This window comes from Serratia sp. DD3 (assembly GCF_000496755.2).
The window spans coordinates 1-108,440 of sequence record NZ_AYKS02000049.1; the positions used below are offsets into that span (position 1 = coordinate 1).

Sequence of the window (108,440 nt, forward strand, 5' to 3'; positions counted from 1 at the left end):
CCGCCGCTCGTCACCCAGGGAGCAAGCTCCCCTGTGCTACCGCTCGACTTGCATGTGTTAAGCCTGCCGCCAGCGTTCAATCTGAGCCATGATCAAACTCTTCAATTAAAAGCTTGATTTGCTAAGTTAATAGCGATGCTCAAAGATTACTGCATGAATTTTACTTACATGAGTCACTCTTTAAGACTTGATATTTTTTTGTTGCCGAAGCAACTGGATATCGTCTTTGTGAGTGCCCACACAGATTGTCTGATAAATTGTTAAAGAGCGTGGTTACCAAAACTTCCTGGTAACGCGGGAGGCAAATAATACGCTTTCCCGCTGAAGAGTCAACCTTTTTCTCCACAAGAGACGGTGTTTTCACCGGGTTGCTTCTTCCTGCCTAGGCGACTTGTCAGCCGTTGTTCCCGAGCAGTGGAGGCGCATTATAGGGAGTTCTCAGTTCACCGCAACCCCTAAATTCAAAAAACATTTCAACCGCGTCTTTTTTCGGCAAAGCGCGCTTTTATTCAGCTTTCTATCACTTTTCATGCTGAATATGGCTGAATTCCTGGGTAAAACGATCAACTTGCTGCCAGTCGGTATATTCTACTTCTTTACTGGTATCCGTTTCCCCACCCGTGATTTTCATAATAAGACGAATCATCACTCGATCTAACCAGCGGTAACGCGGATAACGCAAAGCACCGGCAAACACCGCGCACTGCTTAGGTTGCCACGGTGAGGAAAGCAAAAACTTGCGGGTATAGGCATTCGTTTGTGGTGACCGTTTCTCTGGCTTACGTGCTGTCAGATTAGTAGCAAAGAATGCACTGGGTATGTGATTCAACTGCGTTGCATTGCGCTTAACAAACTTTTTCAGTGCCGGATGGAAACGCCCATAACGCACCGAAGCACCGATCAATATCTGTTGGTACTGCGTCAAATCAATATCGTCGGCCTGTTGCAGCGAGATAACGTCACAATTCAGCGTGTCCTGCAGTTTGTTAGCAATATAGAAAGCAATCGCTTGTGTTTGTCCATCACGGCTCGAATAAAGAATCAGTGCCTTCATGGCGATCCCCTTTGAATAATGTTAGTCACGCCAAAATGTCGGTGTGAAAAGAACCAGCAACGTAAAAACCTCTAAGCGGCCAAACAACATATTCAAAATCAAAATCCACTTTGAGGCTGGCGGCATAGTGGTAAAATTGTCAGCAACGACACCCAGTCCAGGCCCTAGGTTGTTAAGGGTAGCAGTAACAGCAGCAAAAGCTGAGAACTCATCCACCCCCGTTGCAATAATAGCCAACATGCTAACGATAAACACCAGCGCATAGGCCGAAAAGAACCCCCATATTGCTTCGAGGATACGTTCCGGCAACGCACGGTTACCTAACTTGATGGTATACACGGCATTCGGATGCACTAGCCGCTTCAGTTCGCGCGAGCCTTGTAGATATAACAATAAGATGCGGATCACTTTCAGTCCGCCCCCCGTTGACCCCGCACAACCCCCAATAAATGAGGCACACAATAGCAATATTGGCAAAAACAGCGGCCATTGTGAAAAGCTATCGGTGGTGAAGCCTGCTGTACCTGCCATGGAAACCACTTGAAAGAATGCCTGATTAATAGTTTCCATGCCGGTTTTATAGACGCCATGCCACCACAATATAACAATGCACAGAAAAATCAGCGTGAACTGCACCGCAATATACATGCGGAACTCCAAATCTCGCCAATAGATTTTCAAGCTACGTCCAGTTAACAGCGCAAAATGCAGGCCGAAGTTGCAGCCAGATATTAATAGGAAGATACCTATAATGGTATTAATGGTTGGGCTGGCGAAGTAGCCAATACTGGCATCGTGGGTAGAGAAACCACCAATTGCAATCGTCGAAAAGCTATGGCCGATGGCATCAAACGCTGACATGCCCGCCGCCCACAAGGCAAGGGCACAAACAACGGTCAGTAATAGATAGATAAGCCATAAGGTTTTAGCGGTTTCAGCAATCCGTGGCCGCATCTTGTTGTCTTTCAGTGGGCCCGGCATTTCAGCACGATACAGTTGCATACCGCCAACCCCCAGAATAGGCAGTATGGCTACAGCCAGTACAATAATCCCCATCCCCCCCAGCCACTGCAGCATTTGGCGATAAAACAGAATCGCCTTAGGCAAGGAATCCAACCCGACCAACGTTGTCGCTCCCGTTGTGGTTAAACCAGAGAAGGATTCAAAAAACGCATCAGTCAACGTTAAATTGGGGTATTCAGAAAATAGAAATGGCAATGCTCCAACGCTACCTAGCACGGTCCAGAACAACACCACTATCAGAAAACCTTCACGCTGCTTGAGTTCGTGTTTCTGTTTACGATTTGGCCACCAGAGAACCAAGCCAATCGTCACTGCAACCACAAAGGTCTGGCTGAAAGCACGTCCTGCACCATCTCGGTATATCAATGACACCAAGCCCGGAATGAACATCGTTCCGGAAAACAGAATAACCAAGAGTCCCACGATACGGGTTATAGAGCGAAAATGCATTCCAGCACGATCCTTAACCATTTAGTTGACGGTAACTATTGCGAGATAGGGATTAAGTGCAAACTTCCACGGCTAAGATCACGCAATTTATTCCCGAATGTCTCAGTGACTGTGGCTGGTAATGCTATATGTAGCACAACAGCAACACCATATTCCCCATGAATAATGTGTCCTTCACTGTGCTGAATAAGATTTTCAACCAATGCCAACTGGGCATAATCGCACTGCAAAGTATAGGCAATCTGTGGGATCTTGTAGCTGACAACCAGTTGTTTTAGTGCCTGTTGTACTCCACTGCCATAAGCTCTCACCAAGCCACCCGTACCTAATTTAACCCCACCGTAGTAGCGCACGACGACGGCGGTAATTTCACCAATACCGCTCCCCATCAATTGAGCCAAGATAGGTTTACCCGCCGTACCAGAAGGTTCACCATCATCCGAAAAACCCAATTGCTGCGAATCATTGGGGGCACCAGCAACAAAAGCCCAGCAGTGATGCCGGGCGGTGGGGTGTTCTGCACGAACCTGCTGGATGAAAGCTTTCGCTGCGTCTACCCCACAAGTTGGTGCCAGCAAGGTGATAAAGCGGCTCTTTTTTATCTCTTCACTGACGCTGATAGCCGCATCGGGGATCAAGTAAGGTTCCATCAAGACAGATGAAGGTCTCGTGTCATATTCTCGATACGCTTGTCATGAATCACAATATTGTCCTCAATACGAATGCCACCAAAAGGTTTCAGGGCATCAATACGATCCCAAGCAAAATGTTTGCTAAATGCACCGTTACGCCATGGTGCCAACAGTGATTCAATAAAGTACAACCCGGGTTCGATAGTCAACACCATACCTGGCTGTAATACGCGCGTACAACGCAAGAAAGGATGTTTAGCCGGTGCAGCGAGTTGAGTGCCCTCCTCATCTTGCATAAATCCCGCCACATCATGTACCTGCAACCCAAGTGGATGGCCTAAGCCATGTGGCAGGAACGGGCTGGTAATCTCTTGCTCTACCATGGCCTCTTCACTAAGACCATTCACCAGCTTATGGTTTTTCAGTAGTTTGGCAATTCGCTGATGCATCTGCAGATGATAGTCGGTATAGCGTACCCCGGCTTTCATAGTATCAATTAAAGCCAATTGTTCACTATTAAGGTCTTTCACCAATCTGGCGAAAGCATTATCACTCTGCCCAGCATAAGTACGAGTCAGATCGGCAGCATAGCCGTTATATTCAGCACCCGCATCAATCAGAAAGCTGCGTAACTCGGCAGGTGGCTGTTGCTCCAGTTTGGTGTAATGCAACACGGCGGCATGCTCATTGAGAGCCACTATATTATCGTAGGGTACGTCGGTATCACGGTGCCCTGTTGCCGTTAGATAAGCCTGATTTATATCAAACTCACTCAGACCAGATTGAAATGCCTCATAAGCCGCACGATGGCCTATGACCGCCATCTTCTGCGCTTCACGCATACAGGCCAACTCATAAGCCGTTTTGCACGAACGATGAAAATCAAGGTAATTCAGCACTGCTTGTGGATTGATATTTTCCTCGGCAATACCCAGGGAAAGTGCGCGCTGTGGTGCATAACCGATATAGCCTACACGCCCGAGCTGTGGTGGCAGTTGGCTGTCGATGTCATCCGCCTTAACCAGCGGCAGTAATTCAACGGATTGGGTCCAGAAACTGTTCGGTAATGGCTCAACGCTATGCCAATAATCCACTGGGGAATAAAACCAAAGCTTGGGTTTGTTAACACCATCAACCCATAACCAACAATTCGGTACGGAAGTCACTGGCACCCAGGCTTTGAAGTGGGCGTTCACTTTAAACGGATAATATTGGTCATCCAGAAATACCCGTTGTAGTTCCCCGGAATGAATCAGCAATGCATCCAGCTTGTTACGTGCTAATACCTCACAAGCCCGTTTTTGCAGTGCTACCAGGTGGTCGTTATACAAAGCAGCCAGTGTTTCCATTGCAATACCTTTATCCCCTCAGAACGGAAGAGAGCATCTTAACATACTGATCCTGTGCGCCAACCCCATCACCTTGTGCCTATGGTATGTTCACCAAACCACCATCACCCTGTGACATAAGGCAATGAAAACCGCTCCGAAACCAACACAATTTCCAATGGCATTGCTTGCATAACCATAAAAAACACCATATATCAGTGAATTATACATTTTTCCTGTGATCGGGTTTGCAAATATCCACTCTGTAATTTGCATATTTTTAACATAAAAACCACACTTCTTATCATCTGGTCGTACCAGATAACACCTGCAGACTCAGGAGACAGACATGCTCTACCAAGGCGAAACATTGCAAGTACAGTGGCTCGACAACGGCATTGCCGAGTTAGTATTCAACGCGCCAGGCTTGGTCAACAAGCTCGATACCGGCACGGTGGCCAGTCTCGGGGCTGCACTTGATGTGCTGGAACAACAGACCGAGCTGAAAGGGTTACTACTGCGCTCCTCCAAAGCCGCCTTTATTGTTGGGGCTGATATCAACGAATTTCTCTCACTGTTTGCGGCTCCAGCTGAACAACTTCATCAGTGGCTGCGGTTTGCCAATGCCATCTTTAATCGCCTGGAAGACTTACCGGTACCGACTATCGCCGCCATTAACGGCTACGCCTTGGGGGGCGGCTGTGAATGTGTTCTGGCGACGGATTTTCGTATCGCTTCGCCAGATGTGCGTATCGGTCTTCCGGAAACCAAGCTGGGTATTATGCCGGGATTTGGCGGTTCCGTGCGTTTACCTCGTCTGTTAGGCAATGACAGCGCACTGGAAATCATTACCGCCGGCAAAGATATTGATGCTCAAGAAGCCCTTAAAGTCGGTCTGATCGATGCGGTGGTCGCTAACGAGAAATTGCCTGAAGCAGCGCTAAAAATGCTACAACTGGCGATTAATGGTCAGCTTGACTGGCGTGCTCGCCGCCAACCGAAACTGGAACCGCTAAAACTTAATGCGACCGAAGCAGCAATGAGCTTCACCACAGCCAAAGGGCTGGTATTGCAGCACGCGGGGACGCATTACCCAGCCCCCATGGTGGCCGTAAAAACAATTGAAGCCGCCGCCAAGCTGGGCCGTAATGAAGCACTAGAATTGGAAACCGCCAGCTTTGTGCCTTTAGCCGGCTCTAGCGAAGCCCGTGCTTTAGTGGGCATTTTCCTCAATGAGCAGTTCGTCAAAGGCAAAGCCAAGAAACTGGCGAAAAACATTGAAGCACCACAGCAAGCGGCGGTATTAGGGGCCGGAATTATGGGGGGCGGAATCGCCTATCAATCGGCACTGAAAGGTGTGCCGGTCATAATGAAAGACATCAATGACAAATCCTTGGCGCTTGGCATGAGTGAAGCCGCCAAGCTCCTGAACAAGCAACTGGCTCGTGGCAAATTGGATGGTCTGAAGATGGCGCAAGTGTTATCAACCATTCAGCCCCGTCTTGATTACGCCGGTATTGAACGTGCACAACTGATTGTTGAAGCTGTAGTCGAAAACCCGAAAGTGAAAGCCGCCGTGCTGTCAGAAGTAGAAGCGTTGGTTGGCGAAGAGACTATTCTGGCTTCTAACACCTCAACCATCCCGATTAGTCAGTTGGCAAAATCATTGCAGCGGCCACAGAATTTCTGCGGTATGCACTTTTTTAATCCCGTGCCTCGCATGCCTTTAGTAGAAATTATTCGTGGTGAACAGAGCAGTGACCACACGATTGCCGCCGTTGTCGCTTATGCCATCCGCATGGGCAAAACACCGATAGTGGTCAACGATTGCCCAGGGTTCTTCGTTAACCGCGTGTTGTTCCCCTATTTTTCCGGTTTTAGCCTGCTACTGCGCGATGGGGGGAATTTCCGCCAGATCGACAACGTGATGGAAAAACAGTTTGGCTGGCCAATGGGCCCCGCTTACCTGTTAGACGTTGTCGGCATTGATACCGCCCACCATGCGCAGGCGGTCATGGCCAGCGGTTTCCCTGAGCGTATGAGCAAGAATTACCGTGATGCCATCGACGTTATGTTTGATCACCAACGTTACGGTCAAAAAAACCAGTTGGGCTTCTACCATTACAGCCAGGACAGCAAAGGAGCACCACGTAAAGAGTACGACCAGCAAACCGATACGCTGTTGGCTGCAACCAGCCAATCCGCTCAGGACTTCAGCAGTGACGAGATCATCGCTCGGATGATGATCCCCATGATTAACGAAGTGGTTCGTTGCCTGGAGGAAGGTATCGTCGCCAGCCCGGCTGAGGCAGATATGGCACTGGTTTATGGCATTGGGTTCCCTCCGTTTCATGGTGGTGCATTCCGCTATCTGGATACGATCGGTACCGCTAATTATGTCAAAATGGCACAGCATTACGCTTATCTGGGGCCTCAGTACCAGGTTCCAGCCGGTCTGCTCACCAAAGCAGAACGTAACGAAAGCTACTACCCGGTGGTGACAGCGGCGCTGTCTGACTTTTCCACTGGCCAACCGGCATAAGGTCATAACGATGGAAAATGTAGTCATTATTGATGCAGTGCGGACCCCAATGGGCCGCTCAAAAGGGGGCGCTTTCCGTCAGGTCCGTGCTGAAGCGCTTTCTGCTCACCTGATGCGTGCCCTGTTGAGCCGTAATCCTGCGGTTAACGCCGCTGAAATTGATGATATTTACTGGGGCTGTGTACAACAAACGTTGGAACAGGGCTTTAATATCGCCCGTAACGCCTCGCTGTTAGCGGAGATCCCGCATAGTGTCCCGGCTGTGACGGTGAACCGTTTATGCGGTTCCTCCATGCAAGCTTTACATGATGCGGCTCGCATGATCATGGTCGGTGACGCGCATATCAGTCTGATTGGCGGTGTAGAGCATATGGGCCATGTCCCCATGAACCATGGTGTGGATTTCAACCCAAATTTAAGCCGCAACGTAGCAAAAGCCGCCGGAATGATGGGCCTAACCGCAGAACTATTAGCCAAAATGCACCACATCAGCCGAGAGATGCAGGATCAATTTGCCGCTCGCTCCCACCAACGGGCTTATGCCGCAACGCAATCAGGCTATTTTAAACATGAAATTGTGCCCACCCTCGGCCACGATGCTAGCGGTGTCATGATAGCTTACGACTATGATGAAGTTATCCGCCCGGAAACCACGGTTGCCAATCTAGCCGCGCTCCCCACTGTGTTCGATCCAGTAAACGGTACGGTAACGGCGGGGAGCTCTTCAGCTCTGTCTGATGGGGCGTCAGCCATGCTTATCATGAGTGAGTCGCGCGCTAAAATGCTCGGTTTGAAAGCCCGTGCGCGCATCCGCTCAATGGCGGTCGTTGGCTGCGATCCGTCAATGATGGGTTATGGCCCGGTCCCCGCCAGTAAGCTGGCATTAAAACGCGCAGGGCTGAATGTTCAGGATATTGATCTGTTTGAATTGAATGAAGCTTTTGCTGCCCAGTCACTTCCCTGTATTAAAGATCTTGGGCTGCTGGAATGCCTAGACGACAAGGTCAACCTGAACGGTGGTGCCATTGCACTTGGCCACCCATTAGGCTGCTCTGGGGCCCGCATCTCGACCACCTTGCTGAACAATATGGAACGATGTGATGCACAGTTCGGGCTGGCCACGATGTGTATTGGTCTGGGTCAGGGCATTACCACGATATTTGAACGCGTCTGAGAGGAGCCCCAAGCGGGCATCTTGACGGTTTGCTTACCTTCCCCGCTGGTCAGCGGGGATTTTTCAGCCTGCCGTTTGAATGGTGCCGGGTATATACCCAAGTTTATTCAAGTTGCAGGTAGGCGGCAACTGAGTGAGTCCCCAGGAGCTTACTCAAGTAAGTGACTGGGGTGAGTGAAAGCAGCCAACAACCCTGCAGTTTGAATGGTGCCGGGTATATTAGATAAACGAAAAAGCATCACCATACATATGCGCTTCCAATGCACCACGTTCAGCGCAAAAAAGCTCACGGGCGATTTTCGCCATCTCAAAACGACCTGCGATATAGATGTCATGCTCCGCTAATGAACCAAAATCCTGCATGACAGCACTTAATACGGTACCACTGCGACCATGCCAGCCAGCATCTGACTGCTCGACCACCGGAATCACCTTCAGGTTCGGGTACTGTTGCGCGAGCGCTTCCAACTCACTCAGATCATAAAGATGCTTCAGCTCACGCCCTCCCCAATAAATGGAGATATCACGGTCAGGTTGCTGTTCAAGGGCGGTCAGTAGAATGGAGCGCACATAAGAGAATCCGGTGCCACCAGCAATCAGCACCAACGGGCGTTGACTCTCTTCACGCAACCAGGCATCACCATGGGGCATATCAACCGTAATCGCTTGCTCTTTCAGCACCCGGTCCATGACCGCCATCGCATACAAATTAAGCTCTGAAGCACCAATGTGCAGCTCAATATACTCTTGTTGCTGCGGAGTAGAGGCTACAGAGAACGGACGTTTGTCACGCTCGTCCATCACAACCATCAAGTATTGCCCGGCTTTGAACGAAAACGGGGTTTCTGGTACTAAACGTACCCGGTACACGGTATCAGTAATGGCCTCGACGGAGGTCACTTTGCAGTTCAATATTGTCATGAGTTCCCTCTGTGGGTCATCAATACCAGACAGCGAACAGAGCCTAATGCTAAAGCGTCGGTTCGTTGTCACTGAATATGGCAAGCTCATCCCAGATTTCATCAATGCGCGCACGCACTTTATCATCCATCTGAATCGGACGGCCCCACTCACGCTGAGTTTCTCCCGGCCATTTATTGGTGGCATCCAGGCCCATTTTCGACCCCAGGCCGGAAACCGGCGAGGCAAAATCCAGATAATCGATCGGTGTATTCTCTAGCAATACCGTATCTCTTGCAGGATCCATCCTCGTGGTGATCGCCCAAATCACATCATTCCAATCACGAGCATTCACGTCATCGTCACATACAATAACAAACTTGGTGTACATAAACTGACGCAGGAACGACCATACTCCCATCATGACGCGTTTAGCATGCCCGGCGTACTGTTTTTTGATGGTGACCACCGCCAAGCGATAGGAACAACCCTCCGGCGGCAGGTAAAAATCAACAATCTCCGGAAACTGTTTTTGCAGTATCGGCACAAACACTTCATTCAAGGCGACACCCATCACTGCGGGCTCATCCGGTGGGCGGCCGGTATAAGTTGAATGATAAATAGCATTACGCCGCTGGGTTATATGAGTCACGGTCAATACCGGGAAGTGATCGACTTCGTTATAGTAACCAGTATGGTCACCATAAGGGCCTTCTGCCGCCATTTCCCCCGGCTCGATATAACCTTCCAGCACAATTTCCGCACTGGCCGGGACTTCGAGATCATTGGAAAGGCATTTGACCACTTCAGTCCGGTTACCGCGCAGTAAACCAGCGAACGCATATTCAGACAGATTATCTGGCACCGGTGTCACCGCCCCAAGAATCGTGGCGGGGTCAGCCCCCAGAGCAACCGCAACGGGGAAACGCTCCCCCGGGTGCGCTTGGCACCACTCCTGATAATCCAGTGCACCACCACGGTGGGAGAGCCAGCGCATAATCAGCTTATTCTTGCCTAGTACCTGCTGACGATAGATGCCCAGATTCTGGCGCTCTTTGTGCGGCCCACGCGTTACCGTCAGCCCCCAGGTGACCAAAGGTGCGACGTCTTCCGGCCAACAATGCATCACGGGAATACGGGCAAGATCAACTTCTTCACCCTGCCAAACCTGCTCCTGGCACGGGGCAGAACCCAGTACCTTGGTGGGCATATTCAACACTTGCTTGTATTTCGGCACTTTCTCGTAGAAGTCACGGAAACCTTTCGGTGGTTCTGGCTCTTTGAGAAACGCCAATAACTGGCCCACTTCACGCAGTGCGCTGACGTCTTCCTGTCCCATCCCCATCGCAACCCGCTTTGGCGTACCAAATAGGTTGCACAATACTGGCATGTCGTAACCCTTCGGATTTTCAAACAACAATGCCGGGCCGCCCGCACGCAACGTGCGGTCAGCAATTTCTGTCATTTCCAGATAGGGATCAATCGGCTGGCTAATGCGTTTTAGCTCCCCTCTCTTTTCCAGCAATGAGAGGAAGTCGCGTAAATCTCGGTATTTCATGCTGAACTTTATCATGACCTGTGAGATAGGCATTATAAGGCCTCTTCTCAGTTACTGCTGCAATTTTGTTAAACAAAAGTCAACATGTTAGTAGCAGGTGAATGGCACCAAGGATCGCAAGGCCGAGGTATCGACATATTCCTGCGTTTCTACCCCGTGACGGAAGACTTTGAAACCCTGCTCTCTGGCACTGAAATAATGCAAATCGTTACCACAAACCTGTAATAGGCTCCCTTCGCGCAGCGCTATCACCGACTCACTGGGGTTAATCGCACAAAACTCTGCCAGACGCTCATCTCGCGTCTCACCCAAATGGCCGCTGATATGGGCATCAATATAGTGTGGGTTAATCTGTACCGGGAACAACCCCAACGCCGGTAAAACCACACTGTTGCGCACCGGCATATCGTTGGTGGTACGGATGCTCGGCGTCGCCACGTTACAACCCGCACTCCAACCCACATAAGGGACATGGCGTTCACGCACCGCTCGTTGGATTGGCACAATCAAACCATTTTCATGCAGCATCTGGTTGAGTATCCAGGTATTTCCCCCACTAACCAGAATACATTCAGCCTGGGCTATCGCCTCTGCTGGTGACTCAGCGTGATTAATGTTATCCACTTTGATACCCAGCGTATTGGCCAACTCTTGAGCACGCTGATGTTGGTCACCACGGACCATGGCATAAGGAATAAATACCGCAGAAGTGATATGACGGCGAGCAATCATTGCCAACAGTTGGTTTTTGGCATAACCGAGCAACTCCGCTTCAGCGGAAAGTTTGCCATTACTCAGCAAAAAAAGTTCCATATTCCCTCTCGATTCAAGAACGCTAATAACGTCACATTGGGCATCGGGTACGCTTGCCATACGGTGACAACCACAAATTTAAAGCCTAGAGTTATACCTGAACTGAGCAAACAAATATGTGACTTTCCGCTGACTCCCCCATAAACTTGTTATCCCCACCGTCGTTCAAGCGACGACTATACTGTAGATATTGCCCTTACATCATGAAAGAAAAAAACGAAAAAATTCATCGATATCAAAGAGAAAAACCACACGATTGGGATCACTGTTTAAATCCGCTTATTTTTTCACCTACAAATCAGGTGAAATAAGGAGTTATCTGAATTTTCATCCGACCCTCAGGTTATTTAGGTATCCCGAGTGGATTTTGGTATGCTTAGCCGTTGGCAGAAAGGCGTGTGAAACTATGAAATCTTGGTATTTACTTTATTGTAAACGCGGCCAATTGTTACGGGCGCAGGAACATCTGGTACGACAACTCGTTGGCTGCTTTAGCCCGATTATCAAGTTGGAGAAAATTATTCGCGGCAAACGTACTGTTGTCAGCGAACCGTTATTTCCCAATTATCTGTTTGTGGAGTTCGATCCGGAAATCATTCACACCACCACCATCAGCGCCACCCGTGGCGTCAGCCATTTTGTGCGTTTTGGTGCCTTACCCGTTCAGATACCCGTGCAAGTGGTCGAGGAACTACAAGCATATAGTGGCGAACACTTTATTGACCCGCAGACACCACAGCCAGGCGACGCAGTGGTGATTACCAATGGTATGTTTGAGGGCCTATACGCCATTTATAGTGAACCCGATGGTGAGGCGCGCTCCATGCTGCTACTGAATCTGGTCAATAAGCAAATTAACCAGAGTATTGATAACCGGCAATTTCAAAAATTATAACGTTTCAAAAGCTATAACGTTTCAAAAACACTAACGCCTTCAAGCAAGAAAACCTCACCGGCGCCATCCACCCGGTTGCGGATGAATGACGGCCGAGATATTCCCTGCTTAACGTTAACGATTAACGACGCATCGCATCGTCATGCAACCATTGTGCGACACGTTTAGCAAAATAAGTGAGTACGCCATCGGCACCTGCCCGCTTGAAGCACAACAGCGACTCCATGATCGCCGGTTGCTCCTGTAGCCAACCATTCTGGATCGCGGCCATATGCATCGCGTATTCGCCTGAAACCTGATAGGCAAAGGTCGGTACTCCGAAGGTCTCCTTTACCCGATGAACCACATCCAGATAAGGCATTCCAGGTTTTACCATCACCATGTCTGCGCCTTCTTGCAGATCCTGAGCAATTTCCTGTAGCGCTTCGTCACTGTTAGCCGGGTCCATCTGATAAGTCTTTTTATTACCGCCCTTGAGGTTACCACTCGAGCCCAGCGCATCACGGAAGGGGCCGTAATAGCATGAAGCATATTTGGCTGAATAGGCCATAATCTGGGTATTCACCAAACCTTGTAATTCCAGTCGCTCACGAATAGCCCCAATGCGGCCATCCATCATATCGCTCGGGGCAACAATCTCTGCGCCTGCCTCCGCGTGCGAGAGTGCCTGGCGTACCAGAATATCTTTACTGATATCGTTGATCACATAGCCATGTTCGTCGATCACCCCATCCTGCCCATGAGTGGTATAGGGATCGAGGGCAACATCGGTCAGTATGCCCAACTCAGGAACAGCCTCTTTCAGTGCTCGCACTGTGCGCTGTACCAAGCCTTGCGGGTTATAGGCTTCCTCTGCCTGCAGTGACTTCAGGCTCGGTTCAATCACTGGGAACAAGGAGAGTACCGGCACACCCAGCTTAACCAAGGCTTCCGCTTCTTTGAGCAAGAGATCGATAGTCATGCGTGAAACACCTGGCATTGAAGCAACCGCCTCTTGGCGATTGGTCCCTTCCATCACGAATACCGGGTAAATCAGATCATTAACCGTTAACTGATTTTCTGCCATCAGACGGCGGCTGAAATCATAACGGCGCATACGGCGCATACGGCGACCAGGAAAGGCACCCGGGAATGCATAACTCATACTTTTCTCCTCACTTAGCCCAGCCGGAATACTCGGCGGGCGTTCTCATCCGTTTTCTTGCCTAGCCACGCTGGATCCTCACCACGCCAAGCAGCAACCTGCTGAACAATATGGGGTAAAAAACCCGGTTCGTTGCGGCGGGATGCGGGTTTAGGCTTTAGATCCCGCGGCAGTAAATAAGGTGCATCTGTTTCCAGTAATAAACATTCAGCGGGAATAAGCGGCAACAAGGCACGCAATTCAAGCCCTCGACGCTCATCACAGACCCACCCCGTAATGCCTATCGACAGGCCCAACGCCAAACAGCTGCGCAATTCTTCGGCGCTACCGGTAAAACAGTGCACCACTGCGGCAGGCAGTTTATCTAACCAAGGCTCCAGCAGTGCAACAAAACGTGCATGTGCCTCACGGCAATGCAGGAATACCGGTAAGTTGAGCTCGGCCGCCAATGCTAACTGGGCACTGAATGCCGCTTCCTGTTGCGCCGGGGTAGAAAAGTTGCGATTAAAATCCAGCCCACACTCGCCTATTGCCACGACTTCAGGCCGCTCGGCCAGTTGGCGAATTTGCCGTGCCACCTCAGGGTTCCATGTACTGGCATCATGGGGATGCACACCAGCAGTAGACCAACAATAGCCAGGGTATAGCTGCGCCATCAGGCTGGCTTTAGCACTTTGCGGTGCATTGGTCCCGGTAATCAGCATACCGGTAACCCCCGCACTGCGGGCATCTTCAACCACCTGTGGAGCATCTTTGGCAAATTGTGAACTGGTAAGATTAACACCAATATCAAACATGATTTTTCCAAAGCAAAACCGCCCATCAGGGCGGCTCAGAAATCAGGCTGCTGGCGGTTCTTCGCCTTCATCTTCTTCTGCGGGTTTACGCCCTTTCCCGACATAAAAGCGGGCACAGAACACACCAACCTCAAATAGCAGATACATTGGGATAGCCAGCAAGGTTTGCGAAAACACATCCGGTGGCGTCAATAGCATACCAACGACGAAAGCACCGACCAGCACATACGGCCGTTTTTTTCTCAGGTCTTCAGGTGTGGTCACGCCACTCCAACACAGCAGAATAATCGCCACCGGCACTTCAAAGGCGATGCCAAAGGCCATAAACAGCGCCATGACAAAACTAAGGTAATTACTGATATCCGTGGCAATCAAAACGCCAGCGGGAGCGGTCTTGGCAAAGAAGCCAAACGCCAGCGGGAAGACGATAAAATAGGCGAATGCCATTCCCAAATAAAATAACAAGCTGCTGGATACCAATAACGGCATCATCATACGACGTTCATGCTGATACAAGGCAGGGGCAATAAACGCCCAGACCTGATACAGAATGATTGGCGCGGCGATAATAACCGAAACCATCATCGTCAACTTGATTGGGGTAAAAAACGGTGATGCCACATCAGTGGCGATCATACTCGCCCCAGCAGGCAGTTGCTTAATCAGGGGGGCAGACACCAACTGATAAATGTCGTTGGCAAAAAACACCAACACCAGAAAGACCACCAAAACGCTGATGATCGTATTCAACAATCGCTTACGCAGTTCGATCAAATGACTGATCAACGGTTGAGTATCTTCAACGGCCATGTTTTAACGTTCACCACGCGGTTGTTGAGAGGCAGGGGGAGTATCAGCCACCGGCTGCTGAATAGCCTGCATTGCAAGGCCTTCCGACGGAACGGCCGAGGGGGCAGTCTCTGTTGAGGTCACTCCCTCCACCGGTGTTGCGGTCGAAGAGGCCTTGACCCCTTCGGCTAAATTCACACCATCATGGATGGCCTCAGGATCAACTGCCTGCGGGTTATGAATGGTATGCGGTGTTTCATTGTTATCAGTGTGGTAAGAGCGTTGAAGCGATTCTGCCGCCTCTTTCAATTCTTCCATCGACGCTTTAAGTTCCGGCGTCAAATTCTGCAAGCCTGCCTTCTCTACTTTCTTGAGACTGTCCTGCAACTCCTGCAGTTTCAATTCTTGCGAAAGCTCATTCTGTACTGAGGCGGCCAGAGAGCGTAACGCACGGATCCAACCCGCAACGGTTTTAACCGCCACAGGCAGACGTTCAGGCCCCAGTACCACCAGACCAATTATCAGTACCAGCAGCAGTTCACTAAACCCAATGTCAAACACGGTTTATACCTGCTCTTTATTCTTCGACTCTTCAGCTTTCACTTCCGGCTGCTTATCAGTGATCGGCTTGGCCGCAAAGTCAGCATCAAGGCTGTCTTTTTCAGTTGTATTGGCAGGCGGTGTTTTATCGTCACCTATCGCTTTTTTGAAACCTTTGATTGATGCACCGAGATCGGAACCGAGAGTCCGGAGTTTATTGGTACCAAACAACAGCACCACGATCACCGCGATGATCAACAATTGCCAAATACTAATACCACCCATCGTCATTACCTCAATATAAAAAGAATTATACCCGTCGCCATTCAAACCGCAGCGGTGTTGGCTGTTCTCGTTCACCCTAATCACTTACCCATGTAAGCTCATCGGGACTCTCTCGTTTGCCGCCTACCTGCAACTTGAATGAACTTAGGGTATATACCCGTCGCCATTCAAACTGCAGCGGTGTTGGCTGCAACACTCATTACTGAGAGCGTAAAGCTATTTTCGTTAGGTTATCGGGTTCGTTTCCAACCGATAACCCAGGCGACAACACCCGAAGCCATCAGCCAGGGCGGAAAGACCTCAACGCCCCCCAACAATAAAATCGTACCACTGATTAGCAGTGTAGCGCCAACACCAAATAAATACCTTGATTGACCTTGGCGAACCCGATGAGCCTGCAACTGGCCTGCAAGCTGCTCAACACTTTGTTGTAACCGTTTATGTTGCTGTAGCCCATCATAGAACAATTCAGGTAGCTCCGGCAGTTTCTCAGCCCAGAATGGCGCCTTTTCTTTCAACGCCCGCAGTATGGCTGGAATACCGACCTGGTCCCGCATCCAACTTTCCAGAAATGGCTTGGCGGTGGTCCACAGGTCCAACTGAGGATAAAGCTGGCGACCCAGGCCCTCAACATACAACAGGGTCTTTTGTAACAACACCAGTTGCGGTTGCACTTCCATATTGAAGCGGCGCGCGGTATTGAATAAATTCAGCAGCACATTACCGAATGAGATCTCCGACAAAGGCTTTTCAAAAATCGGCTCGCAGACCGTACGGATAGCAAACTCAAAATCTTCCACATTGGTCTCATGGGGCACCCAACCGGAATCAACATGCAACTCGGCAACCTTGCGATAATCACGGTTAAAGAAGGCGATAAAGTTCTCTGCCAAATAACGTTTATCCTCCTTGTTCAAGGAACCGACAATGCCAAAGTCGATACCAATGTAGAGAGGATCTTCCGGATGTTCATGGCTGACAAAAATATTGCCCGGATGCATATCGGCATGGAAGAAACTGTCGCGAAATACTTGAGTAAAGAATACCTGCACCCCACGTTCTGCCAGCAGTTTCATATTGGTGTTCTGCTGTTCAAGGGCCGCAATATCTGACACTGGGATACCGTAAATCCGCTCCATCACCAAGACGCTTTCACGGCAGTAATCCGCGTAGACTTCGGGGATATACAGCATCGGGCTACCATCAAAATTACGGCGTAGTTGAATGGCGTTTGCCGCTTCGCGCATCAGGTTCAATTCGTCCAGCAAGGTCTTTTCATATTCGCGTACCACCTCACGTGGGCGCAGGCGGCGACCATCGGACAGCAGTATCGGCACCCAATCCGCCAGTCGATACATCAGGCGCACATCGGCGTTGATAATCGGCCTGATATCAGGACGGATCACTTTCAACACCACCTCTTTCCCGGTACTTTTCAAGCGCGCGGTGTGCACTTGCGCAATGGAAGCAGAGGCCAACGCTTGTTGGTCAAAATCATCAAACCAGGTTTCCAGGGGGCCGCCCATCGCCTGTTCGATATATTGTCGCGCCAAATTGCCATCAAAAGGCGCGACGCGATCCTGCAATAGGGTCAGTTGATCAGCAATATGGGGTGGGAACAGATCACGACGCGTCGACATCATCTGACCAAACTTGATCCACACCGGGCCCAGCTCTTGTAAAGCCAAACGCAAGCGTTCACCCAGCGTTTTATCTTTATGGCGGTTTGGCATCCAGAACAGCAGGCGGCGCCCTATACGCAACGGCAGTGTTAAACGTATTTTGGGGATCAACTCATCCAGACCGTAGCTAAGAAAAACGCTGACGATCAGGTAAAGGCGGCAGATTTCGCCAGGCGTCATCGCTTACCCTCCAACTTATCTATACGAGCAATCAGTGCATCCACATGGCGGGCCACCGTATCAACCTCTTCATTAAACCACACCACTTCAAGTGCTCCTGGGGCGATGCGCCACTCTTCCGTCAGGGTTTGTGCCACATAGGCTTGCTGGCTATGCCAGCCTGATTTGAGTAAACCGGCCACTTTACTGACCGCCTGGCCAAGGCTCTCTGCCGCAATGTCCCCCACATAGGGTGCCAACCACTCCGCTGGGTCCCATTCAGCCAGGTCGAGCAACCCCACGAGTTGCTGCACCACCTGAATATCACCGTCGACAATCAGTTCACCACTGCGTATCAGCGGGGAAAGTTGTTGGCGATCACGCAGTTTCATCAACACCGGTATGCTGGTTTTCAGCGTACAGTCAGCAACCTCTTCCGATTCGCCCAATACATCCACACACTGCTCGCTAAATACCAGCACCAAGGGTGAAGAGAGTTGATGTAACTCAATACGTAATACTTTACCCACCAGCCGCTGGCGAGCCGCTTTCATGCTGCGGTCGCGAAACAACAAACTATTGAGCGACGTTTCCAATAGCCCGGTCAGTAGCGAGGTGAGCAACATCGGCATTTCCATATCAGAACTTGTATCCCCGATGTAACGCAACAATCCCACCGGTCAAGTTGAAATAGGTCACGTTGTCGAAACCGGCGTCGCTCATCATTCCCTTTAACGTTTCCTGATCCGGATGCATACGAATCGACTCCGCCAAATAACGATAACTCTCTGGATCTTTCACCACCAGCTCACCAATTTTCGGCAGGATATGGAATGAATAGGCATCGTAGACTTTACTCAAGGGTTCCAACAGCGGCTTGGAGAACTCCAATACCAACAAGCGGCCACCCGGCTTGAGTACACGAAACATGGAACGCAACGCCTTGTCTTTATCAGTGACATTACGCAAGCCAAAAGAGATGGTAATACAGTCGAAATAATTATCGGGGAAAGGCAGGGCTTCCGCATTGGCCTGTACATAGCTGATATTACCGACGATACCCTGGTCACGCAGTTTTTCGCGCCCCATCTTAAGCATCGAGTCGTTGATATCAGCCAGAATCACCTGCCCCTGTTCCCCCACCATGCGGGAAAACTTAGCGGCCAGATCACCGGTGCCCCCGGCCAGATCCAACACCCGCTGACCACGGCGTACGCCGCTACAATCAATGGTAAAACGCTTCCAGACACGGTGGATACCGAACGACATTAAGTCGTTCATCACATCATACTTTGCTGCTACCGAATGAAAAACCTTGGCCACCATGGCCTGTTTTTCAGCTCTGGCGACAGTATGAAAGCCAAAGTCGGTGGTTTCCTGCGTTTGATCTACCATTGTCTTGCCTGCTATTACGTCAATTTAGTGTCGAGAGTGTACCAGAAAGCCACGCAATACCCCACTTTCTCACCGCATCACCCTGCCGATGAGCCAGGTTGTTCTGCCCGGTGTTCACCCTCTTTAGCCACCGATAATTCAGCCATATTCTCTTCTGACTCGGCGGGAGGATCCTCATGCTGGGCATGGGCCCGTTGTGCCAATTGCGGGTTAATGGGCCGTTTGACCTCCACCCCCAGAGCTCGGAAGCTCTCTATCTGGCCGATAAGATTACCACGCCCCGAACTCAGTTTATTCATCGCCTGATGATAACTACTTTGCGCTTTATCCAGGCTTTGCCCCAGCGCCGACATATCATCAACAAACAGACGCATCTTGTCATACAACCGAGCTGCGCGATCGGCGATACGCTGGGCATTCTGGCTTTGGTGTTCATAACGCCACAGGTTGGTAATGGTTCGCAATGCCACCAGCAACGTGGTTGGGCTAACCAACATAATATTGTGCTTCAAGGCTTCGCTAATCAATTCCGGTTCACGATCAATAGCCAACAGGAATGCGGGTTCCAATGGGATAAACATCAGCACATAATCCAGTGAGCGCAAGCCAGGTAGTTGCTGGTAGTCCTTGTGCCCCAACTGACGAATATGCCCGCGCAGAGAAGCAATATGTTCGCTCAATGCAACTTCCCGTTCGCTATCATCATCGCTATTGAAGTACCGCTCATAAGCCACCAGTGACATCTTGGCATCAATCACCACATCTTTACCTTGCGGCAAACGCACAATGACGTCGGGCTGCAGACGGCTTTGGTGATCCAAGCGCACATTGACCTGGGTTTGATACTCATGCCCTTCACGCAATCCGGAGGCTTCCAGCACCCGGCCCAAAACCACCTCCCCCCAGTTGCCCTGAATTTTGTTATCCCCCTTCAGGGCCTTGGTCAGGTTGATCGCTTCACGTGCCATCTGCGCATTCAATTGCTGTAGATTACGTATTTCATGGGTCAATGTATGACGCTCGCGAGCTTCCTGGCCGAAACTATCTTGTACCTGGCGGCGAAAACCATCCAACTGTTCGCGTAACGGTAACAGCAGACGATCCAGACTTTGCCGGTTTTGTTCATCGACCTTACGACCACTGCTTTCAAAGATACGATTGGCCAGGTTTTCAAATTGCGTCGTCAACCGCTGTTCACTGCTGATTAATAACCGCTGTTTCTCTTCTGCAGCAATACGCGTCTCTTCCCAACGAACCGTCGCTTCACGCAGTTTCGCCTCTTGTGTACTATTGATTTCACGTTGGGCGCGCAACGCCTGATCTAATTGTTCACATTGATTACGCCAGTGATTGAGGTGCTGTAACCTTTCCTGCCCGGCGGCCAATTGGCTATGTAGTGCACGCAGTTCCAGATCATTTTGCCGTAATTGCTGTTCATAGCGCCGCACTGTCTCTTGGCTAGAGGTCGTTTCAAGCTGCGCTTGCTGCAAGGATTGCTCCAACAATCGCCTATCAGTTTCATGCAGCGCTCGCTGCTGTTGCCCACGCCAACTCGCGATCACACCCCCGATCAGTAGGCCAAAAACAACGCCACCCATAGCGTAAACCAACGTGATTTCCAACTTGCCCCCTTTTATATCGCGGGTGATACCCAAATTCATTCAAGCGGCGAAAGCACCTGACTATAACTTAAATAAACCAGGGTATAGCGCCTTCGCACTGATTACCCGCCACGTTAAAGGGAGACTGTATGGATGTCCAGTCAGTTTTCATTAATCCTCGTCCCCCGCAAGTGAGGGTATTATTGACGGTTATTGAATGAATTGCGGACACCTGCTTAGAGGAGCGCGCGGTAACCTGCTCAGTCACCGCGCTAATTAAGGTAGGTTAGAACAGCTTGAAACGATACTCGGCGATAAATTGCGCCCCTAGTGAGTGAGATGTCTGATACTGACCATCGGATATCACCGGTGTTTTACTGCGATTTTTATAGGACCACCCCGGCCCCACCATCGCGAACACCGTCAGGTTTTTCAGCGTGGGATGAGAAGGATCCCAGCGACCAAAGACGTTGATTTCCCCGGTGCGCACCGCAACGCCTTGGTAGCTGAACTGAGCGGCGTTACCCGTCAAACCCGCCGTCAACTCCGGGGTGATTCGGTACTCAGCCCAGGCTGCCAGCATAGTTTCACCATCTCGCATATAGTCTTCACCAGAATAAGCCATGGAGGTAAAGTTTCCTCGTGAGTCCCTGGTCATATGTCGCGGATAAGACCCAAGCTCCCCCCCACCTTTAGGTGCACGGGTGTGAGAAACACCCAGCTTAAGACTCCAAAGTGGCTCCTGCCATTTAGCATCAAAGGCATAGTGGTTGGCATTATTGTCGAAATTACGCCGGTTCAGTGCCATGGATTTATAATCATCCAGCGCCTGGGTGGTATAAATCTGACTACCCAGGCTAAGTTTCTCAACCGGGTTAAAGGCGACTTTCAGGATCTGGCGGCGCAAATAATTCTGCGACTCACCATAAGCCAGTTGACCGTTAAACGGTTGACTCTTATAGCCCAATTCACCAGTGGCGAGATGATTGATATAGCGGCCCTCGTTGGTTTGTAACCGCAGACTATCAGGGGAATTACGCGCCATGGTGCGTTCCACATAAGCCCCGCGCAAGGAGAACCCGCCGCCTTCCATCCCACCCGACCACCCCAGATAGCTGGTAGGAGATAAGCGGGTCGAGTTAGTGATAACGCCATAGTTACGTAGCGTTTGCCAGCCCCCTTGAGCATTCAGCGCCACACCGGCGACGTCTCCTTTCAGCTTGATATAACGCTGACCAAATTTGCTAAAGCCCGTGGCATTATCTTTGTTATTACCTGAGCCATTGTTGTATAACACCCCGCGGGAATCAAAATAATCGCTGGCCCCCAGTTTCACCGCGCCGTAATAATCAACATTGATACCGATAATATCGGCCCAATAGCCGGATTGATAACCCAGTGCCACCCCTTGCCCCCAAGCACTATGGACTTTTTCCTTATCAGTGGCATCTTCCTTGAGATATCTAAACTCATTTCTCAATGATAATTGCGCCTGACTATCAGTAAAAAATGGCGAAGTAAAAAGTGGTGATGTGAGGGCATTTTCATTTTTTGCCTGCACATGATTTGATAATAGTGATATAGCAATAGAACAACATAAAGTATATTTCTTCATTTTTTCATCCACTGAAATAGTATCGTTCCCCCTTCAGAGGGGGACTCTCATTTTCATTCAAACTGCGGTGGTGTTGGCGTTTTTTGGTTCTACTCGTCATTATTCAAGTGGCTTGAATTATTTAGAGCATGAATAGTTCACCCTGAACTCCGCCCCTATCGGAGTCATTGTCTGTAGCATTCAAATTATTCCCCTGTAACCTGCAGATAAAGCCATTGAAAGTATAATTATTTTTTATTTAAGATCTCTTTCCCTTTAGCGACATAACTCATATCACCAATATCAACCACAGTATATTTACCATCCTTATAGGTTATTTTTACCACTGCAGCATTTTTCAACGGTTTATTTTTGTTTGGACTGTCGGTCATATCAGAAAGCATCATCAGCATGGATAGCCCTGATGAGACCGAGAGAATATTTTTATCCCCATTCTTTAAAGCATTCTGTACCATGGTATCCATTGCACCTTTCATGCGTGTTTTCACCTGCAATGCACTCTCTGCTTCTTTTTTTTCATCACTCTGACTGATGACATTAACCATCGTGACAAGATCGACTTTCCCCTCAGCAATTTGTTTAAACAAAACCTCAGAGGAGGCCATACCGGCACGTTTAGCCGCAAAATCCCACATATATTTATTCGGCGTGCCCTCAAAACCACCAAAGAACATCTCACGCAAGCCGGGGAGTTCCGTTACCTTAACCGCTGACTTACCCGTCTCTTGCAGGATCACCTGCATCGTTTCCCGCTGGCGCCCTGCATCACTGGTGTAATAGCTGTCAAAAGGGATCCCTTTCAACCCTGCGCCCAAATAACGGGCAGTTTCAACACCGTCTGATGTCAACGGTGAGTCTGACCACCCTTGTACTTTATCGTAGGTATTCAAAATGGTTTTACCATGACGCGCAAAATAGATATTGACACTGTCATTTTCTGTTGCCAAAACAGGGAATGCCGAGAACGAAGAGAGAGAAAGCATTGAAGCCAACAACCAGGTTTTAAATTTCATTTCATATTCCTTTTTGAAAGTTATCACGCAAAACAATAAGTTTCATATATACGAAGCCAAGAATTATATTTATGTCGATAATCTATTAATAACATCAAAACAATTCACCAGCGGTGGATTACCCCCTTGTTATGGGCAATAAAAAACCCAAACCCATAACAGTTAACTGCCATCGGGTTTGGGTTTTGCCTGTTTATACTCTGCATATTTCAAGTTAACTGGCTATGGGTCACGTTTATTCGCACCCGTCACCTGCCGACACTTGAATAATGAGATGTAAAATAACAGTGACAATCCACTTATAAGAAAGCTAACATCACCAAAGAAATAAATAAATAGAAATCAGCAAGGAAATACCAAAACGTGATCAAATCCGCACTCTATCGTCAATGATTACCGAATAGCTTAAAGTGCCCCTGTAATATAAAAGCTGACTTCTACTCAAAATAACTTAAATTGATTAAAAAGCACTCATTGAGAAAGAGAGCGGGCCTGTTAGACCCGCTCTCTTTTTCTCGTTATTTCTGCTTGTTATTTTTGCTTGTCATTTCTGCTTGCTTAAATCTCTCGCTAGTTATTGTCAGGCGCGGTCTCGGTAGGTGTCGGAAGCTGCTGGCGGCGTACCCCCCAGATGATGAGTGCCAACACCAACAGCGGCAAGACGGGGTCAAGCCAGGTACCGCCTGAGCCGAACAGCAGATTAAGCAGCGCCACGCTAGTGCCACCAATAGCCCAAGCGATAGTCGTGGGGATGGACCAAACCACCATCTGCTGCTTGACGTCAGAGATCCCCATCATGCGATTAACTACCCAGAACAGGCTGTCATTAAAGTAGCCGAAGAAGAGCGAGCCCATGGTGGCAGCCTGGGCAGCCAGCAGCATATTGACCCCTGGGATCTGAGCCAAGATAGGTGCCGAGATAGAGGCAGCGGTCACCATGGCCACAGTGCCCGACCCCTGGATAAGGCGTACCAGGGTCGAGACGATGAAGGGAATAAGGATCGGGGAGATGGGCAGTAGGGCGATCTGCTCGGCCAACTGCTTGCCCGCACCACTGTCACGCAGTACGGCACCCAAGGCACCACCAGCACCGGTAACCAGGAGTATGATGCCGGCCGATTGCAGCCCCTCTTCCAGACGCGCGGCGGTGGTGTGGCGATCCATATGCGGAACCAGCGTATAAACTGCCAGCAGCACACTGATGGCAAGCGCAATAATAGGGTTGCCGATAAAGGTGATAACCTGAACCACTGGGCTTGACGCTAAATCACCCATCCACCCCAACTTGACCAACGTGATACAGATGGCATTAAGAAATATGAGCCCGATAGGCAGCAAGATCGGCAGCAGTGACAAGCTCAGGCTAGGTAAGGGCTTGTTCTCTTTCTCCTTGAGATATTGATCAAAGGTAGCTTGCAGCTCATCTGGCTCTTTTTGCATCTGCTGACCAAATTCCGGATACTTCTTGTCGAGCCACTGAGCATATAAAACAATACCGAGCACACAGGGCACCGCCAAGGCCATACCCATCAACAACATAGAACCGATATTCACGTCAAACAGACCCGCGACGCCAAGAGGCCCGGGGGTAGGTGGTACTGTATGGTGAGTCACCACCAGCCCCCCCGCCAACGCCACCCCGAGGGTGAGCAGGGAGCGTTTACCGCTTTTTGCCAACGCTTTGGCCACCGGATAAAGGATGACGAAAGCGGAATCCACGAAGATGGGGATGCTGACAATGTAGCCAGTAATGGCCAGAGCCCACTCCTCGCGTCGTTTACCAAGCCACTTGATGAAGCTGTAGGCGATCTGCTCGGCAGCACCCGATACCTCCAGCAGACGCCCCATCATCACCCCGAGGCCAATAACCAGACCAATACTGCCTAGGGTAGAACCAAAGCCCGCAGTGATGACAGAGAGCGTTTTGTCGACACTCATGCCCCCGGTAAGGCCGGCGATGCAAGCCGCGATCAACATAGCGATCAGCGCATGGACTCGGGTGCGAACTACCAAGAATACCAAGACAAAGACCGCAATGATCAGTCCGATGATAGGCGTTGGAATAGAGCTCATGATGCCTCCTGCATATCGTGGGTCATGAAACTGTCGATGATCCCAGCAAACGTCTTGTCTGCGATGAAACCGGCCTCGAGTGCTCGGTGGTTATCTATGCGCCCAGGCCAACTGGCAACGATGCGTTCAATGGCTGGGTCTGGAGAAAAGCTGACCCGATCACCGGCTGCCTGCCCTCCGGCCTGAGTCAACGCAGTCAGCATGTCACCGACAGTGACGCTGATACCCGGCAGGTTGATGCTACGACCATCTCCTTTGGGCAGTGTGGCCGCCAACAGGAAGTTGTGCACCACGGTGGCTGGGCTTGAGAGCCAGAGACGCAGCTCCTGGCTCACTGGGCAGATCGCTTGCTCCCCCTGTAAGGGCTCGCGGATGATGCTACTGACAAACGACGAGGCAGCCCGGTTTGGTTTGCCCGGCCGCACGCAGATGGTGGGTAAACGCAGCACCAGCCCATCGACAAATCCCTTGCGGCTGTAATCGTTGACCAAAAGCTCTCCCATCGCCTTTTGCGTGCCATAGGAGGAAGTGGGCGTGAGCGCCGTGCTGTCGTTAACCACTTCAGGCAACGGTCCACCGTAAACAGCAAGGGAACTGGTAAAGACAAAGCGAATACCCGTTCGTGCATGACGACATGCTTCAAGCAGGCTGCGGGTAGTGTCCAGATTGACCCGCCAGCCAAGGTCAAAATCCTGTTCAGCGTGGCTGCTAACGATAGCCGCCAGGTGATAAACAATGCTGGTGCGTTCGCTGATCAGCGAATCCGCTACCCCCGGCGCGGTGAGGTCCGCCTGTAAGCAACGCACACGAGGATCGGCTAGAGCCTGCGGTGCCTGGATGTCTACCAACAGCAATTCGCTGAAAGGGAGAGAACTGTGCAATAGGGCATGGGCGAGTTTCTGTCCCAGAAAACCGCCTCCGCCAGTAATAATGATCTGCATCTTGCTATCCTCGGAATCGTGCGTGTGTAGGGTAGTTATTGCTGTCTCAGCCAGGACAGGCCTTGTTGGGTATTGCCTCTGGGGTTATATTCGCAGCCGATCCAGTCGTGGTAGCCCACCTGCGCCAGTACCTTAAACAAATGCGGATAGGCTATCTCCCCTTCGTCCGGTTCATGACGATCAGGCACTGAGGCTATCTGAACATGGCCAATGGCCGGACCCAACTTGCCAATGAGGCGAGTCAAGTCACCGTCCATAATCTGCGCGTGATAGAGATCAAGCTGCACGGCTACGTTGGGCCGGTCTATCTCCTGCACCAGCGCTAAGGCATCAAGTTGGTGGGACAGAAAATAGCCAGGTACGTCCCTATCGTTGAGCGGCTCAAGCAACACTTTGATGCCGTCTTCCGCCAGAAAATCGGCCGCAAAACGGATGTTGTCGATCAAGGTCTGCCGGTGAGCTGCCAGGTTGTAGGCTGTATCGACGATGCCACTCATGGCATGCACCTTGGTACAACCTAAGGCACGGGCGTAGTCGCGCACGGTCGGCAAGTGGGCACGAAATTCCGCTTCCCGCCCTGGGATGGCGGCCATGCCGCGTTCCCCCGCCGCCCAGTCACCCGGAGGCATATTGAACAGCGCTTGGCTAAGGCCGTGCTGCTGCAACTGCTGGGCTAGTTCGGCGGCTGGCCACTGATAGGGAAACAGAAACTCAACTGCGTCGAAGCCAGCTTGGCGGGCGGCTGCAAAACGCTCCAGAAAAGGCAGTTCAGTAAATAACATGGTCAGATTGGCGGCAAACTTGCTCATGGTTTCAGCTTCCTCAATTCATTGATCTCAGGCTCACTCAAATAACGGATCTGCTGACCTTGCAGCAATAGAGAGAGGCGGGCCGTCTCCTCCAACTCCTCCATGTTGTTAACTGCATCAATCAAATTTTTGCCGGTTACCACCGGGCCGTGGTTCGCCAGCAAGAAGGCGTTGCCATCAGCGGCACGGCGCCCTAGCTCCTCGGCGATACGGGCATCCCCCGGTTTGTAGTAGGGGATGAGTGGCAACTGACCGACCCGCATCACGTAATAAGGCGTGAAAGGGCGGATCACGTTAGCTGGGTCCAATCCCTCCAGGCAGGAGATGGCGGTCAGATAGGTGCTATGGAGATGAACCACTGCTTGGCAAGCGGGGTTGTTATGATAGATGGCCAGGTGGAAGGACACCTCTTTGGAGGGACGATCCCCGCCCAAGTGCTCACCACTCATGCTCACTGTCGAGAGGCGTGCCGGGTCGAGTCGACCGAGGCAAGATCCAGTCGGCGTGGCGAGCAAGGTGCCATCGGGTAATTTGGCCGAGAGGTTACCCGCACCGCCAGTCGCATAACCACGCTCAAAGAGGGATGCGCCTAGCATCACCATCGTGTCGCGCAAGGCCTGTTCAGTCATGAAAAAACTCCTGTGCTCGGCTGAAGAACGTCTCATCACCAAAATTGCCTGATTTAAGGGCCAGTGACAGAGGGGCATCAGTCGCCCTCACCCATGGAACACCAGGGGCTATCTGGGGGCCAATATGGAAAGCGGCGATGCCAAGCGCCTGAGTGATCCGGCTCGATGTTTCGCCGCCAGCGATGATAAAGCTATCCACACCGGCATCTCGCAGCAGCACGGCCACTTGGGCAAAACAGTGTTCTACCGCCTCACTCGCCGCCTCTCGTCCATAACGAGCCTGAATGGCAGCAAGTTCGGACGGGCTAGTGGTGGCGTGGATCATCGGTGCCGGAGTCGCTGACTGGCTCAATACCCAACCAGCCAACTCGGCGGGGTAATCGGAGCGATTCAGGCAGGCCGATACATCAAGGGCCAATGACGGTGCCGTTGCCCGATAACAAGCGACCTGGCGGTTAGTCATTTCGGAGCAAGAACCGGACAGTACTACAGCCCGTTTACCAAGCGGACGACCCGCCTGACGCGCTGCGGCCTGGTTGCCGCTACTCAACAACCGCGCCAAACCAATAGCCAGCCCAGAACCGCCGGTCACCAATGGCATGTCGATGGCAGCGGCGGCAATATCCAGCAGGTGCTGTTCGGTGAGAGTATCAACCACCGCATAGCGCACCCCTTCAGCAGCCAACTGCTCAAAAGCCTGTTCAATGGCCTGAGGCCCCTGAGCGATGGTAGTAAAGGGGACCAGACCAGCTCGCCCTTGAGTTTGAGCCTCCATCAATCTCAGCAGGTTGCTGTCAGTCATGGGGGTGATGGGGTGATGGCGCATGCCGGACTCGGACAATGGCTGGCTGCCGACAAACAGGTTGCCCTGATAAACAGTACGGCCGTTAACCGGCAGTGCTGGGCAGATCAGAGTAAACTGACTGTCCAGTGCATCCAATAAGGCATCAGTGACTGGGCCGATATTGCCAGCCGCCGTGCTGTCGAAGGTGGAACAATATTTCTGATAGATGCGTGGGCAACCCCGCGCCTTGAGCCACTCGAGGGCGGCAAGGGAGTCGCGTACCGCCTCGTGGGCTGGACAGGAACGACTCTTGAGGCTGATCACCACCGCATCAACGCCTGTCAGATCGGCTTCTGCTGGGATGCCAGAAAACTGAATCGTCGCCAAGCCGTTTTCTACCAGAAAACCGGCGATGTCAGTGGCTCCGGTGAAATCATCTGCAATTACGCCCAGTTTCATGCGGTGCCCTCGCTGTTTGGCAAGGTAATACCATCAAAAATCTTGATGACCGCGCTATCGTCTTCTTTGCCGTAACCGGCGTTGCTGGCGGCGAGGAACATGTTAAGTGCCGTACTCGCCAGCGGCAGCGGAAAATGCAGATCCCGTGCGGTATCGGCCACCAAATTGAGATCCTTGACGAAAATGTCAACCGCAGAGCGGGCCTGATAGTCACCTGTCAGTACTCGTGCCATACGGTTTTCGAACATCCAAGAGTTGCCAGCAGCGTGAGTCACCACGTCATACATCAAATCGAGAGAGATATCCGCTCGGCTTGCCAGCGCCATGGCTTCAGCGGCCACCGCAATGTGCACCCCAGCCAGCAATTGATGGATGATCTTCACCGTGCTCCCTTGTCCCGGTTCACTGCCGACTCGATAGACCTTACCAGCCACGGCATCAAGCACCGGCTGCAAGCGTTCGAAGGCTTCATCGCAGCCAGCCGCCATAACCGTCATTTCACCGGACTCGGCCTTAACAGCACCACCAGAAACGGGAGCATCCAGCATCAGCAAACCCAAGGCGGTTAGTTCACGGGCCAAAGCGGCTGCGTCGTCGGCGGCAATGGTGGAAGAGACCATGACGCCGGTTCCTGGTTTGAGGTGAGCAGCCAGGCCACTGTCACCAAATAGGATCTGGCGTACCTGAGCAGCGTTGACCACCAGCAGCAGGACTGCATCCAGCGTCTCCGCCAAGGGGCGGGCATCATCCACGACCGCTGTCGCACCGGCACTTTGCAACTGTTCACGGGCTTTCGCCGAAAGATCAACGCCATAAGTGGCAAGTCCGGCCCGCAGGCAGGAGCGAGCGGCTCCCATACCCATGGCCCCTAAGCCGATGACGGCTACGTGGTAAGGTCTACTCATCTGTCTATTCCTCAATTACAACGAATGTGTCGATAGTAAGGTTTTACTGTAGCGAAATATCAAGCGGCGATCACATTTTTTAACTGCTTACATGTTAAATTTTGTGATAATTGCAGTTTTGATAGAGGAATGATGGCTTTGATAGCCTTTGAATGTGAATTTACGTGAATCACAAACAGAAATACGGTTTTTTATCAAAATTTCCCGCCCTGATGGGATAATATGAGATATCGTTTTATCGTTACGGATTGCCCATGATCCCCGTAGAAAGACAACAACAGATCCTGCACCTGCTGGCCGAACGTGGTGCTATCAGCATCACGGAGTTGACTGAGCGGCTGGAGGTCTCCCACATGACCATCAGACGCGATATCCAGAAACTGGAAGAAAAAGGGCGAGTTCTCTCCGTCTCGGGAGGCGTTAGTCTCTCCCAGCGCATCAAGAGCGAACCCACCCATGCGGATAAACGCGGCTTGATGCAAGAGGCCAAGCTAGCCATTGCACGTAGCGCCGCCGCTCAAGTTGCCGAAGGCCGTACCATCTATCTTGACGCCGGCACCACCTCTCTCGAACTGGCCCGTGAACTGGCACCGCGGGAAGATCTGATGATAGTGACCAATGACTTCATGGTCTGTGCTTATCTCATCGATCACTTTCGCGGGCGTCTTTACCATACAGGTGGCCAAGTCATTCGGGAGAACCAGTCCTGCGTCGGCGAGGCGACAGCCCATTTCTTGAGCAACCTGCATCTCGATATCGCATTTCTGTCCTCTTCCTCTTGGGATGTGATGGGAATCTCCACCCCCAGTGAGCAGAAGGTGCCGGTCAAACGTGCCGTGGTGGAGGCGGCCGCCACACGCATTCTTATCTGCGACTCCTCGAAATATGGCAAAGTGGGGACCTTCAAGGTTGTTGGCTGGGAGGTGATCGATCAGGTAATCACCGATGGGCAGCTACCTGAAAGTGCCCGTGACATGTTAGCCCAGCACGGCGTTAAGCTCACGCTGGTACCCTGAACGCTTAACTAGAGGATCATGGGGAGTTCTTAGGCTTTCTCTACTTGTCATCAATCAGGCCGCAGGCGGTTAGCGACGCTCATGAGCCTGCGTGACAAGGTTATCGTTACCCAAGTTCAATGAAATTGCAGGGCAAAACAACAGTGGGGTAGTTCAGTGACACAGCATCAGTAGCATGGTCAGGGTAACCTATCTTACCCCATCCACTGGCTGAGCCACTTTATACCAAATGCGCCCGGAGCCAGGATACCAAATGCCCAAATTAACGCCGAAGTGATATTGGCAATCTGAAACAAGGTTTGTGGCATGGCACAGATCCCACCCACCAGTGGCACCACCGAGCGCAACGGACCGAAGAAGCGGCCAAAAAAGATGCCCAATACGCCCCAACGTTCAAAAAACGCATGCCCTCGCACCAATAATTGCGGATTACGCGACAATGGCCACATCTGAGCCACCCGATCCTGATAGTGATAGCCCACCCAGTAGGAAAGCCAATCACCAAAAAAAGCCCCGGCAACTGCAGCAGTCCAGATTGGCCAGAAGGCGATACCACTTTCGCCAATCAGCGCCCCTAAAGCCAATAAAATGACAGTGGCAGGTAACAATAAAGAGAGGAAAGCCAGCGACTCACCAAATGCCAAAACAAAGACAATCGGCACCGCCCAGCCTTGGTGCTGGCGCACCACTTCACTCACCCAGTCAATAATGTCATAGAGGTTCAAGAGTATCCTCCTTTAGAAAGTAACTGTTTCATTTCCCATCGTTAAACCTAAACCGCACGTTATTCCAGATAGAACGCCTGCACACTTTCCCGCTGGCTTGGCCCCAAGCCATATTCTGCCTGCAACCAGTGGTCCGTTGAGCCATATTGCTCACGAATACACCCCAGAGCTGCCGCCAGAAACTCTTCTTTCGCACTGAGTACATAAGCAAACTGCGCCAGGGCAGGGGCATTCAAACGAGTCGCGAGTTGAGCCAGCATCTGTTCACGCACCACCGCCAAGGTGGTTTCCGTCAACAGATAATCTTCCATCACGGTGGCTTCATCCGCCCCTAACGCCAGTAATACCAGCGCGGCCCCCACCCCGGTACGGTCCTTACCCACTGCACAATGCTGCACAATAGCCCCCCTTTCAGGTTGTACCAGCCATTGTGCCAGTTGATGATAGGCCGCATTGTTGAACGGTAAACGGCGATAAAGTTCTAGCATAAACGCCCGGGCATCAAACTCGGCAAGCAGCTCGCTGGTCAGTTTATCCAGATTGGCATTCACTTCATGGCTGAGGGGATTGGCTGGAATATTTTGGTAATCAACACATTGCCATAGTCTATCGGGTTTGGCCTGCACTTCATCCGCGTCACGGTAATCCAGCACCGCACATACCGGCACTTGGGTCAGGAAAGCACAGTCACTTTCACTCAAGCGATCCAAGGAACCCGAACGGAACAGCAGCCCACTTTTGATACGGCGGCCATCGGCCATACTGTTACCACCTAAATCGCGAAAATTGATACCACCATCAAGCGGTACCAGCGAAGGATGCAATAAAGTCTTAGTGGGCATAAACGGCCTCTCACTTATTGTTTGGGGATAACGGCCATCACAGCCAACAAGGCGTCAATCATCGGAAAAACGGACCGACAGTATGATCACAATGAGGGTTACCGTAACAGATTAGCGTTGAATGGTGAACGGACTGGCGTGTTAGTGGCCCAAAGAAAACCAGCCCCACCAAGGTGAACCTCAATGACACTCCATCGCCATTCAAGCTACAGAACAAAAACACTTCGCCTTTTTATCCTGCAACTTGAATCAACTTGGGTGTCGTATTACAGCAAACGACGAGCGGCTTCCACTACGATTTTCACCGCCTGACTTTCAGTTTTTTGCATGGTTTGCGCATCCGGGATCTCCTGCTGGGTACGGTTGACAATCACACCGGCCACCATCCCTGCGCGCAATCCCTGGCTGGCACACATGGTCAGTAGGGTGGCGGATTCCATTTCGTAGTTCATCACCCCCATCGATTGCCACTCTGCCATAGAACCTTTGAAATGACTCACCACACGCCCCGAGTAGGTATCGTAACGCTCCTGACCTGGGTAGAAGGTATCCGAAGAGGCCGTAATGCCGATATGGGTGGTTGCACCGCAGGCCTTGGCGGCGTCAACTAGCGCAGTGGTACAGTCAAAATCCGCCACTGCCGGGAACTCCATCGGGGCAAAGTGCAGGCTGGCACCATCAAGGCGAACCGCTGCCGTGGTGACCAGCACATCGCCAACATTGATATTGGTTTGAATCGCTCCCGTAGTCCCGATACGCAAGAAAGTGCGAATACCCAATTGCGCCAACTCTTCAACCGCAATAGAGGTAGAGGGACCACCAATACCGGTGGAACACACAATCACCGCCTTACCCTCCAGCTCGGCACGCCAGGAGGTAAATTCACGATGGGAAGCCAGATGTACTGCCTTGTCCATCAGCTTGGCAATTTTCTCCACACGCTGCGGGTCACCAGGCACAATGGCCAGCGTCGCTCCTTGTAAATCATTTTTTGTCAGGCCAAGATGGAAAACATCAGATTGTGACATGGGTAGCTCCTTATAAAGTGGGCATAGGAGGAGGAAAAGCTCACTTTACTGAAAATCCTTTGAAAATTGAGTGATCATAATCACCATTAAAAAAGAAACAAAAACCAATCTACATTATTACTGTGAAATTAATCACACCAAATGCCAAGTCTACCCATTGTGATGATTCAGTTGGTTTATTTTTTGGCTCATCTTGTTAACCCATCAACAACACAAAATACCCCCCCATACCCATATAAGTGGTAACTTGGCCTATAGTTATAGCCAAAGTTAACACCAAAGTTATAGCCAAGTTGATTAATCCCCGTTGCGTTTTCCTCTCGATACCGCATGGAGCCTGCAATGAAAGCTGAACCTGAAATAACACTACAACCAGCCAAAGGGGGATTCACCCCTGCGGTAGCGCCTTTAGCAACCTCAACCATCCAGAGCGATGATCACCAGATTCATGTTGGAGAGACCACCATTCCCTCACAAGATGACCTCCTCCCTGCCTATATCGCTAAACCGGCCAATCACTCGGGTCCATTACCGGTCATTTTAGTGGTACAGGAGATCTTTGGAGTACATGAACATATTCAGGACCTGTGTCGCCGCCTGGCAAAACAGGGTTATCTGGCGATTGCACCAGAACTCTATTTCCGCCAAGGGGATGCCCGACAGTACAGTGAAATCAGTGAGCTAATAGAGCAACTGGTGAGTCAAGTTCCGGACAGCCAAGTTCTGGCGGACCTGGATAACACCTTCAACTGGGCAATCCGTCATGGTGGCGATGCCAGTAAACAGGCAATCACCGGTTTCTGCTGGGGAGGGCGGATTACCTGGTTGTATGCGGCTCACAATCCTCAGTTAAAAGCTGCCGTGGCCTGGTATGGCAAGTTGGTGGGGGGAAAAACCGCACTTTCGCCGAAACACCCGGTTGATATCGCTACCCACCTTTCTGCACCGGTGCTTGGTCTGTACGGTGGTCAAGACAGCAGTATTCCACAAGATACCGTGGAAACTATGCGGCAGGCGATCCGCGCCGCCAATGCCGATGCTGAAATCGTGGTGTACCCGGAGGCCGGTCATGCCTTCCTGGCAGATTACCGCCTGAGCTATGACGCCGCCGCGGCAACCGACGGCTGGCAACGTATGCTGAAATGGTTTACCCAGCATGGGGTCGTCGGCGTCAAATAACCCACAGGGGCACATTTGCCCCTGTATTTTTATGGTTAGACCAAGGTCAATGAACCGAACGCCCCTTGCCAGTCGCACTCAAATTTTCCCACTGCAGACAGTATGGCCGAGGCACTGACCATACTGTCTACAAGCCACTCGAATTATGTTATCCATAAATGCGTCATACCATTCGAATGGTTCTATATAATTTGCTCTCACTTATTGATTTTATTGACGAATTGATCTATCACAGCCATCATCATGTTTTTTTCTTTTTTATTTAAAAAATAAAAATAAAGAATAAGTCCGAAAAAAATCAAAGCATAAATTATGATTACCGGAAGATACGTCATAAAATTAGAAAATGTCAAACTTGGTTCTATTGCTGATAGCAGGTCGACACCAAAAAAATTGGTGTATTTAGTCAAATAAAGTAAAATACTGGAAATAAGAATCGGTAAGGCAAGCACGCCAGTCCATATGTTTACCTTGTTCTTTTTTGCATTAATGGCTGAATATTCACTCCCATGTAAATATTTTTCCAACTCTATCACTTGGCTATCTAATTCATCTTTTGATGCTATTGGCAGCCTATTGTCTTCAAGAATATAATGTATTTCTTTCAATAACTGACCATTAGATGTTGACTCCATTAATATATTTATATTACCCATAAACCACTCCGTGTATATTATTTTATTTACTCTATACAGATTATATCCCCGTCGTCAATCAAGTTCATATAGCGCTGATTCCGAAAATACAAGGTTCAGATGAGCCGACTCACACAAAAGCCCCAGTCACAGAGTCGGCTCTATGACTGGGGTAAATAAAGACAGACACTAAGGTCTACCCAAAAACAGCGATTATCTTGCTACTTGCCCGATTAAATCTGCTGCTCACGCAAACGTCGAGCGGCCTGGACCATATTAGCCAATGACTGACGCGTTTCTGGCCAAGCACGGGTTTTTAAGCCGCAATCGGGGTTAACCCACAAACGTTCTGCCGGAATATTCTGCGCCGCTTTACGCAACAGGGTTTCAATCCACTCTACGCTCGGTACATTCGGTGAATGAATATCATATACTCCTGGCCCGATCTCGTTCGGATAATCAAACTCTTTAAATACCTCTAGCAAATCCATATCAGAACGGGAGGTTTCGATGGTAATCACGTCCGCATCCAGTGCGGCAATCGCTTCCATAATGTCGTTAAACTCGCAATAACACATATGGGTGTGGATCTGGGTGTCATCTCGCGCCACCGCAGCATTCAGTTTAAAAGCATCCACCGCCCACTTCAGATACGCCGCCCAATCAGATTGACGCAGCGGTAAACCTTCACGTAATGCAGGCTCATCGATCTGAATAATACCGATCCCGGCTTTTTCCAAATCCGCCACCTCATCACGCAATGCCAGGGCAATCTGTTTGGCAATCACTTCCCGCGTTACATCTTCACGGGGGAATGACCAGCAAAGAATGGTCACCGGTCCGGTCAACATGCCTTTCACCGGTTTGTCAGTCAGCGACTGGGCAAATTTGGCCCACTCCACCGTAATGGCTTGTGGACGACTGATATCACCAATGATCACCGGCGGTTTCACACAGCGGGAACCGTAGCTTTGTACCCAACCGTTTTGGGTAAAAACAAAGCCATCAAGGTGTTCGCCGAAGTATTCCACCATATCGTTACGTTCAGCCTCACCATGCACCAACACATCCAGCCCCAAACGTTCCTGTTCGACGATGGCTTGTTTGATGTGTTCACCGATGCTGGTACGGTAATGTTTGCTATCCAGGCGCCCTTGTTTGAAATCCAGGCGCAAACTGCGAATTTCAGTGGTCTGAGGGAAGGAGCCGATGGTGGTGGTGGGCCAGGCAGGCAAGTTAAAGCGATCACGCTGAGCCTGAGCACGTTGCACATAGGGGTGCTGGCGCTCACTATCTTTGCCGGTAATGGCGGCCAAGCGCTTTTCAACCTGAGCATTATGCACCCGGCTAGATTGGCGGCGAGCGCGGATTGGCGCACTGTAAGCGTCCAGTTCCACTTGCTGGCCTACTCCTGGCGCATTCAAGGCATGACTGAGCAATGCCAGCTCGGCACACTTTTGCAAGGCGAAAGCAAACCAGCTCTTTACCTCGCTATCCAAACGGCTTTCTACGCTTAAATCAATCGGGCTGTGCAACAGTGAGCAAGACGTACCTATCCACAACGGACGCGTGTTGAGCAACGGTTGCAGGCGTTCAAACCAGTGGCTCAAATCAGCCCGCCAAACGTTGCGACCATTAATTACCCCCAGTGAAAGCAACCACTCTTTCGGCAACTCATGATGTAGCTTAACGGGGTCATCATTTCCTGCCACCAGATCCACATGCAACCCTTGCACCGGCAGAGTACGCAGGGTTTCAAGGTTATGACTCACGCTATCAAAGTAAGTGGTCAATAGCAGTTTGACCGGCCCTTGCAAGGCGTCATAGGCTGGTTTAAAGGCTGCCAACCAATCCTGCGGCAACGCCAACACCAGCGCCGGTTCATCAATCTGCACCCATTCAATACCGCGTTTAGCCAGCTCAGCCAATACTTGCTGGTAAACCGGCAAAATATCCGTCAGCAATGACAGGCGATCAAACGGTTCACCCTTCACTTTGCCCAACCACAGATAGGTCAGCGGGCCCAACAAGACGGGTTTGATTTTATGCCCTAAAGCCAAGGCTTCATCCACCTCATCCAACAGTTGAGTCCAACCCAGTTTGAACTGCTGGCCTTGGGTAAACTCCGGCACGATGTAGTGATAGTTGGTGTTAAACCATTTGGTCATTTCTGCTGCTGCGGCGGGTTGACCGGTGGGCGCACGGCCACGAGCAATACGAAACAGGGTATCGAGATCGATGGAGCCATCGCTATTTTGGTGACGAGATGGCACATTGCCCAAGAGTAAGCTGGTGGTCAACACATGGTCATACCAGGCAAAGTCCCCCACCGGTAGCAAATCCACCCCCGCCAATTTTTGCTGTTGCCAATGACGAGCACGCAGTTCGCGGCCAGTCGCCAGCAGCTCTTCCTGCGTGGCATTCCCTGCCCAGTAACTTTCTTGTGCTTTTTTGAGTTCACGGCGCAAACCAACGCGTGGAAAACCCAGTGTGTGATTCAGAATTGCCATTGTCATACCCTCATTTAGCCATCCAGATGTTTACACATCCATAATCTGCGGGTACTGTATTAACCACAAGCGCAATTTGCTCACTGTCATTGTGAAGGACTCTCATGATCGAACTGAAACACTTACGGACGTTACAAGCCCTGCGTAACACCGGCTCACTGGCTGCGGCTGCTGCGCAACTCCATCAGACACAATCGGCACTGTCGCATCAGTTTAGCGATCTGGAACAACGTCTGGGCTTCAAACTGTTTGTTCGTAAAAGTCAGCCACTGCGCTTTACCCCACAAGGTGAGATCCTGTTGCAACTGGCAGAACAGGTGCTGCCGCAGATCCAGCAGGCGCTACAGGCCTGCCATGAGCCCCATCAAACCGCATTGCGCATTGCCATCGAATGCCATAGTTGTATTCAATGGTTGACCCCGGCGCTAGATAACTTCAGTAGCCGTTTCCCGCAGGTGATGATTGATTTCAAATCCGGTGTCACTTTTGATCCGCAACCGGCGCTGCAACAAGGTGAACTGGATGTGGTGTTAACTTCCGATATCCTGCCGCGTAGCGGGCTGCATTATTCACCGCTGTTTGATTTTGAAGTACGCCTGATCTTGGCCCCCGACCATCCTTTGGCCAATAAACCCCATATCGAACCACAGGATCTCGGTGACGAAACACTGATGATCTATCCGGTACAGCGCCAACGGCTGGATATCTGGCGGCATTTTCTGCAACCGGCAGGCATTAGCCCAGCATTGAAGAACGTGGATAACACGCTGCTATTGATTCAGATGGTTTCAGCGCGTATGGGGATCGCCGCACTCCCACACTGGGTCGTGGAAAGTTTTGAACGCCAAGGCCTGGTGGTGACCAAAACCCTCGGCGAGGGTTTGTGGAGCCGATTATATGCCGCTACCCGTGATGGTGAGCAGCGCCAGGCAGTGACCGAAGCGTTTATTCGTTCAGCGGGGCAGCATGCCTGCGAGCATCTGCCCTTTGTGCGCAACGCCATCCATCCCGCTACCAGCCACCAGCAACGGAAATAATCACGGATATTATTTAACTTTGGGCACCACCCAACGGCGGTGTACCCAGAGCGAAGCCACCAGGATCGAAGCACCGACCAAAAAACTGGCCCAATGCAGTTGTTGTTCCCAGATCAATAAGTTGACTAACAAACCTGCCGGAACATGCATATTGTTCATAATGCCAAGGGTGCCCGCATCTACCTGAGTTGCCCCGTAGTTCCACATAAAGTAGCCCAACCCAGAAGCCACCACCCCTAACCACAGCAAAATACCCCATTGCAGTGAGGTGGTTGGCAATTGATTGGGGTTACCCCACAAGAACCAGGCCACCACTGACACTGCCACCGCTCCCAAATAAAACCAGGAGAACGCCACAGACTGCGGTAACGGATGCACTTCCATCAGGCGTTTGTAACCCACCAGACCTATGGCAAAGCTGATGTTTGCCGCTTGCACTAATAGCAACCCCCACCAGAAATGATCACTCAGTTGGTGATAGCGAATAATGGCCGCACCCAGTACTGCCAGCAAGGCACTGAACAGATAACTCCAGCAGAGACGACGACGGCTGAGCAGGTCATAAATCAGCGTGATATACAGTGGCGTCAATACCGTAAACAGCAGGAACTCCGGCACTGTCAGGTAGATAAACGCCCGGAAGCTGATCAAGTACATAATGCCAAGCTGAAAAGCACCAACCAGCATATACAGCAAGATCACCTTTAGCGGGATATTGCGCCAACGCAGGAATGGCAAAAAGACCACGGCTGCCAAGCCAACACGCATCAATACTGAAAACCAACTATCAACCTGGCCTGCCAGATATTCGCCGATCAGGCTAAAAGAGAAAGCCCATAAAATGGTGGTAATAACCAGAAGTAACACAACAAATTCACTCTAAAGGATGGAATAAAGCGATTGTAACGGAAGGCAGCAGATAAAGTGCCAGAATGTGAGTTTACATCTGTGCATATAGCGAGCAATCATGGTACTACGGTCCTGCTACCTACTTGAATTCAAGTCTCCATGTTCGACTTATAAATCTACATCCAGTTGCGCAAAGCGCTGAACCAGATAATCGATCAACAACCGAATAGAGGGTAACAACCCACGTTTAGAGGAAAAAACGACATAGATTATTTCCCGAACAGGTGCCCATTGTGGTAGCAAATTGATTAACGAACCCTCCTCAAGCTGTTTATTGACCGCCATTAATGGCAATTGTGCAACACCGACCCCTGCTAACACCGCTTCTTTCAGTGCCATCATATCCGCAGTAATAAAACGCGGAGTGTGATAGACCATTTCCTGTTCATTATTGGCGCCATAAAGGGTCCAACAACTGGCTTGTGGCCCAGGACGACTGATACTTGGCAACCCATTCAGCTCACTGGGTAACGTGGGGATGATTCCATATTGTTCAATCAGTTTAGGGCTGGCAACCAGGGCTTGCCCGCAATCACTCAAAATACGCATCACCAGATTACTGTCCTGTAGTGGTGGAGGCTGTACATAAATTGTCAGGTCCACCCCCTCACTGATCACGTCAATTTGTCGACTCGTCGCCTCTAACTCCACGGTCAATAGCGGGTGTTGAGCCATAAAATCAGCCAGCATAGTGCCAATATGGGCTTGCAGTATCATTACTGGACAGGTGATACGGATCTTGCCACGAGGTTCCGCTCTGACCTCTTCAATAGACGCTTGTGCCGCCTCTGCCTCGATCAACATGGCCAGACAATGGTCATAGTAGGTTTTACCGATTTCCGATACGGTGAAATGGCGCGTCGAGCGTTTAATCAACCGAACCTGTAATCTATCCTCCAGCATGGCAAGGCGTCGGCTAAGCTTGGACTTAGGAATTCCCAATGCTCGCCCCGCTGGCGCGAAGCCGCCGTGATTGACAATTTGCACAAAATAATAGAGGTCATTTAAATCTTGCATGGCACGTCATCGTTCCACAAACAGGACAATGATTACCAAATTAACACACTAGTCACTTATTGTTAGTTGCTTTAAACTTCTTTTCACATTTTTACAACACTATAGCCAACTGAGCGTCTCAATAAACAGAATGTTATCGCACTTTTGATAGATGAATTATCGTTAGCTTTATGGTTAATGACCTATTTTCACTTTGTCATCCTCAAAAATCGAGGCGGCATCACTCATTGAACAATTTTATTTCAGGCTAAAAATCATAATCAAAAAATAATAATAACACTAATCATGGCTTCGCTTCACTAAAATCAGTTTTAAAAGGAGTAATAAGTATGAAACTACCAAACTCAATGAGTAAATTCGCCTATCTCTCATTACCAACCCTTCTATTTAGTTGTTATACCAAAGCTGCGCCAATGGTAACGGGAAATGAAGTCAATGCATTGACTAACAGTATTATTAAAACTCTGTCTGAAGCTGAAAAAAAAGGTTCATGGCCAGCAGGATACTGTGAAAAAACCTATAGTGACATTGCTGAAATATCAAATAAAGCCTACTCTTTATCAAAAGAGACCAACAACACTGCGGAAATAACCGAAAATTTCCGACAGCTCAATAAACAAGCAGAAGCGATGTTGAAATTATGCGGTGACTTTGACAATAACACTTTCCCTGGAGGGCAGTTACAAACACGTTATTTACGCGCTGATATGTCATTATGGAAAGCACAGTTTGATATGTTATTTAATAATAACCCTATTCCGCTTTCTAAAATTAACATTGTACGTTCCAACAGTGCCAAGCCAGCAGAAAAGTTGAAAGACTTTCAAAAGTTTAGAGATTGCGAAGACTTTTATTGCAGCCAGATGGTGGTCTTACCTAAAGGTAACTATTTAATGGGCGGAACCCCAGAAGAACACCTAGCGCTTAAAGTGGACAAGTATCGTGCGGATTGGGAAAGTCCCCGGCATGCTGTACAGATCGGCAACGCCTTTGCCATATCGACAACAGAGGTTACCGTTCAGGATTTTGCTCAATTTGTGCAAGAAACCAAGCGGGAAATGGCCGCGGGCTGTTTAGCCTTCCCCGGATATCCGGCCATGAGCAACCGTGAATATGCAATGTATCAGCCTAATTTATCTTGGGAAAATCCCGGTTTTGAACAAAGTGCAATGTCACCAGTCACTTGTGTTACACGTACAGATGCTGAAGATTATGCCATTTGGCTCTCAGCCAAGACTGGCGTTCACTACCGTTTGCCCAGTGAAGCGGAATGGGAATATGCAGCTCGCGCGGGGACCAATACGCCCTATTTTTGGGGAAATAAAGTTGAAGATGGATGTAATTACGCTACTTTCTATGATGAATCAACGGATAAAGCCACTGGTTTCCGGTTTATTATGGCGAAATGTGATGATAAAACACCTTATACCGCTACTGTGGCTAACTTTAAGCCCAATAATTGGGGCATCTATGATATTACCGGAAATGTAAGGGAATGGGTTTCTGATGCTTGGGAAAGTTCCTATGAGACCGGGCCCTATACTGAAGCACCAAGAAAAACTGGCGTTTCTCAATTCCCAGTATTGCGCGGAGGTGCCTGGAATTACATGCCGCAGAATGTCCGCATCGCTTATCGCTCCGCCTATTACTCCTGGCCAATGCGTGCAAATATGTGGGGCTTCCGCTTGGTACGTGAAATTTAATTTGAATCTAAACAACTCGAGTTATTTGACAAAAACGTGGGGTATTTTTAAATAGCAACAGCGCTGTCCTTTTAGCACGAGGCCCACCAATGGGTCTCGTCATACATTTGAATAGCGACAGCTATAAAGCTCCATTGGAAGGAAGCTAAATACCTAAAATAAGCAAATCGACAGCGGCTACAATGTCATCACGTAGATAAGCAGCGAACAGTTTCATTACAGTACCCCAAACCTGTCATCATCCGAGAAAAGTCCATTGTCTTCAACGAAGTGATTTAAAGCTTCCAAGCCTGCACGGTTCTCCTCCACCCAACGCTCACGCTGGCGTGTTTTGACGGCGACTTCAAGCGCTCGGTTTAACGTTACCGAAAGATTCAGTTCCAGTGCTTTGGCCTGCTCTAACAAGTCAGCACTTAAGTAGACGTTAGTATTGCGTTTTTTTTCGATGCCGTGGGATCGCATAGTCATTTCTCCACATAATTCATGCGCATAAATTATCACAATACCAGCAACGACCGCACATTGATGCTAGACCAGCACCCTTCTAGCAACAGAGAGTGGCGGCAACAGCGGATAAACTAAGGCGTCAATGAGTAAAAGCAGCCACCTTCCCTGGTGACTTACCTTAGCGCTTTAAAAATTCGGGCCAATTAAATCTATCCGGTCGGTACAAATGCAATCTACCCCCCAGCTCAGCAATAAGCGCGCGCGTTCCGGGCTGTTGACGGTATACACCAGAATACGCAACCCGGCGGCTTTTAACGCGCTAACCCGTTCAGCAGTCAGTGCGTTATGGTTAATATGCAATGACACGCAACCCAGGCGTTGGGTCAGTTCAAGCCAGTTGTCATCCCATTGGTCCAGCAGCAGGCCTCGGGGTAATTCCGGTACGCTACGCTGCGCGGCAGCCAAGGCTGGGACCGAAAATGAAGAGAGCAGCGGAGCCGTTTGCCCTTGCCACAGTTGCCTGGCAGCCAATGCCACAACGCGACCGGTCTCTTCATCACAACCAGTAGTAGGTTTGATTTCAATGTTGACCATCATACCGTGCTGTTTACAACGTGCTGCGACCTGAGCCAGTAACGGTAGACGCTCCCCTTTAAAGGCCGAGCTATACCAGTTGCCGGCATCCAACTGCACCAGTTTCTCCCATGGCAATTCACCCGCTACCCCCCAGCCATTGCTGGTGCGGTCAAGGGTGTCGTCATGCAGCAGGAAGATCTCCCCATCCAGCGCGAGCTTGGCGTCAAATTCAATCATGGTGTGGCCGTAACGGGCCCCCACATCAATCGCTGCCAGCGTATTTTCTGGCGCCAGAGAACCGCCGCCGCGATGGGCCGCAATAGGAGGATAAGGCCAGGTTATGCTGTTCATTTCATTCGTAATCCACTGTCAGTATCAAAAAAGTGCAGTGCCGATGCGGGCAACTGCAAATATAAGGTGCTGCCCACAGGCGGCAACATTTCATGACTCAGGCGCACAATCACCCCCACGCCGCCCCACTCGCCATGCGCCAGGTTATCCGCACCCAACAGTTCTAGCGTTTTCAGTTCCAGGGGAATACCACCATGCTCATGGGAACTCAGTTGAATATGCTCCGGGCGGATACCCAACGTCAATGCCCGTCCCCCCCATTGGGGTTGTGGTTCAGGCAATTCAAGCATCATGCCGTCGGCCAACTGTAACTGCTTACCCTCGGCACTGAGTGTACCTGGGAATAAGTTCATCGCCGGGGAGCCGATAAAACTGGCCACGAACAGCGAAGCCGGGCGTTGATAGACTTCACTCGGTGTGCCAATTTGTTCCGCTACCCCTTTGTTCATCACAATGACACGTTGTGCCAGTGTCATCGCCTCAACCTGGTCGTGTGTAACGTACAAGCTGGTGGTTTTCAAACGGCGATGTAACTGCTGCAACTCCAAGCGCATCTGTACACGCAATTTGGCATCCAGGTTAGATAACGGCTCATCAAACAGAAATACCGCCGGTTCACGCACAATCGCACGCCCCATCGCCACACGCTGCCGCTGACCACCAGACAGCTCTCGCGGTTTGCGTTGCAACAAAGGGGTCAACTCAAGAATACGTGCAGCCTCTTCCACCCGCTGGCGGATCTGCTGTTTACCAAAACCACGAATTTTCAGGCCGTAGGCCATGTTGTCATAGACACTCATATGCGGATACAGCGCGTAGTTCTGGAACACCATCGCAATACCGCGATCTTTCGGTTCCAGCTCCGTCACCCGTTGAGCGTCGATATAAATATCCCCGGAGGTGGTGCGCTCCAACCCGGCGACCATACGCAATAACGTCGATTTACCACAGCCGGAGGGACCCACCATCACAATAAATTCGCCGTCCGCCACGTCGAGATCAATCTGTTTGATCACCGGCGTTTTGCCGTCATAAGACTTGGTGACTGCTTGTAGTTTTAAACCTGCCATCTAAAGGATATTCCTTACTTCTCGCTATCGACCAAACCGCGCACAAACCAGCGCTGCATCAGAAGAACCACCGCCAATGGCGGGATTAACGTTAAGATCATGGCGGCCATCACCTGGTTCCATTGTGTCGGCCCACCCGAAGTGGAAATCATGCTACGAATACCCGCCACCGCGGTATTCATCGAGGCATCGCTGGTGACCAGCAATGGCCATAGGTATTGATTCCAGCCGTAGATAAAGGTGATAACAAACAGCGCCGCCAGATTGGTTTTTGATAATGGCAACACAATGTCCCAAAAGAAACGCATCGGCCCAGCCCCATCGATCCTCGCGGCTTCCAGCAGTTCATGTGGCAAAGTCATAAAAAATTGGCGTAATAAAAAGGTCGCCGTGGCTGAAGCCATGAGCGGCAATGTCAGGCCGGTATAACTGTCCAGCAGATTCAGGTTGGAGATCACCTCTACCGTGGGGAAAATGCGCACTTCTACCGGCAACATCAGCGTGATAAAGATCAACCAGAAGAACAAGCTACGTAATGGGAAACGGAAATAGACAATGGCATAGGCAGAAAGCACCGAAACGACGATTTTGCCACTGGTGATGGCGAGCGCCATGATGACACTATTGAGCAACAGCATCGAAAATGGCACTTTTAGGGCGCCCACCCCACTTTGCCAAATATGGCGAATGTTGTCCCACAGATGATCACCAGGGACTAATTGCATTGGTGTCTGGAAGATCTGCTGATCATCCAAAGTAGCGGCGATAATCGCCACATACAGTGGAAATAACACCACCAATACCCCCACCACCAGCATGATATGGCTGAAGATATCCAGCCCACGTCGGTTCTCAATCATTGGTAACGCACCTTACGCTCAACAAAGCGGAACTGGATCACCGTCAGGCCAATCACCAGCACCATTAACACCACCGATTGCGCCGCTGAGCTGGACAGATCCAACCCGGCAAAACCCTCGCGATAAATTTTATAAATCAATGTCGTGGTGGATTGCCCTGGTCCACCGGCAGTGGTGGCATCAATCACCGCGAAAGTATCGAAGAAGGCATACACCAGATTCACCACCAGCAGAAAAAAACTCACCGGAGTAATCAGCGGTAATACCAGGTTGAAGAAACGCCGTACTGGCCCAGCTCCGTCGATGGCGGCCGCTTCAATCAGCGAACGGGGAATCGCTTGCAATCCAGCCAGGAAAAACAGGAAGTTATAACTGATCTGTTGCCACACTGAAGCCAGAACCACCAGGAACATCGCCTGACCACTGTTTTGTGCATGATTCCAGTCATAGCCAAAACCAGCAAGAATGTGGGTAATCAAACCCATACCTGGGCTGAACAGGAAACTCCACAAAACCGCCGCTACAGCTGGAGCGACGGCATAGGGCATGATCATCAACGTGCGATAAAAACGGCGACCACGTAATACATGGTCCACCAGCGCAGCAAAAAATAGCGACACCAATAAACCGATACCCGCGACCAGAAAACTGAACACTAAAGTGGTATAGACAGACTCTAGATAATAGCCATCTTGTAGCAGTTGCTTAAAATTATCCAAACCAACGAACTGGCTGGACAGGCCAAAGGGATCAACACGTTGTACCGAGTACCACAGCGCCTGACCCGCAGGCCATAAGAAAAATACCACGGTGATCAGCAACTGTGGCAACACCAGAACATAAGGCAACCAACTGCAACCGAAACCGGGACGGTGTGAACTCATCATCAAGGACTCATAGAAAGAAAAACGACGCAGAACGGGCGTCACAAGTAACGCCCGTTTGGATGGTGTTGCTGATTACTTGGTTGAGGCCTCGAAACGACGCAACAGTACGTCACCCCGCTGTACTGCGGTATCTAGCGCCTGCTGAACCGTTTTCTTGCCAGCCCACACGCTTTCCAGCTCTTCATCTACCACGGTACGGATCTGTGGCATATTCCCCAGACGCAAGCCCTTGGTAAACGGTAATGGGGATTTGTTCAGCATCTGACGGGTGGGGACATCCGCACCGGGAAACTTGTCGTAGAAACCTTGTTGCCGGGTCAGCTCATAAGCAGCAGTGGTGATCGGCAAATAACCGGTTTTCTGGTGCCATTCGGCGGCGATTTCCGGCTGTGCCAAGAATTGCATGAATTCCGCCACACCTTTATAGGTAGCAGGGTCCTTGCCCTTCATTACCCACAGGCTAGCACCACCGATAATGGCGTTTTGCGGTGCAGTTTCCACACCCGCATGGTAAGGCATCATGCCGACGCCAAAATCAAATTTGGCATATTTACGGATACTGGCCATGGAGCCCGAAGAGTCGGTCATGATTGCACAATCACCATTATAGAACTTCTCGGTTGCCTCACCCTTACGACCAAAGTAGGTGAAATCCCCTTTTTGCTGCATATCCTGCAAAAGTTGAATATGCTTGACCTGTAATGGCTGGTTGAACTCCAACTTGGCGTTGGTGCCAGCAAAGCCATTATTTTCAGTGGCGAATGGTACTCCATGCCAGGCGCTAAAGTTCTCTAACTGGATCCAGCCCGACCAACCACTGGTAAAACCACACTTGATACCGGCTGCGCGCAATTTGGCAGTATCCGCTGCCAGTTCCTGCCAGGTTTTTGGCGGCTGGTCAGGGTTCAAGCCCGCTTTCTTGAAGGCCTCTTTGTTGTAATACAACACCGGAGTAGAGCTATTAAACGGTTGGGATATCAGACGACCACTTTGGTTGTCACTGTAGTAGCCAGCCACTGCCGGTACAAATACTGACTCATCAAAGTTAATCCCAGAGTCCTGGAATACTTGATAGACCGGCTTGATGGCTTTGCTCGCCATCATGGTCGCGGTACCCACTTCATAAACCTGCAGAATCGCTGGCGCTTTACCAGCACGATAGGCCGCAATCCCTGCCGCCAGACCTTGTTCATAGTTACCCTTGTAAACAGGGACGATTTTTACATCAGGGTGAGATTGATTAAAACGACTCGCCAGCGAGTCCACTACTTCACCCAGTTCTCCTTCCATGGAATGCCAGAAGGGGACCTCAGTCACTGCCATAGCCTGGGTGCTGACCACCATGGTCAACGCAACACACAGCGTGGTTTTTTTAATCATTTGAATCAACATGGCTAACTCCTGAAAAATGCGGGAAATGCCCAAGAAAAAAGATACCGGGCATAACATGTCATGTTCAGGTGACAGAAAAATAACGCTTTGGTGAAGGCAACGTGACGGGATAATGACTAAATAATGATGAGTGGAATGCGGCGGTTAGGGGAGCCCCAGACCGCCGTAGAAAGATTACAGCGAACGACGCAGACGCGCCACCGCCTCTTGCATCTGTGGTTCGGTAGCGGTGGCAAATGACAAGCGGAAGGTAGAACGGTCCGGCTTGTCACAGAAGAAGTACTCACCGGGAACAAACACTACCCCTTGTTGCAGCGTGGTGTTTAACCATTCCGTGGCATTGAACGGCTCACGGAAGCGCGCCCACAGGAACATGCCACCTTTTGGCCTATCGAAGCTGATCACATCACCCAGCTCGTTTTCAACCAAGTCCGCCAGGATCTCGCCTTTGTGTTTATAGGCGGCACGGAGCTTTTCAATCTGTGCTGGCAGACGATCCAACCCCAGATAACACTCAACGATGCTCTGCGACAAGGCGCTGGCATGTAAATCGGCCGCTTGCTTGATAATAGCCACTTTGTGCAACAGGAAGGGTGGCAGGATCGCCCAGCCCAGACGTAGGCCTGGAGCCAGGATCTTGGAGAAGGTAGAGGTGTAGATAATATTTTCTGTATGGCCCAATACCTGCTGAGAAATCTGATACAAGGTGGCATTGCGCTCATCAGTGAAACGTAGCTCACCGTAAGGGTCATCTTCAACAATCAGGAAGTTATGTTCCGCAGCCAGTTTAACCAATTGCTCACGGCGTGCAGTACTCAGCGTCAGCCCACTGGGGTTGCCAAAGTTCGGCACCACATAAACCCCTTTGATTTTCTGGGTTTTCAGCAGTTCAGCCAGCTCATCAACCACCATACCTTCGCTGTCTGAAGAGACAGACATCACATGGGCTTCGGCCAACTCCAGCGTTTGCAGCGCGGCCAGATAGGTCGGGCGCTCAACGACAAACACATCTCCGGGGTTAATCAGCGCACGCATCACCAAATCCAGCGCCTGCTGAGAGCCCGCAGTCACCAATATATCTTCTGGCTGAGCACGCACGCCACGCACCGCACATAGCTCACAAATACGTTCGCGCAGCAGGTAACTCCCTTCCGTCAATCCATACTGGAAAGCGCTTTTCGGTTGTTCGGTGATCGCCTGCTGAGTAGCCATGCTCAAGCCTTCGAAGTCAAACAGCGCATCAGAAGGGATGCCACCCGCCAGCGAGATCACATGCTCCATTTTACTGTGCTTGAGCAACTCACGGATTGCCGAGCTTTTTACATTTATGATGCGCTGTGCGAGTAATCCTTCAGTATTCATTATTTATTCTCGTCATCATTAAAAATGGGGCGATTGCTATGCCCCTGCCCTGTAAATACTATCTATACTCTTCATATTTCAAGCTGCTTGGGTGTTAGCTGCACGCTGTCACCCCAGTCACATAGTCAGCTATGCTCCTGGGGATTCCATCGCTTGCCGCCTACAATCAACCCGAATTATTTTGTGTATATTTAAGATATCGGGTAGTTAACCACCCAGATAGGCCGATCTCACTGCCTCGTTGGCTAACAATGCGGCACCCGTATCTTCCAACACCACACGACCATTTTCCAGCACATAACCACGATCCGCCAATTTTAACGCCTGATTGGCATTTTGCTCCACCAGAAAGATGGTCATGCCCTCTTCACGCAGCTGCTGGATAATATCAAAAATCTGCTGAATGATGATCGGTGCCAACCCGAGAGACGGCTCATCAAGTAGCAACAACTTCGGCTGACTCATTAACGCACGGCCAATCGCCAGCATCTGTTGCTCACCGCCAGACATAGTGCCTGAGCGCTGGCTACGCCGCTCCAGCAAACGCGGGAACAGGCTAAAAACCCGCTCAATGCGCTGCTGATACTGATCCCGATTGGCAAAAAAACCGCCCATCGCCAGATTCTCTTCCACCGTCATACGGGAAAACACTCGCCGCCCTTCCGGCACAATCGCTACCGCTTCACGCATAATGCGCGCCGTCTGCCAATGGGTAATATCCTGGTCCAGCAGCGTGATTGTGCCAGCACTGGCCCGCGGTTCACCGCATAAGGTGCCGAGCAAGGTGGTTTTACCCGCTCCGTTGGCGCCGATCAGTGTAACGATCTCCCCCTGCTGGATGTTCAAACTCACCTGATGCAGAGCTTGGATTTTACCGTAATGAGCCGATACCTGATTAAATGACAACATAATATTTACCCACTATTCGCCCAAATAGGCCCGGATCACATCCGGGTTATTGCGGATTTCGTCCGGTGTGCCTTGTGCCAACGGCGTACCCTGATTCATCACATAGATACGATCAGAAATCCCCATCACCAGTTTCATATCATGCTCAATCAACAGCACCGAAACCTGATGCTGGTTGCGCAGTTCGACAATCAGGTGATCCAGTTCGTCGGTTTCTTTCGGGTTCAAACCTGCAGCAGGCTCATCCAGCATCAGTAATTCTGGGCGTGTCACCATGCAACGGGCAATTTCCAACCGCCGCTGTTGGCCATAAGCCAGATTACCCGCCGAACGGTTAGCCAACTCCAGTAAACCTACGCGCTCCAGCCACACCGCAGCACGTTCCAGAGCATCGGCTTCCGCCCGGCGGAATGCTGGGGTTTTCAGCAAACCAGCAAACAGACCGGTTTTCAAATGCTGATGCTGAGCCACCAGCAGGTTTTCAATCACCGTCATTTCACGGAACAGCCGCACATGCTGGAAAGTACGTACCACGCCCATGCGAGCAATAGTCTGACCGGCCAGCCCTTCCAAATGATGGTCACGCAACTTGATGATACCGCTGGTCGGGCGATAAAACCCGGTAAGGCAGTTGAACACCGTGGTTTTGCCGGCACCATTCGGGCCAATCAGTGAGACTATCTCCCCTTGATGCAATTCCAGGCCGACATTGTTTACCGCCAACAAACCACCGAAACGCATTGAAAGCCCGGATACCGACAATAAAGGTTGAGCACTCATACCTGCGGCTCCTTCGCGGTGTCCGTTTCCGCCACGTTTAGTTTCAACTGCGGGCGTTTCATCGGCAACAACCCTTGTGGCCGCCAAATCATCATTAATACCATCAGCGCCCCCAGCAATAACATGCTGTATTCATTCAGGTCACGCATCAGCTCACGGGAAACCACCAATAACACCGCCGCCAGGATCACCGCAAATTGTGAACCCATCCCCCCCAGCACCACGATGGCCAAGACAAAGGCTGACTCAACAAAGGTAAAGGATTCCGGGCTGATAAAGCCCTGACGCGCGGCAAACAGGGTACCGGCAAAGCCGGCAAAGGCCGCACTGATAGTGAAGGCGGTCAATTTTATCTTGGTAGGACTGAGCCCCAGCGAACGACAAGCGATCTCATCTTCGCGCAGTGCCTCCCAAGCGCGGCCGAGTGGCATCCGCAACAGGCGGTTAATCACAAACAGCGTTAATATCACCAGCAACAGCGCAACCAGATAGAGGAACACAATACGGTCACCCGCTTCGTACTGCAGACCAAAAAAGTTATGGAATGTATCCCAGCCGCCATCGCGCGCACTGCGGTTAAACTCCAGACCGAAGAAGGTAGGTTTGGGGATCTGGCTGATACCATTCGGCCCACCGGTGATCTCAGTGTTATTGAGCAACAGGATACGGACAATTTCACCAAAGCCCAGGGTGACAATCGCCAAGTAGTCTCCCCGCAGGCGTAATACCGGGAAGCCCAGCAGGAAACCAAAAATAGCGGTGACAAACCCAGCCAGTGGCAAGCTTTCCCAAAAACCCAGACCATAGTAATGATTGAGCAACGCATAGGTGTAGGCACCGATGGCGTAAAAACCCGCGTAACCCAGTACCAACAAACCGGAAAGGCCAACCACAATATTCAGCCCCAGGCCCAGCATCACGTAAATCAACGTCATGGTGGCGATATCCACCGTGCCGCGTGAAACCAGAAACGGCCAGATAACAGCGGCAATAATGATCACCGCAGCCAGCAATTTCTGGCGAGTGGTGGTGCCATCAAAACTGGGCAAAACAAAGGATGGACCGGTAATTTTTTTCAGCCCGTGTTGCATCAAGGGACGTAACAGTTGGAAGAAAAACACCACTGCACAGCCAATACCAATCCACATCCAACGGACTTGCGCTGCACCATGCACCACCAGTTTGGTGCCATCCAGGCTCAATTGCATCCCCATCAGGAATGACGCCATAACAAACAGCACTACCGTAGCAATGCAGGCGTTAAGCAGACCGTGCTTCATACTTTCTCAACCTCCGGACGGCCAAGAATGCCCGTTGGCATCACCAGCAACACCACGATCAACAGCGCAAAAGAGACCACATCTTTGTATTCAGTACTCAGGTAAGCGGAAGTGAGTGCTTCTGCCACGCCCAAGACTAATCCGCCAATCATCGCACCAGGTATGCTACCAATCCCCCCCAATACCGCGGCAGTAAAGGCTTTCATCCCTGCCATAAAACCGATATAGGGGTTGATCACACCATAGAACTGCCCGAGCAGTACACCCGCTACGGCAGCCATTACCGCGCCGATAACGAAAGTGAGCGATATCACCCGATCAGTATTGATCCCCAACAGACTGGCCATTTTAAGATCTTCCGCACAGGCTCGGCAGGCGCGGCCCATACGGGAATAACGAATAAACAATGTCAGCGCCAGCATCGCCAAAAAGGTGACAACCCAGATGGTCAACTGCATGGTGGTGATGGTGGCAGCAAAGCCGTTGCTTTCCCCCAAGACCCATTGGCCGGTCACCAGGCTCGGCAACGCAAGATCACGTGAACCTTGCGTCAGGCTGACGTAGTTTTGCAGAAATATCGACATCCCAATGGCGGAAATCAGCGCGATCAGGCGCTTGGAATTGCGGACCGGCTTATAGGCTACCCGTTCAATGCTCCAGCCATAGGCGCTGGCGATGACGATAGACACCAGGAATGCCGAACCGATCAACAACCAACCAACGTCGATCCCCATCATCATCAGGGCGGCAATAACAATAAATGAGACATAACTGCCGATCATATACACTTCACCATGGGCGAAGTTGATCATGCCGATAATGCCGTAAACCATGGTGTAACCAATGGCAATCAATGCATAGGTACTGCCCAACGTAAGGCCGTTGAACATCTGTTGCAAAAAATAGAGAAACTGCTCTGACATACTCTGACCTTCTAAGGTGTTGCCACGGCCATAAAACAGTGGCCTAACAGCCCGCCGATAGCACAGGCTCCGGGGATCCCGGTTTAGACCCGTCATTCTTCAAATTGCGTGGATGTTGGCTATGCTCTGTCATCCCTGTCACATCATTAGCGATGCGCCTGGGGAGTCACGCGCTTGCCGCCTACAAGCAAATCGAATTATCTTGGGTATATGCTCTTCATATTCCAAACTGCGGAGGTGTTGGCTGTTTACCACGCCAAGTGCGATTGGAAACACACCGCATGTTGTTCTGCAACTCAAAGGGAGTTGGGTATAGACTCGTCATCATCCCACTCCCTGTATGAATTTGCGGGGAATATACCACTTCAAGGGAAAAATACGAACTCAACAGGCGTGCAATACGCTTGAGTTTAACCCTCGCCATTCCCTCTTTGTTCAGGGAACCAGCGAGGGAATGTCACCGTCGTCATCCATTTTTACTATTACTTGAATGACGCCGGTTAGCCTACAAGGGGTTTATTTTAACGGCGTGGATGAACCATCCGCATGCCATTCAAATACACCAAACTCAAACCCTTTCAGATCGCCTTTTTCATCCCAGCTTAGTGGACCCATTACGGTTTCCACGGGGGCGCCGGTTTTCAGGTTTTTGACAATCTCTGCCGGATCCTGGCTGCCACTACGCTCCATGCCTGTTACCAGCGATTGCAGTGCCGCGTAGGTGGTCCAGATAAATGGCCCTGTCGGATCCAGTTTTTTGGCTTTCAACGCGTCCACTACCGGTTGGTTGGCAGGTACCTGATCGTAGCGTTTTGGTAATGTTACCAGCATACCTTCAGAAGCCGCACCCGCGATATTGGACAGTGAAGAGTTACCCACCCCTTCCGGCCCCATAAAACGGGTAGTCAAACCGGCCTGCTTGGCTTGACGCAGAATCTGCCCCATCTCTGGGTAGTAGCCACCGAAGTAAACGAAGTCAACGTTCTCTTTCTTCAGACGTGCCACCAAGGTAGAGAAATCTTTGTCGCCCGCAGTGACCCCTTCAAACATCACCACGTCAGTGCCTTGCGCTTTCAAGCTATCACGCACTGAACGCGCCAGACCTTCGCCATACTGCTGCTTGTCGTGCACCACTGCAATGCGTTTAGGTTTAACATTATTAAGAATGTATTTAGCCGCTGTTGGCCCCTGATCGGAATCCAGCCCGGTGGTACGCATCAGCATTTTGTAACCACGGGTGGTCAGGTCAGCATTGGTCGCCGCTGGGGTAATCATGATCACCCCTTCATCTTCGTAAATATCAGAAGCAGGCTGGGTGGAAGAAGAACACAAATGACCGATGACATACTGAATGCCGTCATTAATCACCTTGTTGGCCACCGCGACCGCTTGTTTTGGGTCACAAGCATCGTCGTACTCAACCAGCACCAGCTTATCGCCCTTGATACCGCCCTTAGCGTTAATATCGGCAATAGCCTGACGCGCCCCAGTGAATTCCATATCGCCATACTGCGCCACCGGACCGGACATCGCGCCCACCACGGCAACCTTGATATCTTTCGCTATGGCAGCATGTCCCATGGCCATGGCGATACAGCCAGCCAGCAGCACGTTACTCTTGATAAATTTCATCCGCATAATCCCCATGTGTCGTTGTGAGTTTGCTTGTTGTGTTTGCCGTGCCTGGCCATTATTGCTATTCAGAGTCGCTGCCTACCCGCCACCGGAGTGAGCCTGGCTAGAACAGTAAAACTGCTTTTATCCATAAGTAATAATGGGTTAGGTTAATTCACGGCAAACTTTTCTAATAAGACTTTACTTTTCATGCTATTAAACAGGAATTTTATTCTGTAAATCAACTGCCACTGACAGGAACAAGCGGTGTAAACAGAATAAAATTCGAATTATTACCGTACTGTTTGGGCAACCAACAGTTCATTATGCTGGATAAGTACCACCGCGCTAATTTTTTACTCGGAAAATATGGGTTGGGAAAAACATTCTGCGTGGAAATCGTACTAAAAAACTTACACAACACTATCAGCAAGATCCATTACACTGTCAATATCATTGATTAATGTAAAAATCTGCCATGAAATTAACCATTGAGCGTTTAACTCATTTGTCTCCGCAAGACCTGATCGATCTGGGTAAAATCTGGCCACATCAACAACCAGCACAGTGGCAGTGTGACCAGCAAGATGGCAAGGTATTATTCGCCGCCCGCTTTAATGACCGACTATTGGCCGCAGTAAAAATTGAGGTGCAAGGAAACCGAGCACAACTGCACGACCTGATGGTTCGCGAGGTGACCCGACGCCGGGGGGTTGGTCTCTACCTGGTGCAGGATACACAACGCCAATTGCCTGAGGTGCGACACTGGCAGCTTTCTACCTCCGGGTTGGCTGCGGGGGAACGTAGCGAAATCGACAACTTTATGCGTGCCTGCGGCTTTATGGCACAAGGTGAACTTTGGCAAAAATGAAACGTTGGCTGGTAATAGCGATATTGCTACTCCTGATGCTGGCGGCCTGGTTTTCCAGCCGCCAACCGGCAATTAACTCCTCTCCCACCTGGGATCAGCAAGTCTATATCTGGCAACGAGTCTGGACACCACAACATGGCGATGCTCTGGTTGCCAGCCATGATCTGTTCTCAAACTTACGGGTACTGGGTTTACAAGTGCATCCCCAAGAGGGGATGCGCAAAATCGCGGTTAATACTCGCTTGCTTAAACAGGATGGCCGCCCGTTATGGCTAGTGGTACGTCTGGACGGGCAACTGCAGCAACTGGATGAAGCCACCATTTACCCGCAGTTGCAACAATTACTACAACAGTGGCAAACCGCAGGATTGCAGGTCGTTGGTGTAGAAATCGATCATGATGCGGCCACTGCACGCTTGCCTGCCTATCAACATTTTCTACAACAACTACGCCAACAACTACCTTCTTCATTACAACTGGGCATTACCGCGCTGCCCACCTGGCTCAGTTCCCCCGCTTTATCTGGTGTACTACAACAGGTCGACAGTTCTGTGTTACAGCTACATGCGGTGCTCTCACCAGAACAAGGGCTGTTTGATGGCCAGCAGGCTCTGGGTTGGGTGGGGCAATATGCCCGCATCAGTGGCAAGCCCTTTCGCGTAGCCTTACCCACTTATGGCATGGGGCTGATAGGGTTTGATGCTCAAGGTGCACAGGTTGAGAGCGAGTCCACGCAACACGTGGCTGGCAACTTACAAGAACTCAGCGTAGCACCACAACAGATTGCCGACTTCTTGCAACAGCTCATCCCGCTCTCTCCTAAGCATTTACGTGGTATTATCTGGTTTCGTTTACCGTTAGCCAGTGATCGCAGAGCCTGGTCAATGGAGACATTACGCGCCGTCATCACTCAGCAACCATTAACTGTTAACTGGCAGGTAGAATTTTTACCACAGCCACAGCAGAATGGATTATATGACCTGAACATCCAGAATAATGGGCCGGTAGATGCCCCGTTGCCCCGCGAAGTGCACATTCAGGCTGAGGGTTGCCTGGCTGCGGATGCGGTGGGCAATTATCAGTTGGCAACGTCATCGCAACAACCGCGCTTTGTCCGTATTCGCAGTGAGCAGTTACGCGCAGGGCAATCACGCCCCTTGGGCTGGTTACGCTGTCAACAGATCACGCCAGGAGGTACTGATGTCATCCCTTGATACGCCTTTATCATCGATAAGGTATAAAAAAAGTCATCTCCGTTCGCTGCCGCTGGCCTCACTGATTGCTGCGGCATTAATAACCCCCCTTAGCAGCCAAGCTTGCGGCCCGTTTTTTCTCAATCGGTTACTGGTCGACCGCAACAGCACGCTACTGGTGATGCCGGAGGGGAACTTCGCTTTCGAAACCCACCGTCTGGTGCCGGTAGACAAACAATTACCGTTATGGAAAGAGCCAGTACCCGAACCAGAAAACGCGCCAAAACCAGCATCACTGTCACCAGAACAGCAAATCATTGCCCAGATGCGGGCCACCCACACCGTAGAACAAGTGGATGCCGTAAATACTCAGGGACTCTCTAATGCTGCACGTCTGTATACCCTGGGGGCGGTCGCTTTTGCCGCACAGGACCCACGAGCACCTGAATACTTCCAGCTAGTTCTGGCGCTGCCGCTTGCCGAGCAAGGGGAATGGGGGTTACGGGCACAGTACTCTTTGGGTCGTGTTTTCATGAGCGACTATGCCATACCTGAAAGCCAATCGTCTTCCACGGCACCATCGCTTCCCCATCCAAAAGCCGCCCAGTTAGCGCAGGCCACTGCTGCCTTCCAGCAGGTCATTGACAAAGTGAAAGCAGGAGCCGCCGATCCTGACCAACTGGCACTCAGTAGCCTGGGCCAGCAAGCGCGTATCCATTTATGGCTGGGGGAAATTGCCCCTGCCGTACAGCTTTATGCCCAGCAAGCCGCCCAGGGCGATCCCCAAGGTGGGCTTTCGTTGCAGTACATTTCCAGCTATCTGGTTAAGCCGGAACATCTGGAGGCATTAAAGCAAGCCATTAATGACCCGTTAGTGCAGCAACTAGTGACTATCGAGCTTTTTGCACGCAGCAGTAACCTGTCAATGATGAGCTCAGATGACGGTGCAGCAGCGTTAAAACAGACGATAATTCCCATTCTGACGTTGTTGAATAACTCCGTAAAAAACGGCTTCGCCGGTAGCGATCGGCTGGCAGCACTGGCCTACCGCTCAGGGCAATATGACATGGCCGCCAGCCTACTGAAACAGGCGGGGGATAGTGGTTTAGCCTGGTGGTTACGTGCCAAAATGGCCTTGCGTGCAGGTGATATTAAAGCCGCTACTGCAGCTTATGCTAAAGCAGCCGCTGCCTTCCCTACAGATGAAACCTGGGGGCAACAGAGCAGCGATATCGACGAGTTTAATACGGAACTGATCGTTCCAGATTGCCGGGTGTCCGGTGAACAAGCCATTCTGGCATTAAACCGTGGCGATTATCTGCAAGCCATAGAACTGATGTATCGTGGCAAGGAAACCTATTGGGCAGATGTGGCTGATATCGCCGAACGGGTATTGACCGTCGATGAACTGAAAGGTTTTGTTGATAAGCATGTACCACCGCCCAGCACACCGCTGAAACCGGTTAATCCAGACGATGATGACTATAGCGGTCAGTGGCTTCCCAGCGACGTTAAACTTCGCGAGTTATTGGCACGACGGCTAATGCGTGCTGGCCGTTATCAGGAAGCGCTCAGCTATTTTGCTATACCAAACTACCACCAGACAGCGGAGGAATTTGCTGCACAGTTACACACCGCACAGGATAAAGCGCAAGATAAAATCACACGCGCCAAAGCTTACTATCAAGCTGCCTACTTGCTGCGCACACAAGGGCTAAAGCTTACCGGCTACGAAATGACGCCAGACTATGCCATCTATGGGGCGGATTATTCCTATGTGGGGGATGCTTTCAATACCCATGAGCTAAAACACAAGAGCTGGATCAGCGCTGCCGAAGCGGCTCGGGCGGCCAAATCGTTGCCAGATGCGGATAATCGTTTCCTTCACTACCGCTGGCAGGCAGTAGAATTAGCGAAAAAATCGGCCAATCTATTACCGCCGAAGAGCCAAGCCTACGCCGCGGTATTGTGCCACGCCAGCAGTTGGGTCATGGCCCGCGATGCCAAGACAGGCCGAGCACTCTATCAACGCTATATCAAAAACGGTGCCGTATTCGACTGGTCAAACCAATTTGGTTCCCGCTGTCCAGAACCAGAATTTGTCAAAGCTGAGCATTAACTAGCAAGACCGCTAAGCACACAAACAGAAAAGCCCAGAGTATCAATCTGGGCTTTTTGATAAATAACAACTTTCCGATAAATAACAATGCGTTTCAAACTGCAGAGCCATTAACCATAACGTGAACAACCATAGCGTGAATAAAACTGGCTATAATTAAGCCTCGATCGCCATCTTTAATTTCTTCATGGCATTCTTTTCAAGCTGGCGCACTCGCTCAGCCGAAACGCCATACTGATCGGCCAACTCTTGCAGGGTGGACTTGTTGTCATCGTCCAACCAACGAGCACGGATAATATGCTGGCTACGCTCGTCCAGACCTTCCAACGCATAGGTCAGCTTGTCTGTGGCATTACTTTCCCAGTTATCTTCCTCGATCCCTTCGGCAAAATCAGAGCTTTTATCCTGCAGATAGAGCATCGGCGACAAGGTATGACCATCATGCCCGTCATCTTCTGGCATGGGGTCAAAAGACATATCCTGCGCCGCCATACGGGATTCCATCTCCAGTACGTCTTTAGTTGTCACCCCCAGCTCACGGGCCACCAGTTCCACTTCATCCTGGTTGAACCACCCCAAACGTTGCTTGGTTTTCCGCAGGTTAAAAAACAGCTTACGCTGAGCCTTGGTGGTAGCCACTTTCACAATACGCCAGTTACGCAAGACGTATTCATGAATTTCAGCCTTGATCCAATGCACCGCAAAGGAAACCAGACGCACCCCAACTTCTGGGTTGAAGCGACGTACCGCTTTCATCAGGCCAATATTGCCTTCCTGGATCAGGTCTGCTTGTGGCAGGCCATACCCTGAATAGTTGCGAGCAATATGAGCGACAAAACGCAGATGAGACAGGATCAGCAGCTTGGCTGCTTCCAGATCGCCCTGATAATGCAGCCGTTCAGCCAACTCCCGCTCTTCCTCTGCCGTCAGCATTGGATAGGTGTTGGCGGCCCGCAGATAGGCTTCCAAGCTGCCCTGCGGGACTAAGGCTAAAGTTTGCATTTCTTTGGTCATTCAACCCCTCTCTTGATTAAACAGGTCATGCCGGTGATTTAATGGTGGGATTTTATTGATTTTACGACAATTGCGGTTGCAAAAGCGCTTTCACACATGAATCACCTAAACATTTTCTGCACAATTTGACCCTTCCCCCCCCAAAAAAGTTCACTACTTTTTAACATTATCACCACGGGGGGAACCGACCTATATTACTTTTGCCGCTATCCTTCCGCAACACAGTCATCACCCGTGCGGCAGAAGAACAGTATATCAAAAAATCACTATTGAGGTGTAAAGCGACGTAAATGTTGCACCGTGGCCAACCAGGCTGCCACCCAGCCAATCATCGCGGAGACCAAGAGCAGCAGTAACGCCTCATCCCAACCCAAGCCATGCAAGGTGAAGGTGGTACCAAATACGGTTGCCACATGGGTGACCACCGCCTCCAGTTTCCATACCAACGCGCCAGACAGCGCTAATGACAATAGCGCACCAAACAACCCAAGGATTGCTCCACCATTAAGGAATGGCCGCAAGATAAACCCATCGGTAGCACCAATCAGTTTCATAACATTGATGGTATCGCGACGACTGAAAATATTCAGACGTACACTGTTACCGATCACCAGGAAAACCGCCACAATCATCAGTATGCCAATCATTGCCGCCACCTGCCCAACCAACCCGGTCAGGGCGGCCAGACGAGCAAACCAGCTATCATCCATGCGGACTTCTTCCACACCAGGAACCGCCGCCACACGATCACGCAGGGTATTAAGCGTTTCAGAACTCTGGAAACTCATTTGCGGGGTGATGATCGCCACAGCAGGTAACGGATTTTCCTCCAACATATCCAGCGCACCACCAAACCCAGACCAATTGCGGAACTCACCGCGAGCCTCTTCACGGGACAGGTAGTTCACTTTGTCTACACCGGCCTGGGCTTTGATGGCATCCAGCACTTTTACCGCAGCATCATCATCAAGGGACTTATCCAGATAGACCGTCAGTTGCGGCGTTGGGTACCATTGTGTCGACGCTGTACTCACGTTCTTCCAGATAATGTAACAAACGCTAGGTAAGGTCAGGGAAATGGCGATCACCATCACGGTCAGCAATGTAGCCAGTGGTTGGCGCATCATATCAGCCATGGCATTCACCCAGGCATAGCGCCACTGTTGATGCCAGCCACCGCGTAGTGCCTTGCTCTTGGCGGTTTTTGCATTAGTTGCCATCGTGCGCGTCTCCTACCATACGGCCCTGGCTGAGTGTCAGGATACGATAATTACGCCGGGCGATAAGCCCTGTATCATGGGTTGCCATCAATACTGTTACCCCGACGCGGTTGAACTCTTCAAACAGGCGCAAAATACCTTCCGACAGCACATCATCAAGGTTACCGGTCGGTTCATCTGCCAGCAGTACCGCGGGTTTGTTCACCACCGCACGGGCAATGCCAACACGTTGCTGTTCACCACCAGAAAGCTGAATCGGAAAATTCTTCGCTTTATCCAGTAACCCCACCTTATCCAATGCGGCCGAGACACGACGCCGGATATCTTCGCTACTGGCACCGGCAATGATCAGTGGCATTGCCACGTTGTCATACACTGTGCGATCGAGCAATAAATGGTGATCCTGGAAAATCATGCCAATTTGACGGCGCAAAAATGGCACCTCACGGTTCTTCAAGCGGCTGACGTCATGCCCGCCAAACCAGATATGACCGGCACTTGGCCGCTCGATGCCACAAATCAGTTTCAGCAGGGTACTTTTCCCTGCACCGGAATGACCGGTCAGAAAGGCCATTTCCGCTGGCCGTAAATGGAAATCGACCCCCTGCAGGGCTTGGCGGCCGCCCAGATAAGCTTTACTGACCTGTTCAAAGCGAATCATCGGTATTAGTCCTCTCGGGCAAAAAGTGCCTCAATAAAATCGCCAGCCTTAAATGGCCGTAAATCTTCGATCCCTTCACCAACACCAATATAACGGATCGGAATACTGAGCTGATCGGCGATCGCAAAGATCACCCCACCTTTGGCGGTACCATCCAGTTTAGTCAGCGCGATACCGGTCAAACCGACAGCTTCATTAAATAATCTCGCCTGACTCAGCGCATTTTGCCCGGTACTGGCATCCAGCGTCAGCATAACCTCATGAGGGGCCTGGTCGTCCAGTTTTTTCATGACGCGCACAATCTTCTTCAACTCCTCCATCAAGTGCGCCTTATTCTGCAAGCGACCGGCGGTATCGGCGAGCAATACATCAATATTACGGGCTTTAGCCGCTTGTACTGCGTCGAAGATCACCGAGGCGGAATCAGCACCCGTATGTTGAGCTATCACCGGAATACGATTACGCTCCCCCCAAACCTGCAATTGCTCAACCGCCGCTGCACGGAAAGTATCACCTGCGGCCAGCATGACCGATTTACCCTCAGCCTGGAACTGACGAGCCAGCTTACCGATAGTGGTGGTTTTACCGACACCGTTAACCCCCACCATCAGGATCACAAAGGGGGTTTTGCCGCTGACATCTAGTGGCTGATCCACTTTAAGCAGAATTTCCGACATTTCTTCTTTCAGCTTGCCATAGAGCGCTTCCGCATCTTTCAACTGCTGATGGCTGGCATGTTCTGTCAGGGAGGTAATGATTTTACGTGTGGTATCCACACCCACATCGGCGATCAACAACTGTTCTTCCAACTCATCAAACAGATCATCGTCAATCTTCTTGCCGCGGAACAGACTGATAAAGCCAGAACCCAGGTTTTGTTTGGTTTTCAGCAAACTCCGTTTAAGCCGGGTGAAAAAACCTTCTTTGGTGGGGCGTTCCTGTTCTTGTGCTACCGCGGGTTCTGGTTGTTCCTGCTCCTCCACCATCGCTTCAATCAATGGGGGTTCTGGCTCAATCTCAATAATGACGGGAGGCGCTTCAACTTCAAATTTAACTTCAACTTCAACTTCAACTTCAACTTCAACGTCGACGTCGGGGGCCCGCTGTTCAGGTTCAGCAGGCAGCGGTAATGGCTCGGCCACTGGAGCGCTATGTTCAACCAACGCCGGGACATTTTCGGCAATCGGTTCACCACTCAACGTAGCATCCCATTCCCCTGGCGTTTCTATCACTTCAGCGGGTTCGGACGCCATAATGGGAACTTGGTCATCCAACGTGCTAGCTGTGGGGAGTTCTGTAACCTGATGCTCCACCGATTCGCTGGCTGGCTCAGGTTGCTGTGATTCCTCTTCTTTTTGACCTAAACCCAACCAGGAGAAAAAACCACGTTTCTTTTCTTTTGCCATGTTCTGATCCTGCTCCGTACCAATGGCTTGCCAATGCGAAAAATCAATCCAACAAGTCTATCACTTTCCCTCGTCTAGCAACACGCATCCGGCATGCTTTCAATCCGCTAATCCAGTAACAAAAAACCCGCTTCTTGTCCCTGGTGTATTTTCCCTCTCTATCGCCATTCAAGCTATAAAGCTGTTAATGACGTTACAAGGCCCAAGCCTTCCCCCTTTGACTTATCGAACTCGATTTTTATTTTTCGTTTGTTTCGTTTATTGCGATTTTCGATTATTTCGTATAATCTACTAATAGCCGTTGCTGCATTCACTAAACCTGAAACTAACTCGCTAATATTAATAATCTAAATTAATTAGATAAACTGGAACACTCAAATGACCAACTCAATTATTGATAGCTTGAGCCTTCCGGCTCCAAGGGAAATTGAGGCCGCTGTACGTGGACAAAGAGAGCTTGCAGCCTATCTCTCCACTAAGATGGAAACACAAAAAATATCGATTCAGGACGCAGATAACAACACCCACCAGATCGAATTGCCGACGTCTTCACTGACACTGCTGATGTCGATTTTAGGTGAGCTGGCCGTGGGTAACGCCGTTCAGGTTGTTCCTGTGCATGCTGAATTAACCACGCAGGAAGCCGCTAACATTCTGAATGTTTCACGCCCTCACATGGTGAAACTCCTGGAAGAGGGGAAGCTACCTTTTCATAAAACCGGTCGTCACCGCCGTGTACTTTTCGCTGACCTGATGGACTATAAACACCATCGGGATAACGAAAGCAGTAAAGCAATGCAGGAGTTGGCAGACCATAGTCAGGATCTCGGACTTTACTAATGACTCATACACCTTATCCGGTAGTGTTAGATGCTTGCGTACTTTATCCCTCTTTCCTGCGCGATTTATTAATCCACTTGGTGCTAACGGGACTGTATCAGCCCAGATGGACAGCCATAATTGAGGATGAGTGGCAACGTAATTTACGGGCAAATAGACCTGACTTAACCCCGGAGCAAATATCGCGAACAAGCGAGTTAATGAATAAGAGTGTTCCTGATGCAATGGTGACCGGATTCGAACCGCTCATTCCAGGCATCATGCTTCCTGACCTTGACGATCGGCATGTGGTTGCAGCCGCCGTCCGCAGTAACGCCGAAATTATCGTTACATTTAACCTGAAAGACTTTCCCCAGTCCTCGCTCAATAACTTCGATATTGAAGCCCTACACCCTGATGACTTCGTTACAGATCTGTTCGATTTGAACCAGGCGTTTGTGTTATCCGCAGTAAACAAACAGCGTCACAACATGAAGAAACCACCAAAATCAGTCGAGGAGTATCTTACTGGACTACTGAGGCAAGGCTTACCACAAACAGTAAAAGAATTAAGCCAGTTCCACGCTCTCATTTAATCCACTTACCTGCAGTCAATAACGACTCTTGCAGCCTAAACTCAGCGTCAAAGAGATGACGCCGAGTTGCGTTCTGCTCAGCTCAACCCTGCACCGCCCACGCTACGGCACAAGCACGGTTCAAAACACAGAGCGTTTTATCCTGCAACTTGAATGAACTTGAGTATAGAATAGTAGTAACTTTTCGTTAACCTTACTCTTTTAAGATGTTGTTATGGCAAAAATAGCGGCACACGGTATACGTAAAACACCGCATTCCAGCTCTGCGGGGCAGATCCGCATCATCGGTGGTCAATGGCGCGGGCGAAAGTTGCCCGTTCCTAACAGTGAAGGGTTACGTCCTACCACTGATCGCGTGCGTGAAACTTTATTCAACTGGTTAGCCCCGGTGATCCAAGGGGCCCGTTGCCTGGATTGCTTTGCCGGTAGTGGTGCATTAGGGTTGGAGGCGCTGTCTCGCTACGCAGAAAGTGCCACGCTGTTGGAATATCAGCGCCCGGTAGCACAGCAACTGGAGAAAAACCTGGCATTACTGAACGGCAATGGCAGTGTGATTAATACCAACGCATTAACCTGGCTGGGGGGAAAAGGGTCCCCCTTTGATGTGGTATTTCTCGATCCGCCTTTTCGCCAAGGACTACTGACTGAAACCATGACGCTACTGGAACAACAAGGTTGGCTGGCGGATGAAGCTTGGATTTATGTCGAAGCTGAAGCCGAAAGCGCTGCCAGCGAAGTCCCGGTGACCTGGAAATTACACCGCGAAAAAGTTGCCGGTCAGGTGGCTTACCGCCTTTACACCCGATCCGTTGAAGAGAAAACCGAAGATGCTGATTAATCTGGGCCGTTTATTAATGCTCTGTGTCTGGGGTTTTCTCCTCGCTAATCTGTTTAACCCGTTCCCCAAACCCCTGAAATATTTTATCGATATAGCCCTGTTCTTTATGGTGGTTATGCACGGGTTGCAGTTGGTACTACTCAAATCAACGCAACCGAAAGAGAGTCCAATCAGCCGCTGGCAAGAAACCAAAATCTTTATTTTTGGCGTTTTTGAGCTGCTGGTATGGAATAAAAAACAATCTCCAGTTAAAAAAAAATAATCGGGACCAGTGTGTTACTACTTACGGTGATATAAAGTATACACTGACAGAATGACAATCTAGGCACCGATACCCAAGTGATCGGGTGATACCAGTAAACGGCAATCGAGCCCGATAAATTGATCCATTGGGTGAGAAGATACAGCCAATACCACGGTATCGCTGAAAGGCGATGGGTCGATGCCAATGAAAGAAGGAAGAGACTATGAGTTGGCCGTTCCTTGCTGTATTTTTTTCCGGTTGGCTGTTCGTTGATGCCTCCTACCGTGGACCCCATTGGCAACGCTGGGTATTCAAACCCGTCACGTTACTCCTATTACTGTTATTAGCCTGGCAAGCCCCGGAGTTAGGCGTAGCGGGTTACCTAATCGTCTTTGGCCTGCTGGCAACCTTGGCCGGTGACATCTTATTGCAACTCCCCAATGAACGGTTGCTGTACGCCATTGGCGCGTTCTTCCTGTCGCATTTGCTGTATACCCTGAGTTTCGCCAGCCAGATGACCTTTAGTTTTTTCTGGCCGTTGCCCTTGGTCTTACTGGCCTTTGGTGCGTTATTATTGGCTACCATCTGGAGCCGGCTGGAAGAGATGCGCTGGCCGATCACTACGCTGGTGGTGATGACACTGCTGATGGTCTGGATAGCTGGCGAGCATTATTTCCTGCGCAGCACTGATCTGGCCTTCTCACTGCTGATAGGTTCTTTATTGCTGCTGGTGGCCAATGCGGTCTGGCTGCTGAACCGTTACCGGTTTACCTTCCGCGCTGCCGATGGTGTCACGGCTTTCTGCTATTTCGTTGGCCATTTCCTGATTGTGCGCTCACTCTATTTGTAGTTCACATTATCGTTCCCAGCAGGTTCGGTGCGCCGAACCTGCTTTCCCTCGACTAAATTAATCTCAATACATTCTTCGCCCCTAATCGATTAGATTGGGCTACTTGGTCATGGGTCACGGTAAATTCAGATTGGCGTTACACTCTCCTGACAGTGTTCAAGCAGAGCGCGAATAAAAAATAGGAGGTGGGTCAGCGGCGAGAATTAATCACGCCAGCATTCACTGGCGTGATGATTTTCTTACTGTTGGCTTATCAGGACATCCAGTGCTTTGTAAAGCGCTTTGGCACTACGCTCATAACCACCAACAGTGAAGTGAACTTTATCTGGCCTGGCCAGACCGTTCTGTGCCCAGTTATTCATGGCACAATCGCCGCCCATATACTGTTGCCAGTCCCAATAGAGCAATCCTTCACTTTTCGCCACCGACTGCTGGACCTTAATCACGTTGCGTAGATTGGCGGGTTGTTGTGAATGACAGTCCGGTGCAGCTTTGTTTTTAATGCTGTCCCCGGGGCCGACCAGCAGGATCACCGCATTGGGTATTGTTTGACGAATTTTACCGACAATTGATGTCAGTTGTTCACGGTAAAGCGCCAGATCGAGGGTGTCATTAAAGGCTTCATTAGTCCCGTAAGCGAGGATCACCATATCCGGTGCGGTATCCGCCAAAGTATTGATCCATTGCGCTGCCCATTTATCCATCATCGCAATGGTCGCACCGTTGATGCCCACAGAAGATAGCATCACCCCGGGATGATCACGGGTAATCAGCCAACCACCAATGTTGAGTGACGTTTGCTGATTGGTGGTGATGGTCGCGGGGAATACCACTGGAACGGGCTCAGAAAAACGCCATCCAGAAGAGGGCTGCAGGTTCAACATAGCCACATTATTGGATTGTACCCTGAGCGATGCGGGATAATCAGCCTGATACAGAGCCTGCATATTATACTGATTTACTGAAGCATTTCGCTCTTTCATCATCAGAGAACTATGCTCGGCCAATGGCGAAATGATAAAACCGCCCAGCGGGAAATTCGGTGCGTTATCTTTTCTGCTGGTCAGGAACGACCACTGTTTTTTGGGTTCGGTGAAAATCAAATTAGCGCTACGCTGCCCAACGATATTACTGGGTGGTACCAAACCAATCCCGGCATCGCCGTAACGTGCCTGGAATTTATCACGCAGTGCACCGGAAAAGAAATCCGCCGCCGTATGGGAATCCCCCATCTGCACGATATGCACGCGAGCGGAAGGATCGCGCAGCCGCTGGGTAAAACGGTTAAAATTCGGCTCGCCGAAATTGGTCAAATCATTATGTGCCCCCAGTTGCACCTCAGTTTGCGGCTGTTGCTCTGGTTGCTTTTCTTTCGTCAATTGACAAGAGAGCAAACCGAAGATAGCAGCGAAACAAAGACCTTTTTTTAATAGGTTACGGTGCCTCAACGGGTGTTTTTGTTGTTTCATGATGTGTTTCTTCTTGCGCCTCAGGCTGCTCATCCGGTGCGGCGTTAAATTTAATCATACTCAATACCGTATCTGCGAGAATTTTCTGCCCTTTATAGGTGAAATGGATGCCATCCCCACTGCGTAGCTTGATGTTGCTGCTATTGTCACCGATATAATCGGAATAGGTATTGCCCTGATATTTAAAAATTATATTTGCGGAAAGCCAGACCTGCCCTGCCTGGGAGACTTCCGACTGATAGAGATCACTGAGGTAGTGTACACCATTCGACAACGTCTCTTTGCGCATATTCGGCGGCCCGATCCAGATAACATCCACGTGATATTGCTCTGCCGCTATCAAGATATCCTGGATCCGCTTGCGATACTGGGCTTCCCACTCTGGTGAAGTAAAGCGCAAATAGCGCCCGCCGCCCCCTTCAGACGGCATATCCCAGGGGTCATTGGGCCCGAGGAACACCACCATCAACCGAATATTCGGATGAGTCTTCAAGGTCTTCCTGACTGTTTCCGGCCAATTGAAGAATTTCGGATACGCTAAGCCGGTACTCTGCTTACTGAGGTTAAGGCTTTCAATACCGTAGTTTTTGGTGAGCTGTGATTGTAGCACTGGGGCAACCCCCTGCATGAGGGAATCACCGACAAAGAAAACAGCATCTCCCTTGGCAAGCTCAATGACTGATTTCGCTGTTTTCTTCACCGCTACCTGTTCAACGCCCTGTTCCGAATTCGATTTCAACGACGCTCTAACGACCACGAGATGATGACGATTCAACAATTCCGGGAACGGCACTGACAATCCAACTACCGGATGGAGATAACCATTAATAAAATGTAACCCCACCTGAAATCCTTGCGAAGATTCCACACTGCTCGCCATGGTCTCTTTAACCGATTCTGTCGATTCTGTCGATTCTGTCGGTTCTGTCGATTCTGTCGGTTCTGTCGGTTCTGTCCGTTCTGTCCGTTCTGTCCGTTCTGTCCGTTCTGTCGGTTCTGTCCGTTCTGTCGGTTCTGTCCGTTCTGTCGGTTCTGTCGGTTCAACGGTTTCGACAATATGATTACCCTGAATATGCAACCACATCGTCTCACCGGCACTCGCCCCCCCCTCTAAAAGATAGCCACCGAGATCCCACGCGTAATATCCCTGTAATCTTGCCCATGGTGCAGACTGGTGATACATCTGCTGCCAGTAGCGCTCCAGCGCACTCTGATTTATCCAGACCAGCGCAAAAGTTGTTATCACAACGATAAAGACCACTTTCAGTGCACGCTCAACATTTTCTGTAAAATCAAAAGTTTGCATAAATAAAACCCGGCATACCTGAAGGCGATAAAATGAAAACCAACGTCATAAAAAGTGCCAGCGGCAGCGGATAATAAATCCACGACACACGCTGATAATGTCGACCCACCCAGTGATACAGCGCAACGCACTGCGGATACAGCAATAACAGCCCCCAGAACGCAATAAGCATCGGCGCACTGGTGAGAAACGACTCACCCCATCCACCGGTAGTCAGTTGTGTCAACATGGTGATTGCATCGTTAAAGGTGGCACTGCGGAAGAAAATCCACGTCAGGCAGACCACATGGAAGGTAAAAATACGCGCCAGCCAAACGTTGGTTTTCTGCCATATTGAGGTAGCGGGGCCTTGATGCAATGGGAAGAGCTTATGTTTGATGTTTATCAACACGATCCCCACCCCGTGGAGCGCCCCCCAGATGATAAACGGCAGGCCAACACCATGCCAAATACCCGAGATCACCATGGCAATAAAAGCATTTATATTCATGCGGAATGTACCTTTCCGGTTTCCGCCGAGGGGAATATAGACGTAATCACGAATGAACTTGGATAAACTGATGTGCCAGCGTGCCCAAAACTCTTTCAAGTTAGTGGCGAGGTAAGGGGCATTAAAGTTCACGGGTAACACAAAGCCGAGCAACATCGCGATCCCCGTCACCAGATTGGTATAGCCGGAGAAATTAAAGTAGATATTCCACGCGTAGGCGTAAACCGCCACCAGGTTCTCCCCGGCATTGTAACTGACTGGCGAACTGAACACCGGGTTGACAAAATTCTCAGATAAATAGGCGCTGAACAAAAATAGTTTCACCATCGACAGGATAATGAGTAACAGCGCTTTTTTATAATCGATAATTTCTCGTGATCCCGCCTGAACCTGCGGCATAAAGGTGAGTGCGCGATTAATCGGACCGGCCACGATACTCGGAAAGAAGCAGAGATAAAGCACCACATCCCAAAAAGGGGCTTTTTCGATCTCTTTACGGCAGACAGACACCACATAACTCACTGAGTGGAATACATAGAAAGAGAGTCCCAGCGGTGCAAGCATGGCGAGTGTCGGCAGCTCAGCCTCAATGCCAGCCTGATTCAGCACTCCTTGCAGTGATTCCTGTAAAAAACCGTAGTACTTGAAAACGATAAAACTACCGACGATCCCGATTCCTAACAGACTATATATCCAACGTGACGATAAATAGCCGCTAAGAACATTTGCCAGCAGGTAAATAAACAACGTATACCCTGCCAGAACATAAGCAAAGTTCGCTTGGAACGAAAAAACAAAAAGATAACTCGCTGTGATTAAAAGAATGTTTTGTAATCGAACATTTTTTTGACAGAGCCAGTAAGCCAGAAAAAAAGGGGTAAAACAGGCAATAAATTCAAATGAAAAGAAATTCATATCAGACTCTGCACAGACGAACGAAGAACGCCGATAGTAAGAACGCAGAGTATAATAAAATTTATCAAATAATATTCAATAGGAATACTCGTATTCAATCTAAATCACTAACTGATGGAAAATCACCAGGATTGATTCGATTGCCGACCCGCGGCGAGTGGATTGAACTTGGGGATATGAAATAGAACATCAATCTACCCTCCTGGCTCAGTGAACCAGGAGGGTACGATTTATGAGTTCCGGGCCACTTTCTGGGCCTTCGAAATCAGTGTCTTATTACTGTCATACATCTGCAGCAGATAGCGGTTATAGGAGGCACCCTTCTGAGAATAACCTGACAGCTGACGGATCAGTTCTGGTGTACTCAGTGAATCATCCTCACCCAGACGCTGTTTTGCCCGCTCTGAACGCAGTGAGTTATACGCCTTATGTGTATTCATATTCTTAATGTAGGCGATAACACCGTCCTCAATGGTTTTGTAAGCGTAATAACCTTTCACCTGACCTGGTGCGGTAACGCAGTTTTGTCCGCAACGCAAACCAAAAAGGTTGTTGTTGGATTGAGCCAGTTTTGATGTGCCCCAACCGGATTCCGTTGCAGCCTGTGTGGCAACGAAGTGGGTAGGCAAAATATCGACGCGATGTAACAACGAACCCCAGTTGGTGCGCTTCGGTGAGTTGCATGTCATATTGTAGCGCTGACACAGGGTTCTGAGCTTGGCGATATCACTCGGTGACCAGTGCTTGGCATCCTGGTGTTCCAGTAACCAGCTCCTGTCATTCATAATTTCACGATTGAGTCTATCAATCGTAGGGACAATGACATTAAGAAACGCTTTCTTACGGGGTGTGCCAGAAGGGTACTTTCGCAAATCAGGCAGCATCTGCTGAGGCTGCTTGCCTTTATGAGAATACTCTATGTTCGTTATGGCACTGGTTGAAGCGAAGCTAAAACCGGTAGTCAATACAAAAATAAAGAAAGCGAATATGGCATTTGTCCTCATTGAAAAAGAGGCCATTTGCTTTTCCTCGTCTGTTGTTTGAACAAAATTCAAACGGATACTAACAAAATAGAAAAGCCATAACCAGATTTTTTCGCAAGCCCCATTGGCTCATTCACGACCAAACTGCGATGGCCTATCCTCATCATCCACGGCAAATCCGCTCCTGCTGGGGCTCAAAAAGCCACCACTGCTGCAACTGGCATAACATTGCGGATCTCACGCTTGACTCTAGAGTCTACTCCAAGGTGTAGACTTTTTATCAGACACCAGCGTTGTTTCAAGTGATTGCCTGAGGGGGCACTATGCATACTCACCAAGAGCACCACCACCAAGAGAAAAACCAGCAAAACAACTGCCATTGCAGCCATCAACACAGCCAAACACAACATGGCTGCAGCCATAAAAAAGCGGCAATGGAGGGAAACCCTGACCATTCTCCTGAACAGCCTCATGAGCACGATAACCAGAATGGCTGTTGTGCCCACCATGATGATCCTGATGAGGAGAGCGACAGTCTGGCTGCCGCTCCCCCTCGCGGCAGTCAGCGCTTCAGTTGGACAGTGACGGGTATGGATTGCCCCAGTTGCGCAAAAAAAATTGAAAATGCCGTTGCATCACTTCCTGGCGTGAATCAGGTACAGGTGCTGTTTGCGACTGAAAAGCTGGTGGTGGATGCCCAGTCAGATATAAGCATCAATGTGCGAAACGCCGTAAAACGCGCGGGGTTTACCCTACTGAGCCCCACAGCCAACCACCAAAACAGTGAAGTTAAAACCATCCACTGGGGGGAATTTACCCCATTATTACTGCTCTCCGGGTTGATGTTCACCAGTTGGATGATTGATATTTTCAACCCACAATGGGGCAATATTGCCTTTATTATCACAGCCCTGGCTGGACTGTTGCCCATTGCCAGCAAAGCGTTACGACTGATTCGTTCAGGTACCCCGTTCGCCATAGAAACATTGATGAGTGTCGCGGCCATCGGCGCACTATTTATTGGTGCCACCGCAGAAGCGGCGATGGTGCTACTGCTATTTATGTTGGGTGAGTTGCTGGAATCCTATGCCGCCAAGCGAGCACGACGTGGCATTAAGGCGTTGATGGCCTTAGTCCCGGAAGATGCCTGGCTGATCCAGGGTAATCAACGTAAGCGTGTTACGGTTGCCAGCCTGCGCCCTGGCGATGTAATAGAAATCGCCCCGGGTGGCCGCTTACCTGCTGACGCTGAATTACTCAACCCGTTTGCCAGCTTTGACGAAAGTGCCTTAACTGGGGAGTCCGTACCAGTAGAGCGCCAGCAAGGGGAGAAAATTGCGGCTGGCAGTTTGTCTGTCGATCAGGCGATACAGGTAACCGTCATCTCGGAACCGGGCAACAATGCCATTGACCGCATTCTGCAATTAATTGAAGAAGCCGAAGAGCGCCGTGCTCCCATTGAGCGTTTCATCGACCGCTTTAGCCGTTACTACACCCCGGCGATCATGCTCTTGGCACTGGCAGTGATCCTGATCCCCCCTTTGCTATTGGCGGAGCCTTGGTCGCTGTGGATTTACCGCGGGCTGACATTACTGCTGATCGGTTGCCCATGTGCCTTGGTCATTTCCACACCTGCCGCGATCACTTCCGGGCTGGCGGCAGCAACACGTCGCGGTGCGCTGATTAAAGGCGGGGCAGCCCTGGAGCAGTTGGGACAAGTACAGACCATCGCGTTCGATAAAACCGGCACATTAACCCAAGGCAAACCCACGGTGACGGATGTATTGCCCGTCGAGGGGATCAGCGAGCAGGTGTTACTGGCCACTGCCGCCGCCGTTGAAGCAGGGTCACACCATCCACTGGCGCAGGCTATCATCAACCATGCGGTAGAACGCGGGGTTGAACTCCCTCTCGCTGAAGGCCGCCGCGCACTGGCCGGTATCGGCGTTGAAGGCAAGGTGGCCGGTAAAATCATCCGGATCAGCACACCGGGCAAGCTGGCAGAAAATCAGTTAACCCGCGAATGGCACCACAAAGTAGACACCCTGGAAAATGAGGGGAAAACCGCCGTGGTGGTGCTGGTTGATGGCGCGCCCATTGGCCTGTTGGCCCTGCGCGATGTGTTGCGCGAAGATGCCAAGCTGGCGCTGACCCAACTGGCAGCGTTGGGGATTAGTAGCCTGATGCTCACTGGTGATAACCCGCGCGCTGCCGCCGCCATCGCCAGTGAGCTGGGGATCGACTATCGCGCCGGATTAATGCCAGAAGATAAAGTGCGGATAGTCAGTGAACTGAGCAAACAGCAGCACACCGCCATGATTGGCGATGGCATCAATGATGCCCCAGCCATGAAAGCCGCCAGTATCGGCATCGCTATGGGCAGTGGTACTGATGTGGCGTTGGAAACTGCCGATGCGGCACTGACCCACAATCGGCTGGTGGGAATCACCGAGATGATCCGTATTTCCCGTGCCACTCGGGCCAATATTCGCCAGAACATTACTATTGCGTTAGGGCTGAAAGGGATTTTCCTGGTCACGACTTTGTTGGGGATAACCGGTTTATGGTTGGCAGTACTGGCAGATTCCGGCGCTACCGCACTGGTGACCGCCAATGCCTTACGGCTGTTGAAAAAACGCTGATTCCCCTGGCTCCAGCGAGTTGCAGCTTACCGGCAACTTGCTGAGGCCAGTGTATAAATATCTGTTACTCCGCCAACCCCTTGCGCAACAGATAGCGATACGGCGCCTTATCTGTTTCCTGAGCCAGCAAAGTGTGTTCCATAAAGCGGCAAAAACCCGGTATGTCGCGGGTAGTGGCAGGATCATCGGCAATGATCAGCAAGGTTTTGCCGTTATCCATATAGCGTACCGTTTTACGCACCATCATTACCGGTTCCGGGCAGCGTAATCCCAAGGCATCTAGCGTCTGGTCTGCCTGGGCAAAAATGTCAGTCATATTCTTCTCTCGATCAAAAAACATCCAAGTATACTTACTGGATCTTAACAGCGCTTAGTTTACGCCAGTCGTTTTTTTGCGCAAGATACGTTACCGTTTGCGTTAAATTTAACCATTGCATTCGTTGCGCAAACACGTATCATGCCGCCGCATAGCTAAAAAATGACATGGGTTCCCTCACCCCATCTATCCAAAAAGGTCACATTATGTATTCATTTACCCCCCAGCAACGCTTAACCGCACTGGTTTGGCTTTCGCTCTTTCATATTACCATCATTGCCTCCAGCAACTATCTGGTGCAATTGCCGATCAACATTTTCGGCTTTCACACCACTTGGGGAGCGTTCACCTTCCCATTTATCTTCCTGGCTACTGATTTAACGGTACGGATCTTCGGCGCACCATTGGCACGCAAGATCATTCTTTCCGTGATGATCCCGGCGCTGCTGATCTCCTATATTATTTCTACGGTGACCTTCCAGGGAGAATGGCAAGGGTTTGCGGCTTTAACCCAATTTAACCTGCTTGTAGCACGGATTGCCGTTGCCAGCTTTATGGCCTATGTGTTGGGCCAAATCCTCGATGTGCATGTTTTCAACCGCTTGCGTCAACGCCGTACCTGGTGGGTCGCCCCAGCCGCTGCCATGTTGCTGGGTAATATCAGTGATACCATGGCCTTCTTTTTTATTGCTTTCTACAAAAGCAGTGACCCTTTTATGGCCGCTAACTGGGTAGAGATCGCACTGGTAGATTACAGCTTTAAGGTCATGATCTGCATGTTGTTCTTCCTGCCGATGTATGGTGTACTGCTGAACATGTTGCTCAAGCGCCTGTCTTCACACCAACAGCAGAGCCGGTTGCCGTTAAGCCAGTGGTAATGCTGGCGTCGTCTCTTATCCTGTGGGATATCTGACACCCAGGTGACTGAGTGCCATACTCCATTTATCTGTTATCTGTAAAAGAATAAGGACGCCCAATGCGTAAAGTAGTGAGATTGATGGCTATCAGCCTGTTGGCACTTGGCCTCGCTGCCTGTGATGGCGCTAACAAAGACAACAAACAACCCGTCAACGGCACGCCGGCAAGTACCCCAGCAAACCAGACGCTGAGCTTATTGGATGGCAAGTTGACCTTCTCACTGCCCAATGGCATGGCAGATCAAAGCAGCAAGCTCAATAGCCAGGTCAATAATCGCTATGTCTATGCCGACAGCAGCGGTCAACGTGTTGTGATCGTGTTGCTAGGGGACAAAACGTCAGAGAGTCTGGAGGTATTGGTTCAACGTCTGGAGCACCAACTACGCACCCGTGATGCCAACCTGGAAGTGCTCAGCAATAAAACCATTGACGCCAATGGCACCCCCATGCGCCAGCTAAACACCATCATCACTGATAATGGTCAAAAATCCTACACATCCACCCTACTGGCGCTGGTGGATGATAATCTGCTGACTATTCAGATCATACTACCGGCGGATAACCCACAGCAGGCGCAAGACGAAGCACAGCTTATTATCAACACACTGAAATTCAGCAAGTAATAACCGGTTTATTCCCCGTGGCATGAGTGCCGACGGGTATCGTATTAAGGGTGCAGCTTCTGCACCCTATGCTAAAGCCTGGGCCAACAAGGTAATAGGGTGTTCACAACGCTTGCTGGTGGACATTTCTATCTGCCATTTGCAGGTTTCACAATCCGTGATCACCATATCCACCCCACTCGCTTCAATCTGCCGAAACAACGAGGCACCAATACCTTGCGCCGTTTGATAGTTCTCCGACTTGAAACCGTAGGTTCCGGCAATGCCGCAACATTGTGAATCCAGCACGACCAATTCCAAACCTGGGATCTGCCGCAACAGTTCTAGCGTATAAGCCGTCCAGCCCATTTTTTCCATATGACATGGCGTGTGGTAAGCCACTCGCAGCGGCATCGGGTTGAGTGGCAATGTCCGACCTTGCTGAAGCAAACGGTAGAGGTATCGAGTTGCCAATTCCACTCGCTCACGCACTGCCGAGGTGTCGATATCCAGCAAATGCGGGTACTCGTCACGTAGGGTAAACGTACAGCTAGAGGAGGTGGCAACCACGGGAATACCTTGCATCACCACCGCTTTATGCAGTGATTCGGCATTCACTTTGGCCTGCTTTTTCGCTTGTGCCATAAAGCCATTGGCGATAAGTGGTACGCCACAGCACTTTTCACGCTCTAGTAGCTGCACACCAATATCGATGGCGTTAAACACCTTGATCAGATCTTTACCCAACTGGGGATGGTTATAATTGACAAAACAGCCATGGAAAAAGGCCACTTGTTCGGTATAACGCTGCTGCTGTTGCGCCTGCTGGCGGTACCAACGGCGGAAAGTACCAAACGAATATTTTGGCAGCTCACGCCGATGGTCAATCTTCAGCGCTTTATCCAACAGTTTGCGTACCGGTTTCAGGCCAGTGGTGGCGTTAACAATCGGCGCAAACGGGGTTGATAACGAGCCCATAATGTCCGTATGGCTGAGAATGGCATCACGCAGTGTCGGTTTACTCTGGCTGAAATTGGCGCGAGCACGTTGGATAATGTCACCGATTTTCACATCGGAAGGGCAGGCCACTTCGCATCGCTTGCAGTTGGTGCAATATTTGAGCGCCTCATCGTAAAGCGCTGGGTCTTTCAACCGTAAACGCTCACCGTCTGGCCCAGCCTGTTTCGGCCCTGGATAGAGAGGATTAACCTTGGCTACCGGGCAGTAGGTGGTACAAACCGTACATTTGATGCAGCTCTCAAAACTCATGTCTTTTGACTGGCTCATTTTACGTTGTGCCCCTCTATAATCTGCTGCGCCACATGCAGGGCACCAATCAACGAAACCCCAGCACCACAACCTTGCTGTAACGGATCATAACCACCGGCCACGGCACCAATGGCATACAGATTAGTGATCGCTTCCCCCTGCTTAAGGGCTCGCAAATTGGCATCGGTTTTTACCCCAAACTGCAGGTAAGGCTGCGCCGCGAAAAAATCCGGGTGACTCCAGTCGGCCCGCTCGGCTTTACTGAAGACATCCAGCCCGAACACCGGCTCACGGATACCGGCTAAATCAGCGACCAAACCGTTGCTGAAGAAGCTGCCGCTCGCCAATACCACCTGCTGCGCGCGCAACGGAATATCCGTGTGATTGCGGGTATACAATCCGCTAATGCGCTGCTGGTCAATACTGGCCCGCAACACGGTATCTCCCGGCATAAAGACACCACCCAGTTGTTGCAAGCGCTGGCGCAATGCCTGGTACAAACGCATCCCCAACACCGAAGGCGGTAAGGTTGGCAGAAGGAAAACCGGCCTGCCCACTGCTTGGCGTAATGCGAGTAACGGCTGGTCACTCTCCAGCCCCAGGCAGGCTGGCAAGAAAATAGCCTCGGCCTCGCCGGCCTGTCGCTTCACCTCTTCCGCCAAGGCCGCCAAATGCTCTGGCAGATCCAGTACACGGGCAATGTTCGCCGCGCGAAATTCACTCGGGTTATTACGCAAACGATCTAAAAGAGGTAAATGCAAAAATGCCGCTTCAGCGATCACCTTTTGTTCTTCAATCAGCGAACTGGCGGCCATCTGCGGTTGGAAATCGAGAAAACCCTCAATACCCAGCACTGCAATATGCTGCCAAGGCAAATTTCCCCCCCACGCAGATACCGGGATCGCCTGCGGACTCAACCAAGTCGCCCGGCGCGTGCCCAGTGGCGTAACACGCAAATGGTTCCACTCACAGCTCCCTTGCATGGCAACCCCACAACGTTGCAGCAACTCCTCCGCCTCCCGCGCCAAGGTCGCAACCTGAGTAGCCCCTAGCAGACTGTAAGGATGCTGCGGTGCCTGTTGCTGCAGCACTGGCAATGCGGCGAGAGGGGAACTGACAGCCGTACCATCCGGCAATTGCGCCAAGAGATCGAGAGAGCCGGAAGAGAAATAGAGCGCACTCTGGCCACTACTGACCACGGCACAACGCTTGCCAGATTCCGCCAAGCGAATCGCACAGCTCAACCCGGCTAATCCTCCGCCAATCACCACCACATCAAATTGCATCATCCGCCTCCTGTTGGCACTCGCCAGGCGCATCCAAACCACATAAACCTTGATAAACCCAACTGGTGAATTCACTTTCCCGCAGGGCATCGCCCCAGGCAATCGGGCGTACACCTTTCCAGCGCTCATTGAGGAAATGGGAAAGTTGTTCAATAGATTGCTGCGGGGTTGTCACCTTAAAACGCGTCAGTAAACCCGCAGCACGACAGGCACACAGTTCCCCTTGGCAGGTGCCCATGCCGACACGGGTACGCCGGCGTAAATCGACCAGGTTATTCACCGTCAGCGAGTTCACTGCATAGCGAACTTCCCCGGCGGTGACCGCTTCACACTCACACACCAGGCTGTTATCCAGCCGATTGCCAGACGGCACCAGGCTAGCGAGATCACCATGACGATAGACCGCCGAACCACGGATACTGGCCGGAAGAGAAACCACACTACGCACGGTCTCTTCTGCCGACTGACGAGAACCCGGTAACGCCTCTGTGGCGGTAGTACAAGGCGTATCGACCCCCAGTTTGGCGCACACCTTATCCGTTACCCACTGCGCCATCAGTCGGTAAGTCATCAGTTTACCGCCAGTAATGGTGATAAACCCCTCCAACCCATCGCGCACTGCGTGGTCGAGCAGCACAATGCCTCGGCTGACGCTGCGCCCAGAAGGATCATCATCACAAGCAACCAATGGCCGCACGCCAGCGTAAGCACGCAGAATACGGGTTTGTGCCAATTCAGGTGCCAATAGCGAACCTTCACGGAGCAACAGGTCCACTTCCTGCGGCGTGACCACCATATTGTCAATCTGGTCATAATCAATATGCGTCGAGGTGGTACCAATCAGCGAGATGGTATCCCCTGGCACCAGAATGTCGGCATCGGCGGGTTTTCGGCAGCGGTTAATCACCATGTTGTTAATGCGATGCCCCAAGATCAGCAATGCCCCCTTGGCAGGGAACATACGGACACGCAGGTCGGCATACTCGGCGATTTGCTGCCCCCAGATGCCGGCAGCATTCACCACCACCGGCGCATGGATATCATAATGGTGCGCTAATTGATGGTCGAAAACGCGCACTCCGGTCACACGATCAGCTTCACGCAACAACCCTGTCACTTGGTGATAAGTCAGGATCTGTGCGCCATGCTCACGGGCATCGAGCATATTGGCGGCCGTCAAACGGAAAGGATCCACCGTGCCATCCGGCACGCGTACCGCGCCAATCAAGTCAGGATTTGCCGCGGGTTCGAGGTGGCGGGCCAATTGGGGATCAATCGCTTCAGCCTCAATCCCGGCCTGGTGGCAAGCCGAGATAAATTGCTGCTGATACGCCAGTGAATCCTGTGGCAAGGTAATAAACAGGCCATTAGTCGGTTCAATACAGTGATGGGCAATACGCTTAAGGATGCGATTCTCTTCAATGCATTCACGGGCCGATTCACTGTCGGTCACAGCATAACGAGCCCCACTGTGTAACAACCCATGGTTACGCCCTGTAGCCCCGGTAGCGATGTCATGCCGTTCCAATAAAATACAGCGCAATCCCCGCCGCGCGCAGTCACGAGCAATCCCCGCGCCGGTAGCCCCGCCGCCAATGATGATCACTTCCGTTTCAGTCACTGGTGAGTTGTTACTCATCACGCCCCCTAATTCTATGGTCATAGGGCTATTTAGGCATAACTCCAGGAACAATTGTTTGATAAGGAGCAATAACGAGCAAGAAGCGAAAATAAAAAACCACAGTAGTGATTCAAATCACGCTAACAACCCCTTAATCACACTCAAAACGCTAATAAATCACTCAAAAAACATTAATTGTCATAAAATTGTAACAAATGCGCGCCACATCACAGAGAAAAATGCCAGCTTTCACTAGGATGATGCTCGTTATAGAACAATATCCGCTCAATCATCCTCAGGAGATCCGTTTCCTGCTGATGTAATAACTGATAAAGCCATCGGAGGCGCTCATGCTGAGTATATTTAAACCAGCCGCACACATTTCCCGTGTGCCACTCGATAAGGTAGATCCGCTCTACCGTAAGCTGCGCTGGCAAATTTTTATGGGGATTTTCTTTGGTTACGCCGCCTACTATCTGGTGCGTAAAAACTTCACCCTGGCGATGCCGTATCTGGTCGAGCAAGGGTTCAGCCGTGGTGATCTCGGCTTTGCACTGTCAGGTATTTCCATCGCCTATGGTTTCTCCAAATTTATTATGGGCTCGGTATCTGACCGTTCAAACCCTCGGGTATTCCTGCCTGCCGGGTTGATCCTCTCAGCCGCTGTGATGTTATTTATGGGCTTTGTGCCTTGGGCTACCTCCAGCATTGCCATCATGTTCGTACTGCTGTTTCTGTGTGGTTGGTTCCAAGGTATGGGCTGGCCGCCTTGTGGTCGTACCATGGTGCACTGGTGGTCACAGAAAGAGCGTGGCGGTATCGTTTCGATATGGAACTGTGCCCATAACGTGGGCGGGGGCTTACCACCATTGCTGTTCCTGCTCGGTATGGCCTGGTTCAATGACTGGCGTGCCGCACTGTATATGCCTGCGTTTGCCGCGATCCTGGTCGCACTGGTCGCCTTTGCCTTAATGCGTGATACCCCACAATCTTGTGGTTTGCCGCCCATTGAAGAGTACAAAAACGATTATCCAACCGACTACAGCGATAAAGCGGAAGAAGAACTCACTGCCAAGCAAATCTTCATGCAGTATGTCTTGCCTAACAAGTTGTTGTGGTACATCGCCTTCGCCAACGTGTTTGTCTATTTGCTGCGTTATGGCATTCTTGACTGGTCGCCAACCTACCTGAAAGAAGTGAAACACTTCACACTGGATAAATCATCCTGGGCCTACTTCCTCTACGAATACGCCGGTATTCCAGGCACCCTGCTGTGTGGCTGGATGTCGGACAAGGTGTTTAAAGGTAACCGTGGTGCCACCGGGGTGTTCTTTATGATCCTGGTCACTATTGCCACCGTTATTTACTGGTTGAACCCGGTGGGCAACCCGGGCATCGATATGGCTTGTATGATCGCCATCGGCTTCCTGATCTACGGCCCAGTGATGTTGATCGGCCTGCACGCCCTAGAGCTGGCACCGAAAAAAGCCGCAGGTACTGCGGCGGGCTTCACCGGTCTGTTCGGTTACCTGGGGGGGTCAGTGATAGCCAGTGCAGTTGTGGGCTACACCGTGGACGCCTTCGGCTGGAATGGCGGTTTTATGGTGTTGATCGGTGGTAGTGTGGGGGCGGTATTGCTGTTACTGCTGACCATGTTCAGTGAGAACAAACACAAGGCAGAACTGGCCGCCAAACGCCATTAACAACATATTTGCATGATTTAAAGGCCGCTTCGCGGCCTTTTTCCTTCCTCTGACAGCAATCAATAAGGAGTACAATGAAATGCGGACTCAAGTTAAAGCCCTGCTAACAGGGATACTGCTTGTCACCTCAATGGCTACGGCGGTCCAAGCCGCAGAGAAAGTGGTCATTGCTCACCGAGGTGCCAGCGGTTATCTACCGGAACATACGCTACCGGCAAAATCGATGGCTTATGCCATGGGAGCGGATTATCTGGAACAAGATGTGGTCATGACCAAGGATGATAAGCTAATTGTCCTGCACGACCACTACCTGGATCGGGTCACCGATGTCGCGAAAAAATTCCCTGACCGTCACCGTAAAGATGGGCGTTATTATGCCCTCGACTTTACGCTAGCAGAGATTCAGAGCCTGAAGTTTACCGAAGAATTTTTGGTCAAAGATGGCGTTCAGCAGCAGAAGTTCCCTAATCGCTTCCCGATGTGGAAGTCCGACTTCCGCATCCATACGCTGCAAGATGAAATTGAGATGATTCAAGGTATGAATCACTCTACCGGCAAAAATGTGGGCATCTATATAGAAACCAAAGCCCCTTGGTTCCACAAAACTGAAGGGAAGGATATCTCCAAAGCAGTGTTGGAAGTGCTGAAATCCTACGGTTATACCAAGAAAAGCGATAAGGTCTACTTGCAGAGCTTTGATGCCCCAGACTTGCAACGGGTGAAAAAAGAGCTGCTACCTGCCATGAACATGGACATCAAACTGGTTCAGTTGATCACCAATACTGATGATCAGAAGGTGATCGAAACCATGGAGATCCACCCAGATGGTAGCCTGACCCCCTACAGCTATGACTGGATGCTGAAACCAGGCGGTGCCGCCAAACTGGCTAAATATGCCGATGGTATTGGGCCATGGTATCCCATGATTGTGAAGAGCACTTCAACGCCAGGCCACATTGAGCTGACCACCTTGGCGAAAGAGGCTAAACAGCAAGGCTTGCAGGTCCACCCTTACACCTTCCGTTCTGATCCCGGGCAGGTTCCTCCTTATGCCAAGGATTTCAACGATATGTTGAAAATTTTCTATATCGATGCGGGGGTTGATGGTGTCTTTACCGACTTCCCGGATAAAGCCGTGAAGTTCCTGCAACAACACCAGTTACACCAGTAAACCCAACCAAGCCCCACACGCTCGGGTGGGGCTTTCAAAAAACACGCTCCCTAGCGTCACTTCAGCTTATACCGATTCACGGGCTATAAATGCTCGAAATTGGGGAGCAATGACAGTAGCTAGCACGTCGATATTATTTTTTACCAGAGCGAACGGCAGCGCTCCCGTATCAACGTGAGCCAAGAACTGTTGCTGCCGGTAGAGCTGATACTGATATTTCATTTTGGCGAGAATAGTGTCGGCCGAACCGATCATCATGGCATTATCAATAGCCAGCGAATGACGCAGGAAATCAATAGATGTCGAATCAGCACGTAATTCTTTCATCATTCCGTTGAAATAAGGGTAGAACTCCTCAACCGCCTGTTCATCACTCTGCGCAGTATGGAACCAACTCGTGGTCGTGATGGGCATCACCTGCATTGGATGGCCGGCTACCACTGCTGCTTGCCGATAAGCATCGATCGCCATTTTAAAGTTGTGAGCACTCCCTGCCAACGTCGTTATCATCATCGGCAATCCCTTATTTGCTGCACTCACCGCGCTGTCACTATGGCCACCCACCGCATGCCATATTTTCAATTTCCCATTCATTGGCTGCGGGTAGATCTGCGCATTCACCAACGGTGGGCGAAATTTCCCCTGCCAGTTGATGGGCTGTTGCTGTTCACTTGCTTGATTAATTGCTATCAGCAATTCGAGTTTTTCATCAAACAGAGCCTCATAATCGGCGGGGGAATATCCCAGTAAGCCAAAACCGCCTATGCGTGAGCCCCTTCCCACTACGATCTCCGATCGTCCATTCGAAATCAGATCGAGCGTGGCAAAATCTTCAAACACGCGTACCGGATCGAGGGTACTGATCACGCTGACTGAACTCATCAGGGTGATGTTTTTCGTCGCCTGTGCGGCTGCGCCCAATATCACGGTATGTGCCGCACTGACAAAACCCTTCTCATGACTTTCACCAAGAGCATAAATATCAAGACCAACCGCTTCAGCCTGTATGGCCATTTCGATTAAATTCCTAACCCGTTCCTGCTCAGTGGATTTTTTACCGGTTATCGGATCAGTCAGATGGGCCCCTATCGATGAGATGCCTATTTTGAAAGGTGATTTGTTGCTATGCATGATTAATTAACTCTTGTTCTTCTTGTACCCAATAAGTCAGGGGACTGGTTAGTCCCCATTATCATTAGTTATTTGAGCAAACCTAACTGCTTCATAAAGGTGTAGTCATCGTAAAATAACCACTCTTCATCCATTGTTCCTTTATCATTCCAGCGACCGATAGTGGCCATTTCTATTTCAAAGCGTTTGCCGGTTGGCTGAATCACCGTACCATCCGATAAAACCATCGGCTTAGTGAACGTGCCGCGCCATACACCAGTGACTGCAGTATAATTACCCTGACCAATGCGTACATGATGGATAGGGTTTTCAGTATCCGGTGCAAACGCAAAGATTTTCTTTGAACGCTCAAGATGGTCTTTTAAGCCATAAGTCACCGTACCATCGGGATAGTGCACAATAATATCTTCCGCGTGACTTCTATTCATCTCATCCCATTTTTGGTGACTATAGACATTAAAATCCAAGTCATCAAAATTCCTGAGATTTTTTTCTACGTTTTCTCGTTCCGTTTTAAATTCTTTCAATGTCTTGTTGATACGCTCTGGTGCTTTAGCATCAGATGTCGCAGAGAAATCATCAGGTTTATTTTCGGCTGAGAATACTGAGAAACTCATAAGCAGTGCGATAGCAATACCTGACTTTGATTTTATCTTAGAAGTCATAAATATAACCTTATTATTTCTATAGATATAATCCATACCCTTTTAATTTCAAGTCGAATATATACTCTTCCTGCGGCTAAAATTATTTAGGGTATGGCGAGAATGGCGGATATAAATCAGTTAACCAGTTTGGCCATCATATAAACACCGTTTTTATCGTGCGAAGCGATAATCTTATAATCTGCATTGGCTTTTTTTGCCTGAGCAGCTATCTGCGCCTCAGCACTGTCAATAGTAGAGGCTCTTGCAGTGACATTTTGAGCCAGGCTACTGAAAGAAACGAGAGAGGCAGCGGTAAAAAGAACAAAAAATTTAACCTTATTCATGGGAACTCCTTTATAGTAAATATATTATTTATCAAAACAATTACTGCACGAAACAAGGATATCCCAGTTGACCATTCTTAAACATGTTAAATAATTGCCATAGTCTTTCAATAAAATTGATGGTGCCATAATGATATGATTGAACATACATTTATCCCCACGGCCAGCAATAACATTCGGCATTTGGGTGATATATTGCCAAAATGTGGACTTATTCCCTGCAACGACCCATCATTAAGCCAACCCAATACACAGGTTGAACATGTACTCATCAATGATGATTAACAAGAGGATGGTTCGTGGAGCGTTCAGTATTATTGCATCATCTCAAAACATCATGCTATGCCTTCTCCGCCGTCGTGTTAACGGGTTGGGTCACCGACTCGTTGAACGAGGAGTTGATTTTTAAAACGTTTTTACGCCTGTTGCATCCGGAAGAGGTTGAACGTTATTCACATCCATTTACCGATCTGGTCAGCTTTTCCCTCTGGGCTATTCCGTTGGTGTTTACCACGCTGTTGCTGTTATTTGCCTCAGTGATGACATTACATCATGTTAAAAAACCACGCCTTTACCAAATAACGCACAAAAAACCACTCTTGCATGCTCCCCATGTTGCGGGTACCCCGACGCCAGAGCAATTAACCGCTTTTTTGCACACTTACGCGACTGCGGGGAAAATCTCACTACTGGTCCCCCACGCCTTACAGCAAGAATATCAAATGCGACTGGCAAGCATTGAAGAAGCTAACAATATTGATATTCACCTGCTAAAAGAAGATAACGACCTGCAAAAAATAGCCATGGAACTTGAGCAGTGGATAAAAAAAGAGGCCAAAAATAGGTTAAATGAACATTTGGGGCCGGTGTTTTTTGATATTACTTACTCATCACCGGTACGCAGCAGCGCCGCTTTATTTTGCAGTCTGGAGCAGGATATAGAGCTGATTCAAACGACGCCTGATGGAAAACTCACTTCTTATGACCTAGTCTGCAAGATCCAGGAATAACCTCGGTCTGCCCAGTGAGGCTATCTCAACGCCGACATAATAAGTGCAGGCTATATCTTGATGCTAGTGCTGGCTGAAGGGGAGTTTAACCATGTAACTTGGCACGAAACGAAGGTGCCAATAGATAGTCCATGCACCAGCGGCTTACTTTACCCATCCCATCGGAACGGGCCGCAAAGAAGATCTGTGTAGCATGTTTATGTTCTTGCATCGGCTTTTTAACCAATAAACCCGCATTCAACAGTGGCAGAACCAGATGGTGCGGCACATAACCAATCGCCACGTTGCGCTGAATCAACTCAATGCCCGTCGCAAAGTCGGGGACGAACATCGGCTTTTGCCCTTCTAGCAGCCAAGCCTGCTGCGGCACAAAATTAACCGCGGTATCGCGAATACAAACGGCGGGATACTGGCGCAACTCGGTATTCTGCAGCGGTTGAACCTGTATGGCTAACGGATGCTGTGGCCCAACGACAAAATCCCACTCCAGGTGACCAATAGATTCACTGACGATCCCTTCGGTGCTAGGTACCGCATGGGGGGCACCAATCACCAGGTTAGCCCTTTTACCATATAAGGCATCCCAACAGCCGTTATAGACTTCGGTATCGATAGTCAGACGGGTAGACGGAAATACGCGCTCAAAATCACAGACAAACTCGACGATAGCGGAACGAGGAATAATGTTGTTCACCGCAATCGTCAGTTCTTGTTCCACACCACTGTGGATCAGTGCGGTATTGCGGCGTAAAGCATCCAGGTCATTAAGAATGGTTTTACTGTGTTCGACAAAGTACTCACCCGCCGGAGTGAGTTCGATATAGCGGCCTTTACGCAGCAGGAGTTCAACACCAAAGCTCTCCTCTAGTTTTTTAACCGTGTAGCTAATCGCAGAAGGGACTTTATTCAGATGTTCGGCAGCGGTGGTGATGCTCTGGTATTTCGCAACCAGATGTATAACCCGCAATGTCTCATCGGAAATAAACATAATGACTCCCTGAAGTGGCCTGGAGAGGAGAGACTGCCAACCCAAGGTCGGGCAGTCTGCTCATTATGCTGGATTATACCACGCTCACCTAGGCGCTGATGGACTCTTCTTGATTACTGACGGGCTCCCAGGATATTTTTTCACCCTTTCTGATCTGCTGCCAAGTTAACAGACAGAACATCAGCCCAACAATAAAGTAAGCCAGGCTCACTGCCGGGGTGGCATTAAACGCCAGTTTGTGTCCGTGAATAAAGCCGAAAAACGACAGCATTGAGGCGATAAAAGCAAAAACTGCCGCCCAGTTAAAGCGACGGTCAATAACAAACACTGCAATAGCAGCCAACATCAACCCCGCCAACACAGCACCACTGCCCAAGGTCGCCATACCATTAAGCAAAACACCACTGCCGCGCAACTGTTCAGTAAACTGCAGCGTTTTGTCCACACCAGTGGCATTAATTACACTGTTCATCTGGCTATTCGCCCACTCAGCAATATTCGGAATAAACGCTAAAATAATCGCTGGAGCATGGCGTTTCGGTGTCTCTTGGAAAGCCTGGGCACCGATAATCAAGCCGATAAACAATAAAATGGGAATAATCGCCACAAGAGGAATAATGGATAAAAAAACCGCCGTCAAACCGAGGAAGCAGACCAGCGAGATACCAATACCAGTGGCTAACGAATAGCCTACGCATCCCCCGACTGCTTTCCAACCAGGATGGCCAACATAAACCGCTGGCGGGAACGGGGAACCTAAAAATGCCCCCGCAATGGCGCCCATACCATCGGCAATTAATACCGCACGTAGATTATAATTGTCCCCTGCTGCAGAAGCAGACTCAACATTATTAATTACCTCAGTAAAGTTATAAATGCCCAAGGGGACAGCGGTAACCAGCAGTGGCCAGACTTGCGCCATGGGAAGTGACAGCACGTCAGCAGTGAGTATGGGTAAATAGACGCCAAAGTGGTTAAATGACCCACCTACCTTGGACAGATCCATCATATTACTGAAACCAAAAAAGGTCGCTCCCCACGCCAAAGCGGAACCGATAATAATCACCGCCAGACCACCGGGGATGCCGAAAGGCAGACGGACACGCCCCATCCAGGAGATCAGAATAATCATAAAACAGATTAATCCAATCCAAGGGGTTTCATACATCAAAAAACCCGGACGCATGGCGATAAACGTAATGGAAACCCCCGCCAACGCACCTAACATGGCGGCTCTTGGGGTATATTTACGAATTGTCGGGCCAATAAAAGCACCCAGTAGCACAATGCACCCCACCAACAGTGCCCATACCATACCCAGGATCCAGCTTAATATGGGATTACCGGTGCTAATGTAGGTCGGCAACATCACCATAAAAACCACAATAAACATTTGCGGTACGCTTGGCCCATAAGGCAGTGCGGTTACGGTATTTCTCTTTTCAACTTTAGCTTTCTGGTAGGCAATGTAGGTATAAAAAAGGTTACCTATCAGTAGAGCAATCCCTAACGCAGGTAAAATACGGCTGTAAACATTAACCTCGGGTATTTTAACGACATAGAGGCATAACCCGGTTAACACCAAGGTATTGACTAATATATTGGTAAACAGACCAAAAAATGCATTTAAATCGCCAACACTCCACAATTTTGGTTTAAATTTTTCTACCTGCATGCTACCTGTCTCCGACAATAAACACGAAAAATTCTTATTTGATGGGTATTTTTAGGAAAAGCATAGACTGACTCACCAGTGCCAACCCTATCTCCCACCGATCTTCAAATTGCAGAGATGTTGACTAGGTGATGAGTCCCTTCCGTGGGACTCGTACCGTTGTCGCCTTGCGGCAACTTGGGTCTCTAGATTACTTTTTCTGGTTCAGCCGGCTTAACAGGATATACCCCAAACAAGCCACCAGAATTGAATCCACTGAAGGGATGGTCGTCAAGGTAAACATGTTATTGACGGTCATAAAACCTACCGCAGAACCGGCAGCCCAGGCGACAAATGTCAGCAGTTTAACCTGTGGTTCTGTCGTCAGCACCGTTTCCTGATAGCCATTACGGCGATAAAGGAAAAAGTCGGCGACATAGATACCGGCCACAGGTGGGGTGGCAATACCCAGGAATAACAGGAACGGAATGAACCAGGCCATGATATCCATGCTACCTACAATCGCCGCCAGCACCCCGAGTGCCAGTGTGATCTGCCATTTAGGGAAACGGGTGAACAAGGTTGATACCACCAGCGTACCCTGGAACATATTCCCGGCGTTACCGGTAATGCAAGCGAAGACCAGCAACAGCGCCGCAGGCAATACTGCACCGAATACCGCCATCGCGGCCAGCAACGACCCTTGACCACTCAAGGCGCTAGGTGTCGCCCCCACCCAATACAGTAGTGGATAGGCCACCAGAAAGGTGATAATTGCCCCAATCAGGGCATGCTTGCGGTTATGCACAAAGCTACCAAAATCCGGTAGGGTTGCCACCAGCACAATAATCGTCCCCACCACGGTAGAGACCGCCACACCAGTATCCATGCTGGCTAAACGCTCACCCAGTTCAACCTGCCCGTGGGTAGCAACATACAGGATATAGCACAACACCAAGGCAATAATCGGTACAGCAATTTGCGCCACTTTGCCCAAGACAGCAAAACCAAAGGCGGTAGAAGCGACAAAAATACAGCACCCGACCACCACCAACAGGGGTACTGGCAGGACCAGGCCATACTGTGCCAACAAATCATGCACCGAGTGGCCGAACATATTGGCGGTGACGGCAATCCAACCAAACAAACTGATGGCCATCAGAATATTGATAGCCACCGCACCACGCTCACCAAAAGAGTATTTCACAATGCCGTAGGTTGGCAGACGCGCCTTTTCACCCACACAAATGGTGATAGCAGAGAGTATCGCCAGGATCAGGCCGCCCAATGCCACCACACTGATCAACTCCGTGCGGGATAACTGATTACCCAGGCTGGAAGAAGAAAGCAGTACCGGAGTGACCGCAATACCCAACAGGATCATCGCAATATGAAATCCCGATGCGGTGTTGAGGTTTTCCTCTGTTTTACGCATATATTACTCCTCGTGAATATACCCGATGAACGCCAAACCGCATGGCTCCCCAGCAACCAGCTAAAGCCAGCCACTGGGGTGAAATGCCACTTGAAACCGGGTATATAAGGCTAAGACTTAGCCAGTAAAGGTTTCACCGGTATACTGACGCCAGCCACCCTGCTCGGTAATTTCCTTTTGCCCTTCCAGCAGCCAAGGTTCGGCTAATACCCCGAGCACCACACTGCCATCCTGCAATTTCACTTTACCAATCGACAACCCTTCAGGTTCGCTCAGTAATAGGGTGGCAAATGAAGCCATCGGCAGTTCCCACAGCTCTAGCGGAACAGAAATCCCCCCTTCCATCACCCGGATCATCCCTGGATGACGATCATTAATGCTCCACAAACGGTAGTGGGCATCGGTTTGATCTTCACGAACAAAAACACCGCCGGCGGCAATCATATTGCCGTTCAATTCCAAACCACGCATCAAAGTGCCATTTACGGCAACCAAAGTCGTCTGGCTCATCGTTCTTTCCTTTCCTGTTAGGGCTTAATCCAAGTGCCGGTCTGGTGATTCAGTGCGGCTTTAATGGCTTGAGGGCTGGTGATCAAACCCTGGCCGGTTTTTCCTTGTTGCTTGCTGTTCATCACAAAACGCAGAATCGCTTCCACCTTCGGCTGCATACTACCGGCACCAAACTGCCCTTGCTGCAACAAATCCTGTGCCTGTTCAATGCTTAATGCATCCAACCACTGCTGTTGTGGCGTACCGAAATTAATTGCTACCTGTTCGACCCCAGTAGGGATCATCAGCAAGTCTGCGCCCAGTTGTTCAGCCAGCAGTGCAGAAGCCAGATCTTTATCGATCACCGCTTCCACGCCACGTAGTTGTTGGTGCTCATCCTGCACCACCGGGATACCGCCGCCGCCACAGGCGATAACAATACAGCCCTGCGCCAACAGTTGAGCAATCACCTCCCGCTCGATAATCTCCAGTGGCATCGGTGACGCTACGGTACGCCGCCAACCACGGCCCGCATCTTCCATCACCGTCCAGCCCAACTTCTGCTGGCGCTCCAATGCAGTCTGGTGATCAAAGAAGGCGCCTACTGGCTTGCTCGGGTGCTGGAAGGCCGCATCATCGGCACTCACCAGAGTTTGCGTGACCAAAGCCACTACCGGCCGTTGGATACCGCGACGTAGCAATTCGTTATGCAGCGCTTTCTGGAACATGTAACCAATGGCACCCTGGGTATCACCCACGGCATAATCCAGTGGAACCGGTGCAACTTCTTCCGCCGCCAGTTCTGAGCGGCGCAGAATAAAGCCTACCTGTGGTCCGTTGCCATGAGTCAATACCAGATCCCAACCGGCCTCGATCATCTCGACAACATGCCCCACCGTTTCCATCACGGCCTGATACTGGTCTGGGATGCTGTTATGTTGGTCGTCCTGGATCAGTGCGTTACCACCAACAGCAACCACCGCTAAAGGTCTGCTCATACTGATTCTCCTGCTGGCAACGTTTGCGCCAATGCTTCAATGGCTTCAACAAAACACGACATTGGTGCAGTTGTAATCCCGGCGCCAATCTGCCCAACCCCGGCTTCTTTATGGGCGATTCCGGTGTTAATTACTGGCAGAATCTGACGATCGGCCACTTTACGCGCATCAATACCCGCCGCTGTCGGCGCAAAATTCAAGGCTGGCAACGTAAAGGCTGGGTTAGCCCCAATGGTGATAAACTGCATACGACGGCTGTTATTGGTGGCATCTGCTGGCGTACCACCAACAAATTTCACGATGGCCGGTGAAGACGCCATGGCAAAACCGCCGACCCCAGCAGTTTCAGTAATCGCGCTATCCCCCAAATCAGCCGCAGCGTCATCAACGCCATAACCTGGGAAGAACAGCCCTTCCACGGCGTTGGCCGGTGCCTGGAACCAGCGGTCACCGGTACCGGATAAACGGATACCAAAGTTGACACCATTACGTGCCATCACGGTGACCATTGAGCTGTAAGGCACGCCAGTGGCCGCATCCATCATGGCTTTACAAGCCGCCATGGATAGATTGAGGAAGAAGTGATCATTACCGGTAATAAATGCCACCACGCGCTGCAACGTTTCTACCGGCAGGTTGCAAGTCAGTAATGCCGGTACCAGACGCTTAATCAGCAAACCTGTCGCTGCGGAGTTACGGTTATGAACCTCATCCCCCATATGCAGGGCTTGCGCCATCAGTGGTTTCAATTCCAACTCACCAATCTGACGAACGGCCGCTTTTAACGCTGGAGCCAGTTCTTGCTTCATCCACTGCAAACGCTGCAACACTTCATCATTGTTGGCACCAAAGCGCAGGACTTTACCCAACCCTTCATTGAAGTTGCTAAACGCGCGCTGGCCATTGGTTTTATTCTCAATCACCCAGACTGGCATGGATGGACTGATGATACCCGCCATCGGGCCCACAGCCTGGTGATGATGGCAAGGCTCCAGAGCCACTTTACCGTCTAGCACCAAACGTTCAGCCGCCTGATGATCGTTAGCCCATCCCTCAAACAGGATCGCACCAATGATCGCGCCTTTCACCGGGCCGCACATATCTGGCCAGGCAATCGGTGGCCCAGAATGCAGGATCAACTTACGCTCGGCCATCGCCGGGATAGCCTCCGCCGCACTCATCACGTCAATCAGTACCGGTTGAGCGCTCAGGTAACGCTCAAAAGCGATCTGGTTAGCTTGTTCAACCAGCGGATGACGGACCAATGCCGCCAGGTCCAGACCGGCCTGAATATTACCCATTGCAGGTGGCTGCCATTGCAACGCAACCACATCACCTTGGGCTTGTTTTAAGTTATCGGCAAAACCGGCCAGCCCGGCGTTAACCACTTTCAATGGCTGTTGAAATAATGGGTTCATGCTGTTTCTCCGTTTTTCTCAGCCTGAATACGAGCCACCAGGCTAGCCCACAACGCCGCCTGGGCATTGCAACCAGCAACCAGTACACCTGCCTCACGCAGTGCAGCAACTTGACGTGAACGCTGTTGGGGATCGGCTTCTGTTCCACAGACATGGGCAATCAGTAACGGGCCATTGCTGCTGTGATGTTTAGCCAGTAAAGCCAGCAGTTCAGTAGCCGGTTCCGCAGAGGCGCCATAACCCAAGACCAGATCAAACAACACCACGGCAGTTTCTGGATCATTCAGTTCCTGCTCGATACGCTGGTTACGCAGGGTAGGGTCGATCATCGGGTGTGGTCTGCCACGGGTGAAATCATCGTCACCCATATCGATCAAGGTATGCCCTTCACTACGCCAGATATCTGCTAAACGGGTGTTGCCTTTAACAGGGGTGTTGGATGCGGCAATAAAGCCTTGCTGTTGGCATAGCAACTGGCCTTCATAACAGAAGGTTCCACCGGCGAAGACGCCACGGATAGCCCAACGGGAAGCCGCTAAGTCTCCAATGACTGACTCCAGGATCTCAATATCCTGCTGTGGAATACGAGTGACTGAATCAGGTACTACGGTGCCATTAGCCAGTGCCACGGCAATGCCGGCTGCATCAGCCAATGTGGCGGCGGCAGTCACCCCTGGACGGGTGATATCTTCCGCTGCAGCACCCAGGAAGTTCACCACTACTGGCTTGCCACACGCCTGGGCACGCTCAAGAATGCGCTCTGCTACTGGACGAGCGGGTGGTTTGGAGATCAGAACAATCACCTGAGTTGCCGGATCCGCAGCCAGCGCTTGCAAGCCGTGCAACATGGAAATCCCGCCGATCTCTTCATGCAAATCGTGCCCACCGGTACCTAGTGCCTGGGAAATCCCCGCACCAAGCTGATCAATACGGCAGCTCACTTCCTGCAAGCCGGTGCCTGATGCCCCAACAATGCCAATCGAGCCACCTTTCACCACGTTAGCAAAACCCAGTGGTAACCCATTGATAATGGCAGTGCCACAATCCGGGCCCATCACCAGGCGGTTTTTACGCTGCGCCAACAGTTTGATCTGTTTTTCCTGCTCCAGGCTAACGTTGTCACTGAACAACATCACGTTCATATCCAGATGCAGCGCCTTGATAGCTTCAGCCGCCGCATAATCCCCAGGCACGGAAATCAACGCCAGATTAATGTCCGGCTGTTGTTCCGCTGCCATTTCGAGACTCACCAAAGTCGGTGCACGCAAGCCGTCCGAGTTGCTTTCCTTTGGCTTGCTATTAAGTCGTTGGTGGGCAATTTCCAGCGCCTCACGGCAAGCGTCTTCTTCGCCACGCACCGCAATAATCAGATCGTTTGGCCCGGCCTTGCAGCCATCATCCAAACCGGCGTCACGTAGTTGGCTAAGGTTGGTTTCCGTCCCCATGACGACGGAGGCCTGTTCAATACCAGGGAGTTTGCTAATCTGTGCAGAAATCTGCATCAGCGAAACCGAGTCCTGATAAAGATTGGCAAAAACTTTATGCATTACACTCATCGCATTTACCTGTTCGAGTTTTGCCCGTCACTGGTGTTCGGGCGGAAGGGTTCTTGACTGAAAACAATGATTTTCAGCCTATTAAAACCAGAAAATTGAGATCCGAGTTGATTCTAGCTATCGGCAATCTCCCTGCCACTTGAACCGCTCTACCATTTGAATCTCTCTACCACTTGAATAACAAAGAAAAGAGTTGATACTCGCAATAACCTGAGTTGCAGGAGGGGGAGCAAGGCCGCAGGCTGCCAGTCACAGGAATAAACCATGAACCTGGCGCGAACGGCTGTCGCCAACGCAGATGCAGCTTGCCCTATTACGAGTATCTTGCCGGGCTCAGAGTGAGCGTTGCCATGCTGTCAAAGCGTGTCACATGCCGGCTAATCCATTAAGAAATGCCGGAAACACCGTGACTGTCATGGGTTTCTCACCCGAATCCGGCGGTACTACCCACGATACCCCGGCTCACTCAAGTTACCGCGGACAAGCCGGCCGCTTGAGTGGCAATGAGTATCTATACCCAAAATCATTCAAGTTGCTTAATAGCCCGAGATACTCGGGACAAGCCTACTGAGGGGCTATGATGGGATACTTCCCTGTATCCCACTCTGCGGGCCGACAGGTGTCGTTCAAATTTGCTCCTGGCAAATTTGTCGGCGGCTCACGCCGCTACGCCCCCTTCAGCACGCTTTCCCTAATAACAAGCTTGATCGAGCATCTTCATTGATCACGAGTATATATACCCAAGTTCAATGAAGTTGCAGGTAGGCGACAAGTGAGCGAGTCCCTAGGAGCATAGATAACTATGTGACTAGGGCGAACGAACGTAGTCAACAACCCTGCAGCTTCCTTGGCGACGGGTATAGGCTTATTTTTGTAAGCCAGCCACAATAGCGTTGGCATCACTGACCCAGCCAAAAATTGCGCCCTGGGCTTTGATCATTTCCAATGCGTATTTCTGGAACTCTGGGAAATAAGAACCGACACAATCTTGAGGAATAATACATTCGTAGCCACGGTCATTGGCTTCACGTACGGTGGTATTCACGCACACTTCGGTGGTCACACCGCAGACAATCAATGTCTTGATGCCATGATTTTGCAGGATCAAATGCAGGTCGGTCTGGTAGAACGCGCCTTTGCCTGGCTTATCAATCACCGGCTCGCCTGCCTGTGGGTAGAGTTCAGGAATAATGTCATGGCCCGCTTCACCGCGTACCAGAATGCGCCCCATCGGGCCATGGGTACCAATAAAGGTTTGACCGCCACGGGTCAATTTGGCTGGTGGGCAGTCGCTCAGATCGGCACGATGACCCTCACGCGTATGGATCACTAACAAGCCCTGGCTGCGAGCGGCATCGAGGACACGTTTACAAGGTTCAATGGCGCTGCGAACGAAAGAAACATCGTTACCCAGTGCTTCACCAAAGCCACCAGGTTCAACAAAATCTCTTTGCATATCAATCATCACCAGTGCGGTGCTGGCAGGGTCAAAGGGTAGATCGAAGGGTTCTGCATGAAAAACTTGCTGAGTCATGACACATCTCCTACATCGTTGAGATTTCTGGCCTTGAGGCCGACAATTTTGATAGGTAATTTTCAGTATAGTAGGGGGATCAACGGGGGATTTGACAGACAAACGATTTCGCCTGCAGCAACGAAATTTTTGCAACAGACAACCGTATAGAGGATTAATGTGAGATTACTGCAAGTTAGTGCTTTTAATTGCAATTAAATTGATGATAAATCGGCGCTACATATAAAAAAATTGTTTATGAAATGTGCGCTGAATCGCTGGAATCGTATAAAAAAGAGTAAATACCCATACTTTTTTAGGGGCATTTTATTTGCAGGACAGAAACAGCCGGTGTTTTTGCCCTGCAACTTGAATTAAGACCCGCCCCACGCGCAGTGACGTTAACCCAGGAACATCTTGCGCAGATAATGCGGTACTGCGTCATCGGCATTAGAGCCAATCACGTCACGGTCGGGCAAGGTCTCTTTCAGCCGTTGGTGAGCATTTTGCATGATGCAACCTTTACCCGCCATCAACAACATTTCCAGGTCATTCATTCCGTCGCCAAAGGCGATACACTCCTTAAGGGAATAACCAACAATCTTGGCAACAGCCTCCAGCGCATGACCTTTCGACACGCCACCAGCCATCACCTCCAGGCAGTTAGACAGTGAGAAACTGACGTTAACCCGATCACCCCAACGTGCGTTAATGGCATCTTCCAATAACATCAATGGGCCGTGATCAGCACAAGTAAAGTACACCTTGCACACACCGTCAGTTTCCAACAAACCTGGCTCAAACACTTGATACCTAAAGACGGATTCTTGGAAAAACTCTTCCTGTTCCGGGCTTTCACGATTCACAAACCAGTCGTCATTACGGAAAACGTTGGTCAGAATATCTGGGTTGTTATGGACAATGTTATAGAGATCGTGAGCAATATCTTCGTCCAGGTTATGGCTGAAGATCAATTCCCCTTCGGTGTTGTGCACTCGCGCACCGTTGGAAGTAATCATAAATGCACTGATGCCCAGGCTATCGCGGATTTGCGAAACGTCGATATGATGACGACCCGTGGCAAAAACAAAATGTACACCGCGCTGCGTCAATAGCTGCAGAGTCTCTTTGGCGTAAGGGGTCAAGGTATGGTCTGGGGATAGCAGCGTGCCATCTAAATCAGAAGCGACGACGTGATACATAGCAATATGTTTTAACCTCTAGTGTATTGGCGGTAGCAACAGTACTACCTAATAATGAGCAAAGAAACGCAGGATTGCGCCCAGTGCTTCGGCACGCATCGCGTCCTGTTCAAACAGGATCTCATGACGAGCGCCATGGATAATCCACGGTTTGCCCCCTTCGCAAGGGTGCCCCGCATCGGATAACGCCTGACAAAAAGCCCGATGAGAACGGTTGTCTACCACCCGTTCCTCACTGGCTTGCAATAATAGGAGCGGTGTGGTTATTTTAGCGGCTTCGGCAATAATTTGCTGCCCAGCCTGAATACTTTCCCTCACCCAATGATAAGTAGGGCCCCCAATCTGGATTTCCGGGTAATCGGCATAATAGTGCAGGTTACGGCGGTAACGCTCACGGCTATGGGTCAGTGGGTTCACCACATAAGGGAGTGGTCGCCAGCGCCCGGTGCCTACCGCATAATAATCACGCATCGAAGGGTGATTCTCTGCCCAGTTCAGAATCGGGGTAGCCAGCCACCTTGGCATGGGCAAAGCAATACCAAACATCGGTGCACAGAGCGCCGCTGCAGCAAATGCCTGGGGTTCACGGGCCAGAAACTGTGCCAGGATCGCCGCCCCCATGGAGTGAGCCAAGGCAAAATAGTGCTGATAACCATAAGGTTCGACTTGTTGATGATAAAACTGAGCAAAGTCATCGACATAATCAGCAAAATTGACCACATGACCACGGTGTCTATCGGTGAGTATACGCCCGGAACGCCCCTGACCACGGTGATCCAGGATCATGACGTCATAACCTTGGTGAAACAGGTCGTAAGCCACTTCCGCATATTTGAGATAACTCTCAATACGGCCAGGGCTAATCACCACCACTCGCTGATGTACCGGTGAACTCAGCCGGACAAAACGGATAGGAACCCCGGCGACACCAATAAATTCACCTTCCACCCGTTGCTGCCAAAAATCCAGCAATGGCCCGGTAGCAAAAGCAGAGAACTGCTCTTCACGGTTTAACCATTGGGTATCACTGAGCGTCAACAACGTCATTACTGGCCTTCTACGTAGCAGCTAGCCGATACAAAAACCGGCTCAAGATTAATGACACTATACCCAAAATAATTCGAATTGCTTTACAAAACACTGAGCGTTTTGAACAGCACTTGCGCTGGCTCCGATAGGGGCGAACCTCACGGACGAGGCGAGTAACGGCAGGCAACACCCAAGCAATTTGCAGGATGAAGGATATATCGCTTGAAAAACAATAGGTATAACTTATTGTGTCACAAATCAGCCCCAAGTTCATGCAAGTTGCTGCCGGAATATCAGCCAGTCACACCGTTCCGCTAGTTTGCAAACCATGGAAGAACACGTTCAGGAAGCCTGACAATGACCTTAGACTGGTGGTTAACCTATCTGCTAACAACCCTGATCCTGAGCCTTTCCCCCGGTTCAGGTGCCATCAACACCATGAGCACCGGTATCAGCCACGGTTATCGTGGGGCGGTAGCCTCCATTGCTGGGTTGCAGGTGGGGTTGTGCATTCATATTGTCTTGGTGGGGATTGGCCTGGGGGCGATAGTTTCCCAATCGCTGCTGGCATTTGAACTGCTGAAATGGCTGGGGGTGGTCTATCTGATGTGGTTAGGTATTCAGCAGTGGCGATCCGCTGGTGCGCTGGATTTACACACCTTGGCAGGCACCCTGCCACGCCGCCACCTGTTTCGCCGTGCCGTGCTGGTGAATCTGTCCAACCCTAAAAGTATTGTGTTTCTCGCGGCGCTCTTCCCGCAATTTATCATCCCTAACCAACCACAATTAGCTCAGTATCTCATACTCGGGATCACCAGTGTGGTGGTGGATATTATCGTCATGACGGGTTATGCCACGCTGGCCACCCGGATTGCCCGTTGGCTGAAAACACCGCGACAAATGCAATTACTAAACCGCATTTTCGGTTCACTGTTTATTCTGGTGGCGGGGTTATTAGCCACCGCCCACAAGGCATAAGGCATAAGGCATAAGGCGACCAGCAGAACCTAGCCTGGTTAACGGGTAAAGATCAGATGCACACCAAAACCGGTGAACAATACCCCGGCCAGGCCATCAACCCACTTCACCATGCGCTGATAACCTCGGCGCATCTTAGGTAAGGCGAATACCACCGCCACCAAACTAAACCACAGCAAGGTTTCGCCAGTGATCAAGGCGAATAACCCCCAACGCGCACCGGCACCCACCTCTTCCCCAACAAACAGCGAGAACACGCTACCAAAATAAATTACCGCTTTCGGGTTGGAAAGGTTAGTCAACAAACCGCGGATAAAACTGCGCCCAGGTTTCGCTAATACCACTTTCCCCTCGGTTGATTCACAGGGGTGCAGATGGTGGCTACGAGCTGAGCGCAACAGTTGCCACCCCATCCAACACAGATATATCCCCCCCGCCACCATAATAATCTGATGCAACCACGCCATTTTCTGCAGGATCAGGTTCAAGCCGAGTAATGCCACGCCAGCCCAAACCATAACGCCGAGAGTAATACCCACTACCCCCAGCATCGCCTCACGACGCGAACGACTGACTGCAGTTTGAGACACAAAAAAGAAATCCGGCCCTGGACTGATTAACGCCACCAGATGTAGCAGTGCTATCTTCAAAAACAGTATCGACATGCTTGTAGGTCCTTATCTATCTTCATCATCGAGATGCTCGCGGATCACCGCCATAAAAGGGGTCCCAAAACGTTCCAGTTTGCGTTGACCAACACCGTTAACACTCAACAGTTCGCTGGCGTTGATCGGCATCTGCTCCGCCATCTCCAGCAGAGTCGCATCATTGAACACCACATAAGGCGGGATATTCTCTTCATCGGCAATGGATTTACGCAGCTTGCGCAATTTGGCAAATAGCTTGCGATCATAATTGCCGCCATAGGATTTCTGGTTGGCACTACTACGCAATTTAATACGCTGAATTCTTGGCACCGCCAGTTGCAAAGGCAGTTCACCACGCAGTATTGGGCGCGCGGCTTCCGTCAGTTGCAGCGCCGAATACATAGCAATATTCTGCGTAATAAAACCCAGATGAATCAGTTGGCGCAGAACACTGGTCCAGTGCTCAGTAGTTTGATCGCGGCCAATCCCATACACCGGCAGCTTTTCATGGCCAAATTCGCGGATGCGCTGGTTATTGGCACCGCGCAAGACTTCCACCACATAAGCAATACCAAAGCGTTGCCCAACACGGCCTATCACCGACAAAGCCTTGCGCGCATCCTCAAGGCCATCATAACGCTTAGGGGGATCAAGGCAGATATCACAGTTGCCACAGGCTTGCTGACGGCCTTCACCAAAGTAATTCAACAGCACCAAACGGCGGCAGGTTTGTGCCTCCGCAAAGGCCCCCATGGCATTGAGCTTATGGCGTTCGATATCCAACTGCGGACCTGCCGGTTTCTCTTCCAGGCAGCGACGCAGCCAGGCCATATCGGCCGGGTCATACAACAGCACCGCTTCTGCCGGTAAACCATCACGCCCTGCACGCCCCGTTTCCTGATAATAGGACTCGATGTTGCGCGGTATATCAAAGTGCACCACAAAGCGCACATTAGGCTTGTTAATCCCCATGCCAAAAGCTACCGTGGCGACTACCACCTGCAAGTCATCACGTTGAAAGGCTTCCTGCACTTGAGAACGACGGGCGTTATCCAAACCGGCATGATAAGCCGCCACACTCAACCCTCGGCTCTGCAAGCGGGCGGCGGTGTCTTCCACCTTAGCGCGGCTATTACAGTAAATAATGCCACTTTTGCCCCGCTGGTCTTGCACCAGACGCCATAGCTGGTCGAACGGTTTGAACTTCTCCACCAACGTGTAGCGGATATTAGGGCGATCAAAACTGCTGATCTGGATCAGCGGGTCCTGTAACGACAGTAAACGGACAATATCCCGCCGGGTGGCTTCATCCGCCGTGGCAGTCAACGCCAACACCGGCATGGTAGGAAAACGTTGTTTCAACTGGCCTAGCGCCCGATACTCCGGGCGGAAATCATGCCCCCACTGAGAGATGCAGTGTGCTTCATCCACTGCCAGTAATGCGGGTGGGCAATGTTCCAGTAACTCAAAGAAACTGTCCATCACCAGCCGTTCAGGGGCAACATAGAGCAATTTGATCTTGCCGCTACGGCAATTTGCCATCACTTCCCACTGCTGCTCACGGGTTTGTGTCGAATTATAACACGCGGCTGCCACGCCATAGGCGAGCAGTTGATCAACCTGATCTTTCATCAATGAAATTAATGGGGAGACCACCAGCGTCAACCCATCCATCACCAGCGCCGGAATTTGATAACACAATGACTTACCCCCGCCAGTGGGCATTACGACCAGGCAATCCTGACCCGCAATGGTGGCGTTGATAATCGTTTGTTGACCCGGACGGAACTGCTGATAGCCGAAGGTATTACGCAACACCTGCTCTGCTAGCAACTCTTTGTTTATCACTGCTGCGGTTGACACACCCTTCCCCATTTAAACACGACAGCAGTACCCAGTTTGGCACTGCCATCCGCACCACAAAATTACATAATATCGTTAAGCATGACACCAACACCAAACCGTGTCTGTTTGAAGTTGTAATCAATCATCGATTCGCCATAACCACTGAACAGCTGAGTATAGAAACGCACATGAGAGGTGATAGGGTAACTCCAGCCCAGCTCCGCACCACCAAAACCGGTATTCCAGTTATAGTGGCTATTAACACTGACCACACTTTGCCCCAGGGCATAACCTACTTTTAGCCGGTAATACCCCATATACTTGGTGATATCGGGATTATCGTCATTACTATCACTTTCAGAAACACGGAACCAGGGCTTGATATCTACCTGCCAATTGCCGTTCTGCGCCATCAAACGTGCATAACCGCGGTTCCAACTACGGGACGTGGGATCTTCACGGCCATTGGACTGATGGTTAAAACCCACTTCAATATCGCGCAACGTCCAACCAGCAAACTGGTAATCGGTGGCCCAGCCAAGGAAAATTTGGGGTTCATAGTTAGTTTCACGAAACGGCGCTGACTCCTCACTATTAGAAAGTTGCCACCAGGAACGCTGAGTATAGGAAGCCCCCAATAAGGAATTCTCACCGAGAATACCGTTCCAGATGGGAAAGGCCAGGCTAATCTGGAATTTAACCTCATCTTTTTTGGCATTTTGCGACCAACTATAGGATTCTATTGCCTCTTTATTGAGGTCACTGGTATCGGTGTAAATGATATAATTGGGTTCATAAGAATAAAAAGTGAATGGCCCATCATAATGCTGCAACATATTGCTAATAATGCTGCCACGAACCGCGGATGTATTCAGATTCTTTTGCTCAGAAGCCTCATTGGCCGATACGGCTAATGGTGCCAACAACAGCGCCATCAACGCAACAGACATAACGCGCATGATTTGCTCACTCCAGAAATATTAAGAAAAGTTGTGATAAAAACGGATTATTTTACACACAAATCATAGGCGCTGTCCCTTGCTTAATTGCTGATGGTGTCAATGGGCATCCGGTTATGAGCCATTAACTCGTTATGCCGATCATCATTACTGGGCATGTAGCATAAGAAATGCCGCCTTAACCGGATAATCAGTAAAGATGTTGAACATTTTAGTAGATGATATGTTTAGGTGGGACTAGAAAGAAACAAAAAAAAGCATAGAATTAACAAGTGAGCAACACGGATTGGCGAATGCGCCCAGCCACCCTATTCCTCTGAAGGTAATAACCATGTCGCCTACCCCGATGACCGTGGAAGCCGCGCGTCAGAAGATCAGTGAGATTTTTGTCTATCACATGCCATTTAATCGTGAATTGGGGTTGGAATTGCGCCACTTTGACGACGACTATGTGGAGTTGACCTTTATCAATCAACACAAGCTGGTGGGTAATGCCGCACAAAATATCCTGCATGGTGGGGTGATCGCCTCAGTGCTGGATGTTGCCGCCGGATTGGTCTGTGTCGGCAATGTTCTGATACGCCAAGATCCCCTGTTCGAAGAAGAACTGTTGGCCCGCTTGGCACGCATGGGAACTATCGATTTGCGCGTTGACTATTTGCGCCCTGGCCGTGGTGAGCACTTTATTGCCGCCGCCAGCGTGCTGCGTAGCGGTAATAAAGTGTCAGTGGCGCGCGTTGAACTGCATAATCACGACGGCGTGCATATCGCCAGCGCAACGGCTACCTATCTGGTGGGATAACAGCGGGGCAATATGCTCTGTGCCAAACATTGCCCCGCTGCCCTGCTGTTGATCGCTGGCATCAATAGGCCCAACTGGAAACAGACTTTGTAACAACATAACTGTATGTAGATCACAAAATCGGGACACGCTCGGTTAACTACAGTAAAATCTCTGTATCTCAGTTCCTACCCGGTACTCCTTATGGATGCAAACCAGACGCGGCAGGGCATCTTATTTGCTCTGGCCGCTTATTTTATTTGGGGCATTGCCCCGGTCTATTTCAAGTTGATCCAACAAGTACCTGCTGATGAGATCCTGACCCATCGGGTGATTTGGTCATTTTTGTTTATGTTGGTGCTGATATCGCTGGGCCGTCACTGGCCAAAAGTACGAGCGGCATGTCGTAATCCCAAAAAGCTACTCTTACTGGCCGTGACTGCGGTCTTGGTGGGGGGCAACTGGCTACTGTTTATTTGGGCGGTGAATAACCACCATATGCTGGAAGCGAGCCTAGGCTATTTTATCAATCCGTTAGTGAATATCCTGCTCGGGATGCTGTTCTTGGGTGAGCGATTTCGCCGTATGCAATGGTTCGCCGTCGCGTTGGCATTTACCGGGGTGCTGGTGCAATTGTGGCAGTTCGGTTCACTGCCCATCGTCGCTCTGGGGCTGGCTTTCAGCTTTGCCTTTTATGGGCTGTTACGCAAAAAAATCGCTATTGATGCGCAAACCGGTATGTTGGTTGAAACGTTGTGGTTACTACCCGTCGCCGCCATCTACCTGTTCCTGATTGCCGACAGCCCCACCAGTCAGCTCAGTAACAACCCTTGGTCACTAAATCTATTACTGGTGGCTGCCGGAATTATCACCACCGTACCACTGCTGTTCTTTACGGCGGCAGCCACCCGGTTGCGTCTTTCAACCCTTGGGTTCTTTCAATACCTTGGCCCAACCATGATGCTCCTATTGGCTACCACCTTCTACGGCGAAACGATCGGCCTGGATAAATTGGTCACCTTCGGCTTTATCTGGGCGGCGTTAGGGCTGTTCACCCTTGATGCACTCTATACCCAGCGGATATTACGTTGATTGCTCAGGCAAGGCGCGGTTGGAAATAAACCGCGCCATTGCCGGCCCGGTCAACAAAATAGTGAACAGACGAAGTGTCTGCATGGCCATCACAAACGTGATATCAACCCGGCTACCTGCGGCAATAATGGCCACCGTATCCAACCCACCCGGGCTGGTTGCCAGATAAGCAGTTAATAGATCGACAGGCAAAAATAGAGTTAACATCCATGCCAATGCCCCACAAAACAGCATCAAGGCGATAATCGACACCACTATTTGTGGCAAGGTACGCAATGCCAATAGGAAGATTGGCCGGGTAAAACGCAGCCCCACACTCCAGCCTATGACTGTATAAGCCAACGCCAACAACCATTCCGGCAGCTGTAGCATCATGGTGCCGCTAGAGTGTAATGCAGCCCCCAGGATCATTGGTAACATCAGTGCACCAGAGGGAATACGCAAACGTGGCCCTAGCCAGACACCCGCCACAGCAATCCCCATCGTGCCCAGAAAATTCCAATGCAATGCCGGGAACCACTCGAGCGCCACACTACCTTGCCCTGCCTCACTCCCCAAGCTAATACGCACCACCATTGCCGCAGCCGTCGCCACAAACAGCACGCGCAGATATTGCATAAAGGCAACCAGACGGACATCGGCACCAAAATCCCCGGCCATAGCCACCATGGCCGAAGCCCCGCCGGGTGAAGTTCCCCAAGCGCCAGTCGGCCCCGGTAACCCGCTAAAGCGCATCAGACACCAGCCGGAAAACCCGCTAGCCAATAGTGTAGAGAGCAAAACCAGTAACACCAGTGGCCAATCTTGCAGTAACGGCGTCAGAATATCGGGAGATAGGCTTTGAGCAATCATGCAGCCTAACACGGCTTGTGAAACAACAAAGTAATGGGTGGGAACACGGACCGATGCCCCCAGCAGGCCCATCACGACGCCAACAATCATCGGCCCTAACAGCAGAGCAGCGGGAAAGTGGAAGAATTGCAGTAACCCTCCCAATAACAATGAAACCAGTAGCAAGATAATCCATTGAATAAATTTAGGAAAATTATCCATAATGCCCTATGTTTTTTTCATTAATCGTATACTCGTCACCAATACTTATGGAAACCCCACCGTGATCACCGCTAGATTGATTCAGTTGGTATAGCCAATCAATCAAATTTTCTACTTTTTTATTTAAAGACAAACGAGACCAAAACCACGAAAATATCGTATATCCAAGCCCATATTTAAAAGATCGCAGGAAGGCCCAGTGCAACGCTCAGAAATAACCTCATATGCGTTTAAAGATGGACAAATCGATTTCCTTGCCGCCATCATTGTCAGCCCTAGCCGCAAAGCTGAAGACCTTTATTTATCTTATCTAAACTATGTGGGTGAACAACGCGCAGGGCGATTCGCTGCGCTGTGTGACCAATGTCTACAAGCTGGCTGGATACGCACCAACACACATCAAGAGAAAACGTTTATTCACCTCACCGCGGATGGCTGGTGTTTTGCTCTGCTCGCTGCTCAGAACACCTCACAAATCCGATTAAACCAGGGCTTACGCAACACGGTACGCGTACCGGAGGCCCATTACGCTCGCTTGTATGCCGCTTGGTTTGCACCGCACTATCTTTGGTCGGTAGATACGGAGCTACTTGAACAAAGCGTCAATGATGGTTTTTACCTGATGTCACAAAGTGATCAACTTTGGTATTTAGCCAACACCGCTGACCTTGTCAAAGGTGCTGGGGATTACTTTCTCGCGACCTACCTGCGGATGTCACTGGCCGCCACCACACCCGCCACCTATAAAACCCTGCATTCCTTGATATCAAACGTGGCGAAAAGAGCGTTGCCGATTCAACTGAGCCAAGATGCGGGCCTTTTTTCGCACAACCCCAGCCAAGCCCAACACTTCCTAGCCCCCCTTGACGAACACTATTTAGCTCGGCGTGAACTGCTGTTCCCGCTCACTCCCCGAACTAAACTCAGCCTTTCGTACTTGATCGATCTGTTTATTATCCAATGTCTGCGCCCTGAATTACTCCAAAACAGACTGGAACAGCTTGAACAGTTGGAGCTGGCAAGTGATTATTCCCTGGGTTTTTTCCATTGGCAAAAGGTCTTCAACTATCTGCAGTTGAGCGAAGATACGCTGGTGTCTCGGTTTTACGATGCGCCAATGTGGCTCGAGTCGGTATGTACCCCACAGGGTATCGCTTGGGGACAATTGGTTCTGGATTTGCTGCAAATGTGCCGAGTCAAAACACGCCCAGAGTTGCGACAATTTTTCAAAGCCTTGGCTCAGCATCCACTAGCGGAGCATCTTGACGCCTCTAGTGCGCCAAACAAATTTAACCTCGCGCATATGGCCCAACGCCTTTTTGCTTATTTGACCGACCAAGAAACCGGCCAATACCGTTACATTGATAAACCCGATATGTGGCAAATATGGATCACAGAAGTAGCCACTACATTGCACAACCCGAAAGAGCAGCAAAATGAACGTTTAGCTTGGATGATTACCGAGCACGAGACCTTGTTGGTGAAGTTGCAAAAACGGGGCAAAAAGGGCTGGAATCTTGGGCGAAAAGTCTCTCCACACAGCCTTAAATATGAACACAACCTTGCTTTGAGCAGTATTGATCTGGCGATTGCCGAACATTTGCAACGCGGCCAGGATTACTGGAGCGACGTATTTAAGCTCACCCCCAGCTTGCTCATGTTGTTATCGCAAAGTGAGAACGTGTTTAACGCAACTGGCGAACCGCTGCGTTTGGTCGCGGAACCGGCCCTGGTGGTGCTTGAAGAACAAAGCGGGCAGCTCGTGCTGCAATGCTATCCAACGGCGACAAAGCAGAACAAAGCCTTGTTGCAGCTGTTCTTGACCCGCCATCTCCAGACAGCTTTTGTATCTTAAGTTAACGATGCCCGCTGGCGTCGGTATTCTCTCGGGGAGTGATATCCCAACGCACTATGCGGATGATTTTCATTGTAATGATTGAACGCCGCCGCAAGATTCTGCAGTGCCGTTCTCACATTCGGTTTTGGCATGAACGCGATGTAGTCTTCCTTCATCGTTTTCACGAACCGCTCTGCCATTCCGTTACTTTGCGGGCTACTTACTGCTGTTGTACACGGTTCCAGATTCAACTCTCTGGCGAACTTCCTTGT

General features: G+C 50.5%; 98 protein-coding genes and 1 rRNA gene. 25 read left to right on the plus strand and 74 right to left on the minus strand.

The window, feature by feature from the left end:
- The 5 genes from IO95_RS09235 to pepQ all read right to left on the minus strand — a co-directional run.
- A 16S ribosomal RNA gene (locus tag IO95_RS09235) occupies positions 1-108 on the minus strand; the annotation flags it as partial.
- A 412-nt stretch (positions 109-520) separates the two neighbouring features.
- The gene (gene hemG, locus IO95_RS09240; protein WP_023491992.1) at positions 521-1,054 is read right to left on the minus strand and encodes a menaquinone-dependent protoporphyrinogen IX dehydrogenase; all 534 of its coding nucleotides are present in this window, start codon (positions 1,052-1,054) and stop codon (positions 521-523) included.
- A gap of 21 nt (positions 1,055-1,075) precedes the next feature.
- The gene (trkH, locus tag IO95_RS09245; protein ID WP_023491993.1) at positions 1,076-2,527 is read right to left on the minus strand and encodes a Trk system potassium transporter TrkH; all 1,452 of its coding nucleotides are present in this window, start codon (positions 2,525-2,527) and stop codon (positions 1,076-1,078) included.
- A 35-nt stretch (positions 2,528-2,562) separates the two neighbouring features.
- Entirely contained in the window at positions 2,563-3,177 is a 615-nt protein-coding gene (locus IO95_RS09250) for an IMPACT family protein (protein ID WP_023491994.1), read from the minus strand.
- Positions 3,177-4,508 (minus strand): Xaa-Pro dipeptidase, encoded by a 1,332-nt coding sequence (pepQ, locus tag IO95_RS09255; RefSeq protein ID WP_023491995.1) that lies wholly within the window; start codon positions 4,506-4,508, stop codon positions 3,177-3,179. Before pepQ ends, IO95_RS09250 begins: the two co-directional genes overlap by 1 nt.
- Before the next feature lie 328 nt (positions 4,509-4,836).
- Between pepQ and fadB the strand changes: the two genes are divergently transcribed.
- Positions 4,837-7,029, plus strand: a complete 2,193-nt coding sequence (fadB, locus tag IO95_RS09260; RefSeq protein WP_023492545.1) for a fatty acid oxidation complex subunit alpha FadB — start codon at positions 4,837-4,839, stop codon at positions 7,027-7,029.
- Between the two features lie 10 nt (positions 7,030-7,039).
- Positions 7,040-8,203 carry an acetyl-CoA C-acyltransferase FadA gene (gene fadA, locus IO95_RS09265; RefSeq protein ID WP_023492546.1) on the plus strand — a complete coding sequence of 388 codons (1,164 nt, stop codon included), beginning with the start codon at positions 7,040-7,042 and terminating at the stop codon, positions 8,201-8,203.
- A gap of 219 nt (positions 8,204-8,422) precedes the next feature.
- Here the strand turns inward: fadA and fre are convergent, their stop codons facing one another.
- The 3 genes from fre to pepE are packed head-to-tail and all read right to left on the minus strand — an operon-like array spanning position 8,423 to position 11,474.
- Entirely contained in the window at positions 8,423-9,124 is a 702-nt protein-coding gene (gene fre, locus IO95_RS09270) for an NAD(P)H-flavin reductase (RefSeq protein WP_023492547.1), read from the minus strand.
- 49 nt (positions 9,125-9,173) lie between these two features.
- Positions 9,174-10,694 carry a 4-hydroxy-3-polyprenylbenzoate decarboxylase gene (gene ubiD / locus IO95_RS09275; protein ID WP_023492548.1) on the minus strand — a complete coding sequence of 507 codons (1,521 nt, stop codon included), beginning with the start codon at positions 10,692-10,694 and terminating at the stop codon, positions 9,174-9,176.
- A 54-nt stretch (positions 10,695-10,748) separates the two neighbouring features.
- Entirely contained in the window at positions 10,749-11,474 is a 726-nt protein-coding gene (gene pepE / locus IO95_RS09280) for a dipeptidase PepE (RefSeq protein ID WP_037385032.1), read from the minus strand.
- 406 nt (positions 11,475-11,880) lie between these two features.
- On the opposite strand from pepE, the gene rfaH reads away from it, so the two are divergent.
- Entirely contained in the window at positions 11,881-12,369 is a 489-nt protein-coding gene (gene rfaH / locus IO95_RS09285; RefSeq protein WP_023490759.1) for a transcription/translation regulatory transformer protein RfaH, read from the plus strand.
- A gap of 121 nt (positions 12,370-12,490) precedes the next feature.
- On the opposite strand, the gene hemB is transcribed toward rfaH, so the two are convergent.
- From hemB to ltnD, 17 genes are all read right to left on the minus strand, one after another.
- Positions 12,491-13,513 carry a porphobilinogen synthase gene (gene hemB / locus IO95_RS09290; RefSeq protein WP_023490760.1) on the minus strand — a complete coding sequence of 341 codons (1,023 nt, stop codon included), beginning with the start codon at positions 13,511-13,513 and terminating at the stop codon, positions 12,491-12,493.
- A gap of 14 nt (positions 13,514-13,527) precedes the next feature.
- Positions 13,528-14,310, minus strand: a complete 783-nt coding sequence (gene tatD / locus IO95_RS09295) for a 3'-5' ssDNA/RNA exonuclease TatD (RefSeq protein WP_023490761.1) — start codon at positions 14,308-14,310, stop codon at positions 13,528-13,530.
- 42 nt (positions 14,311-14,352) lie between these two features.
- Complete coding sequence (gene tatC, locus IO95_RS09300) at positions 14,353-15,120, minus strand: Sec-independent protein translocase subunit TatC (RefSeq protein WP_023490762.1); 768 nt, start codon at positions 15,118-15,120, stop codon at positions 14,353-14,355.
- A gap of 3 nt (positions 15,121-15,123) precedes the next feature.
- Positions 15,124-15,660, minus strand: coding sequence for a Sec-independent protein translocase protein TatB (tatB, locus tag IO95_RS09305; protein ID WP_023490763.1), 537 nt, complete (start codon positions 15,658-15,660; stop codon positions 15,124-15,126).
- A 3-nt stretch (positions 15,661-15,663) separates the two neighbouring features.
- Entirely contained in the window at positions 15,664-15,924 is a 261-nt protein-coding gene (gene tatA / locus IO95_RS09310; protein WP_023490764.1) for a Sec-independent protein translocase subunit TatA, read from the minus strand.
- Between the two features lie 230 nt (positions 15,925-16,154).
- Positions 16,155-17,786: a ubiquinone biosynthesis regulatory protein kinase UbiB gene (ubiB, locus tag IO95_RS09315; RefSeq protein ID WP_023490765.1), complete on the minus strand. Its 1,632-nt coding sequence runs from the start codon at positions 17,784-17,786 to the stop codon at positions 16,155-16,157.
- Entirely contained in the window at positions 17,783-18,391 is a 609-nt protein-coding gene (locus tag IO95_RS09320; RefSeq protein WP_023490766.1) for an SCP2 domain-containing protein, read from the minus strand. The genes ubiB and IO95_RS09320 overlap by 4 nt, the downstream gene beginning before the upstream one ends.
- Before the next feature lie 13 nt (positions 18,392-18,404).
- Positions 18,405-19,160: a bifunctional demethylmenaquinone methyltransferase/2-methoxy-6-polyprenyl-1,4-benzoquinol methylase UbiE gene (ubiE, locus tag IO95_RS09325; protein WP_023490767.1), complete on the minus strand. Its 756-nt coding sequence runs from the start codon at positions 19,158-19,160 to the stop codon at positions 18,405-18,407.
- 77 nt (positions 19,161-19,237) lie between these two features.
- The gene (gene rmuC, locus IO95_RS09330) at positions 19,238-20,782 is read right to left on the minus strand and encodes a DNA recombination protein RmuC (RefSeq protein WP_037385065.1); all 1,545 of its coding nucleotides are present in this window, start codon (positions 20,780-20,782) and stop codon (positions 19,238-19,240) included.
- Positions 20,783-21,047: 265 nt separating this feature from the next.
- The gene (locus IO95_RS09335; RefSeq protein ID WP_023490769.1) at positions 21,048-22,376 is read right to left on the minus strand and encodes an OprD family outer membrane porin; all 1,329 of its coding nucleotides are present in this window, start codon (positions 22,374-22,376) and stop codon (positions 21,048-21,050) included.
- Positions 22,377-22,603: 227 nt separating this feature from the next.
- Positions 22,604-23,389, minus strand: coding sequence for a histidine phosphatase family protein (locus IO95_RS09340; protein ID WP_152554921.1), 786 nt, complete (start codon positions 23,387-23,389; stop codon positions 22,604-22,606).
- A gap of 570 nt (positions 23,390-23,959) precedes the next feature.
- Positions 23,960-25,462 (minus strand): GntP family permease, encoded by a 1,503-nt coding sequence (locus tag IO95_RS09345; RefSeq protein ID WP_023491153.1) that lies wholly within the window; start codon positions 25,460-25,462, stop codon positions 23,960-23,962.
- Positions 25,459-26,403, minus strand: a complete 945-nt coding sequence (gene denD, locus IO95_RS09350) for a D-erythronate dehydrogenase (RefSeq protein WP_023491154.1) — start codon at positions 26,401-26,403, stop codon at positions 25,459-25,461. The genes IO95_RS09345 and denD overlap by 4 nt, the downstream gene beginning before the upstream one ends.
- A gap of 35 nt (positions 26,404-26,438) precedes the next feature.
- Positions 26,439-27,212: a 2-oxo-tetronate isomerase gene (gene otnI / locus IO95_RS09355; RefSeq protein WP_023491155.1), complete on the minus strand. Its 774-nt coding sequence runs from the start codon at positions 27,210-27,212 to the stop codon at positions 26,439-26,441.
- Complete coding sequence (locus IO95_RS09360; protein WP_023491157.1) at positions 27,209-27,841, minus strand: aldolase; 633 nt, start codon at positions 27,839-27,841, stop codon at positions 27,209-27,211. The genes otnI and IO95_RS09360 overlap by 4 nt, the downstream gene beginning before the upstream one ends.
- Positions 27,834-29,084, minus strand: coding sequence for a 3-oxo-tetronate kinase (otnK, locus tag IO95_RS09365; RefSeq protein WP_023491159.1), 1,251 nt, complete (start codon positions 29,082-29,084; stop codon positions 27,834-27,836). The genes IO95_RS09360 and otnK overlap by 8 nt, the downstream gene beginning before the upstream one ends.
- Positions 29,081-29,989: an L-threonate dehydrogenase gene (ltnD, locus tag IO95_RS09370; RefSeq protein WP_023491160.1), complete on the minus strand. Its 909-nt coding sequence runs from the start codon at positions 29,987-29,989 to the stop codon at positions 29,081-29,083. The genes otnK and ltnD overlap by 4 nt, the downstream gene beginning before the upstream one ends.
- A 254-nt stretch (positions 29,990-30,243) precedes the next feature.
- Between ltnD and IO95_RS09375 the strand changes: the two genes are divergently transcribed.
- Positions 30,244-31,005, plus strand: coding sequence for a DeoR/GlpR family DNA-binding transcription regulator (locus IO95_RS09375; RefSeq protein ID WP_023491161.1), 762 nt, complete (start codon positions 30,244-30,246; stop codon positions 31,003-31,005).
- 194 nt (positions 31,006-31,199) lie between these two features.
- Here IO95_RS09375 and IO95_RS09380 read toward each other — a convergent pair whose 3' ends face one another.
- The 3 genes from IO95_RS09380 to udp all read right to left on the minus strand — a co-directional run bounded on the left by IO95_RS09380 (position 31,200) and on the right by udp (position 33,600).
- On the minus strand, positions 31,200-31,730 hold the full coding sequence (locus tag IO95_RS09380; RefSeq protein WP_023491162.1) for a DedA family protein: 531 nt from the start codon (positions 31,728-31,730) through the stop codon (positions 31,200-31,202).
- Between the two features lie 59 nt (positions 31,731-31,789).
- A complete protein-coding gene (locus IO95_RS09385) occupies positions 31,790-32,572 on the minus strand; it encodes a tyrosine-protein phosphatase (RefSeq protein ID WP_023491163.1) in 783 nt (260 codons plus the stop codon).
- Between the two features lie 266 nt (positions 32,573-32,838).
- A complete protein-coding gene (gene udp, locus IO95_RS09390; RefSeq protein ID WP_023491164.1) occupies positions 32,839-33,600 on the minus strand; it encodes a uridine phosphorylase in 762 nt (253 codons plus the stop codon).
- A 342-nt stretch (positions 33,601-33,942) separates the two neighbouring features.
- Here udp and IO95_RS09395 point away from each other — a divergent pair, with 342 nt between their 5' ends.
- On the plus strand, positions 33,943-34,779 hold the full coding sequence (locus IO95_RS09395) for a dienelactone hydrolase family protein (protein ID WP_023492543.1): 837 nt from the start codon (positions 33,943-33,945) through the stop codon (positions 34,777-34,779).
- A gap of 197 nt (positions 34,780-34,976) precedes the next feature.
- Here IO95_RS09395 and IO95_RS09400 read toward each other — a convergent pair whose 3' ends face one another.
- Positions 34,977-35,435 (minus strand): DUF6097 family protein, encoded by a 459-nt coding sequence (locus IO95_RS09400; RefSeq protein WP_037385037.1) that lies wholly within the window; start codon positions 35,433-35,435, stop codon positions 34,977-34,979.
- Between the two features lie 212 nt (positions 35,436-35,647).
- Positions 35,648-37,924, minus strand: a complete 2,277-nt coding sequence (gene metE / locus IO95_RS09405; RefSeq protein ID WP_023490483.1) for a 5-methyltetrahydropteroyltriglutamate--homocysteine S-methyltransferase — start codon at positions 37,922-37,924, stop codon at positions 35,648-35,650.
- 104 nt (positions 37,925-38,028) lie between these two features.
- On the opposite strand from metE, the gene metR reads away from it, so the two are divergent.
- Complete coding sequence (gene metR / locus IO95_RS09410; protein WP_023490482.1) at positions 38,029-38,961, plus strand: HTH-type transcriptional regulator MetR; 933 nt, start codon at positions 38,029-38,031, stop codon at positions 38,959-38,961.
- Between the two features lie 9 nt (positions 38,962-38,970).
- Here metR and IO95_RS09415 read toward each other — a convergent pair whose 3' ends face one another.
- Positions 38,971-39,828 (minus strand): carboxylate/amino acid/amine transporter, encoded by an 858-nt coding sequence (locus tag IO95_RS09415; RefSeq protein ID WP_023490481.1) that lies wholly within the window; start codon positions 39,826-39,828, stop codon positions 38,971-38,973.
- Positions 39,829-39,978: 150 nt separating this feature from the next.
- Positions 39,979-40,887 carry a LysR family transcriptional regulator gene (locus IO95_RS09420; RefSeq protein ID WP_023492692.1) on the minus strand — a complete coding sequence of 303 codons (909 nt, stop codon included), beginning with the start codon at positions 40,885-40,887 and terminating at the stop codon, positions 39,979-39,981.
- 329 nt (positions 40,888-41,216) lie between these two features.
- On the opposite strand from IO95_RS09420, the gene IO95_RS23470 reads away from it, so the two are divergent.
- On the plus strand, positions 41,217-42,590 hold the full coding sequence (locus IO95_RS23470; protein WP_051791171.1) for an SUMF1/EgtB/PvdO family nonheme iron enzyme: 1,374 nt from the start codon (positions 41,217-41,219) through the stop codon (positions 42,588-42,590).
- Between the two features lie 216 nt (positions 42,591-42,806).
- On the opposite strand, the gene IO95_RS09430 is transcribed toward IO95_RS23470, so the two are convergent.
- The 12 genes from IO95_RS09430 to IO95_RS09485 form a co-directional block, all read right to left on the minus strand.
- Positions 42,807-43,052: a type II toxin-antitoxin system CcdA family antitoxin gene (locus IO95_RS09430; protein WP_023489778.1), complete on the minus strand. Its 246-nt coding sequence runs from the start codon at positions 43,050-43,052 to the stop codon at positions 42,807-42,809.
- A 171-nt stretch (positions 43,053-43,223) separates the two neighbouring features.
- Positions 43,224-43,964 carry a glycerophosphodiester phosphodiesterase gene (ugpQ, locus tag IO95_RS09435; protein ID WP_023489779.1) on the minus strand — a complete coding sequence of 247 codons (741 nt, stop codon included), beginning with the start codon at positions 43,962-43,964 and terminating at the stop codon, positions 43,224-43,226.
- Positions 43,961-45,034: a sn-glycerol-3-phosphate import ATP-binding protein UgpC gene (locus IO95_RS09440; protein ID WP_023489780.1), complete on the minus strand. Its 1,074-nt coding sequence runs from the start codon at positions 45,032-45,034 to the stop codon at positions 43,961-43,963. The genes ugpQ and IO95_RS09440 overlap by 4 nt, the downstream gene beginning before the upstream one ends.
- A 14-nt stretch (positions 45,035-45,048) precedes the next feature.
- Positions 45,049-45,894: a sn-glycerol-3-phosphate ABC transporter permease UgpE gene (gene ugpE, locus IO95_RS09445; protein ID WP_023489781.1), complete on the minus strand. Its 846-nt coding sequence runs from the start codon at positions 45,892-45,894 to the stop codon at positions 45,049-45,051.
- Entirely contained in the window at positions 45,891-46,778 is an 888-nt protein-coding gene (gene ugpA, locus IO95_RS09450) for a sn-glycerol-3-phosphate ABC transporter permease UgpA (protein WP_037385071.1), read from the minus strand. The genes ugpE and ugpA overlap by 4 nt, the downstream gene beginning before the upstream one ends.
- Positions 46,779-46,853: 75 nt before the next feature.
- On the minus strand, positions 46,854-48,173 hold the full coding sequence (gene ugpB / locus IO95_RS09455; protein ID WP_023489783.1) for a sn-glycerol-3-phosphate ABC transporter substrate-binding protein UgpB: 1,320 nt from the start codon (positions 48,171-48,173) through the stop codon (positions 46,854-46,856).
- Positions 48,174-48,347: 174 nt separating this feature from the next.
- A complete protein-coding gene (locus IO95_RS09460; RefSeq protein ID WP_023489784.1) occupies positions 48,348-49,535 on the minus strand; it encodes a PLP-dependent aminotransferase family protein in 1,188 nt (395 codons plus the stop codon).
- A 207-nt stretch (positions 49,536-49,742) separates the two neighbouring features.
- The gene (gene livF / locus IO95_RS09465) at positions 49,743-50,444 is read right to left on the minus strand and encodes a high-affinity branched-chain amino acid ABC transporter ATP-binding protein LivF (protein WP_023489785.1); all 702 of its coding nucleotides are present in this window, start codon (positions 50,442-50,444) and stop codon (positions 49,743-49,745) included.
- 12 nt (positions 50,445-50,456) lie between these two features.
- On the minus strand, positions 50,457-51,224 hold the full coding sequence (livG, locus tag IO95_RS09470) for a high-affinity branched-chain amino acid ABC transporter ATP-binding protein LivG (protein WP_023489786.1): 768 nt from the start codon (positions 51,222-51,224) through the stop codon (positions 50,457-50,459).
- A complete protein-coding gene (locus IO95_RS09475) occupies positions 51,221-52,504 on the minus strand; it encodes a high-affinity branched-chain amino acid ABC transporter permease LivM (protein WP_023489787.1) in 1,284 nt (427 codons plus the stop codon). Before IO95_RS09475 ends, livG begins: the two co-directional genes overlap by 4 nt.
- Entirely contained in the window at positions 52,501-53,427 is a 927-nt protein-coding gene (gene livH / locus IO95_RS09480) for a high-affinity branched-chain amino acid ABC transporter permease LivH (protein WP_037385041.1), read from the minus strand. The genes IO95_RS09475 and livH overlap by 4 nt, the downstream gene beginning before the upstream one ends.
- Positions 53,428-53,943: 516 nt before the next feature.
- The gene (locus tag IO95_RS09485; RefSeq protein WP_023489693.1) at positions 53,944-55,059 is read right to left on the minus strand and encodes a branched-chain amino acid ABC transporter substrate-binding protein; all 1,116 of its coding nucleotides are present in this window, start codon (positions 55,057-55,059) and stop codon (positions 53,944-53,946) included.
- Positions 55,060-55,519: 460 nt separating this feature from the next.
- Here IO95_RS09485 and panM point away from each other — a divergent pair, with 460 nt between their 5' ends.
- From panM to IO95_RS09500, 3 genes are read left to right on the plus strand one after another with little or no spacing between them, the layout of a single operon-like run.
- Complete coding sequence (gene panM, locus IO95_RS09490; protein WP_023489692.1) at positions 55,520-55,912, plus strand: aspartate 1-decarboxylase autocleavage activator PanM; 393 nt, start codon at positions 55,520-55,522, stop codon at positions 55,910-55,912.
- On the plus strand, positions 55,909-57,126 hold the full coding sequence (locus IO95_RS09495) for a DUF3142 domain-containing protein (protein ID WP_023489691.1): 1,218 nt from the start codon (positions 55,909-55,911) through the stop codon (positions 57,124-57,126). Before panM ends, IO95_RS09495 begins: the two co-directional genes overlap by 4 nt.
- On the plus strand, positions 57,113-59,224 hold the full coding sequence (locus tag IO95_RS09500; protein ID WP_023489690.1) for a hypothetical protein: 2,112 nt from the start codon (positions 57,113-57,115) through the stop codon (positions 59,222-59,224). Before IO95_RS09495 ends, IO95_RS09500 begins: the two co-directional genes overlap by 14 nt.
- Positions 59,225-59,380: 156 nt before the next feature.
- Here the strand turns inward: IO95_RS09500 and rpoH are convergent, their stop codons facing one another.
- The 4 genes from rpoH to ftsY all read right to left on the minus strand — a co-directional run bounded on the left by rpoH (position 59,381) and on the right by ftsY (position 63,525).
- Complete coding sequence (rpoH, locus tag IO95_RS09505) at positions 59,381-60,238, minus strand: RNA polymerase sigma factor RpoH (RefSeq protein ID WP_023489689.1); 858 nt, start codon at positions 60,236-60,238, stop codon at positions 59,381-59,383.
- Between the two features lie 266 nt (positions 60,239-60,504).
- Positions 60,505-61,458: a permease-like cell division protein FtsX gene (gene ftsX / locus IO95_RS09510; protein WP_023489688.1), complete on the minus strand. Its 954-nt coding sequence runs from the start codon at positions 61,456-61,458 to the stop codon at positions 60,505-60,507.
- Positions 61,448-62,119 (minus strand): cell division ATP-binding protein FtsE, encoded by a 672-nt coding sequence (ftsE, locus tag IO95_RS09515; RefSeq protein WP_023489687.1) that lies wholly within the window; start codon positions 62,117-62,119, stop codon positions 61,448-61,450. Before ftsE ends, ftsX begins: the two co-directional genes overlap by 11 nt.
- A gap of 5 nt (positions 62,120-62,124) precedes the next feature.
- On the minus strand, positions 62,125-63,525 hold the full coding sequence (gene ftsY / locus IO95_RS09520) for a signal recognition particle-docking protein FtsY (RefSeq protein ID WP_023489686.1): 1,401 nt from the start codon (positions 63,523-63,525) through the stop codon (positions 62,125-62,127).
- 378 nt (positions 63,526-63,903) lie between these two features.
- On the opposite strand from ftsY, the gene IO95_RS09525 reads away from it, so the two are divergent.
- From IO95_RS09525 to IO95_RS09545, 5 genes are all read left to right on the plus strand, one after another.
- Entirely contained in the window at positions 63,904-64,365 is a 462-nt protein-coding gene (locus IO95_RS09525; RefSeq protein ID WP_023489685.1) for a helix-turn-helix domain-containing protein, read from the plus strand.
- A complete protein-coding gene (locus IO95_RS09530; protein ID WP_023492104.1) occupies positions 64,365-64,940 on the plus strand; it encodes a putative toxin-antitoxin system toxin component, PIN family in 576 nt (191 codons plus the stop codon). Before IO95_RS09525 ends, IO95_RS09530 begins: the two co-directional genes overlap by 1 nt.
- A gap of 214 nt (positions 64,941-65,154) precedes the next feature.
- Positions 65,155-65,778, plus strand: a complete 624-nt coding sequence (gene rsmD, locus IO95_RS09535; protein WP_023492105.1) for a 16S rRNA (guanine(966)-N(2))-methyltransferase — start codon at positions 65,155-65,157, stop codon at positions 65,776-65,778.
- Entirely contained in the window at positions 65,768-66,040 is a 273-nt protein-coding gene (locus IO95_RS09540; RefSeq protein ID WP_023492106.1) for a DUF1145 family protein, read from the plus strand. Before rsmD ends, IO95_RS09540 begins: the two co-directional genes overlap by 11 nt.
- A gap of 205 nt (positions 66,041-66,245) precedes the next feature.
- Complete coding sequence (locus IO95_RS09545; protein WP_023492107.1) at positions 66,246-66,872, plus strand: lysoplasmalogenase; 627 nt, start codon at positions 66,246-66,248, stop codon at positions 66,870-66,872.
- A gap of 239 nt (positions 66,873-67,111) precedes the next feature.
- Here the strand turns inward: IO95_RS09545 and IO95_RS09550 are convergent, their stop codons facing one another.
- The 4 genes from IO95_RS09550 to IO95_RS09565 all read right to left on the minus strand — a co-directional run bounded on the left by IO95_RS09550 (position 67,112) and on the right by IO95_RS09565 (position 72,071).
- Positions 67,112-68,341 (minus strand): SGNH/GDSL hydrolase family protein, encoded by a 1,230-nt coding sequence (locus IO95_RS09550; RefSeq protein WP_023492108.1) that lies wholly within the window; start codon positions 68,339-68,341, stop codon positions 67,112-67,114.
- Positions 68,307-69,647: an SGNH family hydrolase gene (locus IO95_RS09555; RefSeq protein ID WP_037385046.1), complete on the minus strand. Its 1,341-nt coding sequence runs from the start codon at positions 69,645-69,647 to the stop codon at positions 68,307-68,309. Before IO95_RS09555 ends, IO95_RS09550 begins: the two co-directional genes overlap by 35 nt.
- Positions 69,634-71,052, minus strand: a complete 1,419-nt coding sequence (locus IO95_RS09560; protein ID WP_037385049.1) for an MBOAT family protein — start codon at positions 71,050-71,052, stop codon at positions 69,634-69,636. Before IO95_RS09560 ends, IO95_RS09555 begins: the two co-directional genes overlap by 14 nt.
- 230 nt (positions 71,053-71,282) lie before the next feature.
- The gene (locus IO95_RS09565) at positions 71,283-72,071 is read right to left on the minus strand and encodes a protein bax (RefSeq protein ID WP_023489553.1); all 789 of its coding nucleotides are present in this window, start codon (positions 72,069-72,071) and stop codon (positions 71,283-71,285) included.
- Positions 72,072-72,358: 287 nt separating this feature from the next.
- On the opposite strand from IO95_RS09565, the gene IO95_RS09570 reads away from it, so the two are divergent.
- On the plus strand, positions 72,359-74,677 hold the full coding sequence (locus IO95_RS09570) for a zinc/cadmium/mercury/lead-transporting ATPase (RefSeq protein ID WP_023489554.1): 2,319 nt from the start codon (positions 72,359-72,361) through the stop codon (positions 74,675-74,677).
- Positions 74,678-74,741: 64 nt separating this feature from the next.
- Here the strand turns inward: IO95_RS09570 and tusA are convergent, their stop codons facing one another.
- Positions 74,742-74,993 (minus strand): sulfurtransferase TusA, encoded by a 252-nt coding sequence (tusA, locus tag IO95_RS09575; protein ID WP_023489555.1) that lies wholly within the window; start codon positions 74,991-74,993, stop codon positions 74,742-74,744.
- 206 nt (positions 74,994-75,199) lie between these two features.
- On the opposite strand from tusA, the gene IO95_RS09580 reads away from it, so the two are divergent.
- Together IO95_RS09580 and IO95_RS09585 are read left to right on the plus strand one after the other, a co-directional pair.
- Entirely contained in the window at positions 75,200-75,871 is a 672-nt protein-coding gene (locus IO95_RS09580) for a 7-cyano-7-deazaguanine/7-aminomethyl-7-deazaguanine transporter (protein ID WP_023489556.1), read from the plus strand.
- Between the two features lie 98 nt (positions 75,872-75,969).
- Complete coding sequence (locus IO95_RS09585; RefSeq protein WP_023489557.1) at positions 75,970-76,533, plus strand: DcrB family lipoprotein; 564 nt, start codon at positions 75,970-75,972, stop codon at positions 76,531-76,533.
- Between the two features lie 66 nt (positions 76,534-76,599).
- Here IO95_RS09585 and glpC read toward each other — a convergent pair whose 3' ends face one another.
- The 3 genes from glpC to glpA are packed head-to-tail and all read right to left on the minus strand — an operon-like array spanning position 76,600 to position 80,706.
- Entirely contained in the window at positions 76,600-77,799 is a 1,200-nt protein-coding gene (gene glpC / locus IO95_RS09590) for an anaerobic glycerol-3-phosphate dehydrogenase subunit GlpC (protein ID WP_023489558.1), read from the minus strand.
- Positions 77,796-79,067 carry a glycerol-3-phosphate dehydrogenase subunit GlpB gene (gene glpB / locus IO95_RS09595; protein WP_023489559.1) on the minus strand — a complete coding sequence of 424 codons (1,272 nt, stop codon included), beginning with the start codon at positions 79,065-79,067 and terminating at the stop codon, positions 77,796-77,798. The genes glpC and glpB overlap by 4 nt, the downstream gene beginning before the upstream one ends.
- The gene (gene glpA, locus IO95_RS09600) at positions 79,057-80,706 is read right to left on the minus strand and encodes an anaerobic glycerol-3-phosphate dehydrogenase subunit A (protein ID WP_023489560.1); all 1,650 of its coding nucleotides are present in this window, start codon (positions 80,704-80,706) and stop codon (positions 79,057-79,059) included. The genes glpB and glpA overlap by 11 nt, the downstream gene beginning before the upstream one ends.
- A 332-nt stretch (positions 80,707-81,038) precedes the next feature.
- Here glpA and glpT point away from each other — a divergent pair, with 332 nt between their 5' ends.
- Entirely contained in the window at positions 81,039-82,391 is a 1,353-nt protein-coding gene (gene glpT / locus IO95_RS09605; RefSeq protein ID WP_023489561.1) for a glycerol-3-phosphate transporter, read from the plus strand.
- A 79-nt stretch (positions 82,392-82,470) separates the two neighbouring features.
- A complete protein-coding gene (gene glpQ / locus IO95_RS09610; protein ID WP_023489562.1) occupies positions 82,471-83,562 on the plus strand; it encodes a glycerophosphodiester phosphodiesterase in 1,092 nt (363 codons plus the stop codon).
- Positions 83,563-83,628: 66 nt separating this feature from the next.
- Here glpQ and IO95_RS09615 read toward each other — a convergent pair whose 3' ends face one another.
- The 3 genes from IO95_RS09615 to IO95_RS09625 form a co-directional block, all read right to left on the minus strand.
- A complete protein-coding gene (locus IO95_RS09615) occupies positions 83,629-84,693 on the minus strand; it encodes an LLM class flavin-dependent oxidoreductase (protein WP_037385052.1) in 1,065 nt (354 codons plus the stop codon).
- Between the two features lie 68 nt (positions 84,694-84,761).
- The gene (locus IO95_RS09620; RefSeq protein WP_037385074.1) at positions 84,762-85,358 is read right to left on the minus strand and encodes an ester cyclase; all 597 of its coding nucleotides are present in this window, start codon (positions 85,356-85,358) and stop codon (positions 84,762-84,764) included.
- Between the two features lie 116 nt (positions 85,359-85,474).
- Complete coding sequence (locus IO95_RS09625) at positions 85,475-85,684, minus strand: DUF1471 domain-containing protein (RefSeq protein WP_037385054.1); 210 nt, start codon at positions 85,682-85,684, stop codon at positions 85,475-85,477.
- 299 nt (positions 85,685-85,983) lie between these two features.
- Here IO95_RS09625 and IO95_RS09630 point away from each other — a divergent pair, with 299 nt between their 5' ends.
- Positions 85,984-86,694 (plus strand): hypothetical protein, encoded by a 711-nt coding sequence (locus IO95_RS09630; RefSeq protein ID WP_023489857.1) that lies wholly within the window; start codon positions 85,984-85,986, stop codon positions 86,692-86,694.
- 85 nt (positions 86,695-86,779) lie between these two features.
- Here IO95_RS09630 and IO95_RS09635 read toward each other — a convergent pair whose 3' ends face one another.
- From IO95_RS09635 to pldB, 10 genes are all read right to left on the minus strand, one after another.
- A complete protein-coding gene (locus tag IO95_RS09635) occupies positions 86,780-87,682 on the minus strand; it encodes a LysR substrate-binding domain-containing protein (protein WP_023489856.1) in 903 nt (300 codons plus the stop codon).
- A gap of 88 nt (positions 87,683-87,770) precedes the next feature.
- Positions 87,771-89,357: a hypothetical protein gene (locus IO95_RS09640; RefSeq protein ID WP_037385059.1), complete on the minus strand. Its 1,587-nt coding sequence runs from the start codon at positions 89,355-89,357 to the stop codon at positions 87,771-87,773.
- Between the two features lie 190 nt (positions 89,358-89,547).
- Positions 89,548-90,771 carry a cytosine permease gene (locus IO95_RS09645; protein WP_023492009.1) on the minus strand — a complete coding sequence of 408 codons (1,224 nt, stop codon included), beginning with the start codon at positions 90,769-90,771 and terminating at the stop codon, positions 89,548-89,550.
- A gap of 117 nt (positions 90,772-90,888) precedes the next feature.
- Positions 90,889-91,281 (minus strand): hypothetical protein, encoded by a 393-nt coding sequence (locus IO95_RS09650; RefSeq protein WP_023492007.1) that lies wholly within the window; start codon positions 91,279-91,281, stop codon positions 90,889-90,891.
- A 17-nt stretch (positions 91,282-91,298) separates the two neighbouring features.
- The gene (gene arcC, locus IO95_RS09655; protein WP_023492005.1) at positions 91,299-92,258 is read right to left on the minus strand and encodes a carbamate kinase; all 960 of its coding nucleotides are present in this window, start codon (positions 92,256-92,258) and stop codon (positions 91,299-91,301) included.
- Complete coding sequence (locus tag IO95_RS09660) at positions 92,255-93,676, minus strand: DUF1116 domain-containing protein (protein WP_023492003.1); 1,422 nt, start codon at positions 93,674-93,676, stop codon at positions 92,255-92,257. Before IO95_RS09660 ends, arcC begins: the two co-directional genes overlap by 4 nt.
- A complete protein-coding gene (gene fdrA / locus IO95_RS09665) occupies positions 93,673-95,232 on the minus strand; it encodes an acyl-CoA synthetase FdrA (RefSeq protein WP_023492002.1) in 1,560 nt (519 codons plus the stop codon). The genes IO95_RS09660 and fdrA overlap by 4 nt, the downstream gene beginning before the upstream one ends.
- An 865-nt stretch (positions 95,233-96,097) precedes the next feature.
- The gene (locus tag IO95_RS09670; protein ID WP_023492001.1) at positions 96,098-96,766 is read right to left on the minus strand and encodes a cysteine hydrolase family protein; all 669 of its coding nucleotides are present in this window, start codon (positions 96,764-96,766) and stop codon (positions 96,098-96,100) included.
- 380 nt (positions 96,767-97,146) lie between these two features.
- A complete protein-coding gene (gene yigL, locus IO95_RS09675) occupies positions 97,147-97,947 on the minus strand; it encodes a sugar/pyridoxal phosphate phosphatase YigL (RefSeq protein WP_023492000.1) in 801 nt (266 codons plus the stop codon).
- A 48-nt stretch (positions 97,948-97,995) separates the two neighbouring features.
- Complete coding sequence (gene pldB / locus IO95_RS09680; RefSeq protein WP_023490750.1) at positions 97,996-98,994, minus strand: lysophospholipase L2; 999 nt, start codon at positions 98,992-98,994, stop codon at positions 97,996-97,998.
- Between the two features lie 339 nt (positions 98,995-99,333).
- On the opposite strand from pldB, the gene rhtB reads away from it, so the two are divergent.
- Entirely contained in the window at positions 99,334-99,954 is a 621-nt protein-coding gene (rhtB, locus tag IO95_RS09685) for a homoserine/homoserine lactone efflux protein (protein WP_023490751.1), read from the plus strand.
- A 38-nt stretch (positions 99,955-99,992) separates the two neighbouring features.
- On the opposite strand, the gene rhtC is transcribed toward rhtB, so the two are convergent.
- The 3 genes from rhtC to pldA all read right to left on the minus strand — a co-directional run bounded on the left by rhtC (position 99,993) and on the right by pldA (position 103,405).
- Positions 99,993-100,619 carry a threonine export protein RhtC gene (gene rhtC, locus IO95_RS09690; protein WP_023490752.1) on the minus strand — a complete coding sequence of 209 codons (627 nt, stop codon included), beginning with the start codon at positions 100,617-100,619 and terminating at the stop codon, positions 99,993-99,995.
- Positions 100,620-100,631: 12 nt separating this feature from the next.
- Positions 100,632-102,464, minus strand: a complete 1,833-nt coding sequence (recQ, locus tag IO95_RS09695) for an ATP-dependent DNA helicase RecQ (protein ID WP_037385075.1) — start codon at positions 102,462-102,464, stop codon at positions 100,632-100,634.
- A 62-nt stretch (positions 102,465-102,526) separates the two neighbouring features.
- Positions 102,527-103,405: a phospholipase A gene (pldA, locus tag IO95_RS09700; protein ID WP_023490754.1), complete on the minus strand. Its 879-nt coding sequence runs from the start codon at positions 103,403-103,405 to the stop codon at positions 102,527-102,529.
- Between the two features lie 331 nt (positions 103,406-103,736).
- Here pldA and IO95_RS09705 point away from each other — a divergent pair, with 331 nt between their 5' ends.
- Together IO95_RS09705 and rarD are read left to right on the plus strand one after the other, a co-directional pair.
- Positions 103,737-104,207, plus strand: a complete 471-nt coding sequence (locus IO95_RS09705) for a thioesterase family protein (protein ID WP_023490755.1) — start codon at positions 103,737-103,739, stop codon at positions 104,205-104,207.
- Positions 104,208-104,390: 183 nt separating this feature from the next.
- A complete protein-coding gene (rarD, locus tag IO95_RS09710) occupies positions 104,391-105,278 on the plus strand; it encodes an EamA family transporter RarD (RefSeq protein WP_023490756.1) in 888 nt (295 codons plus the stop codon).
- On the opposite strand, the gene IO95_RS09715 is transcribed toward rarD, so the two are convergent.
- A complete protein-coding gene (locus IO95_RS09715; RefSeq protein WP_023490757.1) occupies positions 105,270-106,331 on the minus strand; it encodes an AbrB family transcriptional regulator in 1,062 nt (353 codons plus the stop codon). The two genes, rarD and IO95_RS09715, sit on opposite strands and share 9 nt — an antisense overlap.
- Before the next feature lie 199 nt (positions 106,332-106,530).
- Here IO95_RS09715 and IO95_RS09720 point away from each other — a divergent pair, with 199 nt between their 5' ends.
- Positions 106,531-108,186, plus strand: a complete 1,656-nt coding sequence (locus IO95_RS09720; protein WP_023490758.1) for a hypothetical protein — start codon at positions 106,531-106,533, stop codon at positions 108,184-108,186.
- On the opposite strand, the gene IO95_RS09725 is transcribed toward IO95_RS09720, so the two are convergent.
- Positions 108,183-108,440 (minus strand): integrase core domain-containing protein (locus tag IO95_RS09725; protein WP_037385062.1); only part of this gene is annotated, 258 nt, incomplete at its 5' end. The two genes, IO95_RS09720 and IO95_RS09725, sit on opposite strands and share 4 nt — an antisense overlap.

Excerpts from the sequence above, each read along its gene's own strand:
- panM (WP_023489692.1), top strand. The coding sequence starts at position 55,520 with ATGAAATTAACCATTGAGCGTTTAACTCATTTGTCTCCGCAAGACCTG.
- glpB (WP_023489559.1), bottom strand. The coding sequence starts at position 79,067 with ATGCAATTTGATGTGGTGGTGATTGGCGGAGGATTAGCCGGGTTGAGC.
- rpoH (WP_023489689.1), bottom strand. The coding sequence starts at position 60,238 with ATGACCAAAGAAATGCAAACTTTAGCCTTAGTCCCGCAGGGCAGCTTG.
- IO95_RS09555 (WP_037385046.1), bottom strand. The coding sequence starts at position 69,647 with ATGCAAACTTTTGATTTTACAGAAAATGTTGAGCGTGCACTGAAAGTG.
- livF (WP_023489785.1), bottom strand. The coding sequence starts at position 50,444 with ATGTTGTCATTTAATCAGGTATCGGCTCATTACGGTAAAATCCAAGCT.
- hemB (WP_023490760.1), bottom strand. The coding sequence starts at position 13,513 with ATGAGTTATGCATTCCCGGGTGCCTTTCCTGGTCGCCGTATGCGCCGT.
- ugpB (WP_023489783.1), bottom strand. The coding sequence starts at position 48,173 with ATGTTGATTCAAATGATTAAAAAAACCACGCTGTGTGTTGCGTTGACC.
- glpC (WP_023489558.1), bottom strand. The coding sequence starts at position 77,799 with ATGAGCCAGTCAAAAGACATGAGTTTTGAGAGCTGCATCAAATGTACG.
- glpQ (WP_023489562.1), top strand. The coding sequence starts at position 82,471 with ATGCGGACTCAAGTTAAAGCCCTGCTAACAGGGATACTGCTTGTCACC.
- ugpA (WP_037385071.1), bottom strand. The coding sequence starts at position 46,778 with ATGAGTTCACACCGTCCCGGTTTCGGTTGCAGTTGGTTGCCTTATGTT.
- IO95_RS09545 (WP_023492107.1), top strand. The coding sequence starts at position 66,246 with ATGAGTTGGCCGTTCCTTGCTGTATTTTTTTCCGGTTGGCTGTTCGTT.
- IO95_RS09625 (WP_037385054.1), bottom strand. The coding sequence starts at position 85,684 with ATGAATAAGGTTAAATTTTTTGTTCTTTTTACCGCTGCCTCTCTCGTT.
- IO95_RS09560 (WP_037385049.1), bottom strand. The coding sequence starts at position 71,052 with ATGAATTTCTTTTCATTTGAATTTATTGCCTGTTTTACCCCTTTTTTT.
- rarD (WP_023490756.1), top strand. The coding sequence starts at position 104,391 with ATGGATGCAAACCAGACGCGGCAGGGCATCTTATTTGCTCTGGCCGCT.
- metE (WP_023490483.1), bottom strand. The coding sequence starts at position 37,924 with ATGGCAATTCTGAATCACACACTGGGTTTTCCACGCGTTGGTTTGCGC.
- denD (WP_023491154.1), bottom strand. The coding sequence starts at position 26,403 with ATGCAGATCATTATTACTGGCGGAGGCGGTTTTCTGGGACAGAAACTC.
- IO95_RS09385 (WP_023491163.1), bottom strand. The coding sequence starts at position 32,572 with ATGCCCACTAAGACTTTATTGCATCCTTCGCTGGTACCGCTTGATGGT.
- fadA (WP_023492546.1), top strand. The coding sequence starts at position 7,040 with ATGGAAAATGTAGTCATTATTGATGCAGTGCGGACCCCAATGGGCCGC.
- IO95_RS09660 (WP_023492003.1), bottom strand. The coding sequence starts at position 93,676 with ATGAACCCATTATTTCAACAGCCATTGAAAGTGGTTAACGCCGGGCTG.
- IO95_RS09460 (WP_023489784.1), bottom strand. The coding sequence starts at position 49,535 with ATGAATACTGAAGGATTACTCGCACAGCGCATCATAAATGTAAAAAGC.
- ubiE (WP_023490767.1), bottom strand. The coding sequence starts at position 19,160 with ATGGTAGATCAAACGCAGGAAACCACCGACTTTGGCTTTCATACTGTC.
- IO95_RS09570 (WP_023489554.1), top strand. The coding sequence starts at position 72,359 with ATGCATACTCACCAAGAGCACCACCACCAAGAGAAAAACCAGCAAAAC.
- IO95_RS09500 (WP_023489690.1), top strand. The coding sequence starts at position 57,113 with ATGTCATCCCTTGATACGCCTTTATCATCGATAAGGTATAAAAAAAGT.
- IO95_RS09485 (WP_023489693.1), bottom strand. The coding sequence starts at position 55,059 with ATGAAATTTATCAAGAGTAACGTGCTGCTGGCTGGCTGTATCGCCATG.
- IO95_RS09580 (WP_023489556.1), top strand. The coding sequence starts at position 75,200 with ATGTATTCATTTACCCCCCAGCAACGCTTAACCGCACTGGTTTGGCTT.
- ftsY (WP_023489686.1), bottom strand. The coding sequence starts at position 63,525 with ATGGCAAAAGAAAAGAAACGTGGTTTTTTCTCCTGGTTGGGTTTAGGT.
- IO95_RS09715 (WP_023490757.1), bottom strand. The coding sequence starts at position 106,331 with ATGGATAATTTTCCTAAATTTATTCAATGGATTATCTTGCTACTGGTT.
- hemG (WP_023491992.1), bottom strand. The coding sequence starts at position 1,054 with ATGAAGGCACTGATTCTTTATTCGAGCCGTGATGGACAAACACAAGCG.
- pldB (WP_023490750.1), bottom strand. The coding sequence starts at position 98,994 with ATGACGTTGTTGACGCTCAGTGATACCCAATGGTTAAACCGTGAAGAG.
- pepQ (WP_023491995.1), bottom strand. The coding sequence starts at position 4,508 with ATGGAAACACTGGCTGCTTTGTATAACGACCACCTGGTAGCACTGCAA.
- IO95_RS09250 (WP_023491994.1), bottom strand. The coding sequence starts at position 3,177 with ATGGAACCTTACTTGATCCCCGATGCGGCTATCAGCGTCAGTGAAGAG.
- IO95_RS09335 (WP_023490769.1), bottom strand. The coding sequence starts at position 22,376 with ATGAAGAAATATACTTTATGTTGTTCTATTGCTATATCACTATTATCA.
- IO95_RS09395 (WP_023492543.1), top strand. The coding sequence starts at position 33,943 with ATGAAAGCTGAACCTGAAATAACACTACAACCAGCCAAAGGGGGATTC.
- IO95_RS09540 (WP_023492106.1), top strand. The coding sequence starts at position 65,768 with ATGCTGATTAATCTGGGCCGTTTATTAATGCTCTGTGTCTGGGGTTTT.
- IO95_RS09475 (WP_023489787.1), bottom strand. The coding sequence starts at position 52,504 with ATGAAGCACGGTCTGCTTAACGCCTGCATTGCTACGGTAGTGCTGTTT.
- ftsE (WP_023489687.1), bottom strand. The coding sequence starts at position 62,119 with ATGATTCGCTTTGAACAGGTCAGTAAAGCTTATCTGGGCGGCCGCCAA.
- livH (WP_037385041.1), bottom strand. The coding sequence starts at position 53,427 with ATGTCAGAGCAGTTTCTCTATTTTTTGCAACAGATGTTCAACGGCCTT.
- ugpQ (WP_023489779.1), bottom strand. The coding sequence starts at position 43,964 with ATGAACAGCATAACCTGGCCTTATCCTCCTATTGCGGCCCATCGCGGC.
- IO95_RS09340 (WP_152554921.1), bottom strand. The coding sequence starts at position 23,389 with ATGAAATTTAAAACCTGGTTGTTGGCTTCAATGCTTTCTCTCTCTTCG.
- IO95_RS09635 (WP_023489856.1), bottom strand. The coding sequence starts at position 87,682 with ATGTTTATTTCCGATGAGACATTGCGGGTTATACATCTGGTTGCGAAA.
- livG (WP_023489786.1), bottom strand. The coding sequence starts at position 51,224 with ATGAGTGCTCAACCTTTATTGTCGGTATCCGGGCTTTCAATGCGTTTC.
- IO95_RS09375 (WP_023491161.1), top strand. The coding sequence starts at position 30,244 with ATGATCCCCGTAGAAAGACAACAACAGATCCTGCACCTGCTGGCCGAA.
- tatD (WP_023490761.1), bottom strand. The coding sequence starts at position 14,310 with ATGTTTGATATTGGTGTTAATCTTACCAGTTCACAATTTGCCAAAGAT.
- IO95_RS09650 (WP_023492007.1), bottom strand. The coding sequence starts at position 91,281 with ATGAGCCAGACGACTTTGGTTGCCGTAAATGGCACTTTGATGCGTGGT.
- IO95_RS09430 (WP_023489778.1), bottom strand. The coding sequence starts at position 43,052 with ATGCGATCCCACGGCATCGAAAAAAAACGCAATACTAACGTCTACTTA.
- glpT (WP_023489561.1), top strand. The coding sequence starts at position 81,039 with ATGCTGAGTATATTTAAACCAGCCGCACACATTTCCCGTGTGCCACTC.
- IO95_RS09565 (WP_023489553.1), bottom strand. The coding sequence starts at position 72,071 with ATGGCCTCTTTTTCAATGAGGACAAATGCCATATTCGCTTTCTTTATT.
- IO95_RS09705 (WP_023490755.1), top strand. The coding sequence starts at position 103,737 with ATGTCGCCTACCCCGATGACCGTGGAAGCCGCGCGTCAGAAGATCAGT.
- IO95_RS09530 (WP_023492104.1), top strand. The coding sequence starts at position 64,365 with ATGACTCATACACCTTATCCGGTAGTGTTAGATGCTTGCGTACTTTAT.
- otnI (WP_023491155.1), bottom strand. The coding sequence starts at position 27,212 with ATGAGCAAGTTTGCCGCCAATCTGACCATGTTATTTACTGAACTGCCT.
- ugpE (WP_023489781.1), bottom strand. The coding sequence starts at position 45,894 with ATGATTGAGAACCGACGTGGGCTGGATATCTTCAGCCATATCATGCTG.
- ltnD (WP_023491160.1), bottom strand. The coding sequence starts at position 29,989 with ATGAGTAGACCTTACCACGTAGCCGTCATCGGCTTAGGGGCCATGGGT.
- IO95_RS23470 (WP_051791171.1), top strand. The coding sequence starts at position 41,217 with ATGAAACTACCAAACTCAATGAGTAAATTCGCCTATCTCTCATTACCA.
- pldA (WP_023490754.1), bottom strand. The coding sequence starts at position 103,405 with ATGCGCGTTATGTCTGTTGCGTTGATGGCGCTGTTGTTGGCACCATTA.
- IO95_RS09525 (WP_023489685.1), top strand. The coding sequence starts at position 63,904 with ATGACCAACTCAATTATTGATAGCTTGAGCCTTCCGGCTCCAAGGGAA.
- trkH (WP_023491993.1), bottom strand. The coding sequence starts at position 2,527 with ATGCATTTTCGCTCTATAACCCGTATCGTGGGACTCTTGGTTATTCTG.
- glpA (WP_023489560.1), bottom strand. The coding sequence starts at position 80,706 with ATGAGTAACAACTCACCAGTGACTGAAACGGAAGTGATCATCATTGGC.
- IO95_RS09585 (WP_023489557.1), top strand. The coding sequence starts at position 75,970 with ATGCGTAAAGTAGTGAGATTGATGGCTATCAGCCTGTTGGCACTTGGC.
- fre (WP_023492547.1), bottom strand. The coding sequence starts at position 9,124 with ATGACAATATTGAACTGCAAAGTGACCTCCGTCGAGGCCATTACTGAT.
- IO95_RS09640 (WP_037385059.1), bottom strand. The coding sequence starts at position 89,357 with ATGCAGGTAGAAAAATTTAAACCAAAATTGTGGAGTGTTGGCGATTTA.
- rhtC (WP_023490752.1), bottom strand. The coding sequence starts at position 100,619 with ATGTCGATACTGTTTTTGAAGATAGCACTGCTACATCTGGTGGCGTTA.
- tusA (WP_023489555.1), bottom strand. The coding sequence starts at position 74,993 with ATGACTGACATTTTTGCCCAGGCAGACCAGACGCTAGATGCCTTGGGA.
- IO95_RS09420 (WP_023492692.1), bottom strand. The coding sequence starts at position 40,887 with ATGCAAGATTTAAATGACCTCTATTATTTTGTGCAAATTGTCAATCAC.
- IO95_RS09645 (WP_023492009.1), bottom strand. The coding sequence starts at position 90,771 with ATGCGTAAAACAGAGGAAAACCTCAACACCGCATCGGGATTTCATATT.
- IO95_RS09620 (WP_037385074.1), bottom strand. The coding sequence starts at position 85,358 with ATGACTTCTAAGATAAAATCAAAGTCAGGTATTGCTATCGCACTGCTT.
- arcC (WP_023492005.1), bottom strand. The coding sequence starts at position 92,258 with ATGAGCAGACCTTTAGCGGTGGTTGCTGTTGGTGGTAACGCACTGATC.
- fdrA (WP_023492002.1), bottom strand. The coding sequence starts at position 95,232 with ATGAGTGTAATGCATAAAGTTTTTGCCAATCTTTATCAGGACTCGGTT.
- IO95_RS09400 (WP_037385037.1), bottom strand. The coding sequence starts at position 35,435 with ATGGGTAATATAAATATATTAATGGAGTCAACATCTAATGGTCAGTTA.
- ubiD (WP_023492548.1), bottom strand. The coding sequence starts at position 10,694 with ATGCCTATCTCACAGGTCATGATAAAGTTCAGCATGAAATACCGAGAT.
- IO95_RS09320 (WP_023490766.1), bottom strand. The coding sequence starts at position 18,391 with ATGTTGCTCACCTCGCTACTGACCGGGCTATTGGAAACGTCGCTCAAT.
- udp (WP_023491164.1), bottom strand. The coding sequence starts at position 33,600 with ATGTCACAATCTGATGTTTTCCATCTTGGCCTGACAAAAAATGATTTA.
- tatC (WP_023490762.1), bottom strand. The coding sequence starts at position 15,120 with ATGGCCGTTGAAGATACTCAACCGTTGATCAGTCATTTGATCGAACTG.
- IO95_RS09495 (WP_023489691.1), top strand. The coding sequence starts at position 55,909 with ATGAAACGTTGGCTGGTAATAGCGATATTGCTACTCCTGATGCTGGCG.
- rsmD (WP_023492105.1), top strand. The coding sequence starts at position 65,155 with ATGGCAAAAATAGCGGCACACGGTATACGTAAAACACCGCATTCCAGC.
- pepE (WP_037385032.1), bottom strand. The coding sequence starts at position 11,474 with ATGGAACTTTTTTTGCTGAGTAATGGCAAACTTTCCGCTGAAGCGGAG.
- tatA (WP_023490764.1), bottom strand. The coding sequence starts at position 15,924 with ATGGGTGGTATTAGTATTTGGCAATTGTTGATCATCGCGGTGATCGTG.
- IO95_RS09670 (WP_023492001.1), bottom strand. The coding sequence starts at position 96,766 with ATGACTCAGCAAGTTTTTCATGCAGAACCCTTCGATCTACCCTTTGAC.
- fadB (WP_023492545.1), top strand. The coding sequence starts at position 4,837 with ATGCTCTACCAAGGCGAAACATTGCAAGTACAGTGGCTCGACAACGGC.
- IO95_RS09550 (WP_023492108.1), bottom strand. The coding sequence starts at position 68,341 with ATGAAACAACAAAAACACCCGTTGAGGCACCGTAACCTATTAAAAAAA.
- rfaH (WP_023490759.1), top strand. The coding sequence starts at position 11,881 with ATGAAATCTTGGTATTTACTTTATTGTAAACGCGGCCAATTGTTACGG.
- otnK (WP_023491159.1), bottom strand. The coding sequence starts at position 29,084 with ATGAAACTGGGCGTAATTGCAGATGATTTCACCGGAGCCACTGACATC.
- IO95_RS09345 (WP_023491153.1), bottom strand. The coding sequence starts at position 25,462 with ATGAGCTCTATTCCAACGCCTATCATCGGACTGATCATTGCGGTCTTT.
- ubiB (WP_023490765.1), bottom strand. The coding sequence starts at position 17,786 with ATGACGCCTGGCGAAATCTGCCGCCTTTACCTGATCGTCAGCGTTTTT.
- IO95_RS09615 (WP_037385052.1), bottom strand. The coding sequence starts at position 84,693 with ATGCATAGCAACAAATCACCTTTCAAAATAGGCATCTCATCGATAGGG.
- IO95_RS09440 (WP_023489780.1), bottom strand. The coding sequence starts at position 45,034 with ATGGCAGGTTTAAAACTACAAGCAGTCACCAAGTCTTATGACGGCAAA.
- rhtB (WP_023490751.1), top strand. The coding sequence starts at position 99,334 with ATGACCTTAGACTGGTGGTTAACCTATCTGCTAACAACCCTGATCCTG.
- IO95_RS09360 (WP_023491157.1), bottom strand. The coding sequence starts at position 27,841 with ATGACTGAACAGGCCTTGCGCGACACGATGGTGATGCTAGGCGCATCC.
- yigL (WP_023492000.1), bottom strand. The coding sequence starts at position 97,947 with ATGTATCACGTCGTCGCTTCTGATTTAGATGGCACGCTGCTATCCCCA.
- ftsX (WP_023489688.1), bottom strand. The coding sequence starts at position 61,458 with ATGGCAACTAATGCAAAAACCGCCAAGAGCAAGGCACTACGCGGTGGC.
- metR (WP_023490482.1), top strand. The coding sequence starts at position 38,029 with ATGATCGAACTGAAACACTTACGGACGTTACAAGCCCTGCGTAACACC.